The sequence below is a fragment of the Nonlabens ponticola genome (assembly GCF_003966335.1).
GTDB classification, from domain to species: domain Bacteria; phylum Bacteroidota; class Bacteroidia; order Flavobacteriales; family Flavobacteriaceae; genus Nonlabens; species Nonlabens ponticola.
In genome coordinates, this window is the sequence record NZ_CP034549.1 from 2775685 (window position 1) to 2872100 (window position 96416).

The 96416-nt window shown below is 42.8% G+C and carries 103 protein-coding genes, 1 tRNA gene and 1 pseudogene (1 of these 105 running past the window's edge); 39 read left to right on the forward strand and 66 right to left on the reverse strand.

Annotated features, from left to right (window positions below):
- On the reverse strand, positions 1–1317 hold the start of the coding sequence (locus EJ995_RS12640; protein WP_126448744.1) for a valine--tRNA ligase. The gene continues 1317 nt to the left of window position 1, outside the view; 1317 of the gene's 2634 nt are visible here — the first part of the coding sequence; the start codon lies at positions 1315–1317; the stop codon falls past the left edge of the window.
- Between the two features lie 100 nt (positions 1318–1417).
- Here EJ995_RS12640 and EJ995_RS12645 point away from each other — a divergent pair, with 100 nt between their 5' ends.
- Positions 1418–1819 carry a DUF1573 domain-containing protein gene (locus EJ995_RS12645; protein ID WP_126448745.1) on the forward strand — a complete coding sequence of 134 codons (402 nt, stop codon included), beginning with the start codon at positions 1418–1420 and terminating at the stop codon, positions 1817–1819.
- Here EJ995_RS12645 and EJ995_RS12650 read toward each other — a convergent pair.
- Positions 1816–3147, reverse strand: a complete 1332-nt coding sequence (locus tag EJ995_RS12650; protein ID WP_164549921.1) for an aspartyl protease family protein — start codon at positions 3145–3147, stop codon at positions 1816–1818. The two genes, EJ995_RS12645 and EJ995_RS12650, sit on opposite strands and share 4 nt — an antisense overlap.
- Positions 3148–3219: 72 nt before the next feature.
- On the opposite strand from EJ995_RS12650, the gene EJ995_RS12655 reads away from it, so the two are divergent.
- From EJ995_RS12655 to EJ995_RS13265, 7 genes are all read left to right on the forward strand, one after another.
- Positions 3220–4410: a pyridoxal phosphate-dependent aminotransferase gene (locus tag EJ995_RS12655; RefSeq protein ID WP_126448747.1), complete on the forward strand. Its 1191-nt coding sequence runs from the start codon at positions 3220–3222 to the stop codon at positions 4408–4410.
- A complete protein-coding gene (gene murB / locus EJ995_RS12660; RefSeq protein ID WP_206482300.1) occupies positions 4410–5441 on the forward strand; it encodes a UDP-N-acetylmuramate dehydrogenase in 1032 nt (343 codons plus the stop codon). The genes EJ995_RS12655 and murB overlap by 1 nt, the downstream gene beginning before the upstream one ends.
- Before the next feature lie 42 nt (positions 5442–5483).
- Positions 5484–5690: a membrane or secreted protein gene (locus tag EJ995_RS12665; RefSeq protein WP_126448749.1), complete on the forward strand. Its 207-nt coding sequence runs from the start codon at positions 5484–5486 to the stop codon at positions 5688–5690.
- Between the two features lie 4 nt (positions 5691–5694).
- Positions 5695–6798 (forward strand): glycosyltransferase, encoded by a 1104-nt coding sequence (locus tag EJ995_RS12670; protein WP_126448750.1) that lies wholly within the window; start codon positions 5695–5697, stop codon positions 6796–6798.
- A 47-nt stretch (positions 6799–6845) separates the two neighbouring features.
- Positions 6846–7724, forward strand: a complete 879-nt coding sequence (gene lipA, locus EJ995_RS12675) for a lipoyl synthase (protein ID WP_126448751.1) — start codon at positions 6846–6848, stop codon at positions 7722–7724.
- Positions 7725–7743: 19 nt separating this feature from the next.
- Complete coding sequence (gap, locus tag EJ995_RS12680; protein ID WP_126448752.1) at positions 7744–8733, forward strand: type I glyceraldehyde-3-phosphate dehydrogenase; 990 nt, start codon at positions 7744–7746, stop codon at positions 8731–8733.
- Positions 8734–8828: 95 nt separating this feature from the next.
- Entirely contained in the window at positions 8829–11216 is a 2388-nt protein-coding gene (locus EJ995_RS13265; RefSeq protein ID WP_241234650.1) for a tetratricopeptide repeat-containing hybrid sensor histidine kinase/response regulator, read from the forward strand.
- Here EJ995_RS13265 and lpxK read toward each other — a convergent pair.
- Positions 11197–12180, reverse strand: coding sequence for a tetraacyldisaccharide 4'-kinase (lpxK, locus tag EJ995_RS12690; RefSeq protein WP_126448753.1), 984 nt, complete (start codon positions 12178–12180; stop codon positions 11197–11199). The two genes, EJ995_RS13265 and lpxK, sit on opposite strands and share 20 nt — an antisense overlap.
- Before the next feature lie 47 nt (positions 12181–12227).
- Between lpxK and EJ995_RS12695 the strand changes: the two genes are divergently transcribed.
- The 20 genes from EJ995_RS12695 (at position 12228) to hisIE (ending at position 31695) form a co-directional block, all read left to right on the forward strand.
- Positions 12228–13319: a Nif3-like dinuclear metal center hexameric protein gene (locus EJ995_RS12695; RefSeq protein WP_126448754.1), complete on the forward strand. Its 1092-nt coding sequence runs from the start codon at positions 12228–12230 to the stop codon at positions 13317–13319.
- Positions 13320–13322: 3 nt separating this feature from the next.
- Positions 13323–14102 carry a zinc ribbon domain-containing protein gene (locus tag EJ995_RS12700; RefSeq protein ID WP_126448755.1) on the forward strand — a complete coding sequence of 260 codons (780 nt, stop codon included), beginning with the start codon at positions 13323–13325 and terminating at the stop codon, positions 14100–14102.
- A gap of 114 nt (positions 14103–14216) precedes the next feature.
- Complete coding sequence (gene msrA / locus EJ995_RS12705; protein WP_126448756.1) at positions 14217–14876, forward strand: peptide-methionine (S)-S-oxide reductase MsrA; 660 nt, start codon at positions 14217–14219, stop codon at positions 14874–14876.
- A 304-nt stretch (positions 14877–15180) separates the two neighbouring features.
- Complete coding sequence (gene asnB, locus EJ995_RS12710; RefSeq protein WP_126448757.1) at positions 15181–16845, forward strand: asparagine synthase B; 1665 nt, start codon at positions 15181–15183, stop codon at positions 16843–16845.
- A gap of 192 nt (positions 16846–17037) precedes the next feature.
- Positions 17038–18438 (forward strand): anthranilate synthase component I family protein, encoded by a 1401-nt coding sequence (locus tag EJ995_RS12715; RefSeq protein WP_126448758.1) that lies wholly within the window; start codon positions 17038–17040, stop codon positions 18436–18438.
- Positions 18425–18913, forward strand: a complete 489-nt coding sequence (locus EJ995_RS12720) for a hypothetical protein (RefSeq protein WP_126448759.1) — start codon at positions 18425–18427, stop codon at positions 18911–18913. The genes EJ995_RS12715 and EJ995_RS12720 overlap by 14 nt, the downstream gene beginning before the upstream one ends.
- The gene (locus EJ995_RS12725) at positions 18910–19485 is read left to right on the forward strand and encodes an anthranilate synthase component II (RefSeq protein WP_126448760.1); all 576 of its coding nucleotides are present in this window, start codon (positions 18910–18912) and stop codon (positions 19483–19485) included. The genes EJ995_RS12720 and EJ995_RS12725 overlap by 4 nt, the downstream gene beginning before the upstream one ends.
- A 1-nt stretch (position 19486) precedes the next feature.
- The gene (gene trpD, locus EJ995_RS12730) at positions 19487–20479 is read left to right on the forward strand and encodes an anthranilate phosphoribosyltransferase (protein ID WP_126448761.1); all 993 of its coding nucleotides are present in this window, start codon (positions 19487–19489) and stop codon (positions 20477–20479) included.
- Positions 20480–20566: 87 nt separating this feature from the next.
- Complete coding sequence (gene trpC, locus EJ995_RS12735; protein WP_126448762.1) at positions 20567–21370, forward strand: indole-3-glycerol phosphate synthase TrpC; 804 nt, start codon at positions 20567–20569, stop codon at positions 21368–21370.
- A complete protein-coding gene (locus EJ995_RS12740) occupies positions 21367–22005 on the forward strand; it encodes a phosphoribosylanthranilate isomerase (protein ID WP_126448763.1) in 639 nt (212 codons plus the stop codon). Before trpC ends, EJ995_RS12740 begins: the two co-directional genes overlap by 4 nt.
- The gene (gene trpB, locus EJ995_RS12745; protein ID WP_126448764.1) at positions 22002–23177 is read left to right on the forward strand and encodes a tryptophan synthase subunit beta; all 1176 of its coding nucleotides are present in this window, start codon (positions 22002–22004) and stop codon (positions 23175–23177) included. The genes EJ995_RS12740 and trpB overlap by 4 nt, the downstream gene beginning before the upstream one ends.
- 3 nt (positions 23178–23180) lie before the next feature.
- Positions 23181–23963 (forward strand): tryptophan synthase subunit alpha, encoded by a 783-nt coding sequence (gene trpA / locus EJ995_RS12750; RefSeq protein ID WP_126448765.1) that lies wholly within the window; start codon positions 23181–23183, stop codon positions 23961–23963.
- Between the two features lie 298 nt (positions 23964–24261).
- Complete coding sequence (gene hisG, locus EJ995_RS12755; protein WP_126448766.1) at positions 24262–25113, forward strand: ATP phosphoribosyltransferase; 852 nt, start codon at positions 24262–24264, stop codon at positions 25111–25113.
- The gene (gene hisD / locus EJ995_RS12760; protein ID WP_126448767.1) at positions 25113–26408 is read left to right on the forward strand and encodes a histidinol dehydrogenase; all 1296 of its coding nucleotides are present in this window, start codon (positions 25113–25115) and stop codon (positions 26406–26408) included. Before hisG ends, hisD begins: the two co-directional genes overlap by 1 nt.
- Positions 26409–26443: 35 nt before the next feature.
- Entirely contained in the window at positions 26444–27661 is a 1218-nt protein-coding gene (locus EJ995_RS12765) for a pyridoxal phosphate-dependent aminotransferase (protein ID WP_126448768.1), read from the forward strand.
- A gap of 41 nt (positions 27662–27702) precedes the next feature.
- Positions 27703–28812 carry a bifunctional histidinol-phosphatase/imidazoleglycerol-phosphate dehydratase HisB gene (hisB, locus tag EJ995_RS12770; RefSeq protein ID WP_126448769.1) on the forward strand — a complete coding sequence of 370 codons (1110 nt, stop codon included), beginning with the start codon at positions 27703–27705 and terminating at the stop codon, positions 28810–28812.
- Positions 28809–29453 carry an imidazole glycerol phosphate synthase subunit HisH gene (gene hisH / locus EJ995_RS12775; RefSeq protein ID WP_206482251.1) on the forward strand — a complete coding sequence of 215 codons (645 nt, stop codon included), beginning with the start codon at positions 28809–28811 and terminating at the stop codon, positions 29451–29453. The genes hisB and hisH overlap by 4 nt, the downstream gene beginning before the upstream one ends.
- A complete protein-coding gene (gene hisA / locus EJ995_RS12780) occupies positions 29450–30214 on the forward strand; it encodes a 1-(5-phosphoribosyl)-5-[(5-phosphoribosylamino)methylideneamino]imidazole-4-carboxamide isomerase (RefSeq protein WP_126448771.1) in 765 nt (254 codons plus the stop codon). The genes hisH and hisA overlap by 4 nt, the downstream gene beginning before the upstream one ends.
- Positions 30211–31008, forward strand: a complete 798-nt coding sequence (hisF, locus tag EJ995_RS12785; protein ID WP_126448772.1) for an imidazole glycerol phosphate synthase subunit HisF — start codon at positions 30211–30213, stop codon at positions 31006–31008. The genes hisA and hisF overlap by 4 nt, the downstream gene beginning before the upstream one ends.
- A 9-nt stretch (positions 31009–31017) precedes the next feature.
- A complete protein-coding gene (gene hisIE, locus EJ995_RS12790) occupies positions 31018–31695 on the forward strand; it encodes a bifunctional phosphoribosyl-AMP cyclohydrolase/phosphoribosyl-ATP diphosphatase HisIE (RefSeq protein ID WP_126448952.1) in 678 nt (225 codons plus the stop codon).
- A gap of 347 nt (positions 31696–32042) precedes the next feature.
- On the opposite strand, the gene EJ995_RS12795 is transcribed toward hisIE, so the two are convergent.
- Positions 32043–32116: transfer RNA gene (locus tag EJ995_RS12795), tRNA-Arg, on the reverse strand.
- 63 nt (positions 32117–32179) lie between these two features.
- Positions 32180–35332 (reverse strand): WD40/YVTN/BNR-like repeat-containing protein, encoded by a 3153-nt coding sequence (locus tag EJ995_RS12800; RefSeq protein WP_126448773.1) that lies wholly within the window; start codon positions 35330–35332, stop codon positions 32180–32182.
- Positions 35333–35458: 126 nt separating this feature from the next.
- Here EJ995_RS12800 and EJ995_RS12805 point away from each other — a divergent pair, with 126 nt between their 5' ends.
- Both EJ995_RS12805 and EJ995_RS12810 read left to right on the forward strand, forming a co-directional pair.
- Positions 35459–36064, forward strand: coding sequence for a carboxymuconolactone decarboxylase family protein (locus EJ995_RS12805; protein ID WP_126448774.1), 606 nt, complete (start codon positions 35459–35461; stop codon positions 36062–36064).
- Between the two features lie 80 nt (positions 36065–36144).
- On the forward strand, positions 36145–36693 hold the full coding sequence (locus EJ995_RS12810; protein WP_126448775.1) for a carboxymuconolactone decarboxylase family protein: 549 nt from the start codon (positions 36145–36147) through the stop codon (positions 36691–36693).
- Between the two features lie 73 nt (positions 36694–36766).
- On the opposite strand, the gene EJ995_RS12815 is transcribed toward EJ995_RS12810, so the two are convergent.
- The 3 genes from EJ995_RS12815 to EJ995_RS12825 are packed head-to-tail and all read right to left on the reverse strand — an operon-like array spanning position 36767 to position 39632.
- Positions 36767–37597 (reverse strand): helix-turn-helix domain-containing protein, encoded by an 831-nt coding sequence (locus EJ995_RS12815; RefSeq protein WP_126448776.1) that lies wholly within the window; start codon positions 37595–37597, stop codon positions 36767–36769.
- Between the two features lie 30 nt (positions 37598–37627).
- Positions 37628–37927 carry a rhodanese-like domain-containing protein gene (locus EJ995_RS12820; protein ID WP_126448777.1) on the reverse strand — a complete coding sequence of 100 codons (300 nt, stop codon included), beginning with the start codon at positions 37925–37927 and terminating at the stop codon, positions 37628–37630.
- 49 nt (positions 37928–37976) lie between these two features.
- Positions 37977–39632, reverse strand: coding sequence for an aromatic amino acid hydroxylase (locus tag EJ995_RS12825; RefSeq protein ID WP_126448778.1), 1656 nt, complete (start codon positions 39630–39632; stop codon positions 37977–37979).
- A 62-nt stretch (positions 39633–39694) separates the two neighbouring features.
- Here EJ995_RS12825 and EJ995_RS12830 point away from each other — a divergent pair, with 62 nt between their 5' ends.
- Positions 39695–40261, forward strand: coding sequence for a TetR/AcrR family transcriptional regulator (locus EJ995_RS12830; RefSeq protein WP_241234651.1), 567 nt, complete (start codon positions 39695–39697; stop codon positions 40259–40261).
- On the opposite strand, the gene EJ995_RS12835 is transcribed toward EJ995_RS12830, so the two are convergent.
- Complete coding sequence (locus EJ995_RS12835) at positions 40258–41370, reverse strand: alkene reductase (RefSeq protein WP_126448780.1); 1113 nt, start codon at positions 41368–41370, stop codon at positions 40258–40260. The two genes, EJ995_RS12830 and EJ995_RS12835, sit on opposite strands and share 4 nt — an antisense overlap.
- A gap of 846 nt (positions 41371–42216) precedes the next feature.
- Here EJ995_RS12835 and EJ995_RS12840 point away from each other — a divergent pair.
- Complete coding sequence (locus EJ995_RS12840; protein WP_126448781.1) at positions 42217–42798, forward strand: hypothetical protein; 582 nt, start codon at positions 42217–42219, stop codon at positions 42796–42798.
- Between the two features lie 50 nt (positions 42799–42848).
- On the opposite strand, the gene EJ995_RS12845 is transcribed toward EJ995_RS12840, so the two are convergent.
- The 16 genes from EJ995_RS12845 to mraZ all read right to left on the reverse strand — a co-directional run bounded on the left by EJ995_RS12845 (position 42849) and on the right by mraZ (position 60580).
- The gene (locus tag EJ995_RS12845; RefSeq protein WP_126448782.1) at positions 42849–44195 is read right to left on the reverse strand and encodes an MFS transporter; all 1347 of its coding nucleotides are present in this window, start codon (positions 44193–44195) and stop codon (positions 42849–42851) included.
- Positions 44196–44268: 73 nt separating this feature from the next.
- On the reverse strand, positions 44269–44532 hold the full coding sequence (locus EJ995_RS12850) for a hypothetical protein (RefSeq protein ID WP_126448783.1): 264 nt from the start codon (positions 44530–44532) through the stop codon (positions 44269–44271).
- Positions 44533–44652: 120 nt separating this feature from the next.
- Complete coding sequence (locus EJ995_RS12855; RefSeq protein ID WP_126448784.1) at positions 44653–45102, reverse strand: GatB/YqeY domain-containing protein; 450 nt, start codon at positions 45100–45102, stop codon at positions 44653–44655.
- Between the two features lie 37 nt (positions 45103–45139).
- The gene (ftsZ, locus tag EJ995_RS12860; protein WP_126448785.1) at positions 45140–47119 is read right to left on the reverse strand and encodes a cell division protein FtsZ; all 1980 of its coding nucleotides are present in this window, start codon (positions 47117–47119) and stop codon (positions 45140–45142) included.
- A 50-nt stretch (positions 47120–47169) separates the two neighbouring features.
- Positions 47170–48516: a cell division protein FtsA gene (gene ftsA, locus EJ995_RS12865; RefSeq protein WP_126448786.1), complete on the reverse strand. Its 1347-nt coding sequence runs from the start codon at positions 48514–48516 to the stop codon at positions 47170–47172.
- A 7-nt stretch (positions 48517–48523) separates the two neighbouring features.
- Positions 48524–49240, reverse strand: coding sequence for a cell division protein FtsQ/DivIB (locus EJ995_RS12870; RefSeq protein WP_126448787.1), 717 nt, complete (start codon positions 49238–49240; stop codon positions 48524–48526).
- Complete coding sequence (murC, locus tag EJ995_RS12875; RefSeq protein WP_126448788.1) at positions 49237–50598, reverse strand: UDP-N-acetylmuramate--L-alanine ligase; 1362 nt, start codon at positions 50596–50598, stop codon at positions 49237–49239. Before murC ends, EJ995_RS12870 begins: the two co-directional genes overlap by 4 nt.
- Positions 50591–51688 carry an undecaprenyldiphospho-muramoylpentapeptide beta-N-acetylglucosaminyltransferase gene (gene murG, locus EJ995_RS12880; protein WP_126448789.1) on the reverse strand — a complete coding sequence of 366 codons (1098 nt, stop codon included), beginning with the start codon at positions 51686–51688 and terminating at the stop codon, positions 50591–50593. Before murG ends, murC begins: the two co-directional genes overlap by 8 nt.
- On the reverse strand, positions 51666–52811 hold the full coding sequence (locus EJ995_RS12885; RefSeq protein ID WP_394342071.1) for an FtsW/RodA/SpoVE family cell cycle protein: 1146 nt from the start codon (positions 52809–52811) through the stop codon (positions 51666–51668). The genes murG and EJ995_RS12885 overlap by 23 nt, the downstream gene beginning before the upstream one ends.
- Positions 52812–52865: 54 nt before the next feature.
- Positions 52866–54227 (reverse strand): UDP-N-acetylmuramoyl-L-alanine--D-glutamate ligase, encoded by a 1362-nt coding sequence (murD, locus tag EJ995_RS12890; protein ID WP_126448791.1) that lies wholly within the window; start codon positions 54225–54227, stop codon positions 52866–52868.
- Positions 54227–55459, reverse strand: coding sequence for a phospho-N-acetylmuramoyl-pentapeptide-transferase (mraY, locus tag EJ995_RS12895; RefSeq protein ID WP_126448792.1), 1233 nt, complete (start codon positions 55457–55459; stop codon positions 54227–54229). Before mraY ends, murD begins: the two co-directional genes overlap by 1 nt.
- A gap of 1 nt (position 55460) precedes the next feature.
- Positions 55461–56927, reverse strand: coding sequence for a UDP-N-acetylmuramoyl-L-alanyl-D-glutamate--2,6-diaminopimelate ligase (locus EJ995_RS12900; protein ID WP_126448793.1), 1467 nt, complete (start codon positions 56925–56927; stop codon positions 55461–55463).
- Positions 56924–58903 carry a penicillin-binding protein gene (locus EJ995_RS12905; RefSeq protein WP_126448794.1) on the reverse strand — a complete coding sequence of 660 codons (1980 nt, stop codon included), beginning with the start codon at positions 58901–58903 and terminating at the stop codon, positions 56924–56926. Before EJ995_RS12905 ends, EJ995_RS12900 begins: the two co-directional genes overlap by 4 nt.
- The gene (locus EJ995_RS12910) at positions 58890–59219 is read right to left on the reverse strand and encodes an FtsL-like putative cell division protein (protein ID WP_126448795.1); all 330 of its coding nucleotides are present in this window, start codon (positions 59217–59219) and stop codon (positions 58890–58892) included. The genes EJ995_RS12905 and EJ995_RS12910 overlap by 14 nt, the downstream gene beginning before the upstream one ends.
- A gap of 1 nt (position 59220) precedes the next feature.
- Complete coding sequence (gene rsmH / locus EJ995_RS12915) at positions 59221–60138, reverse strand: 16S rRNA (cytosine(1402)-N(4))-methyltransferase RsmH (protein WP_126448796.1); 918 nt, start codon at positions 60136–60138, stop codon at positions 59221–59223.
- A complete protein-coding gene (mraZ, locus tag EJ995_RS12920) occupies positions 60113–60580 on the reverse strand; it encodes a division/cell wall cluster transcriptional repressor MraZ (protein ID WP_126448797.1) in 468 nt (155 codons plus the stop codon). The genes rsmH and mraZ overlap by 26 nt, the downstream gene beginning before the upstream one ends.
- A gap of 251 nt (positions 60581–60831) precedes the next feature.
- On the opposite strand from mraZ, the gene EJ995_RS12925 reads away from it, so the two are divergent.
- Together EJ995_RS12925 and yihA are read left to right on the forward strand one after the other, a co-directional pair.
- On the forward strand, positions 60832–61596 hold the full coding sequence (locus EJ995_RS12925) for an alpha/beta fold hydrolase (RefSeq protein ID WP_126448798.1): 765 nt from the start codon (positions 60832–60834) through the stop codon (positions 61594–61596).
- A 25-nt stretch (positions 61597–61621) separates the two neighbouring features.
- Positions 61622–62227, forward strand: a complete 606-nt coding sequence (gene yihA / locus EJ995_RS12930) for a ribosome biogenesis GTP-binding protein YihA/YsxC (RefSeq protein WP_126448799.1) — start codon at positions 61622–61624, stop codon at positions 62225–62227.
- On the opposite strand, the gene EJ995_RS12935 is transcribed toward yihA, so the two are convergent.
- The 3 genes from EJ995_RS12935 to gldB are packed head-to-tail and all read right to left on the reverse strand — an operon-like array spanning position 62221 to position 63785.
- Complete coding sequence (locus tag EJ995_RS12935) at positions 62221–62451, reverse strand: DUF3820 family protein (RefSeq protein ID WP_126444399.1); 231 nt, start codon at positions 62449–62451, stop codon at positions 62221–62223. The genes yihA and EJ995_RS12935 overlap by 7 nt on opposite strands.
- A 9-nt stretch (positions 62452–62460) precedes the next feature.
- Positions 62461–62805: a gliding motility protein GldC gene (gene gldC, locus EJ995_RS12940; protein WP_126448801.1), complete on the reverse strand. Its 345-nt coding sequence runs from the start codon at positions 62803–62805 to the stop codon at positions 62461–62463.
- Between the two features lie 2 nt (positions 62806–62807).
- Complete coding sequence (gene gldB / locus EJ995_RS12945; protein ID WP_241234652.1) at positions 62808–63785, reverse strand: gliding motility lipoprotein GldB; 978 nt, start codon at positions 63783–63785, stop codon at positions 62808–62810.
- A 44-nt stretch (positions 63786–63829) separates the two neighbouring features.
- Between gldB and nadE the strand changes: the two genes are divergently transcribed.
- Positions 63830–64618: an NAD(+) synthase gene (nadE, locus tag EJ995_RS12950; protein ID WP_126448802.1), complete on the forward strand. Its 789-nt coding sequence runs from the start codon at positions 63830–63832 to the stop codon at positions 64616–64618.
- Between the two features lie 95 nt (positions 64619–64713).
- Positions 64714–65340 (forward strand): response regulator, encoded by a 627-nt coding sequence (locus EJ995_RS12955; protein WP_126448803.1) that lies wholly within the window; start codon positions 64714–64716, stop codon positions 65338–65340.
- On the opposite strand, the gene dnaG is transcribed toward EJ995_RS12955, so the two are convergent.
- From dnaG to era, 6 genes are all read right to left on the reverse strand, one after another.
- Positions 65337–67295 (reverse strand): DNA primase, encoded by a 1959-nt coding sequence (gene dnaG, locus EJ995_RS12960; protein WP_126448804.1) that lies wholly within the window; start codon positions 67293–67295, stop codon positions 65337–65339. The two genes, EJ995_RS12955 and dnaG, sit on opposite strands and share 4 nt — an antisense overlap.
- Positions 67296–67449: 154 nt before the next feature.
- Complete coding sequence (locus EJ995_RS12965) at positions 67450–68223, reverse strand: hypothetical protein (protein WP_126444405.1); 774 nt, start codon at positions 68221–68223, stop codon at positions 67450–67452.
- Positions 68224–68319: 96 nt separating this feature from the next.
- On the reverse strand, positions 68320–69471 hold the full coding sequence (locus tag EJ995_RS12970) for a hypothetical protein (RefSeq protein WP_126444407.1): 1152 nt from the start codon (positions 69469–69471) through the stop codon (positions 68320–68322).
- A gap of 77 nt (positions 69472–69548) precedes the next feature.
- Entirely contained in the window at positions 69549–70292 is a 744-nt protein-coding gene (locus EJ995_RS12975; protein ID WP_126444409.1) for a hypothetical protein, read from the reverse strand.
- 4 nt (positions 70293–70296) lie between these two features.
- On the reverse strand, positions 70297–70860 hold the full coding sequence (locus EJ995_RS12980; protein ID WP_126444411.1) for an RNA polymerase sigma factor: 564 nt from the start codon (positions 70858–70860) through the stop codon (positions 70297–70299).
- Positions 70861–71108: 248 nt separating this feature from the next.
- Positions 71109–71999, reverse strand: coding sequence for a GTPase Era (era, locus tag EJ995_RS12985; RefSeq protein WP_126444413.1), 891 nt, complete (start codon positions 71997–71999; stop codon positions 71109–71111).
- 109 nt (positions 72000–72108) lie between these two features.
- Here era and EJ995_RS12990 point away from each other — a divergent pair, with 109 nt between their 5' ends.
- The 3 genes from EJ995_RS12990 (at position 72109) to EJ995_RS13000 (ending at position 75046) form a co-directional block, all read left to right on the forward strand.
- A complete protein-coding gene (locus EJ995_RS12990) occupies positions 72109–73158 on the forward strand; it encodes a mechanosensitive ion channel family protein (RefSeq protein WP_317126819.1) in 1050 nt (349 codons plus the stop codon).
- 192 nt (positions 73159–73350) lie between these two features.
- The gene (locus tag EJ995_RS12995) at positions 73351–74208 is read left to right on the forward strand and encodes an OmpA/MotB family protein (RefSeq protein WP_126444414.1); all 858 of its coding nucleotides are present in this window, start codon (positions 73351–73353) and stop codon (positions 74206–74208) included.
- A 184-nt stretch (positions 74209–74392) separates the two neighbouring features.
- Positions 74393–75046 (forward strand): fasciclin domain-containing protein, encoded by a 654-nt coding sequence (locus EJ995_RS13000; RefSeq protein WP_126444416.1) that lies wholly within the window; start codon positions 74393–74395, stop codon positions 75044–75046.
- 77 nt (positions 75047–75123) lie between these two features.
- Here EJ995_RS13000 and EJ995_RS13005 read toward each other — a convergent pair whose 3' ends face one another.
- The 32 genes and pseudogenes from EJ995_RS13005 to EJ995_RS13110 all read right to left on the reverse strand — a co-directional run bounded on the left by EJ995_RS13005 (position 75124) and on the right by EJ995_RS13110 (position 96157).
- Positions 75124–77967, reverse strand: a complete 2844-nt coding sequence (locus EJ995_RS13005; protein WP_126444418.1) for a M16 family metallopeptidase — start codon at positions 77965–77967, stop codon at positions 75124–75126.
- A gap of 102 nt (positions 77968–78069) precedes the next feature.
- Complete coding sequence (locus EJ995_RS13010; RefSeq protein WP_126444420.1) at positions 78070–80049, reverse strand: OmpA family protein; 1980 nt, start codon at positions 80047–80049, stop codon at positions 78070–78072.
- 2 nt (positions 80050–80051) lie between these two features.
- Complete coding sequence (locus EJ995_RS13015) at positions 80052–80984, reverse strand: PorP/SprF family type IX secretion system membrane protein (RefSeq protein ID WP_241234654.1); 933 nt, start codon at positions 80982–80984, stop codon at positions 80052–80054.
- A gap of 35 nt (positions 80985–81019) precedes the next feature.
- Complete coding sequence (locus EJ995_RS13020) at positions 81020–85420, reverse strand: DUF7507 domain-containing protein (protein WP_126448805.1); 4401 nt, start codon at positions 85418–85420, stop codon at positions 81020–81022.
- Positions 85417–85578, reverse strand: a complete 162-nt coding sequence (locus EJ995_RS13380) for a hypothetical protein (RefSeq protein ID WP_449406751.1) — start codon at positions 85576–85578, stop codon at positions 85417–85419. Before EJ995_RS13380 ends, EJ995_RS13020 begins: the two co-directional genes overlap by 4 nt.
- The gene (locus tag EJ995_RS13025; RefSeq protein WP_164549922.1) at positions 85527–85826 is read right to left on the reverse strand and encodes a DUF7507 domain-containing protein; all 300 of its coding nucleotides are present in this window, start codon (positions 85824–85826) and stop codon (positions 85527–85529) included. Before EJ995_RS13025 ends, EJ995_RS13380 begins: the two co-directional genes overlap by 52 nt.
- Positions 85827–85957: 131 nt before the next feature.
- Positions 85958–86077, reverse strand: a pseudogene (locus EJ995_RS13385) (hypothetical protein); the annotation flags it as partial.
- Between the two features lie 49 nt (positions 86078–86126).
- Positions 86127–86294, reverse strand: coding sequence for a hypothetical protein (locus tag EJ995_RS13180; RefSeq protein WP_164549923.1), 168 nt, complete (start codon positions 86292–86294; stop codon positions 86127–86129).
- The gene (locus EJ995_RS13390) at positions 86227–86388 is read right to left on the reverse strand and encodes a hypothetical protein (protein ID WP_449406751.1); all 162 of its coding nucleotides are present in this window, start codon (positions 86386–86388) and stop codon (positions 86227–86229) included. Before EJ995_RS13390 ends, EJ995_RS13180 begins: the two co-directional genes overlap by 68 nt.
- Positions 86337–87503 carry a DUF7507 domain-containing protein gene (locus EJ995_RS13035; RefSeq protein WP_126448808.1) on the reverse strand — a complete coding sequence of 389 codons (1167 nt, stop codon included), beginning with the start codon at positions 87501–87503 and terminating at the stop codon, positions 86337–86339. The genes EJ995_RS13390 and EJ995_RS13035 overlap by 52 nt, the downstream gene beginning before the upstream one ends.
- A gap of 26 nt (positions 87504–87529) precedes the next feature.
- Positions 87530–87667 carry a DUF7507 domain-containing protein gene (locus EJ995_RS13395; RefSeq protein ID WP_449406752.1) on the reverse strand — a complete coding sequence of 46 codons (138 nt, stop codon included), beginning with the start codon at positions 87665–87667 and terminating at the stop codon, positions 87530–87532.
- Entirely contained in the window at positions 87660–87773 is a 114-nt protein-coding gene (locus tag EJ995_RS13355) for a DUF7507 domain-containing protein (RefSeq protein WP_126448954.1), read from the reverse strand. Before EJ995_RS13355 ends, EJ995_RS13395 begins: the two co-directional genes overlap by 8 nt.
- Before the next feature lie 159 nt (positions 87774–87932).
- Positions 87933–88106 carry a DUF7507 domain-containing protein gene (locus tag EJ995_RS13185; RefSeq protein WP_164549924.1) on the reverse strand — a complete coding sequence of 58 codons (174 nt, stop codon included), beginning with the start codon at positions 88104–88106 and terminating at the stop codon, positions 87933–87935.
- A gap of 114 nt (positions 88107–88220) precedes the next feature.
- Positions 88221–89075 carry a DUF7507 domain-containing protein gene (locus EJ995_RS13045; protein ID WP_126448809.1) on the reverse strand — a complete coding sequence of 285 codons (855 nt, stop codon included), beginning with the start codon at positions 89073–89075 and terminating at the stop codon, positions 88221–88223.
- Positions 89072–89815: a DUF7507 domain-containing protein gene (locus EJ995_RS13050; protein WP_449406753.1), complete on the reverse strand. Its 744-nt coding sequence runs from the start codon at positions 89813–89815 to the stop codon at positions 89072–89074. The genes EJ995_RS13045 and EJ995_RS13050 overlap by 4 nt, the downstream gene beginning before the upstream one ends.
- Positions 89700–90299, reverse strand: a complete 600-nt coding sequence (locus EJ995_RS13055; RefSeq protein WP_449406754.1) for a DUF7507 domain-containing protein — start codon at positions 90297–90299, stop codon at positions 89700–89702. Before EJ995_RS13055 ends, EJ995_RS13050 begins: the two co-directional genes overlap by 116 nt.
- On the reverse strand, positions 90248–90421 hold the full coding sequence (locus EJ995_RS13270; protein ID WP_241234656.1) for a hypothetical protein: 174 nt from the start codon (positions 90419–90421) through the stop codon (positions 90248–90250). The genes EJ995_RS13055 and EJ995_RS13270 overlap by 52 nt, the downstream gene beginning before the upstream one ends.
- The gene (locus tag EJ995_RS13315) at positions 90418–90546 is read right to left on the reverse strand and encodes a hypothetical protein (protein WP_262707149.1); all 129 of its coding nucleotides are present in this window, start codon (positions 90544–90546) and stop codon (positions 90418–90420) included. Before EJ995_RS13315 ends, EJ995_RS13270 begins: the two co-directional genes overlap by 4 nt.
- On the reverse strand, positions 90543–91364 hold the full coding sequence (locus EJ995_RS13060; protein WP_126448811.1) for a DUF7507 domain-containing protein: 822 nt from the start codon (positions 91362–91364) through the stop codon (positions 90543–90545). The genes EJ995_RS13315 and EJ995_RS13060 overlap by 4 nt, the downstream gene beginning before the upstream one ends.
- An 8-nt stretch (positions 91365–91372) precedes the next feature.
- Positions 91373–91507: a hypothetical protein gene (locus EJ995_RS13320; RefSeq protein ID WP_262707150.1), complete on the reverse strand. Its 135-nt coding sequence runs from the start codon at positions 91505–91507 to the stop codon at positions 91373–91375.
- Positions 91504–91671 carry a DUF7507 domain-containing protein gene (locus tag EJ995_RS13190; protein ID WP_164549927.1) on the reverse strand — a complete coding sequence of 56 codons (168 nt, stop codon included), beginning with the start codon at positions 91669–91671 and terminating at the stop codon, positions 91504–91506. The genes EJ995_RS13320 and EJ995_RS13190 overlap by 4 nt, the downstream gene beginning before the upstream one ends.
- A complete protein-coding gene (locus EJ995_RS13365; RefSeq protein ID WP_164549928.1) occupies positions 91608–91853 on the reverse strand; it encodes a DUF7507 domain-containing protein in 246 nt (81 codons plus the stop codon). Before EJ995_RS13365 ends, EJ995_RS13190 begins: the two co-directional genes overlap by 64 nt.
- Positions 91735–92508, reverse strand: a complete 774-nt coding sequence (locus EJ995_RS13070; protein ID WP_241234724.1) for a DUF7507 domain-containing protein — start codon at positions 92506–92508, stop codon at positions 91735–91737. The genes EJ995_RS13365 and EJ995_RS13070 overlap by 119 nt, the downstream gene beginning before the upstream one ends.
- Entirely contained in the window at positions 92417–92653 is a 237-nt protein-coding gene (locus tag EJ995_RS13275) for a hypothetical protein (RefSeq protein ID WP_241234657.1), read from the reverse strand. Before EJ995_RS13275 ends, EJ995_RS13070 begins: the two co-directional genes overlap by 92 nt.
- Positions 92650–93117 carry a DUF7507 domain-containing protein gene (locus EJ995_RS13075; protein WP_164549929.1) on the reverse strand — a complete coding sequence of 156 codons (468 nt, stop codon included), beginning with the start codon at positions 93115–93117 and terminating at the stop codon, positions 92650–92652. The genes EJ995_RS13275 and EJ995_RS13075 overlap by 4 nt, the downstream gene beginning before the upstream one ends.
- A gap of 14 nt (positions 93118–93131) precedes the next feature.
- Positions 93132–93383 (reverse strand): DUF7507 domain-containing protein, encoded by a 252-nt coding sequence (locus EJ995_RS13370; protein ID WP_394342072.1) that lies wholly within the window; start codon positions 93381–93383, stop codon positions 93132–93134.
- Positions 93278–93877: a DUF7507 domain-containing protein gene (locus tag EJ995_RS13085; RefSeq protein ID WP_164549930.1), complete on the reverse strand. Its 600-nt coding sequence runs from the start codon at positions 93875–93877 to the stop codon at positions 93278–93280. The genes EJ995_RS13370 and EJ995_RS13085 overlap by 106 nt, the downstream gene beginning before the upstream one ends.
- 14 nt (positions 93878–93891) lie before the next feature.
- The gene (locus EJ995_RS13375; protein ID WP_126448957.1) at positions 93892–94098 is read right to left on the reverse strand and encodes a DUF7507 domain-containing protein; all 207 of its coding nucleotides are present in this window, start codon (positions 94096–94098) and stop codon (positions 93892–93894) included.
- Positions 94099–94360: 262 nt separating this feature from the next.
- Positions 94361–94786, reverse strand: a complete 426-nt coding sequence (locus EJ995_RS13095) for a DUF7507 domain-containing protein (RefSeq protein WP_126448816.1) — start codon at positions 94784–94786, stop codon at positions 94361–94363.
- Positions 94783–95019 carry a hypothetical protein gene (locus EJ995_RS13100; RefSeq protein ID WP_126448817.1) on the reverse strand — a complete coding sequence of 79 codons (237 nt, stop codon included), beginning with the start codon at positions 95017–95019 and terminating at the stop codon, positions 94783–94785. Before EJ995_RS13100 ends, EJ995_RS13095 begins: the two co-directional genes overlap by 4 nt.
- 152 nt (positions 95020–95171) lie before the next feature.
- Positions 95172–95768 (reverse strand): SdrD B-like domain-containing protein, encoded by a 597-nt coding sequence (locus tag EJ995_RS13105; protein WP_206482252.1) that lies wholly within the window; start codon positions 95766–95768, stop codon positions 95172–95174.
- Between the two features lie 107 nt (positions 95769–95875).
- Entirely contained in the window at positions 95876–96157 is a 282-nt protein-coding gene (locus tag EJ995_RS13110; RefSeq protein WP_126448819.1) for a hypothetical protein, read from the reverse strand.
- Between the last annotated feature and the right edge of the window lie 259 nt (positions 96158–96416).

Sequence of the window (96416 nt, forward strand, 5' to 3'; positions counted from 1 at the left end):
TTGCTTTCGCGAAAGCGTAACAGCCTCATCAACACTGGCTGCAACGACAAAGTCTTCCTTACCATCGCCATAGAAATAGGCAGGAATACGCTGACCCCAAACCAGCTGGCGTGATATATTCCAGTCACGCACGTTCTCCATCCAATGGAAGTATGTGCTCTTGAATTTAGATGGTAATAGCTCTACTATATCCTCGCGCACTGCATTAATAGCAGGTTTTGCGAGCTCTTCCATTTTTAAAAACCATTGATCAGAAAGTCGTGGCTCAATCACGGCGCCAGTACGCTCGCTGGTTCCTACTTTATGAACATGATTTTCTTTTTTGATGAGATAGCCTTTATCTTCTAATTCGGCTGCAATGTTCTTGCGCACTTCAAAGCGATCTTGACCTTGATAATGCAGGCCGAAACTATTGAGTGTCGCATCGTCATTAAAAATATCAATGACTTCTAGTGAGTGCTTCTCTCCTATTTTTTTATCATTCTCGTCATGTGCTGGCGTGATCTTGAGTGCTCCTGTACCAAATTCCATATCGACATACTCGTCTGCAATTACAGGAATCTCACGATCTATTATAGGAACCATTACTGATTTACCAACGAGGTGTGTATATCGAGTATCATCTGGATGAACGCAAATCGCCGTATCGCCTAGAATAGTCTCTGGACGCGTGGTCGCAATGGTGAGTTTCTCGCTGCTACCTTTTACCTGATATTGCAAATGATAGAGATGACCGTTGCGCTCTTGATAAATGACTTCTTCATCACTCAAGGTGGTTTTGGCTTCTGGATCCCAATTGACCATGCGGTAACCACGGTAGATTTGTCCTTTAAGATAAAGATCAATGAAAACCTTGATTACACTAGCAGACATGTCGTCGTCTAGCGTGAATTTTGTACGCGACCAGTCACAGCTGGCTCCCAATTTCTTAAGTTGCTCTAGAATAACGCCACCGTATTCATGCGTCCATTCCCATGCGTGCTCGAGAAATTCCTCTCGGGTCAAGTCATTCTTGTTGATACCTTGATCCTTGAGTTTTTTAACAACCTTTGCTTCTGTGGCGATGGATGCGTGATCAGTTCCAGGAACCCAACACGCATTATAACCTTTAAGTCTAGCACGTCGTATCAATACGTCCTGAATAGTATTATTAAGCATGTGCCCCATATGCAACACGCCGGTAACATTAGGTGGTGGAATCACGATGGTATAACTTTCTCGATTATCGGGCAACGACTTGAAAAAGTCGTGATCCATCCAGTATTGGTACCACTTATCTTCCGCTGCTTTAGAATCGTATTTTGATGCTATGGACATGTTGCTCACTTAGGTTGACATTTAATCTACAAAAGTACTTATATCCGCAATTCTAGGCAGCATCGTGAAGTGGTTAAAGAAGAATTGCTAACTTTGAATCATGTATTTAAATCTAAAATACCTAATTATCATAGTGGTCTGTTTAAGCGGTACCCAATCAATGACGGCTCAAAATAAGGTTTCTGATGAATTGACAACAATAGTCTTTGAGCAAAAAACCATCGACTACGGTACCATAGAAAAAGGTAGTGATGGAGAACGTGAATTTATCTTCACTAATACTGGAGAGCACGATTTCATTCTTAAGAATATATTCTCTTCCTGCAATTGTGATGTCATTTCAAAACCAGAGGAACCTATTGCTCCTGGAACCAAAGGAAAAATACTCGTGATTTATGACACAAAAAAGGTCGGACCTATTGTAAAAACAATGACGATAATGGGTAATATCAAAGAAAAAGTGATCGCTTTAAAGCTAACCGGTGTAGTAAAAGAAGGTTAATCGATTACTGGTACTAGTTTGAGAGTGAATTTCTTCTCTCTCTCGCCTCGCTTTACTTTAATTTTTAATCGGGAATAGGGATTTTTGAAAAACTGTGATGCTACATTATTGAGTGTCAAATTGGCTTTGGCAATACTGTTTACTCTCACAATTTCATCACCTACTTTAATACCAGCTTTATCCGCAGGTGAATCTTTACGTACGGATTGTATAAATAAACTAGGCACCCATTTGTAATTTACGGTTTTACTAGTATTGACGGTTTTTTGACCTCTCAAAGTACCATAAGCGGTGTTAACGTCGTCATTGCGACCATCGTCATAATAAGTAAATAACTCTGTATCACCAGCTCTTATTTCAATACCCGCCATATTGTAGAAGAAACCAGCGGCAAATTCTTCATTGGGCTGCAATTGTACTCTTTTATTTCTATAATCTATAGATAGATTAAATCGACTCAATATCTCACCACCTATTGAGCCCGATAGAATTTGAGTACTGTTATTTGAAGTCGTTGAATCCTGATCTGGAAAAGAGACAGTCACCTTGTTCAACTCAATATTGCCTAGCAGGAGTTTCTCAATTTTTGAGCGCCTTCCAGTAACCCTGCCGTTTAATCCTATGCCTAGAAAATCATCAAAGCCTTTTTCAGGCAACATAAAGTCATCCTCGTCATCTTGAAAAACCCATAGTGCATCGCTACTACCAGTGTCAATTAAAATCCTTACCGGATGAATAATACCTGCCGTCACCACTTTTCCATTGATATAGGGTTTATCATTTTCCAGCTCAATGATTGCCTCGACACGTCTAGACCGTTTTACTCTGCGCATAGAACTGTTTTTATAGACAGTAATCATAGCATTTAGATAGTCTATATTGACGAGCGCATTCTCAAAGAAATCTTTACCTAGCAATCCATTAACTTCAACGCCCAGCGTGGGCAGCAAATTAAGTTGTTGATCAACCGTAATGAAAAGACTAGCGGTGCGGTTTGCATACCCATTAATATTGATGCGATTATTATCGCTATAGTATGCGTCGATAGGCTCTTGATTACCGTAACCCGAAATTTTAAGGGTCTTCCCTGGATTGACATTTAATGAGTCTATGCCATTAAAATTAAAAATCACAGATTTATTAGCTCCGGTATCGAGGATAAAGTCCATACCTACACCATTAACTTCCACGGGTAAAATAATGAGGTTATAAACCGATTGAAATGGTATCTCAATCTTATCGACGCCTTCTGGAAAAGAAAAACCTTTTTGGGCATTGATTGATAATGCACTTAACATAAAAAGTAAAATCAACCACAACAATCTCATGTTATAAATATACCTCATCTACCTTGAGCGTCTTTTAATCACTTAGTACCTTTGCACTGCAAAATCAATTCCATGCCGCAGATATCCGTAAAAGGAAGGCAAATGCCTTCATCACCAGTACGTAAACTTGTTCCTTATGCCGAGTCGGCTAAAAAACGAGGAACTAACATCTATCAGCTTAACATAGGACAACCAGATATTAAAACGCCCGAGCAAGCAATTGCCGCGGTGCGCAACAATTCTATGGAAATCCTAGAATATAGTCACAGTGCTGGTAATGAGAGTTATCGCAAAAAACTGGTGGCACATTACAACAAACTGGATATGAATCTTGACATCGATGATGTCATCGTATCGACTGGTGGTAGCGAGGCGTTGATGTTTGCCATGGGAAGCATATGCGATCAAGGCGACGAGGTCATCATACCAGAACCGTTTTATGCCAACTATAATGGCTTTGCCACGGCAAGTGGTGTTGCGGTAAAACCTATTGCAACCAACATTGAGAATAACTTTGCATTACCAGATATTGAGGCTTTTGAAAATCTGATCACTGATAGAACTAAAGCCATATTAATCTGCAATCCAGGAAATCCAACTGGTTACCTCTATACTCAAGAAGAGATGGATAAACTGGCAGCACTTGTAATCAAACACGATATATTCCTGGTTGCAGATGAAGTTTATCGCGAGTTTGCTTATGACGGTCGCGTGCATCACAGTGTGATGAATCAAGCAGGTCTTGAAAATCATGCGATCATGATTGACAGCGTTTCAAAACGCTACAGCATGTGCGGCGCACGTATAGGCTGCATGGTTTCAAAAAACAAAGAAGTGGTCGCCGCGGCCATGAAATTTGCACAGGCGCGATTGAGCCCACCAACCTTTGCACAAATCGCTGCCGAAGCTGCGCTTGACACACCGCAGTCTTACTTTGACGAGGTGATTGAGGAATATATCGACAGGCGAGACACGCTTATCAGCGGACTCAAAAATATAGAAGGCGTGCAGGTAGCTAATCCTGGTGGTGCCTTTTACTGCGTTGCCCAACTACCCGTCGAGGACGCAGATCATTTCGCACAGTGGTTGCTGGAATCCTTTGAGCATGAAGGAGAGACGATAATGGTAGCGCCAGCAGCAGGCTTTTACAGCACTCCAGGCAGCGGTAAAAACCAGATACGCATTGCCTATGTTCTTGAGAAAAAATCCCTGATTAAAGCTGTTGAAATTTTAGAAAAGGCACTTGAAGCCTACAAGTCGTGATCCAGATACAACATCATGTAGCTCTTAAGGAGTTTAATACGTTTGGGATATCAGCTTTCGCGAAAGCTTACACACCCATAAACATTCCTGCACAATTTAAGGAAGCGGCATCCTATTATAAAGGTGAACAAGTTTTTTTATTAGGTGGCGGCAGCAATATGTTGTTGATTGATGATATTTCAAGACCAGTATTACATGTTTTAACCAAAGGAATAGAAACACAAGCCGCACAAAACGGTGAGATACACATCACGGCTCAAGCGGGCGAAAACTGGCATGAATTTGTTCTATACTGCATAAAGAACAATTATGCAGGGATTGAAAATCTTTCATTGATCCCAGGAAACATCGGTACGTCACCTATTCAAAATATCGGTGCCTACGGTGTAGAACTTAAGGATGTATTTAACAGCTGTACGGTTATTGACCTGCAAACTCTAGAAGAGAAGTCTTTAAGCCTTGAAGAATGCAATTTTGGTTATCGAGATAGCGTCTTTAAGAAGGAGGCTGCTGGTAAATACATCATAACATCAGTCACTTTTAAATTACAGGATTTATCTATAAATCCAGATTATAAGCTCAAGACCAGTTACGGTGCGATTCAAGAGGAGTTAGATCGTCTAGGAGGCGAGCCCGATATAGCTTTGGTTTCCCAGGCCGTCATTAACATTAGAACCAGCAAACTACCAGATCCCAAAATCATAGGTAACAGTGGTAGTTTCTTTAAAAACCCAATAATTAAGCGGGATCGTTATGACGAGCTGGTAAGATTGCATCCACATATGCCTTCTTATAATGTGGATGACGATCATGTGAAGGTTCCTGCTGGATGGTTGATAGATCAATGTGGTTTCAAAGGTTATCGCAAGGGCGATGCTGGCGTCCATGATAAACAGGCGCTGGTGTTGGTCAATCATGGTAAAGCAACCGGCAAGGAAATAATATCGCTATCCCGAGAAATTCAAGAAAAGGTAAATTCTAGATTTGGTATATCTATAGATACCGAGGTTAACCTGATTGAAAATATGTAGAGAGGCTCGCTCTTTGATACTTGTATTGTCTAAATTTGCAACATGAAATTACTTTTGATAACATTCGGATTGATGGCGCTGGCCTTTGCGGGAATTGCGATCAAGATTTGGGGTAAAAAAGACGGTAAATTCTCAGGAACCTGTGCGAGCCAGAACCCATATCTCAACAAGGATGGACAAGCCTGCAGCATGTGCGGTAAATTGCCAGAAGAGCAAACGGATTGCGATACAGTAGCTAAGGCTTCATAGAGTTATGCTAGACGTGTTTTTCTACCTACTATTGGGATGCGTCCTTATCAACACCTTTTACTATTTCTATTTTTCTAAGGCTGCAACGCAGCCAGAAATCGAGCACACAAAAAGCTCTCAACCGGTTTCCATAATCGTTTGCTCAAAAAATGAGCAGGAAAATCTCAAAGAACTTGTACCGTTGTTAATCTCACAAGATCATCCAGATTATGAGATTATTTTGATTAACGATGCTAGTAGCGATGATACGCGTTTTGTTATTGAAGGTTTTGCTGCGACACACAACAATATTCACCTAGTCAATGTAGTCAACAACGAGAACTTTTGGGGTAACAAAAAGTATGCGCTTACATTAGGCATCAAGAAAGCGACGCATGACCATCTAGTTTTTATAGATGCAGATTGTAGACCAGACAGCAATTTATGGCTTTCACACATGGCGCGACCACTGTCCACCGGTAGCGATATAACTCTAGGTTATGGCGGTTATGAATTTGTGCCTAAATCCTTATTGAATGGTCTCATAAGATTTGAGACGGTCTTTACGGCATTGCAGTACCTAGGTTATGCGCTGCGCGGCAATGCCTATATGGGCGTGGGCCGTAATCTAGCCTATACATCTACCCTATTTTATGAGCAAAGCGGCTTTATGAGCCACATGCACATCATGGGTGGTGATGATGATCTTTTTGTGAATAGCGCATCGAGAAAGGCAAATGTCGCGGTTGCCTCGCATCCCGATTCCTTTACTTACAGCAAGCCTAAAACCAGCTGGAAATCTTGGTGGACGCAAAAACGCAGGCACCTCAAAGTCTCAAAACACTATCGCGGTAAGCATAAATCGGCATTGGGATTATTCTTCTTGAGTCAGATCCTATTTTTCATTGTAGCCACGCTCGCATTGGTATTATCTTCATACTGGTTAGCAATTCTAGCATTGATTTTATGTAGATATGTAGTTGTTTATGTGGTTATGGGTAAGGGTTTGTTACGCTTTCGCGAAAGCGGACTCATTCCATACATCGCCCTACTAGAAATAATGCTTATCGTTGCCCAACTAGGGATTTTTACAAGCAATTTGATCGATAAACCAAAACACTGGAAGTAGTCAGTTACTCATGACTTAAACGACTACATAATCATTAACTTTGTATTATGGAGACAGCAACAACAAGTGTAGCACCGCCAGCAACTAAGGGTAAACCAAAGTGGCTGAGAGTCAAACTGCCTGTAGGTCAAAAGTATAAGGAATTGCGTGGTGTGGTTGACAAGTACGATCTTCACACCATTTGCACCTCAGGTAGTTGTCCTAACATGGGAGAATGCTGGACTGAAGGTACTGCTACATTCATGATTCTGGGAAACACCTGCACGAGATCCTGTGGTTTTTGTGGTGTGAAAACCGGCAGACCTGACTCACTAGACTGGGCAGAACCTGAAAAAGTTGCTCGCAGTATCAAACTTATGGGCATCAAACATGCGGTTATTACCAGTGTGGATAGAGATGACTTAAAGGATATGGGCAGCATCATCTGGAAAGAAACTGTTGCAGCGATTAGACGCATGAATCCTGAGACAACTCTAGAAACACTGATACCTGATTTTCAAGGAGTAACGCGCAATATTGATCGTATCGTTGCTGCAAATCCAGAGGTTGTTTCACACAACATGGAAACGGTAAAACGATTGACCAGAGAAGTACGTATTCAAGCAAAATATGAGCGCAGCCTAGAGGTATTGAGATACCTTAAGCAAGAAGGCATTAATCGCACAAAATCTGGTATTATGCTAGGTTTAGGTGAGCGTGAGGAAGAAGTTATCCAGACAATGGAAGATTTGCGTGATAATGATGTAGATGTTGTTACCATAGGTCAATATTTACAACCTTCAAAAAAACACTTGCCTGTACAAGAATTCATTACACCTGAGCAATTTGGTGTTTATGAAAAGCTGGGTCTAGAAATGGGCTTTAGACATGTTGAAAGTGGCGCTTTAGTGCGCAGTTCTTATAAGGCTCACAAGCATATACTTTAATTTTTCATTCTAATTTTTCATGATTAAAGTTGCGATCAATGGTTTTGGACGTATAGGTCGTACTTTCTTACGCACAGTTTTAAATCATGAACACATCCAAGTGGTCGCTATTAATGATCTTGCGAGTGTCGAGGTGATGGCTCACTTGCTCAAGTATGATTCTATACATGGCGTTTTAGCTCATGAAGTGCATCACAACGAGGATAAATTGATTGTTGATGGTAAGGAAATTTCCTTTAGCCATCACGCGGTTCTCAATAAGTTAGATTGGACAGGTGTTGATGTAGTTCTTGAAGCTACTGGAAAGTTTAAATCAAAAAGACAGCTAGAACAGCATCTTGAAGCTGGTGCGGGCAAAGTTATTCTCACGGCGCCACCAATAGACGACGGCATCAAAACCGTTGTATTAGGTGTTAACGATGATGTCATGGATGAGCACGATCTCATTATTTCAAACGCTAGTTGCACCACAAATAATGCAGCACCTATGATCAAGGTGCTAGACGAGTTATACGGCGTTGAACAAGCATATATTACCACGGTACATAGTTATACTACAGACCAGAGCCTACACGATCAACCTCATCGGGATTTGAGGCGTGCTCGCGCAGCTGGGCAATCTATTGTTCCTACAACAACTGGCGCAGCCAAGGCATTGACAAAGATTTTTCCTCACTTAAGTGATGTCATAGGCGGTTGTGGAATTAGGGTTCCAGTTCCTAACGGTAGCCTTACCGATATGACTATCAATGTGAAGACTGAAGTTACCATTGAAGAAGTCAATCAGGCATTTTTGACATACGCAGAAGAAAATCCGGATACATTTTCTTACACTGACGTACCCTTAGTTTCCATAGATATATCTGGTAGTCCTTACTCTTGTATTTATGATTCACAAATGACATCTGTGATTGGAAATCTAGTCAAAATCATAGGTTGGTACGACAATGAGAGCGGTTACTCAAACCGTTTGAAAGATCTGATAATGAGATTGTCAACAAAAAGTTAACAGGAAAATAAGTGTTTATCGATTAACGGTCACAATACCTATCAATATTAAGTGTAATTCACCATTTTGATTACATAGAATTATATTTACAAATCGTGAATTCCAACCGAAAATATAATTTATTCATCTTAGGTCTGTTGTTTTTATGCAGCCTTACAGCGTTCTCTCAAGAATCTAATTCTAAACTTTCTAAGGAAAGTCAGGATTTTGTGATTGACGTTATATTGGAACGCGCCAATCTTGCACTACAACGCAATAATTATTTAGAAGCTCAAAAAATACTCTCAAGCGCCAAAGAAATTGCCGTGGATTCTACCATCCAGTGGAAAGCAGATATTTTTCAGGCAAATTTTTACTCCTTTACTGGTCAACTAGATCAAGCTGCAAATCAGGTAAATCGCTTGAGTAAAGTCATACCAGAATCAAACGAGTCTTACATTGATTTGATACTGGTTAAGGCAGATGTACTTACCAAGCAAGGTGATTATTTAAAGGCTGACCAATCCTTAAAACAAGCTAATTTACTTGTTTCTCAATCGCAAGATCCATCGGTAATTGCCAGAATACAGTTTTTAAGAGCAGAATTATTCTTGAAAACCAAAAACACCTATGAGGCCACCAGCCTTTATCAAGATGTAATTCCTAAACTCAAGGAACAGCAGTTATTCTACTATGAAGCAAAAGCCCGATTCAATCTAGCTCAAGCATATTTTGACAAAACAGATCTTGTCAATGCAGACCTAGCCGCTGAAGATGCCATTGCTACGGCAACTAATTTTGGCTTTAAAGCTATTGAGATTGAAGGTTACCTGTTGAAATCTCAAATTGCCAAAGGCTTAGGCAATCTTGAGGAAACTGTAGAATTTCTAGATAGATATATAAAGGCACGTGAGAATTACACAGGAACCGATAGTAGTATTGCAGAGAATCCATCTACATTATTAGCAAGCATCAATGCACTAAAAGAGGCAAACGAAGCGCTAAAAGCTGAAAATGCCGAACAAGCAAGTACGCTTAAAGGCCGTGGACATTATTCTATCCTGTTATTTGTCATGCTGACCTTACTGTCTTTATTGACCATGTCACTTTTCAAAAACAACAAATTAAGAGCTCGCAGTAATCAAGCTCTTGAAGGAAAAAACAGCGCGCTTATTGATGAACGTGACCGCGCGCAAGATGCAGCTAAAATTAAGGCAGACTTCTTATCAACCATTACTCATGAGCTACGTACTCCTATGTATGCCGTTACTGGTTTGACACATTTACTGCTTGAATCAAATCCACGAGGAGATCAGGAAGAACACTTACAAACACTCCAATCGTCTGGTGAATACTTGTTATCGCTCATCGACAACATTCTTGATTTCAACAAGCTTGAGGCTAATAAAGTAGAACTAGAATCCATACCGTTTGATCTCAAAAAACGTGTTGAGGACATAGCAGTGTCATTGACAAATCAAGCCAAGGACCAGCAAAACAATCTATCACTGCAATTTGATAAAGCTATACCATCGCGAGTAAAGGGTGATCCTGTAAAAATTTCACAGATTCTTATCAATCTTGTAGGTAATGCTATCAAGTTTACCAAGTCTGGAAATATCTGGATTAGAGTGAATCGTTTGCGAGAAGATAATAACCAATGCTTGATACAGTTTGAAGTTGAGGATAACGGTAAAGGAATTTCAGAAGAGAAGCAACAGGACATCTTCAATAACTTTACTCAAGAAGGAACCAGCATAACAAGAGAGTACGGTGGTACTGGTCTAGGACTTGCGATTGTTAAAAACCTAGTCGGGTTGATGGGATCAGAAGTCAAACTAGATAGTAAAGTAGGTCGCGGTAGTATTTTCTCTTTTGAAGTTTGGTTAGAATTACCAGACAGCAACAAGTTCTATGAAGAAAACAAGCAACCGTCTAACAAGATGTCCATTGAACAATTGCAACAATCAACTCTAGAACTAGAACATAAAGCCGAGACCAAAGAAGCTGAAGACATTGTCGTTAACGATCCTGAAACAATTCCAGCGATTGAGGAACCAACTCAAAAAAATACCGCAGCAGGAAAAGACACTATTATCAAAGCTAGCCCTGCAAGCCCTAAAGACTTGATATCTAAAAAGATATTGATCGTTGAAGACAACAAGATCAATCAAATGATTACCCGTAAAATTCTTGAGGGAAAGAATTTTGAGTGTGATATAGCCAACAATGGTGTTGAGGCTCTAGGTAAAGCACGTGACAACAAGTATGACCTTATACTTATGGATATACACATGCCAGCCATGGACGGTAAGCAAGCCACGGCTGAAATACGCAAGTTTGACAGGGAAATACCAATCATTGCCCTAACGGCCGTAACCCTTGATGAGACTGAAAAGGAATTCTACGAGATAGGTTTTGATGACATCATACCTAAGCCTTTCAAAATGGAAGAATTCTTTGAGAAGATTCAGAAAGCCTTTTCTAGCTACCAGATATATTAATTCTTAGCGGCTGACCTATAAATCTTGTTTTGATAGGTAAATAAAACAAGTTATTCATCTTCAATTTCCGCAACTTCACATAATCTTTTTCGGTAGTAATAGTGATTTGGGAATTATCTAGCTCCTGCAAGTCGAGAGTATCATATTCATGATGATCCTTGAACTTAAAATGCTTAACAGTTGTAAACTGTTCTAAATATTCTAGCAAATACTGTGGCTTCGCAATTCCTGTAATTAGATTGATGTTAGAATTTGCAATGGACGACAGCTGCTTTACACCAATTGCACTTTTAAGCTCAGTATCATATTGGATCGAAGAAAAATATACTTCTTGACTTTTAATAGGATTGATTTGAGATAGAATATGTTGCTGCTCCCTTTGAGAAAGATCCGGTGGGCATTTAGTAACTACTATATGGTCAGCACGTCTTGAGCCTCGACGGTTTTCTCGCAAGTTGCCCGCTGGCAAAACGTGATCCTTATAATAAGGAGCGTTGTAATCAGTTAGCATGATATATTGGGACGCTTTTACATATCGATGTTGATAAGCATCATCCAGCAAAATCACATCAAGATCATGAGAACTAATTAATTGCTCTATTCCATCCGCTCGTTTTTCACAAACAGCTACTATGATGTCATCACCATATTTCAGTTTGAATTGTAATGGCTCATCTCCTACTTCGCTCGCATCGCTGTTATTTGTTACCTCAAGAAAACCTTTAGTTTTTCTTCCATAGCCGCGACTTAAGACAGCGACTTTTTTACCTGCTAATTGTTCGATGCAATATTCAATCATAGGCGTTTTCCCTGTACCGCCAGTACTCAAATTACCTATGGCAATTACAGGAATATCAAAGGTGGTTTGTTTCAAGACACCAGCGTCAAACGCACTGTTGCGCAAACCAGTAACACCATCATACAACACTGAAAATGGGTAAAGTAAAATTCGCCATGACGCCATAGTTTCAAAAGTAGCTTAAATTTTATCTTTACCTTACAAACCAGTTTATGCAGATCAGAGATATCACCAGCGCTTTAGAAGAGCTAGCACCGCTACAGTATGCTCAAGATTTTGACAATGTTGGGTTACTGGTAGGCAATCACCAGGAAAATGTTACAGGAGTTTTAATCACGCTTGACTGTCTAGAATCTGTCGTTGATGAGGCGATTGAGAAAAAGTGTAACCTTATAGTCACCTTTCACCCAATCATATTTTCTGGACTCAAGCATTTGAGAGAAACAGACTATGTACGACGCACAGTAGTAAAAGCGATCAAGAACAACATCGCCATTTATGCCACGCACACAGCACTTGATATGGCGCATGGCGGTGTAAGCCACCGCATGGGATCGCAATTACAGCTACAAAATGTCAAAACCCTCATTCCAGAAAATGGCCTACTACATAAATTATCCATTCACGTACCACAGGATCATTTAGAAATCGTGAGAGAAGCCATCTTTCAAGCAGGTGCAGGAAAGATCAGTAATTATAGCGATTGCAGTTTTACAACATCTGGCACTGGAACGTTTCAGCCAGGCGAGCAATCGCAGCCATTTTCTGGTAAAAGCGGACAACGATCTACTGTTGATGAATATAATCTGGAAGTAATTTTGCTACCGCATAAAAAGAAGGAGATCCTAAGCGCGATGCAGGACACGCATCCCTATGAAGAAATTTCCTATCAAATCATCAAGCTAGAAAATGAGTACAATCGCATAGGTATGGGCGCGATTGGTGAGTTACCTAATGCCATCTCGCAAGATGATTTTCTAGCAACGATTAAAAATGTATTTAATAGTGGCGTGGTAAGGAGCTCGCTTTCGCGAAAGCGTAACATCAAAAAAGTTGCAGTGTTAGGAGGTTCTGGAGCGTTTGCCATAAAAAATGCCCTGCAAGCTGGTGCAGATGCATTTGTCACAGCAGATCTTAAGTATCACGACTTTTTTCAAGGCGAAAACATCCTGCTATGCGATGTTGGACATTATGAAAGTGAGCAGTTTACAAAAAACTTATTACAAGAATATCTTACAGAAAAATTTAGTAATTTTGCAATCCTTTGTGCACAGGCACAAACAAACCCAGTTAATTACACATAACAGATGGCAAAAAAGACCGAGGCGACTGTAGAAGATAAGTTGAGAGAGCTTTATGACCTACAATTAATCGATTCAAGAATTGACGAGATACGCAACGTACGTGGTGAATTACCTCTTGAAGTTGAAGATCTTGAGGATGAAGTAGAAGGATTGAATACTCGAGTTGCAAAACTTGAAGCACACCTAGAAGAGCTTAATGACCAGATCAAAGGGAAGAAAAACCTCATCGAGGAAGCTAAAACCTTGATCAAAAAATATACTGAGCAGCAAAAGAACGTACGTAATAATCGTGAGTTCAACTCTCTTTCTAAAGAAGTTGAATTTCAAGAGCTGGAAATTGAATTAGCCGAAAAGCACATACGTGAATTTAAAGCACAGATCGAGCAACAAAATGAGGTCATCGAGGAAAGTAAATCCCGAGTTGGTGAAAGAGCTGAGCACCTCAAGCACAAGAAGGCAGAACTAGAAGAGATTCTTAAGGAGACTCAAAAAGAAGAAGAAGCGCTGATGAAGATGTCTGCAGATCATGCAAAGTCTATTGAAGAGCGTTTACTTAAAGCTTATACTCGCATACGTACTAATGTTAAGAATGGTCTTGCAGTAGTGCCTATCGAGCGTGGAGCATCTGGTGGATCCTACTTTACCATACCACCACAGGTACAGGTCGAGATTGCTAGTCGCAAGAAAATCATAGCAGATGAGCACAGTGGTCGTATCCTTGTCGATGCAGCACTAGCTCATGAGCAAGCAGAAAAAATGCAAAGCACTTTTTCTAAACTCTAGAAAAACCGCATAAAATTTACAAAGCCCACTAGCCCAGCTAGTGGGCTTTTATTTTAACCTCAATTTAATAGAGGAGCATAGTTGCCATTCTACTTTTGAAATAAATAATTGACAATGAAATTTTTAACCATAATAGCTTTTCTAGCTATAGCAAATAGCTGCAATCAGGATCCTAGCTCAAGTAATGAAAATGTAGCATCAAATGATGAAGAACCGATTGAAGTAGCGACCATGCAAGGACGTGAAAAGGCATATTTTGCCAGCGGTTGCTTCTGGTGCGTCGAGGAGATTTATGAGAGTGTAAAAGGCGTTGACGAGGCTATTTCTGGGTACAGCGGTGGTACTACCAAAAACCCAACATACGAGCAATCCAATACAGGAAATACTGGTCATGCAGAAGCTAATGAAATTATCTATGATCCAACCGTAGTAAGTTTTGAAACACTAGTCGATGTGTATTTTGCATCCCAGAACATTGAGCAGGTAAACGGACAAGGACCAGATCGTGGCTCGCAATATCGTAGTATCGTGTTTTATCAAAACGATGAACAAAAGAAGATCATCAATGACAAGATCGCTCAACTAGAAGCTGATGGCTACGACGTTGCTGCTGAGGTCAAACCATTCCAGAAATTTTGGGTGGCAGAGGATTATCATCAGGATTATGCAGAACGTAATCCTAGCAACGGATATATTCAAAACGTGTCCATACCTAGATGGAGAAGATTTGCCAAAGAAATGCCTGAAGTGATCAAAGATGGCGTTAGTCATTAAGCAAGTTTCAATAAATTTTAAAAAGGGTTTCAAAATAATTTGAGACCCTTTTTTATCTCAACTCTATTATTGACCGTGGTTCGGCTAATCTTCTAGCATTTGATTATCAATCGTTTCAGCCTTATTTTAAAATAAACTTGGTCAATAAATAATTTTGCCTACATTTACCACATCATGAAAAACATGAATAATAATAACGAGAATAATAATCCTTTACTAACGTAAGGTAGATCTCGTTGTTTGCAAAAAATCAAAAGGTCTACTGTAAAGTAGGCCTTTTTTCATTTAAAAAAACCAACCAACCATGTGTGGAATTGTAGCAGTATTTGATCTAAAAAAGGAAAGCAGTGATCAGCGGGAAAAAGTTCTAGAGCTTTCAAAAAAACTAAGGCATCGAGGACCAGACTGGTCTGGAATCTATTGTGGTGATAATGCCATTCTCGCTCATGAGCGATTGACCATTGTTGATCCGCAATCTGGCGGACAACCGTTATACAGTCCAGATGGCAAAATAGTGCTTGCGGTGAATGGTGAGATCTACAACCATCAAGAAATTAGAGATCGCTATGCAGCCTCTTATAAATTCAAAACAAAATCTGATTGTGAGGTCATCCTGGCTTTGTATCAAGACAAGGGCATGGATTTTTTAGATGAGCTTACAGGTATGTATGGATTTGCGCTATACGATAGCGACAAAGATATATTCATGGCGGCGCGTGATCATCAAGGGATTATTCCATTGTATTATGGCCGCGACGACATGGGTCAACTGTACATTGCTAGCGAGCTTAAGGCGCTAGAAGGTACCTGCAAGGAAATTGCACCATTCCCACCAGGACATTATTATACTAGTACGAGCAATGAATTTGTAAAATGGTATGATCGTGACTGGAAAGAGTACAATGCAGTAAAAGATAATACCAGCAGTGTGGCTGATCTTAAAAAGGCTATGGAAGATAGCGTTCATAGACACCTGATGAGTGACGTACCTTACGGCGTGCTATTGTCTGGTGGTCTGGATAGCTCTATCGTTAGTGCCGTTGCAAAAAAATATGCCGCACGACGCGTAGAGTCTGGTGACCATGCAGATGCCTGGTGGCCTCAATTACACTCTTTTGCCATAGGACTTGAAGGCAGTCCAGATCTAGAGGCCGCACAAGTGGTTGCAGATCATATTGGCACCGTGCATCATAGTGTAAACTTTACAATTCAAGAAGGATTAGACGCGGTAAAAGACGTGATCTATTATCTTGAAACCTATGATGTAACCACAGTACGGGCATCAACACCTATGTACTTGCTGGCACGAGTGATCAAGTCAATGGGAATCAAGATGGTCCTTTCTGGTGAAGGAAGTGACGAGATTTTTGGTGGGTATTTATATTTTCACAAGGCACCTAATGCACAGGAATTTCATAAGGAAACAGTACGCAAACTGGACACCTTGCATTTATATGATAACTTGAGAGCTAACAAATCGCTAGCAGCATGGGGAATTGAAGGCCGTGTACCATTTCTGGATAAGGAATTTATGGATGTTGCCATGCGCTTGAATCCGCAAGATAAAATGTGTGGCAACGGCAAGATGGAGAAACACATTTTGAGAGAAGCATTTGAAGATTATCTACCCAAGAGCGTAGCCTGGAGACAGAAAGAACAATTTAGTGATGGTGTTGGATACAACTGGATCGACACGCTTAAAGAAACGGTAAACGAGCAGGTCACAGATGAAATAATGGCGGCAGCAAGTTTCAAATTCAAGATCAATCCACCACAAAACAAGGAAGAATATTACTACCGCAGTATTTTTGAAGGACATTTCCCTAGTGATGCCGCCGCTAGTTGTGTGCCGTCCATTAAATCTGTGGCTTGTTCAACTCCAGTAGCGTTGGAATGGGATGCGGCATTTAAAAATATGAATGATCCATCTGGTAGAGCTGTCGCTGGAGTGCACGATGATGGTTATTAAAATGTGGTGAATAATGTTTGCGCTTTCGCGAAAGCGTAATTATCTTTACACTTCAATGCAAGAAAGAACTCAAAACTGGTGGTGGTACAACATAGCTCAACAGCCGTGAAGTCACCCGTATGTTTAAATACAAAGGTCTGCTTTACGGCAGGCCTTTTTTGTTTTAATCTTTTATTGCACTAATAAATAATCATGTTCAAACCTATAACAACACATAAAAATATCCTGGCAGACACGTTGACGCCAGTAGGTATTTACATGCGGTTGAGAGACAAGTATCCAGGTAGTATTCTATTGGAGAGTAACGAGTACGGCAGTCGCAGCAACAGCTATTCCTTTATTTGTTGTAATCCAGTAGCTAGTCTCAATATCGACCAGAATTTCATAAGTATGAGCTATCCAGACGGCAGCTCTCATGAACAAGAATTTGATTTGTCCTATGATCTAGCTCGTGGTCTAGAAAAATTTAAAGATCAATTCTATAGGGATGATAATGAGTTTTCATTTCCTACTAATGGACTGTTTGGATACCTTACGTATGACGCGGTTCAATTATTTGAAAATATCAAATTTGACCCTAGTAAAATTGAAACTGATGCCATACCCATGGTCAACTATCAGGTATTTCAAAATGTATTGGTTTTTGACCACTATCACAATCAGCTATATGTATTTGACCATGCATATAATGGTGCAGATTCTAAGATGGAATCACTTGTGGACACGATAGAACATCGCGATATTGCTCGGTACAGTTTCAATACCACGCAAGCTGAACAGTCAGAGATGCAAGATCAAGATTTTAAAAATCTTGTAGCCAAGGGCAAGCAACATTGTCAGCGTGGTGATGTTTTCCAGATCGTCGTCTCACGCAAGTTCTCGCAATCCTATAAGGGCGATGATTTCAATGTCTACAGGCAATTAAGAGCGATCAACCCTAGTCCTTATCTATTCTATTTTGATTACGGGAACTTTAGAATATTTGGATCCTCGCCAGAGGCTCAAATATTGATCAATGACGATACTGCCAGCATTCAGCCTATCGCAGGAACCTACAAGCGTACAGGAGATGATGCCGCAGATTTGCAAGCAGCAAATGACCTTAAAAAGGATCCTAAAGAAGCAGCAGAACATATCATGCTCGTTGATCTGGCTCGCAATGACCTAAGCAGACATGCTCGCGATGTACAGGTAACAGATTATCAAAATATTCATTTTTATTCTCATGTAATTCATATGGTGAGTACGGTTACAGGCAAAGTAGCGCAAGAAGATCGTATGGACTTGATAGGCGACACGTTTCCTGCTGGAACATTGAGCGGTGCGCCTAAATATCGCGCCATGCAATTAATCGATGGTCTAGAAAAAAGCGCTCGGCAATTTTATGGTGGTGCAATAGGATACTTAGGATTTGACGGTAGCCTTAATCACGCCATCATCATTAGAACTATACTATCACAAAATAATACCATGTTTTACCGTGCTGGTGCTGGAGTTGTGGTCGACAGCAATCTGGATAGTGAAAATCAAGAAGTTTATAACAAAACCAACGCTTTAAGAAAAGCTATAGAACAAGCAAATGAAACAGTTTAAAACCATTTTGTCAATCATTATCGCCGCTCTCGCATTAACATCATGCGATAATGATAGAGTACTTTTCAAAACCAATCTTGAAACTAATGACCAAAAAACGAACATAACATATTCACCTAATTTGAATTTTGAATTTGTGGTCGACAGCGCATCTGTTCTTCTTGACAATGAGGATTTGAAAAATGCCTTACGTGGCGAGACGGCAAAGGGTGGAACGTTATACAAATCAGATAGATTTCAAGTGAAGTTATTCCTAACTACTTTTTATTATTCTGGTGTTTATCAATATGAATTCAAACTACGCACCTTTAGTAAAGACATGAAAATCATTGATTCTTATACTTTTTCACAAACTACTAGAGATCCTGCCTGTGCCGCTACCCTAACTAGCGATCTGGAAATCACAAAAAGTTGTGAAGATGGATCAGAAATTATTGCCCAAATTGACGATTACGGTAAATTCATTGAGCGATGAAAAAGTCACCTAACATTCTTGTTGTTGACAATTACGACAGCTTTACCTACAACCTAGTTCACTATTTAGAAGATCTCGAGGCAACGGTAACGGTGTACCGCAATGATGAAATTGAACCAGAGGATACGTTGTCGTATGACGCTATTGTACTATCGCCAGGACCTGGAATTCCCAAGGAAGCAGGAAATCTCATGGATATTATTGAGACTGCAAAAGGTAAAGTTCCGCTTCTAGGAATTTGCTTGGGACATCAAGCAATTACAGAATCCTACGGCGGCACTATCATTAATCTAGATAAAGTTTATCACGGTATCGCGACGACAATGACACATCACGGTAGCGATTTATTTGCAGGTATTGATGAGCAATTTGAGGCTGGTAGATACCATTCTTGGAATGCTCTAAAATCTGACTTCCCAAAAGAATTAGAAGTTACAGCCATTGATGAACAAGGTGAGATCATGGCATTGCGTCACAGGGAACTACCTATTTACGGCGTGCAGTTTCATCCAGAAAGTATCATGACGCCACAAGGTAAAATTATGCTCAAGAACTTTTTAAACAGCTTATAATATGAAAGAGATTTTGAATGAGTTGTTTGATCATAAGACGCTTTCGCGAAAGCGTGCTCACGACATACTTACAGCCATAACAGCTGGTGAAGTCAATGATGCACAGATCGCCGCATTTCTTACCGTGTACGGAATGCGCAGCGTGACAGTGGATGAGCTCGCTGGTTTCCGCGATGCTATGCTGGAGCAGGCTTTGCTTATTGATCTAACCAAATACAATCCTATTGATTTATGTGGTACTGGCGGCGATGGCAAGAACACTTTTAATATCAGTACACTAGCAAGCTTCGTTACTGCTGGTGCTGGAGTGAAAGTTGCCAAACACGGTAATTATGGAGTAAGTTCTGTAAGCGGTTCTAGTAATGTAATGGAATCCATGGGTTTCAAGTTTACCAATGATTTTGAAACGCTGGAAAGGCAAATTGATCAAGCGAATATATGTTTCCTGCACGCTCCCTTATTTCACCCTGCGATGAAAGCAGTAGCACCAATTAGAAGAGCACTCGGAATCAAAACATTTTTCAATATGTTGGGTCCACTTGTAAATCCAGCAAGACCCAAATTACAAAGTGTTGGTGTTTTTAATTTGCAATTAGCGCGCAACTATGAATATCTGTTCCAAAATGAAGAAGGAAAACGATATGCTATCCTGCATGCACACGACGGTTATGACGAGGTGAGTTTGACGGGAAAAACAAGAGTTGCTGGTAACAATGGTGTGGTAGACTTAAAACCAGCAGACTTCAACTTAAATAAATTGACGCTGGAACAAATTGCTGGTGGCGAAACCGTTGAAGACGCAGCTGCCATCTTCAAAAATGTATTGGAAAATAAGGCTACAGAGGCTCAAAAATCAGTCGTAATAGCAAACGCGGCAACCGCTATCGCTGTGGCTCAAGAAGTTTCACTTGTTGAAGCAGTTGGTAAAGCAAGAACATCATTAGAATCTAGCAAAGCGCTGGAATGCTTCAATAAATTACTGGAATTACAATAACATCAAATACGTTTACTATTGTGGGATTAATTCCGAAATAATGAACCAAAAAGACTTAATACTTTGTACTAAATACTTCATACTATCGTGGAAGACATACTGAAAAAGATTACTGACCGCACCAAAGCAGATCTAATGATCAGGAAGCAGAATACCTCACTTTCAGATCTTCGAGCTATGGAAAACTATTCTCGTGAGACCATATCATTTCACGACGGAATAAAATACGGTAGTGGTATAATCGCAGAGCACAAAAGACAAAGCCCATCCAAAGGTTCTTTTAAATGCCCAGCAAGCCTTGAGGATATCGTCAAGGGTTATGAGGCTGCTGGTGCCAGTGCTATCAGTTGTTTGACTGATGAGCCTTTTTTTGGAGGTACTTTAAAAGATCTTCAAGAGGCTAGAACTCATGTTGACATTCCTATCCTGCGCAAAGATTTTATGGTCGATCTATATCAGGTACACGAGGCACGCGCTTATGGCGCCGATGCTATATTACTCATCGCGGCCTGCTTAAATGACGAGGAACTTATCACACTGTCTGCAGAGGCTATAAATCTTGATTTGGATATTCTATTCGAGGTTCACGATCTGGAAGAACTTAACCGAGTCAAGAAAGTAGTCAAAGACTTTAAATCCAGCTCTTATGTCATAGGTGTCAATAATCGCGATTTGAAAAAATTTAAGACTGATATTCAAATAAGCAAAGACTTATTAGAGCACTTCCCTAAGAAAGCGCTGGCCATCAGCGAGAGTGGTATTTCAGGTCCAGAAGTGGTTCAAGAGTTGCAAGATTTAGGTTATCGCGGTTTTCTCATTGGTGAGAATTTCATGAAAACTAACGATCCTGGACGCAGCTGTGCCAAGTTTATAAAAGCGACGACGCTATGATGATCAAAGTTTGCGGCATGCGAGAAACGAGCAATATCGATGAACTACAACAACTCGATATTGATTTTATGGGCATCATCCGCTATCCTAAAAGCAAGCGGTATGTTGACGATCAGCAAAAGGCTGCCATTGAGCAATGCACGATGAATAAAGGCACCGTTGGCGTTTACGTCAATGCGTCCCTACAAGACATCTTGCAGGATATCATTCCCTTACAGATGGATGTTGTACAGTTGCACGGTGATGAGGATTCCGCTTTCGCGAAAGCATTACTAGAATTAGACATCAAGGTATTTAAGGCATTTCAAATTACCGATGACTTTGACTTTGATATTCTGAAAGATTGGGAACAACTAGCTGAAGCCTATCAAGGAAAATTATTTTTCCTATTTGACACAGCAACCAAAAATTATGGCGGCAGCGGCAAGAAATTTAATTGGCAATTACTCGACAACTATCAAGGAATGGTGCCTTTTCTATTAAGCGGTGGCATTGCGCCAGATGATGCAGAGTCCATTAAGAATATCAAACACGACATGTTTCTGGGAGTGGATCTCAACTCGCGATTTGAGGACGAGCCAGGAATTAAAAATATCAAAGCTATCAAAGGCTTTGTTGAAAAATTGAGAAAATGAGCTATCAAGTAGATGAGAAAGGATTTTACGGCGAGTTCGGCGGTGCTTTCATACCAGAATTGCTGTATCCTAATATTGAGGAACTTCAGGAAAACTATCTGAAGATCGAGAAAAGTGAGGAATTCCAACAGGAGTTTCACCAACTGCTCAAGGATTATGTAGGCCGCCCAACACCCTTGTTTTTGGCAAAGCGACTGTCTGCTAAATACGGCGCTGAAATCTGGTTAAAACGCGAAGATCTTTGTCACACTGGTGCTCACAAAGTAAATAACACGATAGGCCAAATCCTACTTGCAGAAAAACTCGGCAAGAAACGCATCATCGCAGAAACCGGTGCAGGTCAACATGGTGTCGCCACCGCAACTGTTTGTGCCTTAAAAGGTCTGGATTGTATCGTCTATATGGGCGAGAAAGATATTGAACGACAAGCACCCAACGTTGCACGCATGAAAATGCTCGGCGCAGAGGTTAGACCAGCAACCAGCGGCTCTAAAACGCTAAAAGATGCTACAAACGAGGCTATGCGCGACTGGATCAACAATCCAGAAGACACGCACTACATTATAGGATCGGTAGTTGGACCGCATCCCTATCCAGATATGGTGGCGAGATATCAAGCCATCATTTCTAAAGAGATCAAAGAGCAAATGCAAGGTTTGCCTGATTATGTTATTGCTTGTGTAGGTGGTGGAAGTAATGCCATGGGTGCATTTTATCACTTTTTGGATGATCCAACAGTCAAACTCATAGGTGTTGAAGCGGCTGGAATGGGCGTAGATACAGACAAAACTGCCGCGACTTTGACCTTAGGAACACCAGGAGTTTTACACGCCAGCAGATCCATCATGATGCAAGATAAAGACGGTCAAGTAGTAGAACCACACAGTATAAGTGCTGGACTTGATTATCCAGGCATTGGACCAGCACACGCTTGGTTAAAAGTTTCTGATCGTGCTAAGTACATGGCTGTCACCGATGCCGATGCGTTGACTGCTGCTGTAGAATGCAGCCGATTAGAAGGCATTATTCCTGCCTTGGAAACTGCTCACGCTTTTTCTGTTTTGAAAGATCTAGAATTGAAACCAACAGATCGTGTGGTGATCAACTTATCAGGTCGTGGTGATAAAGATATGGACACCTATATGCGTGAATTGAAACTCAACGAACTTTAAGCTATGCAGAACAAACTGACCCAACTATTTGCTAGCAAGCCTAAGAATTTGCTCAATATATTTTTTACCGCTGGTTACCCTAAACTTGAAGACACAACGGTTATTTTAAAAGCCTTGGAAGAATCCAAAGTGGACTTGGTAGAAATCGGTATTCCCTTTAGTGATCCGCTGGCAGATGGGCCTACGATTCAAGAGAGCAGCAAAAAGGCGCTGGAGAATGGTATGTCCATTGAAAAGCTGTTCACCCAATTGGAACAATTCAAAAATGAAAATCCAGATTTCAATACGCCAATCTTGTTGATGGGATATTTGAATCCCGTGATGCAATTTGGACTGGATAAGTTCTGCGCACGTTGTGCTAGCGTTGGCATGGATGGATTGATCATCCCAGATTTACCCATGTATTCATATCAGATGGAGTTCAAGGATACTTTTGAGAAGCATAACATTTCTAATGTATTCTTGGTGACGCCACAGACTTCAGAGAAACGTATTAGGGAGATTGATGCCAATTCGACCGGCTTTATTTATGCAGTGAGCAGCGCCAGCACCACAGGTACAAAAGCAGATTTCTCTGCCGCTGCAGACTATCTGGGAAGATTGCGAGACATGAATTTGAACACTCCAGTCTTAACCGGTTTTAATATCAAGAACAAGCAAAACTTTCAGGATGCCTGCAACTATGTGGACGGCGCAATCATAGGTAGCGAGTTTATCAGACAAATTTCTGACAGCTCAGACCTCGAGAGAACTGTTTCAGAGTTTGTAAAATCTATTAAAGGTTAAATTATTTGTAAGTACGCTTTCGCGAAAGCGTAACACCTATTACATTTGCACTGCAATGAATAACAACGCAACACATCACCATCATTTTGACACTTACCTGTAGGCGAGCAAAAAATGTATTGATGTAACTCAACATATTTAAAAACCCGTCTATTTCAGGCGGGTTTTTGCATTTCTGCGCAGGCAGAAATCTCTGACTCGGGAAACCTGAAGCGACCGAATCAGATGAAAACAATAGTTTCATGATTTTCCCCTTTGGGGAAATGTCCGCAGGACAATGGGGCCAATAATAAAAATTATGATCAGAATAGCAGTACAGAAATCAGGAAGGTTAAGTGACAAGTCGCTACAATTATTAAAAGATTGTGGGATCAAATTTGATAACGGGACACGCAAATTGAGCGCTAAAGCAAAGAACTTCCCAATGGAGATTCTTTTCTTGAGAGACGACGATATTCCTCAATATGTCGCACAAGGCGTGGCAGATCTTGGAATTCTAGGACTAAATGAGGTCGAAGAGAAAGACCAAAAAGTCGACGTGATCAAGCAGCTAGGTTTTGCAGGTTGTAGATTGAGTCTTGCCGTTCAGAAAGATGTCAATTACACAGGTCTGGAATGGTTCAACGGCAAGCGTGTGGCGAGTAGTTATACAACCATCGTCAAAAAGTTCTTTGCCGATAAAAGCATCAACGCAACCACTGAAGAAATAGGTGGCAGCGTAGAAATCGCTCCAGGAATAGGCCTCGCGGAAGGAATTTGCGACATCGTTTCGACTGGTTCTACATTGATCATGAACGGATTGAAAGAAGTAGAAACGGTCATGTACAGTGAGGCAGTTCTTATTTCTAATCCATCATTAAACGATGAGAAAAAAGAGCTATTGGACAAACTCATGTTCCGCATGGATGCGGTCATGAATGCATCTAAAAACAAATACATCTTGCTGAATGCACCTAACGATAAGGTGGATGAGATTTCTGCGCTGTTGCCAGGAATGAAAAGCCCGACGGTATTACCGCTGGCCGAAGAAGGTTGGTGCAGTTTACATTCTGTTATTGAGGAAAATGATTTTTGGAATGTGATTGATCAGCTCAAGGAAGCTGGCGCTCAAGGTATTTTAGTCAGCCCAATTGAAAAACTAATCGTCTGATGGAAATCGTACTCAACCCATCTACGAGCCAGCAGGCTAGTTTATTGGAGAGACCGATGAAACAAAGGTCTGAAGTGGATAGCGCTGTAAAAGACATTATCCGACTCGTGCGCGATAATGGCGATCAGGCATTGATTGCATTTGCACAGCAATTTGACAACGCCACCATTACAGATTTGAGAGTCTCTGCTCAAGAAATTACCGCGGCAGCTGCTCAAGTTCCAGCAGATTTGAAATCTGCAATCCAGACAGCCTACGACAACATCTATAAGTTTCACCAGGCTTGTTTTACTCGTGAATATCCAGTAGTAGAAACCATGCCTGGCATGACGTGCTGGAGAAAATCATTGCCTATTCAAAAAGTAGGATTGTATATTCCTGGAGGCTCGGCACCGCTGTTCTCGACAGTTTTGATGCTGGCAGTACCTGCAAAAATTGCTGGAAACAAGCAAGTAGTCCTTTGTAGCCCAACGGATGAGCATGGAAATATAAATCCAGTGGTTCTGTACACCGCAAGTCTTTGTGGCGTCACAGAGATCTATAAAGTTGGCGGTGCTCAGGCGATCGCTGCCATGACACACGGCACGCAAAGCGTTCCAGCGGTACACAAGATTTTTGGTCCTGGTAATGCTTTTGTCACTAGAGCAAAAGAATTGGCACAGCAGCAAGGTGTCGCGATCGACATGCCGGCTGGACCTAGCGAGGTTTTGGTCATTGCAGATCAACACGCTAATCCAGAATTCGTGGCTTCAGACTTGTTAGCTCAAGCAGAACACGGTCACGATTCCCAAGTAATTCTACTTACAGATTCTGAGAAACTTGCTAAGGATGTAGACGATGCAGTAAAGTCTCAAATAAGCACGCTTTCGCGAAAGCAAACTGCCGAAGCTGCCCTGCAGAATAGTAGAACTATCGTGTTACAAAGCATTACAGAATGTGTAGCCTGGTCTGATGTATATGCACCAGAGCACTTAATTATCAACACACAAGATGCTGAGGCAGTAGCAAATCAAATCGAAGTAGCTGGCTCCATATTTATAGGTTCTTACACTTGTGAGAGCTTGGGCGATTATGCCAGCGGCACCAATCATACCTTGCCTACTTACGGTTATGCAAGGAATTACAGCGGTGTGTCTGTCGATAGCTTTGTCAATAAAGTGACCTACCAGAAAGCGACCGCTCATGGGTTACAAAACCTAGGTCCTGCTGTTGAAATCATGGCAGCCGCCGAAGGTCTGGATGCGCATAAAAATGCGGTGAGTGTAAGATTAAAAAGTTTAGAAAATAACGATTAGCAGATTCCGCCCTGCGGCGGAATGACAATACAAGAATGAGTTTCAATTTAAAAAACATAGTCCGCAAAAACATCTGGGATTTAAAGGCCTACTCTAGCGCACGCAGCGAATTCAAATTGTATGGCGATGTCTCGCCAGCGAGAGAATCTGCCGAGAGCAAAAAGGAGCTTACGCTACTAGATGCTAACGAGAATCCTAACGATCCAAAAGCTCATAACTCTGAACTCATAACTCCTAACTTAAACAGATATCCAGATCCATTGCAAAGTGAGATCAAGGAAATATTGAGCGAGCAAAAAGGCATATCTACTGATCAGATTTTTGTGGGTAACGGTAGTGATGAAGCCATTGACCTGCTCTACCGCATTTTTTGTGAGCCTGAAAAAGATAGTGTAATTACGTGCCCGCCTACTTATGGAATGTACGAGGTGAGTGCAGCGATCAACGATGTAAAGGTGATCGAGGTGCCTTTGAATGAACGCTTTGAATTGAACGTGAAACAGATCCTGAAACGAGTTCAGGATGACAAGTCGGTAAAGCTTTTATGGATCTGTTCTCCTAATAATCCTACAGGAAATATACTGCTCAAAGCTGATTTGGAACACGACTGGCAAGCAGAAAACTATACCAAAGGCGGCATGATGGACATGCCGTACAATCCAGAATTTGAAGCTGAATTAAAAGAGAATAAAAAACTTATGGACCAGCTCATCGGTAGATTTGACGGTATCGTGGTGGTAGATGAAGCCTATCAGGATTTTACAGAGAACCAAAGTTTTATCAGTAGACTGGAAGATTATCCTAATCTAGTGGTGCTGCAGACCATGTCAAAAGCACATGGACTAGCAGGCGCACGAACAGGTTTTGCTTTTGCCAGCAAAGAGATCATCGCACTTTTCAATAAGACAAAACCGCCATACAATGTCAATGAGCTTTCTCAGAAAGCAGTGGTAGCTGCTCTCAAGAATATTGACAAAACAAGATCACAAGTAGAAGAATTGATCGACAACCGTGAAATCCTCATTGCCGATTTGCAACAACTTAGCTTCGTAAAACAAGTGTTTCCTAGTGAGGCGAACTTTGTTTTGGCAGAGGTTGAAGATGCGACCGCGGTTTACAATTACCTGAAAGACAAATCTCTGATTGTACGTAACCGTAGCAGTCAGATACAGAATACGTTGCGATTTACGGTTGGAACTAGGAAAGAGTGTGAGGCGTTGATGGAGGCGTTGAAAGAATATAAAAACAGTTAGTTGAATTAAAAAAGCGAAGCCGTCCAGCGATGGCTTGACTCATGAAAAAAGTATTATTTATAGATCGCGACGGGACCATCGTCAAGGAGCCGCCAACTGATTATCAGCTGGATAGTTTTGAGAAGCTGGAGTTCTTGCCTATGGCAATTACCCAATTGCACCGTATTGCACGAGAGTTGGATTATGAGCTGGTAATGGTGACCAATCAGGACGGTCTGGGAACGGATAGCTTCCCTGAAGATACCTTCTGGCCAGTGCATAATTTGATGATGGACATTCTTGAAAAAGAAGGCGTGACATTTAGTGAGGTTTTGATTGATCGTTCTTTTCCAGAACAGAACGCACCGACTCGCAAACCTCAAACTGGTTTGTTGACACACTATATTAAAGGCGACTATGACCTTGCCAACAGCTTTGTCATAGGCGATCGCAACAGCGATATGCAGCTCGCCAAAAATTTGAGCTGCAAAGGAATTCAGCTGCCATCGATTACAGACGACACGACTTTTGAAGACGAATTGGTTGTTTTAAAAACCGATTCTTGGAAAGATATTTTTCAGTTTTTAAAAGGTCAACCGCGCAAAGTATCGGTAAGCCGTAAAACCAATGAAACCGATATCAACATCACGCTCAATCTGGACGGCTCTGGAAACGGAACGATAGATACAGGTTTGAAATTCTACGATCACATGCTGGAGCAATTGCAGCGCCATGGTTCGCTGGACTTGGATATCAAAGTGAACGGTGATCTGGAAATCGACGAGCACCACACCATTGAGGACACCGCTATTGCGCTAGGTGACGCTTTCGCGAAAGCGTTATCCTCTAAAAAAGGGATTAATAGATATGGGTTTTTGTTACCTATGGACGACTCATTGGCCAAAGTAGCAATTGATTTTGGCGGAAGACCATGGATCGTTTGGGAAGCAGAATTTAAAAGAGAATACGTGGGCGATATGCCAACCGAATTGTTTTTCCACTTTTTCAAATCCTTCAGCGATGCAGCAAAGTGTAACTTGAATATGAAAGTGGAAGGCGACAATGAGCACCACAAAATTGAGTCGCTGTTCAAAGCTTTTGCGAAAGCGATAAAAATGGCAGTCAAACAAACAGGTGACGGTAAATTACCTAGCACTAAAGGCACATTATGATTGCAATCGTAAAATATAACGCAGGAAATATAGGCAGCGTGACAAATGCGCTCAATCGGCTGGGCGTGAAAAATAAAGTCACGGATGATTCTGCGGAATTGAAAACCGCCGACAAAGTGATTTTCCCAGGAGTTGGCGAGGCTGGTACAGCGATGAACTATTTGAAAGAACGAGGATTAGATCAGGTTTTGAAAAGCTTGGATCAGCCGTTTCTTGGTATATGTCTTGGCATGCAATTGATGTGCAACCACAGTGAAGAAGGTAACACAGAATGTCTAGGAATTTTTGACACAAACGTCAAGCTGTTTCAATCCAAAGAGTTCAAAGTGCCGCATATGGGATGGAACAGTTTGAATACTGAATATCGATCAACGAATGACGAATTTGGAATTGAGAACAATCAAAAATCAAAAATCGTTAATCAGCAATCGTTAATCCTGCAAAGCTTACCGCAGCAGGCAGATGTGTATTACGTGCACTCCTATTATGCGGAGCTATGTGAGGATGCTGCTGCTACTTGCGATTACATTTTGCCTTTTAGCAGCATGCTGCAAAAGGATAATTATTATGCGACGCAGTTCCATCCTGAAAAGAGCGCTGGAGTTGGTGAGCAGATTTTGAAGAATTTTATTTCCTTATGAGAATAATACCAGCGATAGATATCATTGACGGGAAATGCGTGAGGCTTTCTCAAGGTGATTACAATCAAAAAACGGTCTATAATGAAGATCCGCTAGAGGTGGCTAAGGAATTTGAAGCCAATGGTATTCAATACTTGCACCTGGTCGATCTTGATGGAGCCAAGAGCGCTCATGTGGTCAACTGGAAAATATTGGAGCGTATAGCTAGTCAGACCGATTTGAAGGTTGATTTTGGCGGTGGCGTGAAAACAGACGACGATATAAAAGTTGTTTTTGAAAGTGGTGCCAAACAAGTTACGGGTGGCAGTATAGCCGTTAAAGATCCTGAGACTTTTGAAGGATGGATCGAGAAATACGGCAGCGATAAAATCATACTTGGTGCAGACGCAAAGGATGGCATGATTGCCACACACGGTTGGCTAGAAAGTAGCGAGTTGGAAGTGGTAAAATTTATCAAAGAATGGAATAAAAAAGGCATTGAATACGTCATTTGTACGGATATCGCCAAAGACGGTATGCTTGCTGGGCCAAGCTATGATTTGTATAAAAAGATTCTTGACCTCAACACGACAAGTCCAGCAGAGGCCATCATCCCATCAGCAGATGATTTTGACGACGGCATTAAACTAATCGCCTCTGGTGGTGTGGCCGTTGCAGATGATCTACATCGCTTACGCGAAATGGGTTGTGAAGGAGCAATCGTAGGAAAAGCTTTTTATGAAGGTAGAATCAGTTTCAAAGAGTTGAGAGAATTTATATGAGCCTCAAAAAAAGAATTATACCATGCCTAGACATCAAGGATGGTCGCACCGTCAAAGGAATAAACTTCGTTGGACTGCGCGATGCTGGTGATCCAGTACAGTTGGCACAGCAGTATGCCGATCAAGGTGCTGATGAATTGTGCTTTCTCGACATCACGGCTACCGTAGAAAAACGGGAAACGCTTGTACCACTAGTCCGCGAGATCGCTGCTGTGTTGAATATTCCGTTCACCGTTGGTGGTGGCATTAATGATGTCAAACTCGCCAAAGAAATCATCAAGGCTGGAGCCGATAAAATTGCGGTCAATAGCGCCGCCGTTCACAGACCTGAATTGATCAATGAATTGGCTGCCGAATTGGGAAATCAGTGTGTGGTGGTGGCTGTCGATACTAAGCGTATAGCGTTAAGCGATAAAGCGAAGCCGTCCCTCGACGGCTGGAAGGATAAGGTGTTTGTCTCTGGTGGTCGCACGGAAACTGACAAAGAAACAATAGCGTGGTGTACAGAATGTGAGCAACGTGGTGCTGGAGAGATTTTGCTAACAAGCATGGATCACGATGGTACTAAAAACGGATTTGCTTTGGAGATTACGGATACGCTTTCGCGAAAGCTAAATATACCGATCATCGCATCTGGTGGTGGTGGTACGGCTGCTCATTTTGAGGAATTATTCAAAGATACCCATGCCAGCGCAGGACTCGCGGCAAGTATATTCCATTTTGGTGAGTTACCAGTGCCTGAATTGAAAAAGCAATTGGCAGACGCTAATGTAGAGGTGAGAATAGTTATTTAAATGGACATGATGAAACCAGATTTTTCTAAATACAATGATGGACTTGTTCCCGCAATCATCCAAGACGCTTCCAGCGGTAAGGTTTTGATGTTGGGATACATGAATGAAGAAGCCTATCAAAAGACCGTAGACGATAAACGCGTGACCTTTTTTTCACGCAGTAAAAATAGACTGTGGACTAAAGGCGAGACTTCCAAAAATTATCTGGATGTCATGAGTATGGCTTTGGATTGTGATCAGGATGCAATTCTAATCAAAGCTCACGCCCATGGCCCGACTTGTCACACAGGTAGCGAATCCTGTTTTGATGCAAATAGCAGCAATGAAGATGATGAAATGTTACGTTTTCCTGCCTCGCCGGCAGGCAAGCGCAAAAGCGAGATCCTGAAACAAGTTCAGGATGACAAGTTCACCATCAACGATCTTGAAAAAACCATTCATCAAAGAATTGATGACAAGGTAGAAGGTTCTTACACGTACTCATTGATCCAAAAAGGGATTAATAAAGTGGCTCAAAAAGTAGGCGAAGAAGCGGTAGAAACCGTTATAGATGCCATCAACGGCAAGGATGAAGACTTTCTTTATGAAGCGGGCGATTTGATGTATCACTATCTCGTTTTACTCAAAGCTAAAGGATACTCGTTAGCTGATATTGAAGTTGAGTTGGCAAAGCGTCATGGCAAGTAGTTGCCATTTGAAGCGATTCAAGCGGTATAAAAATCATTGCTTGAGCCTATGACTATTATTGGAATAACTTTAAACTAATTCCTAGAGGTATTACCGTCAAGATTTTCAAAATTTCTGAGCTCGACAGGATTGTTTCATAATTCTAAGCTAGCTAACGTTGGTGAATAAGAAACTAACATTCAACTTTTTTATAAAACAAAGAACCACGCTTGCTAGCGTGGTTTCTTGAATAATAGTGACCTCGACAGGATTGCTGCGCGTCCTGACAAAGCTCCGCTTTGAGAATACCACAAACAAAAAAACGCTCAAGTAAACTTGGCGTTTTTTCTTATTGCGGTATTCATTCGTGACCTCGACAGGATTCAAACCTGTAACCCTCAGAGCCGAAATCTGATGCGCTATTCAGTTGCGCCACGAGGCCTGTTATAGTATCAAAGATACTTTCATTTATCAAATAAGATTAGTAATCTCAAATTTGATTGCATTAATCTTCATCACTCTCTTCAACCACCAGATAATCAAGATTTAGTGCATTGAATTTCTGGTTGAATTGCTTGATATCATCAGAGAGTACTTTGTTGAATTTTGCTAATTCTGTTTCAATTTCTGCGCTTAATTCATCACGCACCGCAATCATTTGCTGCGTTGGTGCAAAATCTCCTACTGAAGCTAGTGCATTCAAATGAGCTAATTTATTGGTCAATCGTATTGGGAAATTCAATGGATCTTGACCACTGCGATTTTGAGTTTGGTAGAGTGCCTTTTCTACCTCATCAAATTTAGTAAGCATTGTGTCTGCTAACTCAACCATTTCCTTGACGCCATCTTCCTCGCGATCTCCATATGCTGTTTTAAAGGCTTTGAGTTTCTTGTTGAAATCTCGGATTTTCTCAATGGATTTATGCGCCTCGTCAACCGTTTCATTGACAGAATCAACAAAGTCAAATTGAGATTGCATATCTGCTGCTGTCGCTTCACTATTGGGCGCTGCTACGATTTCAATGTTGCGTTCTAAAGATTCTTGCGGTGTTTCCAAAACTACTTTGTACGTGCCAGGCGTTGCCCGAGGTCCTGTAAGATCTGCCCACCATAGGATCATGCCTGGCAATTCTTTGGCACCATCATATTCTGTATCCCAATTGAACATGTTAGAACCTGCATCTACCTTCAACTTGTTCTTCTTGTCATAGGTACTGTATTCTTTAATGAGCTTATCGTTGCTATCATAAAACTTAAGTGCCACACTATCTGTTGCCATTGCCTCTGGAATATAATAATGCACTTGGACTCCAGCAGGATGATTAGTTCCCGATGTCAATGATGATCTACCACCACGACCAGCCATGCGGTACGCCGTTTTGGGTGCAAATAGCTGTAATGATTCTGCAGTGGTTTGCTTGTTACGCTTTCGCGAAAGCGGTATCATCTTCAAGCCCTGTCTCACTAATTCTAAATCGTCATGGATCCAAAGGCTGCGACCCTGTGTAGCGACAACGAGATTGTTCTGTTTTACCGCAAGATCTGTGATAGGTACGATGGGTAGATTCATCTGGAAGCTAGACCAGTTATCACCATTATCGTCGCTGATGTACAGACCAGTCTCGGTTCCAGCATATAGAAATCCTTTTTGTCGATCATCTTCACGCACCACGCGAGTGAAGTGCTCACTAGGAATGCCATCGTTGATTTGTTGCCATGATTTACCATAATCTGTCGTTCTAAATAGATAAGGTTTAAAATCGCCCAGTTTATATCGCGTCGCAGCTAGATAGCAAGTTGCGGCATCGTATCTGCTAGGTTCTATGCTGTTGATTTGTGCCCATTCTGGTAGTTTTTTAGGGGTAATATTATTCCAACTTTGCCCACCATCTTTAGATAAGTGAACAAGCCCATCATCACTACCTACCCAAAGCTCACCTTGTTTGACTGGCGATTCTGCCGCAGCAAAGATGGTCCCATAATACTCGACGCTTGTATTATCTTGAGTTATTGGACCACCGCTTGAAACGAGTTTCGTTGGGTCGTTTCTTGTCAAATCGTCTGATAATGTCTGCCAGCTCTCGCCCTCGTTGGTTGTGACGTGCACATGATTTGAGAAAGCATAAAGTTTGTTAGGTTCATGCTTAGAAAACAGGATAGGGAAATTCCACTGGAAGCGGTATTTCATATCCTCGGCGCCATGACCCATTGGGTTGTCTGGCCATACATTTACCGCTCTAGTAGATTTTGTCGCGTGATTGTATCTAGTCAGAAAACCGCCATAGCTACCACCGTAAACAATGTCATTGTTCTTAGGATCTACCGCAATGTGTGCGCTCTCGCCACCTGCGGTGCCTTCCCAATCTGCATCTGTAATGGAACCGCCTGTCGTACGGTGAGGTATCCTAATAGTACCGTTGTCCTGTTGTGCCACATAAATGCGATATGGGAATGAATCGTCTGTCGTTACTCTATAATACTGTGCGGTAGGCTGGTTGTGATAAGTACTCCACGTCTCGCCACCATCATAGGTGATTTGTGCACCACCATCATCGCCCATGATCATACGGTCTGGATCTTCTGGAGCTATCCATAAATCATGGTGGTCACCATGAGGCGCGCGTGCGCTGATGAAATTACGGCCACCATCGGTACTTTTATGGTAAGAAACGTTTACTACATAAACCTTGTCCTCGTCTTGAGTGTCCGCATAAATTCTTGTGTAATACCACGCTCGTTGTCTCAGGCTGCGATCATCATTGGTTTTTGTCCAGGTAAGACCACCATCGTTACTGCGATACACGCCGCCTTCATCCTTGTTTTCTACAATGGCATACACGCGATCGCTATTCACCGGCGATACTGTGACACCCATGATACCTAACGTACCTTGGGCAAAACCATCGTTTGTTGAAATCTCCTTCCACGTCTCACCATAATCGGTGCTTTTCCACATCGCGCTGCCATCGCCACCACTACTCAAGCTGTACGGCGTGCGTTGCAGTCTCCATGTTGTTGCATATAGATTGCGTGGATTTGATGGGTCGATAATCAAATCGACTGCGCCAGCCATGTCATTGACATATAATACCTTTTTCCAGTTTTTACCACCGTCGATGGATTTGTAAACACCACGATCTGTAGATTCCTTATAGATATTACCCAGAACGCCTGCGTAAACGATATTATGATCATTAGGATCAATCGCAATGCGAGGTACGTGCCTGCTTTCTGGTAGTCCAGAGAATTCCCAAGTCTTACCTGCATCCACTGTTTTCCATATACCGTAACCACTAGAAACGTTACCGCGCACGGTTTTCTCGCCACCACCTACATAAATCACATTATGATCACTAGGTGCTACGCTTACCGCTCCTATACTACCGCCAAAGTAGCCATCTGAGATATTCATCCACGTCCTACCACCATCCAGCGTTTTCCATACGCCACCACCGGTGCTACCAAAGTAAAATAGGTTAGGTTGTCCAGGCACGCCCGTTACCGCTGCGCTGCGCCCACCACGGAATGGTCCTAGTTGTCTAAACTTTTGTGACTCGTAGAATTTTTGTGCCTCTGGTGGTTCTGGTAACTGTTGAGAATTTGCTTTCGCGAAAGCAAAAACTAAAAAGACATAGGTAACAATGCTTGAAATCTTCATAGTTGCTGGATTTGGGTTAAAGATAAGTATAACTCATAATTTAAAGTTAAGGGAAAAATATACCTACATACAGGAAATAACAATAGGCTGATAAACAGCAATCTAGCTTAATTTCAACTAATGAAAATGAGAGATAACATACCAGTACCAAAAACTGAAAGCGCTAGCGAAGAAAATCAACGATTATTCGAGATTCTTGAAACGCAGCACGGCTTCGTACCCAATTTGATGGCGGTAATGGCTTTGTCTGATACTGCTCCAAGGATGTATCTAGATCAAATCAACCGAACGACGTCTCTCACTACTAGGGAAATAGAAATTATAAATCTAGTGGTGAGCGAGTATCATCAATCGCTGTATTGCTCAAGCTATCATCAAGAGGTAATTAGCGATGAGATATTAACTGCTGACGAAATACTAGCAGTAAGGAATTTCAAATCTACAAACGAAAAGGAACAGTCTCTTATTGATATTGTATTGCGCATCGTGGGCAATAAGGGCAATGTGCCTGACAGATATTTTAAGCAGTTTTTAAATACTGGACATAGCCTAGAACAGTTGGTTGATATCATCATGGTGATTGCCAATAAAACTATTAGTAATTACCTGTATAAGGTATTTGCTTTTCCTATTGATTTTCCCTGGGCGACACCGCTGACCGCTAAAAGTTCCTTCAAACGATACAAGGATCTTGCTACTTCCTATTATCGGGAAAAACGTAACATTAACTAGGAACATCAGGACAGTATTGAGCATGCCTATAGCGGCATCTTTGTACGGTAATTAAAAACAACAATTAAAAATTATATATCATGAGTTATTTAAATGTACCATCGAGAGAAGATGTAAGTCCTGCAAACCAGGCAATATTTGACAATCTGGAAAAGAAAATAGGTTTTGTACCTAATCTATATGCAACTTATGCGCACAGTGAGTTTGGATTAAATAATCTACTACAATTAGGTGGTGCGCCATCATCATTATCTAATAAAGAACAGCAAATCGTTAATCTAACGGTGAGCCAGGTAAACAACTGTGACTACTGTCTAGCAGCACATACCGCAATGGGAAAAGGCGCTGGTTTCAACGACGATCAAATTCTTGAAATAAGAACTGGTCACGCCAGTTTTAATGAGAAGTATGATGCTCTTGCAGCTCTATCTAAAAATATTACCGAGAATAGAGGTTATGCCGATGAACTACATGTGACTAATTTCTTAGAAGCTGGATATACCAAAGAAAATCTAGTCGATGTCATCTTGAAGGTAGGTGAGAAAACCATCTCAAATTACTTGCATAATCTTACTAAGGTACCTGTTGATTTTCCAGCAGCACCATCTCTTAAACCTGAATTAGCCTAAGGTTCACAACGCTTTCATAGTTGGTTTGTAGATAGGTCCCTAATCTTGATTTAAGATTAGGGATCTATTGATTTTACGAATTCCTAAAAGCCAGCGGCGATGTACCTGCATGCTTCTTGAAAAACTTAGAGAAATGACTAGGTTCATTATACCCTAGTTCATAAGCGATTTCTTCTGCAGTTTTGTCTGAATATAGTAGCAGTCGTTTAGCCTCTGCGGTGATGCGGTCATTAATTATTTTTAATGGACTGCGCACATCATGTTTTTTGAAAAAGTTGCTGAGTGTCTTGGGTGACTTGAAAAGCATCTCGGCATAGTCTGCAACTTGATGTTTCTCTTTATAATGTTGCTCAACAAGGATATTGTATTTGCGTATGAGATCAACTTGCTTTACAGACATGTCGTTGACGTTTTCTAATCTTTTGACAAGTCTAGTTCCTGTAATCAGCATACGTTTGAGAAGCGTGCGCAGCATCTCGCCCTGAATGTTGTCTTTAATCTCAAATTCTTCCTGAAATAACACCAACATCGCATCCATGGATTTTTGCTCTTTCTCGCTCAAATCTATGATCGGTGCTGTGGACGAACCATAGAATAATAATCCCATACAAGATACCTCGCTATCATGATCTTTAATGCAGTAGAACTCGCGATTGAAGACATAGGCAATAAGGCCGTAGTTGTCTTTTGGAATCTCGATGACATTCACTGGTGTGCAAAAAAGCACTTGGTTTTCAGTTAGCGTCACATCATAACCATCGACCACAATTTGCTGTGAACCATGAGTACACCAAACGATTTTATAGAGATTCTTTTCTTTAAGTAAGTGTAAGGATGGACCACATTGAAAGCTTGTAACCGTAAACTGGCCTTCTTCTTTTATATTATGATAATCAAGTTTCATGACTTAAATATACTCAAAAGCTTGATGCAACTATTTGAGATTTTTTCTCATGTTCCTGATGCTTTGTGCGTTTACAACTTTAAATCCATTTCGCTTAAGTTTTGACGCCGCGATACCACTGCGACCGCCCATAGCGCAATAAACAACAATAGGTTTATTCTTATCTAGTTTATCCATTTGTGCATCAATTCCCTGCACAGGAATATTGATCGATCCTTCTATGTGATCGCTATTATATTCTGACGCTGTGCGCACATCTAGTAGTGTCGCATCCTGCTCAACATAGTCTTTTATTTTACTGCTCTTGTTTTTATTGAAAAATCCCCACATGTGGCTAACTGTTTTTGGGTTAGTACGCTTTCGCGAAAGCTACATTACATTAACTCTCTAACAACTCATCAATTTCAGAGATCAACAACCACTGTTCTGCGTGATTGTTTTGAACCTCATCTCGCAATTTGCGCAACGTATCGTCATTGATCTTGTCTTCTTCCCTATAATGACGCACCTTTTTATAAAGTTCTTGTAGCGATTGTTCTTTCTTGCTTATGGGGTTTTTGGCGGTCGTTGTCTCGCTCTCATGGTAGATTAAATCAAAGCTGTGATAGTCTGCAGGACCAGCGTAGGCGCTCACGATATCCTTGCCCACCGCTAGATTGAGCACGCCGTCGACCGGCGAGAACAGTACTTCATCCTTGTAGGTGATTGTACAATCTGTAAACTGTATCAACATGAGCTTGCCGTTGAGATTGCGCATTCCCGTGATGTTCAATCCTTCTACACGTATGCCGCTCTCATAGGTAAATTCAATGCGCTCGTTGTCATAAAAATTATAAGCTTGTAAATCTCGCGGCCCCATATCCTCAATTGCAAGATTGATACCTTTGAGTTTACCTACTGGCGATAAAAATCCTTGATGATGAGTCGCTGTACCATGTCCTATGAGTTCTTTCTCACGGTAGGCGAGTGCAGTTTTTCCCGTTGTCTCAAAGAAGATTACTTCTTGATCCTCATTTTTAATCATCCTGGTAAACACGCCAGAAACCTGTAGCCCAGTACTTAATTCAATAGTTCCCAGACTTTTTGAATCAATGAGCTTTTGCAATCCACGATGACCGCCTTTGCGCACTGCCATGGTATTGGCAAACTCTTCCAGCACCTCGCTCAAATGAGCAAAGTTGGGTGTGACATAAAGATGTGGTTGCTTGCGTGTGATGTCAAAATCCTGGTAGGCTGCATCAATGCTGTAAGATCGTTTCTCGACTTCAGGCTCCAAGCAGCTCTTGCTCTCACCTATGCTGGAAAGTAGTCCAGCACCGTATAATTTAGGATCTTCTAGCGTTCCTATCAATCCATACTCGACCGTCCACCAGTGCAGGTTACGTATGAGCGCCATTTCACTGGGCTCCACTTTTTTATTTTGCAGCTCATCAACCAGATTCTCTGCCTGTTCTATTTGATTCTTAAGATCGTTGTCATTCTCGCCGGATCGTTGTTCTTTAAGTATCGACAGCCGGCGCACCGCTTCATACATCTCATGATCGTGTGCGCTAGAGATTGCCTTGCTACCTATCTCACCAAAACGTCTTAAATACTCCGCATAATCTGGACTGGCGATGATAGGTGCATGACCAGCAGCCTCGTGAATGATGTCAGGTGCTGGCGTATATTCAATATTTTCAAACTTGCGTATGTCTGCCGCGATTACCAGAATCTTATAGGCTTGAAATTCCATAAAAGCTGCTGGTGGTATAAATCCATCTACGGCAACGGCAGCCCAGCCTATCTCCTTGAGAATACGATTCATTCCATACATTGATGGAATTTCCTCGATGGATATTCCCGTTTTGCGAAGTCCAGCCATGTAGGATCCATGCGCTACCTGGGATAGATACTCTACATTCTTACGCATCACGTGTCGCCATACCGCTTGATCCTGTGCGGTATATTCCTCATAATTTTGCGGCTTGATAAACTGCTTGAGATGCGGTGGCAACCGCTCAATAAGTGGATTGCTGGGTATTTTCTTATCCATGAATGCGTGAGTTGGCTCAAAGCTACTTTAAAAAAGATACTTTCGCATCATATCTTTACCACGTGACCCATCGCCAAAAGCAAATTTTTAAGACCGCAGCCGTGCTTTTTAAAGAACGCGGTTACAGCGCCGTGACCATGCGTGATGTCGCGGCAGCTATGAATATCAAGGCAGCAAGCTTGTACAATCACATATCTGGGAAACACGAGATTTTAGCCAGCCTTGTTCTTGAGGTGGCTCATAAGTTCTCAAGTGGTATGCATGCAGTACGGTTGGATGGTGATTCCGCTTTTGCGAAAGCTGAAAAACTTATAGATCTACACATACAAATTGCCGTTGATCATACAAATGCACTCGCGGTTCTCAATACTGACTGGATGCATCTAGAGGGCAAGACATATGAGGAATACATCGCTTTGCGCAAAAAGTATGAGCAGGATTTTAAAGAAATTCTAGAACAAGGGATAGCCAGTAGTGAATTTAAAAAGATGAATGTGGATACTATGCTTTTCAATCTTCTCAGCACATTGCGATCCATTTACCTATGGATACCAAAAAAATCGACCACGCAAGTGGCCGATTTAAAGAATGAACTTCCTGTCATCTTGTTGACTGGAATAAGTAACTAGTTTGCTTTTTGCTCTTCTAGCGTTGGGTAATCTGTGTAGCCTTCACGACCTGTACTGTAGAAAGTTTCTTGATTCCAGTCAGCGGTTTCTGCCTTGAGTTCAAAACGGTGTACGAGATCTGGATTTGAGATAAACAGCTTGCCGTAAGCGACACAATCTGCATGACCACTCTCAATTACGGCATTACCTGATTCTCTATCAAACTCGTTGTTTATCATCAAATTGCCATCATACATGGGTCTAAAGTGTTGGGCAATGTCAGTCACTAGAAAATCAACATCGCTCACATCTGTAAATGGCTCGCTCAAATGAATATAAGCTAGTTTGTGTGGGTTCAATCTTTTGATCAAATACTCAAAAAACGGAATGGTATCAGGCGTCGCCTCGATTCCAAAAGTGCCGTGCAGCGATGGATTGAATCGGCAGCCTATGTGACCTTCAGGGAAATGTTGTTTTACGGCATCTAATACCTCAAAGAAAAAGCGTGCTCTATTCTCGTGAGAACCACCATACTTGTCGTCTCTCAAGTTTGCATTCTTATTGAAGAACTGATGAATTAAATACCCATTAGAACTATGAATTTCTACACCATCAAATCCAGCGCGGTAGGCTCGTCCAGCGGCATCACCAAAACTCTCTACCACCATTTGAATTTCTTCATAGGTCATCGCGTGTGGTTCTACCGTTTGTTGCTTATCGCCTTTAGGGCCGCGCATTTCTGCATTAGGGTTGACTGCGCTTGGTGCCCACGGTTTTTTACCATCATGAAAGTCTGGTAGCGACATTCTACCTACATGCCATAACTGTAAGAATATTTTACCACCTTCATCGTGCACACTGTCAACCACACGTTTCCAACCAGCTTCTTGCTGGTCGTTGAAGATTCCTGCGACGTTGTAATAACCTCTTGCGCCGCGAGCAACCTCGCTACCTTCAGTAATAATGAGACCAGCGCCAGCGCGCTGAGTGTAGTAATCTACATGCTTTTGTTCTGGAGATTGGTGTTCATTATCGGCACGACATCTGGTCATGGGTGCCATGATGACGCGATTCTTAAGTTTTACGCTTCCTAGACTTATGGGTTGTAGTAATGGTTGATCTATGCTCATGTTTTTTATTTTCAAGTTAAGCCAGCCATAAGCGATGTATGCCAATCTAGCGTTAAACGCAGCCTTTGTAATTGTTAAGGTAATTCTGGTAATCTCGTACGCACGGATTTAGGTCATCTGTGGACGATACCTATAACAATGCACGATCATAAGTATCTTAATGTTTGAAAACAATCCACGATACATAAAGGTAGAGATGGAAATACTTTTAAAAAGAAAGCCGCCATCACGAGACATATCATGCTCTTGATGTTTAACATCGATGTACCGAAAAATTGACGAATTCATTTGGTAAAGGTTTGCTGTCTTAAAACACCAGGCTTGAAAAGACTGGCAGCGTATTTGCAAAAAGGAGCGCGACGAGGATCTAAATTTAATCCTACTATGGTCACGAATGAATATTTCAATAGTGATAGAAAACTCGTTTTCACACTGAACCTAAAATCTTTTTTTTCTATCACAAACTTGACAGTCATAAATAAGAGTAGATCTTGTGACACTACTGAGAGTGTGGCTTGCTTACGGCATTTAATAAATTTTAACAACTTTATTAAATAAATTGTTAGTTCCTACTAACAATGCACTTGCTATAGCAAATGGAGACATGTTGATTCATACCTTATCAACTTTATGAATGATAACCATCCAGTACGTATTCTAAAGAAAAAATTGCTGACTATAGATAAAGTACTGTTTACCAGTATTTTAACCAATGATAATAATATCGATAAAAGTTATGTATCGTGTTGAAAAACTTGCTTAAACGCGTATTATATCGATAAATTAGTTTTCAACGAATTGTAAAAAATCAAATACTATATCATTGTAAATCAGAAGATAAGATGTATGAAGTATATAGCTAAATTATTCTTTATTGCTGTTATGACGACTAATGCACAAGTTGGCATCAACACATCAACACCACAAGAATCCCTGCATGTAGCAGGTACAGTGCGCATAGAAACAACAAATCAAGCTTCGGTGAAGACTACAAAGCTTTTTGGACTTAATGATGACGGCACGTTGAGAGAAATAGAGGTAGGAGAAAACTTAGTGCTTACTAATAATGTCCTGCACGCAAGACCTTATGATCATTCATTTGGGCAAATAAATTTGACCGTAAAAGATAATAACAATGTGGACCTATTACTCGACCCAGGAGAGGCCAACTTTGGAAAAACAATAATAAGAGTGAACAATTCTTCAGGTGAATCTCAAATTACAGGCTTCACAGATGGCTACGATGGACAGCATATTTGGCTTTATGCAGTCTCTGGAACTCTAAAACTAATTCCCAACGATACTGGTTCCAGCAATGGTAACCAGATTGAAGTCAATGAAAAACCTGCTGCAAAATTGTGGGCTATGATTGAAGTAATTTATGATGGTACCCGTGGCAAATGGATTATAATGCAGAGTCATGCTTAATAATGCATTCAGGTAATTAGTTATTTGAAAGGATTAAGGCTGCTTGAATTTCATGTTACAACTACATCAGCGGTCTCCGTCTTAAGATCATCCTTATGCCTATAACGATGCACGATCATAAGTATCGTGATAATCAAGAATAATCCACCACCCATAAGAAAGGTGTAGGTAGTTATGGTCTCAAAAAGAATACCACCCATGACCAGGCCTATCATGCTGGCGATGCTGCCCATGGATGTTCCAAAACCTTGAATGGTTCCTTGCGTTTTCTTAGTTCCTGTAGCCGACAATAAGCTCAAGAAACTAGGCCACATCAATCCGTTACCTATGGATAGAATGGTGTTAGCTACATAGAGCATGACGATACTCTCAAAAGTCAATAAACTAAAACTGATGGCTAGACATAGTGATCCAATCAAAACTAATGTGTGACTGTTGATACGCTTGGAAAGCCAATTTAAAATTGGACCTTGTACCACCACCATGATCAAACTAGAATAAGCTAGAAAAATTCCTAGTTCAATTGCTGTCCAATCCAGCAAGGTATTTGCATAAATCGGCAGCCCAGCATAAAACAGACTGAACGCAAAAAAGGTCAAAAAGTAAATACTGAACAGCAGCGGTATTCCAGATATTTTGATGATTCTTTTGAAAGCAACAGCATCTTCATCTTGCTGCTCTTCTTCACCTTCGGTATAACAGTCTTTATGTTCTACCTGAAAAAATCTTCTGATATTTCTCAGGCTTATTTTTCTGGTATCTACCGCGCATGGATTGCTTTCTTCAAGCCTGTAATGGATCACGAAGATTGCAATCAATGAGATGATTGCGGCTATGATGATGGGTAGCAACTCCTCAAGAAATGTTGTGGCTAACAATCCTGCCACCGCTGGTCCTAAGACAAATCCCAAGCTGGTGCTGGCGCCCATCTTCCCAAAATTTGAATTGCGATTCTCGTCATCAGAGATATCAGAGAGATAGGCATTTGCTACAGATACATTGCCACCGGTAAAACCATCAAAGATCCTTGCGATAAAAATCACGATCAGCGGCAAGGTCATCACATAGTTTCCAGTAATTTCTGATTCTTGTGACCATAGGTCTGTTTCTGGAAGCAAGAAGGCTAGGATGAACAAAGACCAGGCGAGAAAAGTTCCTGCCTGCGAGATGATCAAAACCTTCTTACGCCCTATGCGGTCTGATAATTTTCCTAAAATAGGTGCACCTATAAACTGAAAAAACGGATACATCGCACCTAGAATCCCGTAAATAAAACCATTGCCGCCAAAGTCTGTAACAATGTAAATGAGAATAGGAATAACAACACTATAGCCTAATATCCCAATAAAATTGACCATTAAAATCGGGAAGATCTTTGACCTTAATAATGATGCCATAAAGCGTGTACTTGACCTTAAAGATACTCATTGTCAGAGTGAGCTAATCAACCTTGCAAAAAGGTAAAACTAGTTATCTATCTTTTAATTCCTCAAGGTATTTGTGCCATACCTTTTCTGCTTCTTTCATGTCATCATTGCGATGTGGATGATGCTTGGAACGCTGTTCCATGGTAACACAAATTTGCTTGCCATGCGCGAGATCGATCTCTCCTTCATCGAGCAGTCTCTCAACTTTTTCCACGCTTTCTTCGGCTTTTTCTTTATCCTTGAAGCCTAAGCCTTCGACGGTGCTTGCTGGGTTATCGTCTGTGTAAAGGTTTTCTGATTTTGACATTTTTTATTTTCAAGCTACAAACAAACCCAAAATCTGAACTTCTACTTTTCAGACATTTAACGTGAGGCAATAAAAAAGGCCTCTGAAATTCAGAAGCCCTTATCACTTTACTTGTTCGATCTATGAATTCAGTTTTTGCTTGACGATGGTGCTTATCGTGCGACCATCTGCCTTACCTGCCAGCAATTGATTTGCTCTGCCCATGACTTTACCCATGTCTTTCATTCCATTAGCACCAGTTTCATCTATGACTTGTTGCACGACTGTAGCAATCTCGTCTTCAGACATTTGCTCTGGTAGGAATTGCTCTAGTACTGCAGCTTGCGCTAGCTCTGGTTCTGCGAGATCATTGCGGTCTTGCTCAGTAAAGATTCTTGCGCTGTCTTTTCGTTGTTTTACCAACTTCTGGACGAGTTTTATCTCTTGCTCTTCACTTAACTCTGCCGCGTCACCCGATGTTTTAGCAAGCAATAGCTCACTCTTTACAGCTCTTAGTGATGCAAGCGCTACTTGATCCTTACTTTTCATGGCCTCTTTCAAGGCTGTCATGACTTTCTTTTCTAAACTCATTTCTTCAATTTCTAATTATTAGCAACAATCAAATACATCAATCTGGATTGTCGTGCAAAAAGGAATTATTGTTAGATCGCAACTGGATCTCATTGTTCTCATCAGTATTCAAGGTGGTTCTTGAGATCGAGGTTCCCGATGGATTCTCGTCTAGCTCTACACCATGACGCTGAAATGCAGGCTTGCTTTCAAGCTCTTCTAACCTGTGTGTTGATTTAAACTTGAAGTTATAGGCATGCATTTTTCTCTTGCGCTCTTCCGCTCTCAATTTCAACACCTCATTGATAGGCATCTCAGTTGGATCTAATTCTTGATCAACAGGTTGAATTGTGGCTGGCGCAGGTGCTTCTGTGACCTTTTTGGTCATGATTTCAACCTCAGCTTGCTCATTTTTTGTTGGCTGTGCTGCGTTCAAGTTTTCCTCAACTTCCATGTAATCGTCTAGTGAGTACTTGCGTATTCCATCATCGGAAACCTCGGTCACTGGGATCACTTCAACGGCATCATTGACCTCGATATCCTCTAATTGGTAGGTGATTTTATCTTCTGGTGCATTTGCGTTCTCATCCTCATGCAGCGGCATATCAAAGTCAAAAAGGATTTGTTCCTTTACCTCAATTTGATCTTCTTCCTGTGGCTGCGTTGCTACTGGTTCTTCTTCTCTTATCGTATAATTGATGGCATCTTGATCCAGCACCTCATCATAAACGACGTTCAGATTCTTGATAAATTCAGTCGTTGGGATCAATGGATTTTCCATGACTGGTGGCATGATCTCTTCTGGCTCTTCATCGCCTAGCTCGTGCAATATGATGACTGGTTCCTCGACCTTTTTTATTGGTTGTGATGGTTGTGGTGTTTCAGCTTTCGCGAAAGCGGAATCATCAACATTATCTTCTTCCTGATCGTCTTGATCCATAATCAATTTGCCTGGTTGCACGTTGCCATTACCGTTGTCCAACACCTGTGTGGTGCGCTGCTCTTCTTCCAGCGTGTGGATGATGCGACGCGTCTCTGTATTTGATATCTCATTTTGCTGTTCTGCATCAAAGCCTGTGGCAATAACAGTCACCGCGATGGCATCACCTAATGATTCTTCCTCGCCTACACCCATGATGATGTTTGCGCCGCCGCCGGCCTCGTTCTGGATATGCTCGTTGATCTCACCTATCTCGTCAATTGTGATCTCCTCAGTTCCAGAAACAATGAGTAGCAACACGTTTTTGGCGCCTGTGATCTTGTTGTCGTTAAGCAATGGGCTGTCCAGCGCCTTGAGAATTCCTTCCTGAGCACGGTTGGATCCAGTTGCCTGGGCACTACCCATGATGGCAGTTCCCGAATTTGACAATACAGTTTTTGCATCGCGCAAGTCAATATTTTGTGTGTAGTGGTTGGTAATAACCTCGGCAATACCTCTTGAGGCCGTAGCGAGTACCTCATCAGCCTTAGAAAATCCAGCCTTAAATCCTAGATTACCGTAAACGTCGCGTAGTTTGTTATTATTAATGATGACCAGCGAGTCCACATTCTTGCGGAATTTCTCAATACCTAATTGCGCCTGCTCGTTTCTCACCTTACCCTCAAACTGGAATGGCGTCGTGACAATACCTACTGTCAATATCTCCATCTCACGAGCGACCTGAGCAATGACTGGCGCCGCGCCTGTACCGGTACCACCACCCATTCCTGCGGTGATGAAAACCATCTTTGTCCTGCGATCCAGCATGTTGCGCACGTCCTCAATACTTTCCTGTGCAGCGCGCTCACCAACTTCTGGATTCGCGCCAGCGCCTAGACCTTCTGTCAAGGTGACGCCTAGTTGTATTTTATTGGGAACTGGGCTGTTCTCGAGTGCCTGTGCATCTGTATTACAAATTACAAAATCCACGCCCTTGATGCCCTGCTGGAACATGTGTTTGATGGCGTTGCTACCACCACCACCTACTCCAATCACCTTGATCACATTGGACTGGTTTTTAGGTAGATCAAAATCAAAATTGCTGAAATCCTCGCTCATAGATTGCTACTTTTACTATTCAATATGTTTATGCGCTTGAGTGGTTTTACCTACTCTGCGTTGTCTAAAAAATCTTTTATTTTTCCTGCCCATCCTTCTAGAAAACCTTTCTTCTGGCTGGGTTGTGTTACAGATGGCCCGTTTGTTTCTGGCTCTTCTTGCTGCTGCTCTTCTTCCAGATTTACTGACTCTGTTTCAATTATTTCTTCTTCTTTATTTGCTTGTGCCTGTAGAGAATTTGCTTCAAGTCCCTTAAGAACCAGACCTACTGCCGTTGCGAATAATGGACTGGTACTTTCTGTATCGCTGTCGCCTGCTAGGTGCTCGTTAGGGTATCCTATACGACTGGGCATACCCGTCACATATTCTGCTAATTGCTTGATGTGTTTTAACTGGCTGCCACCACCGGTAAGGACCACACCAGCGATAAGTTGCTTCTTAGGCTCCTCATGACCGTAGTTCTTGATCTCCACAAATACGGTCTCCAGAATCTCAATCACTCGAGCATGGATAATCTTACTCAAATTCTTGAGTGTGATTTCCTTAGGCTCACGACCACGCAAACCTGGAATGGAAACGATCTCATTTTCTTTATTCTCACCAGGCCATGCACTACCAAATTTTGTCTTGAGAAGCTCTGCCTGCTTTTCAATAATGCTACAGCCTTCCTTAATGTCTTGTGTGATGATGCCACCACCTTGAGGTATCACAGCCGTGTGGCGTATGATTCCATCCTTGAAAATGGCAAGGTCTGTCGTGCCACCACCTATATCGATGAGTGCCACGCCAGCTTCTTTTTCTTCTTGGCTAAGGACAGCTTCGGCACTTGCAAGTGGCTCCAGCGTTACATCAGTAAGATCTAGACCAGCGCTTTTAACACAACGACCTATGTTCTTGATGGATGCAATTTGCCCTACTACCACGTGAAAGTTAGCTTCAAGCCTACCACCGTACATACCAATAGGCTCCTTGATCTCTGATTGACCATCGATCTTATATTCTTGTGGCAAAACGTGAATGATAGCCTCGCCTGGCAACATAACTAGCTTGTAAACCTGCTGGCATAATTTGTCAATATCTTCTTGGGCGATCACCTGCTCACTATCTGCTCTAGTGACATAATCGCTGTGTTGCAAACTGCGTATATGTTGCCCTGCTATACCTACAGTGACTCGCTCTATCTTCATGCCGCTTACAGCTTCTGCCTGAGTGACCGCTTGCTGGATGGATGTAATGGTTTGGGTGATATTGTTCACCACGCCGCGGTGAACGCCTTGACTTTTTGATCTTCCTACACCTAGGATCTCAAGCTTGCCGTACTCATTTTTGCGACCTATCATAGCAACAATCTTAGTCGTTCCTATGTCCAGTCCTACCGCATATTCCTGTGTATCCATTTCTATCTTACTTTTTTATTACTACTACCTGATTATCAAAACGTAAATCCAACCGCTTCACTTCATCCATAGCTTCATTCTTTTCTAGCTGAGCCATCATTGCCTTAAAGTTGTAGAACTTAGTTTGCAAGTCCTCAACATTTCCAAGTGCTATATCAAAATCCAATGCTCTCAAACTACAAATGACATTCTCGCTATTACTCATATCGATTTGCGTCACCATGCTTTCCATGTACTCGTCGTTTCTCAAAAAGCTTATCAATTCATAAACCTCATCTTGATCGCTGGAATGATATCCCATTACTAACGGCACCCTTGCGGCGTATTCTTGGGACAAAGGCATGATCTTATTTTCTTTATCCAGGTAAAAACTAGAGTCCGCGATGATCCTAGCGACAGGCACTCGTTGCTCTACAATCACGTGCATCCTACCTTTCAAATCAACCGAAACCTGTGCAGCCCTGATCATTGCGTTATTTTCAAGGCTTAACTCGCTTCTATTCAAATCTAATTTTTCTACCGTGAGATTTTGTAAGGTATCCTCACTTTGTATCAACAGTTTATTAACGTTTTCCTGCGATATCAACGGCTCTTTATAATCAGTAAATGAGACAGTTACATCTTCTACTTTTTGCGATTCATGACGATGATCTGCAAAGCCGTAAAGTGCTATAATGGCAACTAAAACTAGGCTTAAAATAATATGGTTTTCATACTGTTTCATACGGCTAGTTTTTCTTGAAGTTTTTCTGCCTCGACACCTATATCACCAGCACCTAAAATGAGTACAATGCGATTATTCATTTCTTCAATGAATTCTGCAATATCTTCCTTGCCTACTACGGCGCTTACTTGCGGCGGCGCGCCTAATGATCTAATATTCTCGCATAGGGCTTGAGAATGTACTCCATCAATAGGCTGCTCGCGCGCAGGGTAGATATCTAGAATGCCAACCTTGTCAAATTGCGCAAGACTTGCGGCAAACTCATCCATAAAATCACGCGTGCGTGAGAATAAGTGCGGTTGGAATATTACGGTACACATTTCATCAGGATACATCTCGCTCACCGCTTGATAAACCGCATTTATTTCTTGTGGGTGATGTGCATAATCGTCAATTACTACACGATCTAGACTGTCAATCTTATAGCTAAAACGGCGTTTGACGCCGGGAAAACTCGCCAACGCTGTTTTCAATAATTGTGGCTCGACACCATATTCTATCGCCATAGAAAGCGCTAGTAATGCATTTGATAGATTGTGCTGTCCTGGCAATTTGAGCATAAAATCGGCGTAAGTCTTACCGTTAGAAATCAGATCAAAATGATAAGCACCGTTGACTATGGTCAAGTTTTCCACATAGGTATCACCACTCGCAATTCCTACCGTTTGGGCGTTGTCAATATCTAGCGACTCATTGACAAATAGCTTGTTGCGGTCAACGAGATCTGCAAATTCATGGAATGCTTGTTCAAAATCCTCAACAGTTTTATAGATATCGAGATGGTCTGCATCCATGGATGTAATACCACTTATATCAGGCGATAATTGCAAGAAACTACGATCAAATTCATCTGCCTCAACGACCATGACATCTGTTCCCGTACTCAAATAATTGGTCTCGTATTCCTCAAGGATACCGCCTAAAAACGCAGTCACTTTTACATCGCTTTTATATAATAGATGCGCAAGAATGGCACTTGTGGTAGTCTTTCCGTGAGTTCCAGCCACCGCTAGACAGGTCATGGTTTTTGAAATGGAACCTAGTAATTGTGCACGTTTGTTGATGGGTATTCCGCTTTCGCGAAAGCGTAACAACTCACCAAAATCCTGAGGCACGGCAGGCGTATAAATCACTTGAGACTTCTCGATATCCTTGAAAGCATCAGGAATTCGCTCGAAGGCATCATTATAATGAATATCGATACCTTCATCTTCCAGCTTCTTGGTGAGGCTTGTAATCACACGATCATATCCAGCAACGTTCTTGCCCAGTGATTTGAGGTAGCGTGCGAGGCTGCTCATCCCTATACCGCCTATGCCGATAAAGTAAAAATGGCTTATATCCTTTATATCACGCATCGTGTAGTAATTTTTCCATGTGATTTACTATGTCACTGGTAGCATTAGGCAACGCGAGCTTTTTGAAATTATCGCTTAGCCTTTGTTGTAATTTTTTGTCCTCTAGTAATTGATTCCAGACCATTGTAAAATTCTCGTCCAGATCCTTTTCCTGGATCATGAGTGCTGCGTCGTTGCTTACCACCGCTAGTGCATTTTTTGTTTGGTGATCCTCTGCAACGTGCGGTGATGGTATGAATATCACTGGCTTTGCCACCAGAGCCAACTCTGATATAGTTCCAGCACCTGATCTTGAAATGATAACGTTTGCAGCAGCGTATGCTAGATCCATGCGGTCGATGAAAGCCATGACTTTTACGTTTTCAGTCTCTGCATCCTTGTATTGATCATAATAAATTTTGCCACATTGCCAGATCACCTGAATATCCTTGAACAATTCCAGATTTTTGAAGATGAGTTGGTTGATCCTACGTGAACCTAAGCTGCCACCTAAAACCAATAATGTTTGTTTACCAGAATCAAGATTGAAGTGCTCGATCGCTGTCGCTTTATCATGATTCATGCTTACCAGATCCTGTCGTACTGGATTTCCTGTGAGGACGATCTTGTCCTTAGGAAAAAATCGTTCCAGTCCATCGCTTGCCGTACAGATAACATCTACCTTTTTTCCTAATAATTTATTTGTAATTCCTGGATAGGAATTTTGCTCTTGAATAAGCGTCTTGATACCCTTGCGATTTGCCATGAACAGCAACGGGCCGCTGGCATAACCGCCAGTACCAATCGCTATGTCTGGCTTAAATTCTTTAATGATCTTACCTGCATCTTTGAGACTCTTAATCACCTTGAGTGGAAACATCAAGTTTTTTCTACTGAGACTTCTTTGCAGACCACTGATCCATAAACCTTTTATATCATATCCTGCTGCGGGAACCTTTTGCATTTCCATACGATCATTGGCACCAACGAAAAGTATCTCACAATCGGACCAACGATTGCGGCACTCGTTAGCAATCGAGATCGCTGGATATATATGACCACCTGTGCCACCACCTGATATGATGATTTTATAAGGCTTCACTGAGTACATCTAAAGGGTTCATCTCTTCATCAGGTGTTTCCTGAGCTTTTATCGCCTGTCGCTTTGCACTTACACTTAATATGATACCTATCGCCATGCAGGTCATCCATATTGAGGTACCACCGCTGCTTATTAATGGTAATGTTTGCCCAGTTACAGGAAATAGATTCACGGCTACTGCCATGTTGATCAAGGCCTGCAACACAATCGGGAATCCAACGCCTATTACCAGCAGGGTTCCAAAAATGGTATCTGATTTATTTGCTATTACCACTACTCTAAACAGTACAAGCAAGTAAACGGCAAGTACCACTAGACCACCGATGATCCCAAATTCTTCAATAATTATTGCGTAAATAAAATCACTGCTGGACTGCGGTAAAAAATGCTTTTGTTGACTTTTTCCTGGGCCAACACCGGTTACATAACCTGTGGCTATGGCAGTTTTTGCTTTTTCAACTTGATAAACAGAATCTGAATCACCGTCACCAGAGAAACTCTCTATACGGCTTACCCAGGTGTCAACGCGATTAGGAAACATTCCAGGAAAGGCCTTTGCCATAAGAATGAATAAGGTCAAGGTCAATAATCCTGCACCAACGATTCCCAGTAAGTATTTCCACGGATAACCGCCGATGAAGCATAGCAACAAAACCATTGAAAATATGATAGCCGTTGTGGAAAAGTTTGATGGCAAAATAAACATCAATACCGCCGCCACTGGAAGCCATAAGGGAACGATGGATTTTTTGAATTCTATGATTTTGTCGCGCATCGCGTTAAGGTAGCGTGCTACCCAAACCATGAGCACCACCGCCGCCAAGGTACTTGTTTGAAACCCGATGCCCACAAACGGAATGCGTATCCATCGACTGGCGTTTGCGCCACCCATTTCGGTTCCTTGAAAGGCAGTAACTATAAGTAATACCACCACTACAGGTAACATGATAATACTTAATCCCTTGAAGTAATTGTAGGGTATTTTGTGAACCGCATACACGATGCCTATTCCCAAAACTAAGTGCGCAAAATGTTTCAAAATATACTTGAGCGTGTTGCCTTCACCACCATTCAGATATGCGAGATTGCTGCTCGCACTATACACTGGTAAAAACGAAAATATCGCCAGCATAAGCACTAGTGCCCACAAGAATAAATCACCTGATATGTATTCTTTAATCTTCAATTATAATCCTCTTACAGCGTTTTTAAATTGTCGACCACGATCCTCATAATTTTCAAACAAATCAAAACTTGCACAAGCTGGACTCAACAACACGTTATCGCCAGCGCTAGCCAATTTATAAGCCACACGTACAGCATCTTCCATACTGCTAGTCTCTACCATTTGGTCCACACAATTGCCAAAGGCCTCAACAATCTTAGAATTATCAGTGCCCAAGCAAATGATTGCCTTTACATGCTTGTTGACAAGGCGATACAACTGGCTGTAATCATTACCCTTATCTACGCCACCCACGATCCACACAGTGGGCTGTTCCATACTATCTAGCGCATAGAAAGTTGCGTTGACATTGGTCGCTTTAGAATCATTAATGTACTGAACTTTGTTGATCTTGAGCACTTGCTCCAATCGATGTTCCACACCTTGAAACGATTGTAGGCTTTGACGTATCGTCTCCTTTCTTATTTTCAATAATTTGGCAGTGGTAGCGGCTGCCATCGCATTTGCTGTGTTGTGTTGACCCTTAACGGATAGTTGCTGTATAGGCATAGTAAAAGTTGATTGTTCTAATTGAATATGTATGGAATCATCGACGATGCTAGCGCCGTGATCTAATTGTTTTTCTAGTGAAAATGGTATGCGTTGTGACTTGATGTCACTTTGCTCTAAAGCATTTGTAATAGCAGGATCGTCTGCGTTATAGATTAGGTAATCACCGGCGTCTTGATTAAGTGCAATGCGCATTTTTGACGCTAGGTAATTCTCAAACTTGTAGTCATAGCGATCCAGATGATCTGGCGTGACATTGAGTAAGACTGCTACATGAGGTTTAAATGATTTGATACCATCCAACTGGAAACTGCTTACCTCAAGCAATCTATGACTTGCTTCACCTTGCGCCACTTGCTGGGCAAAACTCTCGCCTATGTTGCCACCCATCGTGTAATCGGCCTCATCGGTTTTAAGAATGCGCCCTATCATGCTGGTGACCGTCGTTTTCCCGTTGCTGCCAGTAACTGCAATGATATTCTCGTTGCTGTGTGCTGCCGCAAACTCAATTTCAGAAATTACGGGAACGTTTTGTGCAGTGAATTTTTGCACCACTTCTGCAGTGTCAGGAATTCCTGGGCTTTTCACTACCAGACTTGCATTGCTGATTGTTGACCATGTGTGTTGCCCTGACTCGTAGGGAATGTTGTTGGTTTGTAACGCTTTCGCGAAAGCTGACTTAAAATCACCCATATTGCTCACAAATACATCGTACTGCATTTCATGAGCCAGCAAAGCCGCGCCCAAGCCGCTGATGCCGCCACCAAGAATAATGACGCGCTCATAATTATATGTTGTGTTAGCCTGTGGCACTAGCGTAATTTTAGGGTTATGACGGTGAGAATTGCGAGTAGAATTCCAACAATCCAAAAGCGAACGACAATTTTACTCTCGTGAAAACCTCGTTTTTGATAATGGTGATGTAGCGGTGACATGAGGAAAATACGTCGACCTTCTCCGTATTTTTTTCTTGTGTATTTGAACCAACTTACCTGCATGATCACAGATAGATTTTCCATAAAAAAGATTCCGCACAGGATAGGAATAAGTAGTTCCTTGCGCGTTGCAATAGCAAGTACGGCAATGATACCACCTATGGTCAAACTGCCGGTATCACCCATAAATACTTGTGCAGGAAATGTGTTGTACCATAAAAATCCTACCAGCGCACCAGCAAAAGCAGCAGTAAAAACCACCATCTCACCAGAGTTGGGTATGTACATGACATTGAGATAATCAGAAAACACGATGTTACCAGATATCCATGCAAATAGCGCTAGTGTCAATACTACAATAGAACTTGTTCCTGCGGCAAGACCGTCAATACCATCAGTAAGATTTGCGCCGTTTGAAACGCCTGTTACAATTACAATGACGACTGGAATAAATATGAGCCAGGCCCATTTTGCTAGCGATGGATCGATCCACGTGAGCAATGACGCATAGTCAAACTCATTTCCCTTGACAAAAGGAATGGTTGTTTTGGTAGATTGTTCCGCTGGCTCAAATTCTCTAGGTGAATTTTGTGTGATGAGCTCTTGACCGCTTTTAGGGTTAGTAATTTCTTCTTTGATGGTGACACCTGGATGAAAATACATGGTGGCACCAATGATGCATCCCAAAACCACCTGACCCAAGACCTTGAATTTACCATGCAGGCCGCCTTTATCCTTCTGGAATATCTTGATATAATCATCTGTAAAACCTATCAATCCCATCCAAACAGTTGTGACGATCAACATGATGACATAGATATTGTCCAATTGTGCAAACAGCAATACTGGAACTAGCGTCGCGAGAATAATTATGATACCACCCATGGTAGGCGTACCGGCCTTTTGAGCCTGTCCTTCAAGACCTAGATCTCTTACCGTTTCACCTATCTGCATGCGTTGCAAATACTTGATGATGCGCTTACCGTAAATCGTAGAAAATCCTAGCGATAGCACAAATGCAATCGCAGCCCTAAAGGTGATAAACCCAAATAGGGAAGCACCAGGAAACTGGAACTCGCTTTCTAAATAATCAAATAGGTAATACAGCATGTTACTTTTCTAGTTGGTTGAGTATGGTGGTAATCTTCTTGCGGTCGTCAAAATCGTGACGCACGCCATTTATCTCCTGATAGGTTTCATGGCCTTTTCCAGCGATGAGTATGATGTCGTTTTTGTTTGCGATGTTTGCCGCCGTTTTAATGGCTTGTTCTCTATTGACAATAGTCATTGATTTCTGGAAGTTTTGTGGCTGGACGCCAGCTTCCATGTCTTTTAAGATGGCTTCAGGATCTTCTGTACGTGGATTGTCACTGGTTAGGATGACTTTATTGCTCAAGCTGGTTGCAATATCTGCCATGATAGGCCTCTTTGATGTATCACGATCGCCACCGCAGCCTACTACGGTGATCAATTGCGCATTTTTAGTACGTATGGCATTTATAGTCTGCAATACATTCTTGAGCGCATCTGGCGTGTGTGCATAGTCAATTATAGCGGTGATATTCTGCGCCTTTGTAGTGAAATATTGGAATCTACCTGAAACCCCATCGAGCTTTGAAATGGTTTCTAGCACCTCTAGTTCTTCCAATCCTAATTCAACGGCACATGCATAAATCGCTAACACATTATAAGCGTTGAACTCGCCTATCATTTTAGTCCACAATTCCTGACCGTTGACTTTAAGCAGCAATCCACCAAATTGATTTTCTAGAATATTTCCCTGATAATCTGTATAGGTTTTTAAGGCATAACCTAGTTTTCTGGCCTTCGTATTTTGTACCATGACTGGTCCATTCTTATCATCCTTATTATAGATAGCAAAAGCACATGTAGCCAACTCGTCAAAAAAACGCTTTTTGACATCGCGGTATTCTTTAAAGGAGTTATGATAATCGAGATGGTCGTGAGAAAGATTTGTGAAAATACCGCCTGCAAAATGTAGACCTGTGACACGCTCTTGAGAAATCCCATGGCTACTTACTTCCATAAAACAGTAATCCACACCAGCGTCTCTCATGCTGGCTAGATGCTTATTGATCGTCAATGGATCTGGTGTGGTATGCTTTGTAGGAACTACTACCTCATCGATTAATATCTCCACAGTACTGATCAAGCCAGTTTTATAACCACAATTTTTGAATAGCTGGTATAGCAAACTTGTGGTAGTGGTCTTACCGTTGGTTCCAGTAACGCCTATCAGTTTCAAATCAGCTGATGGATTGTCATAAAAGTTTGCAGCCATCAGAGCCAAAGCCTTGTGTGAATTATCTACAACGACATAAGTAACTTTATTAATTTGAGTTACGGGCAGATTCTCGACAATCACTGCTGTAGCTCCATTTTCAATAGCCTTGTCGATATACTCATGGCCATCCATTTGAACACCTGTCAAAGCAACGAATACATCATTGCCAGCAACAGATCTTGAGTCAAAATGAATATTCTCGATGGAAACATCTGTAGAGCCGATCACTTTTTCTAGGCTAACCTTATATAATATGTCCTTGAGCTGCATCATGACAACGTCAATATTATTTGTTGGGATTTAGATATAGGAAGACCAGCTTTAATGCTTTGACCCTTTACTTTTCCTTTACCTTTTATGATTACTCTAGCTCCCAAATTCTCCAGAATCGTGATCGCATCCATCGCATCCATTCCTGTGACATCGGGAAATGTTTTGTGTTCTTTCTGTACGCTGGTGTAGTAGGCGTTGATGTTCTCAATTACTGGTTCTGGCTGAGATTGTGGAATAGCAACCTCATTGGATTGTGGATTGCTGGCATAAATTTTCTGGGCAATCTTCTTAAATACTGGTCCAGCAACGATATTACCGTAATAACCTTTTTTTACGTCTGGTTTATGTATCACCACAATGCAGCTATATAAAGGTTTATCTGCTGGAAAGTAGCCAGCAAAAGATGCGATGTAATTTCCAGAACTTTTCCAATATTCTGTTTGACAGGTTCCTGTTTTACCAGCCATCGAGAAATCTTTAGAATACAGATTGTCTGCCGTACCGCGACGCACGACATTCTCCATCATGACCTTTACCTTATCAATTGTCTCCTGACTACAGATTGACGGGTTCAAAATCTCGCGATCGTATTGCTCAATAGTTTTTCCTTTTGAACGAACCTCTTTTATCAATCTAGGCTTTACCATGACACCATCGTTAGCGACCGCATTATAAAAAGTCAAGGTTTGCAAAGGCGTTAATTGAACACCGTAACCAAAGCCCATCCATGGCAGTGACAAACCGCTCCACGATTGATCATCTGGATGTGGTATAAATGGCCTGCCTTCTCCTATAATAGGTAACTCTAATTTTTTGTGCAGATTCATACTATACAAGCGATCCACATAACGTTCTGGACCACTGGAATAGTTATCCTGTATCATTTGAACGAGTGCAGTATTTGAGGATACTTCAAAAGCTTTGGCAACGCTTATTTTGCCATAACCACCATATTTGGAGTCACGCACATTGCGACCGTAATAAGATATTTTACCACCTTGTGTATCAAACACTGTACTTGTATCGACAACCTTGTCTTCTAATGCTGCGATGACGCTCATTAATTTGAAAGTAGAACCAGGCTCGTGCGATTCCCATAAAGCGTAATTGCGCTTTTCATAATACTTTCCACTTGATGCACGACCTAGATTTGAGAGTGCTTTGATCTCACCAGTGGCGACTTCCATAACGACGGCTGTCCCATGATCTGCCTCAAAATATTCTAGTTGCTCAAGTAATGCATGATGCGCTACATCCTGCATGTTGACGTCGATCGTACTGTAAACATCCAGCCCATCTTGAGGCTCAATCTCATTCACATTATCAATGGGTTTCCACTGGTTTCCCGAGATTTTCTGGACGAGTCTAGATCCATTTTCACCTTTTAAAAATGTTGAATACGCACCTTCTAGACCTACACCGGCTTTGCCTGGCTCGTCATAGCCTACGAGGCGTTCGGCCATTTTTCCTAACGGATATTCTCTCACCACATGCGGTTCTACAATCAATCCACCACGATAGGCACCGCGATTAAATAGCGCAAAACTCTTGATCTCCATAAGATCAGAGTAGCCTACATCGCTGGCGATCTTGAGATACCTAGAATTGGTGGCTCTCGCCCTACGGAATTTCTTGAGGTAAAATGATTTTGGTTTATTTAGCTTTCGCGAAAGCTGACTAGACAACTTGTCCACACCTGCGTTAAAGTCTTTATCGCTAGGTGCCACCGCATCAAACCTGATGTCGTATTTTGAAATAGAGGTTGCAAGTAGCTGACCGTTTGCATCGTATAGATTACCACGATTAGCGTCTACTACCTGCGTGCGGAATATGCGTTGCTCGGCTTTGGCGCGGTATTCATCACCTTCTACGAATTGTATACGTGCAATTTGAGCGGCAATGGCTAGACCCATGATGCCAAAAAAGATGCTCACGACATAGATACGGCTCAGTATTTTTTTATCAGTCGTTGCCATCTTGCTGTGATTTAACGGTGATCTTTTGTGGTGGACTGCTAGGCGGCTTGATACCAGTAGGCTTGAGATTACTAGCAATTGTGGATTCCATTTGCAAAAACATAAGCTCGCGCTGACCTTCTACATATTGACTGCGCAACTCATTTACTTCCTCGTTGAGTTGTGAGATGTAATGTGATTTTCTTTCTAGCGAGTGCCCGCTGTAGATCATGATGAGTGCTAGCATTGCTGAAAACAGCATGAACTTCCAGTTCTTGAGCGCATCATCGTTGGTAAGGAAACTACCGCGCAATATGTTTGTGAATCGATTTGCCATGCTAGTCTTCCTCGATTTTTGTAGCGATGCGCAGTTTTGCACTGCGAGCACGGCTATTCTCTTTTAGCTCTTCTTGAGATGGCACAATGAGTCCACCAACTTTTTTAAAAGGCACCTCAACCCGACCGAAAACATCTTTCTCTGGTTCACCTTCAAAAAGACCATTGCGTATAAATCTCTTAACTGGCCTATCCTCTAGAGAATGATAGGATATCACGCTCAATCTACCGCCAGTTTTAAGCACCTCGCGAGATTGCTGGAGAAATGCATAAAGCGCCTCCATTTCTTTATTGACCTCTATACGTATGGCTTGAAAGATTTGCGCCATCTGTTTATTCTCAATACGCGCAGGTACTAGCGGCGCACAGACTTTTCGCAAATCGGCAACGGTCAAAATAGCTTGCTCTTCTCTGGCTTTGGTAATTTCTCTTGCAATGCGCGGCGCATTGCGCAACTCTCCATAATGCTTGAATATGCGCTGTAAATCCTCGACAGAATAATCATTGACTATCTGTACAGCATCTACAGCAGCTTTTTGATCCATGCGCATATCTAGTCGAGAATCAAATCGTGTTGAAAAACCACGGCTAGGTTCATTGAACTGGTGTGAACTCACACCAAGATCTGCTAGAATCCCATCCACTTTTTTGACTCCGTAAAGTCTAAGAAACCGCTTGAGGTATTGAAAATTTTGAGGTATGAGTTCAAAGCGTGGATCATCAATAGCATTTGCCTGCGCATCAGGATCTTGATCAAAGGCATATAATTTGCCGTCATCGCCTAATCTATTGAGTATCTCGCGAGAATGACCACCACCACCAAAGGTGACATCGACATAAACACCATCGGGTTTTATATCGAGTCCATCAATGGATTCCTGTAATAAAACAGGATTATGATAAGAGGTCTGTTGTGTCATCACCCATTACTTCTTGTGCGAGGTCTGCAAAATCTACTGATGCATCGTCAATCGCTTTTTCATATTTATCCTTATCCCATATCTCGATGATATTGATCGCGCTCGAGATGGTGAGCTCCTTTGAGATACCAGCTTTTTCAATTAGATCTTTTGGGATAAGCAGACGGCCGTTAGAATCAATCTCGACCACTTTGGCGCCAGCTGTAAATCGACGTATAAAGTCATTATTCTTTTGCTTAAAGCGGTTGAGCTTACCCATTTTGGCCATGACAAGATTCCATTCTTCCATAGGATATAATTCAATACACGGCTGGAAGACACTGCGTCTCATGACAAATCCTTGCTCTATCATAGGAAGCAATTGCTTCTTGATAGCAGCAGGCATCATGAAGCGACCCTTGGCATCTGCCTTGCACTCGTATGTTCCTATGAAATTGGTCATTGAAATAGCTCTATTGCGCTGATCTAATCAAATATAGAAAAGTTATCTCCACAATTTACCACTTTTTACCACATTGTTAATAAAACGCACCATATCTGAATAACTACGGCAGTTATGAACAATGAAAAATCACGACTCAGATTATTCGTGCCTGGTTAATCAGACGTCTTTAAGATGGACTTTTTAATCTTTGTGTGCTGCTCAATGGCATTAGAGCAATTGCCCTATATTTGTCTTTGACAACGATTTCTATGGCTCAAGAATTAATAAAGGATGGTAAGTTTGAGTATTACTCAAAAGGAGAAGGAACTCCTATCATCATTTTACATGGTCTCATGGGCGGCTTGAGTAATTTTCAAGGCGTTATTGATTTCTTTCCAGAAAAAGGCTATCAGGTCATTGCGCCATCTTTACCACTTTACACCATGCCTCTGGTTAAAACTAGCGTAGGCACGTTTGCAAAACACATCAAGAAATTCATTGACCATCTAGGGTTGGAAGATGTCATTCTTTTAGGCAATTCGCTAGGCGGACACATTGGTTTAGTGACTACAAAACTGTATCCAGAAAAAATCAAAGCACTCGTTATTACTGGAAGTTCTGGTTTGTATGAAAGTGCTATGGGCGAGAGCTACCCTAAACGTGGTGACTATGAGTATATCAAGAAGAAGAGTGAAGATGTATTTTATGATCCTGCGGTAGCGACTAAGGAAATTGTAGATGAGGTTTTTGGAGTGGTGAACGATCGTAAAAAATTGATTAAAACCTTGGCCATTGCAAAAAGCGCCATACGCCACAACATGTCAAAGGACTTGCCTAACATGACTACGCCTACCTGTATCATTTGGGGAAAGCAGGATGGCGTAACGCCACCAGATGTTGCCATTGAGTTTGATGAAAAGCTACCTGACAGCAAACTGTACTGGATTGATAAGTGCGGCCACGCAGCGATGATGGAGCATCCAGACGAGTTCAACGAGGTGCTGTATAGCTGGTTGCAAGAGCGACAATTCTAGAGATTATTCTTTTACTTACTGAGTTATGAAAATCAACACGGCAGAGTTTGTTATATCCAATCAGGACGTATCAAAATGCCCTAAGAACCGTATACCTGAATATGCCTTTATAGGTAGATCCAATGTGGGTAAATCTTCCTTGATCAATATGCTGGCAGACCATAAAAATCTAGCCAAAACATCTGGAAGACCTGGAAAAACACAACTCATTAATCACTTCTTGATCAACAAGGAATGGTATCTGGTAGATCTACCAGGTTATGGATATGCACGAGTTTCAAAGTCAAATAAGAAGAAGTTCCAGAAATTCATTACGAATTATTTTGAGCAACGCGAGCAACTGGTAAGTGCATTTGTTCTTGTCGATATACGCCACGAGCCACAGCCTATTGACATGGAGTTCATGGAATACCTTGGTGTTAATGGCATACCATTCAGTATTATATTTACTAAGGCTGATAAGTTGAAACCTAATGCAATAGATCGTAATGTAGAGGTCTACAAGAACATTTTGCTAGAAAGCATCTGGGAAGAGATACCACCTTACTTTATAACAAGCTCCAGCCATAAAACGGGTCGCGATGAGGTGCTTAACTACATCCAATCGATTAATGAGAACATGAATCAGTGATCGTTGATGGTATTCTTTCTTATATCCTTTAATAAGTACTCGATACCTTCAACTTTCATATCGCAAACGGTTTGAAGATATCTACCTAGCTTACCATCAGGAAATCCCTTGCGGCGATACCAGATATAATAAGGCTCTGGAATATCGCTCAAGAACTGTCCTTTGTATTTGCCATAAGGCATCTTGTACCATGCAAGTTCAACAAGCGACTTTGGATCTAGCACAATGTCGCTTTAGGAATCCTTCTTAAGATCCAGCTTCTCTGCAAAGTAGTCGCAAAAGTCAAGCATCGTATCACGCATCTTCTCATCGTTGGTTGCTCGATGATAGGTATCTGCCATGCTTACCAGTGTCTGGTGAAAGAAGACACGCATCTCGTCAACAGGCATATCCTTTGTCCATAAATCAATACGGAAGCTCTCTTTCTCGACGCTATCCCACATGGATACCATCATGGCTTTTGAAACGGCAGTATCCACGCCACCATCTGGCGCGCTCCACACGATGTTCTCGGGAACTCGATTCTCATCCAGCTCAATTCCTATACGTATCTCTGATCTTTTGCTCTTCTTACTCATTACTATCTTGCTGGTTTATATTTTGAATCGTTGAATAAAGTCGTTGCTGGCACACTAATTAAATCTTCTAGCTGTATAACGTTGTTATCCATATAAGCTGATACGATCTTGTAACCTATGAATCGTGCAATCGCACCTGGAGTCTGGTTATCTATTTCTAGATAAAATTTAGAAAAAGGTCCAGGTGCCATAAATCTAGCTTGTAACTGTTGGTCGGTGCTGTACAACACATCATTATCAATGAAGTATCGCCACACTTGTTCCTCGCTATTGACCGCAAAATCATATTTCTCTTGAGAATATCCCAATCGATATGAAGCTGCCGTAGTTGGCGCAAATTGTTCCTGCAGGTACAGCAACTTACCGTGATAAATCATCTGGTCTAGAAATGTGCGGCCTTGAGCTGGTGGCACAAATAGTTGTGCATACTCCATGGCAACATCAGGTACGATATTCTCGGGATTCATGCGAGCAGTTTTGTACCTACTTATACCAGCATAAAGTTCATGGTCGCTGCCCAGATAGTTATCGATACCTATGATAAGATATTGCGGCGTGGCTACTACATTAAGATCGTCATCAACTTCAGTCAAGACAGTGACGACATTAGTCTCTTTAAATTCTGGAAAGTAATACTTGACATGGCGCATCACATCTTCTACCTCATCCTGTAGTTGATCGTATTTAAAATCGGCCTCATTCACGGCATTCATGAGTAGATTGTGGATGGTGTCGCGACCTTGAAGTTTTGCTAGCCAGATGCTATCGGGAACTGATGCAGGAAAAAAAACCGGATACTCACTTTGAAAAGTTGGTAATTCTGCGGGTTTTAAATTGTCAAACTCTTGATGAAATTTGATAAACTCAACTTGCAATGGGATATTTGATATCTCGGCTTCTTGTTTGCTTGAAGATGTGCATGAGGATAACGCTTTCGCGAAAGCTAACACTACAAAAACCCTTAGCATCTTGTTAATCATAAGAACGTTGAAAAGAGATTGAATATTTTTACAAAAATACGATTATGAAGGTAGATCTAGTAGCACAGGCTATTGCAAAATGGCTTAAAGATTATGCTGATAACGCAGGCGTCAAAGGATATGTTGTTGGAGTAAGCGGTGGTATTGATAGCGCGGTGACCTCATCTCTTTGCGCACTAACAGGGCTGGATGTCTTGTGCGTTGAGATGCCTATACATCAGCATAAAGATCATGTAACGCGTGCGCAGGAACATATCAAACAACTCAAAGCGCGATTTGACAACGTGCGTGACGTGCGCAGTGACCTTACACCAGTATTTGACAGTTTTATAGCTGCCATGCCTGAGAGTGAGATGAATGACCTGGTGGCACTAACCCAAGGAAACACGAGAGCACGATTAAGAATGACTACACTTTATTATCACGCAGGGATCAATGGACTATTAGTCGCAGGTACGGGAAATAAAGTAGAAGATTTTGGTGTAGGATTTTACACCAAATACGGTGATGGTGGCGTCGATGTAAGTCCCATTGCCGATTTATTAAAAAGTCAAGTATATAAATTAGGGAAATATTTACAGGTTCCTGAAAGCATCATGACTGCAGCTCCCAGCGACGGACTTTATGGTGCAGAAAAAACCGATGAAGACCAGATAGGCGCGAGTTATGATGAGCTTGAATGGGCTATGAAACAAGTAGATAAGGATAAAACTGTAGATGCTTTTAAAGGACGTGAAAGAGAAGTCTTAAACATATATTTAACGTTGAATAGACGTAACCAGCACAAGATGAAACCTATACCTGTTTGGGAATTTCCAACTCAATTACAATAAGTTTAACCATAAAGTGCTGTGAAGTACGTATTTACCTACGAATATTAACGGTAAAAAGTGTTTATTGATTCTATCTTTGTATCAAACAAATGTTCATGAAAGTTCTTTTGGCAGATCATCATCCTCTATTTAGGCGTGGTATCAAAAGCATGATGAAAAGCAGTAAGAAATTCAACTTTAAAGGTAAGGTTGAAGATGGACGTTTCTTGATATCTGAAATTCAAAAATTATCTCCAGACATTCTTGTTCTTGAAGTTGATCTACCTAACTCTAATGGAGTAGGCGTTCTAAGAGAATTGAGAACCGAGTTTCCAGATCTTAAAGTACTAGTAGTAAGCTGTCATCCAGAAGAGATTTATGCTCATTCATCCATAAAAGCTGGAGCTAACGGGTACATTGCCAAAACAAGATCAGTCAAGGAAGTGAAAAAAGCTTTTGAGACTGTTGCAGCTGGGAAGAAATTTCTATCAGAGAATATTAAAAGAAAAGAAAGCAATAAAGCCACTAGCGCTGAAGTGCTGAGATTTAAAACACTTTCTACCAGAGAGATTGAGGTCCTTAACCTACTTTCAAGAGGTAAGCGCAATAAAGAGATCGCTCAATCACTAGCCATCAATGAGAAAACTGTAAGTACTTATAAGACTCGTTTACTCAAAAAGTTGAATGTAGATAACATTGCAGAGCTGATCCACCAGTCTCGATTGTTGCAAATTACCAACTAGATTACCCTATTCAATCGTTTACCTAGATCACGATAAAGAGCTTGATAGTTCTTTATTTGTGTTAATACTTCGAGATTAGAAGCTTCTGGATCGCTGGATATATCATCCATAGCAGCATTCACTTTCTTATCAATCAATAACCTACGGAAGTTTAGAATCGTTTCAGTCAAATACCGACTAATCATATCTTCTTTTTGAGTGACAAAAATTTGCTTGTCTTCCCAACGACTCAATGCATGTCTATCTTCATCCATAATGAGATCTGCTACCAGTTGTGCTTCTTGATCATCAAGCTCTGTCATGACGATGTTCATATCAATCTTGCCTTGCAGCAGCATCATATCGATGAGCTTAGGATAAAGATTCTTGAAGTAAGTATTGCTGAACTCAAACTCATCAGACTGTAGTTCTAGAAACATTTTTTCATACACTGGTCGCTCAGACTTCATCTGTTCCATCTCAATTTCACCTTCTACGCTATCTTGATAAAACACCTCTTCAAACACCTCGCTGCGATCACCATACATGAGTAAGATTTTGATGAGCGTGCGCTCCAGTACTTCTCTTCTATCGACAGTCTCGCTGGCTACGGTCTCTACTTTTTTGAGTCTATCGACCTCTTTATCGCGACGCTGTTTATCTCTTGTTTGCGTTACGGATGCGTTGCGCACCTGGGCGAGAGTCGAGAACAGCACGTCTTCTCCTATTTCAAGGATCTCAGCACTTTCTCGCACAAATATCTCTCGTGAGATATCGTCTGGTATTTTGGCAATGCTTTGTACGATCTCGCGTATCATACTTGCCTTTTTTATGGGATCGCCTGCAGCCTCATCCTTGAGCAAGCTGGATTTGAACCTGATAAAATCTACCGCATTCTCACTTAAAAATTCCTGTATCTCGCTTTGTGTGTGAGATTTTGCAAAACTATCTGGATCTTCTCCTTCAGGAAACGTGCATACGCGCACATTCATCCCAGCTTCAAGAATAAGGTCAATACCACGTATAGCCGCGCGCATTCCAGCGGCATCACCATCATATAAAACAGTGATGTTTTTAGTAAGTCTGCTTATGAGCCTTATCTGGTCTGTCGTGAGCGCTGTACCAGAGCTGGATACCACATTTTGAACGCCAGCCTGATAGAGCTGGATGACATCCGTATAGCCTTCAACTAGATAACATAGGTCCTCTTTGGCAATCGCCTGTTTTGCTTCATAGATGCCGTACAGTACTTTGGACTTGTCATAGATCTCACTTTGCGGCGAGTTGAGATATTTCGCTGCTTTTTTTGAACTGTCTAATATCCTGCCGCCAAAACCCAGCACACGACCCGACATACTGCGTATAGGAAACATCACGCGCCCCTTAAAGCGATCAAATTGCTTATCTTCCTTAACAATCGTGAGACCTGTTTTCTCAAGAAACTCTAGCTTGTAGCCAGCCTTGATAGCAGCATCTGTAAGCGCACTCCAATTATCTGGAGAGTATCCCAGCTGGAAAAATTCAATGGTCTCATCACTAAAACCACGCTCTTTGAAATAGCTGTAGCCTACTGCTTTGCCTTCGCCGGTTTTAAGTTGATCATGAAACCACTGTGCCGTATATTTTGAGACCATAAACATGGACTCCTTCTCGTCCTGTTGTTGTTTTTGCTCATCAGTCTGCTCAGTCTCCTCGATCTCAATACCGTACTTTTTGGCGAGGTATTTTATGGCTTCGGGATACGTGAGATGCTCGTGCTCCATGATAAAGGATACTGCCGTACCGCCTTTACCTGATGAAAAATCCTTCCATATTTGCTTGACGGGCGACACCATAAAACTAGGTGTGCGCTCGTCTGAAAATGGGCTCAGGCCCTTGAAGTTGGATCCTGATTTCTTGAGCTGCACAAAATCACCTATCACCTCTTCTACCCTTGCGGTGTCAAAAACGGCATCTATGGTAGCTCTTGATATCAACTCTTAATTTTTGCTGGTTCACCCCAATTTTTATATCAACACAGATAGTTGACGTCCCAAAAAGTAGGATCGTAAAAATAGGGATTATTGATGGTCACGCTTTCGCGAAAGCGTAAAAACCATTAACAATCCCTGCAATAAAAAGGCTGTTGTCTTATCTAAATCTAAAGCCGATGCTGGCGTACTGTTGATCTACAGGTGAATCCTTAAAAATACTATTGAGACCATATTTTGCAAAAATTTGTAATGCGCCGTTACCAACGTAGGCACTAAGACCATAGACAAAATCTTCCATCTCATAATCATTGTAACGTCGCGTGGTGACGTCGCGCCCTTCATTCTCAAACTTGAGCAATTGGTTTGTCGCGGCATTGATACCTAAGTATCCACCCAATCCTATCGTCCAACTTTCAACATCATCGTACCTAGTAACACCGTTGTCATAGGTTATTTTATCCTGCTTACCGAATTCAAGATGCACCGGCGCAATGATGGTAAGCTGTTCAAATTTTGATTTATCAACGTTGAATCCGACTGGTTGTAATCTAGTAACGTCACCGCTAGTCTCAAACTCTTTATTATCGTTAATGCGCAGCGTTTGCCATTGAAACGACAAACCGTAATTGAAACGTACGGTGTTTGCCTTGTTTACTTTAGTGCTGAACTCCAATCCAAGCTCCCATATCCCAGAACCCCAAAAGCGGTAGTCCTCGCCAATACCGTTGTCATCGCCTAATGCTTGATTCCAGCCAACAGCAAAAACACCATTGGTGACCGTTTTTACATCGCGGTCCTCTCGTGAGCTATCAAAAGCGTCTAGAAAGTCGCTAGGCACTTCTTGAGTGTCCTGATCGTCATCGTTATCATCCTGCGCGTAGGACAGTGTAAATGCAAGTAAGCAAATTGATGAGAGAAAGAATTTTTTCATAGGTTTTTGTTTTAATTTCATTAAAGATAAAAGAACCCTTGCGATAATTGAAAGGGTTCTTTACTAGCTAACATGAAAACTTATCTTGGTCTTACCTTAGTCTGTCTGTAATCTAATACCAAAAGCCACGTACTGCCCATCAACAGATCCGGATTGAAATATGTCATTTAAGCCAAGCCTACCAAATAATGACCATGAGTCAAACCCAACATATGCATCAACTCCATAGACCAGTACTTGATTGTCAAATGCATTAATTGTAGTCTGTTTGATATCTGCGCCTGCTAGATCATATTTATACTTAAGTCTGCTACTCAAATTGAAACCAGCATAACCACCTATACCAAATTTGAGCTGATCATAATTGTAATATCTCTCGCGACCATCCTCGTAGGTTTTTTTATAGCGTGGACCAAATTCCAAGTGCATAGGAAATACGAATTGATCTTGTCTGAACTTCGCTTTATCCGCGTTAAAAGTCAATCGCTCAATCTGGGTATTATCAGGATCATCAATCGTAAAAGCTCTATTTCCATTAAGCTCAGTTCCTTGTGTTTGGTATTCTACACCGTATCGCCAGCGTATCGTCTGACTCTTATTCAATGCAGTGATCCAAGTTATACCTAGGGAAAAGTAGTTGTTGTTTCCATAACTGAAATCGTCAATTCCTAAGTCATTACCATCAATAAAGTTATACCCAAAGCCTAAAGACAAGCCAGATGTAGTTTTGATTTGCTTTTTATATTTATTAGTGTTCTTACCTATTTCAAACTCCATTGCCGTGTTGTTCAATAGCTTTACGCCATCACTGCCAAGGGAAGCATAATTCAATTCAGTAGATTCAAATTTTAACTTTGCTTCAATAAGCTTATTGTATGCGTCAATTTTATCTGCATAAGTCTGTGCGGTAAGCTCTTTATCTCTGCTTGCCATCGCGGCTGTGTAAGCATCATTTTGCTCCTGACGCTGATTTATCTTTTCTATTTTCTCGGCTAATTCAGTGCGCTGATTAGATTCGTAAAGACGTCTATCTTCCTTAAGTTCATCAATGCGTTCCAATCTTTTGGTTTCACTTCTCAAGAAAGCCTTTTCAGAATTATAATAAAACTTCGAAACTTTTCCATCTACGGTGTCGGTAACCACGTAATATTCACCTTCCTGAACTCCCGTTTTTAAATTCTGCGAACGGCTTAAAAGGATGCCAGCAAATGATAAAGTTAATGTGATAAGTAATTTTTGATTTTTCATGATGCTTGTTTTTTTGATATTGAATTCCTGTCGGCACTAATTAAAATGCTGATTATTATTGATTTATGTATTGTGGTTTAATTTCTGCTATCGATAAGCGCTACCGCTTCACGTTTCAAAATTTTAAAGCCGTCCTCGACAATATTTTGAAGCCTGTCCTGTCGTCTCGCTTCCAGATCCCATTCCGTTTCTCGCAGTAGTTGTTGAGGATTTATTGACGCGTTGGTGATCATGGTTTTCGTTGCCTTGCTTTGTAAGGCTTGATCTAATAATCTATTAGCTTCGTCCTTTGGTGAGAGTGCAACATCAGCTGCTTTAGAACTAACGATGTCATCTGCGGGTTCATCCATTGTGGATGGCTCTTCAATGATGGCAATGGCTTCTATCGGTTCAGATTGCGTAGCAATTGAAGATTTGTATGATTGTGATTTCGATTTGTTTCTTTCTTTGACAGTGCTTGTGGATCGTTTGGTGTCTTTTTTTATTCGCTTGGGTTCTGCAACAACTATAGCTTCTTGTAGGAACGGCTTTCTTTTACTTGACTTAACTTCTTCCGCATCTGGTTCAGTTGTTATGACTGATTCGCTACTAACATCATTTTCCAATACAACTGTATTTTCTGGTGACGAGCTCATTTCATTATTTGAAGTAATCACTGGTACTGCAATCAATCCTAAAATCAATATGGCCGCTATCGCGCCTAGCCAATAAATCACCGGTTTTTCATTGGTGCTTTTCTGTTCTGCATCTAGCATTCCTGATAATCGATCCCAAGAGTCTGCGCTAGGCTGGATCTCACGGTTATCAAATTTCTTCTTCATATTCTCAAGCTTCATAATGTTTCTTCTTTAATAGGGTCAATTGTTCTTGTAACATCAATCGCGCCTTGCGGTATTGACTTTTGCTGGTATTCTCACTTATGGATAGCATGATGGCAATCTCGCGATGTTTTAAACCGTCTAGTGCAAACATTACAAAAACACTTTTATAACCATCTGGCAAGGTGTCGATGCATTGCTGGATTTGATCAAGTGGCACATCTTCACTATCATCTTCAACCACATCTTCAAACTGATCGTCATCGATCTCACTACTCCATTTATAGGTTTGCTTTTTACGTAGGCAGTTAAGACATTCACGTATCATGATGCGTCGCACCCAACCTTCAAAACTTCCTTCGTGGTTAAAAGTATCCAGCTTAGTAAACACCTTTAAAAAACCATTGAGCATGATTTCTTCTGCGCTCTCTATAGGTGAGATGTATTGGCGGCAAACACTCAGCATTTTACCAGCGTGCTTATCGTATAGTCGACGTTGCGACTTGCGATCACCCTTTGCGGCTCGCTCGATAAGTTTTTTCTCGTTAGTGTATAGCTGAATCACCTTCACAATTTACATGCTTTCTATTTACATAGACACAGGTGCATTTGAAAGGTTGTCTGGTGAGGTGAAAAAATGATAGTATTCTCTGCTTACTCTTACGTGAGCTCGGTTGTAACGGCTGCGCCGTGGCATTTCCCAAGAGGGAAAAGTTTATTTTTCTAATGGAAACTTGGACGTTGAGAGGCGCGGTCCTCAATTTTAAACCTAAACTTGAAAATCCAAGGAAACATGAAACAGACCATCAACTAAAAAGCCTACTTGTTATCACCTTTATAGCCAAAACGCCTTAATTGTTTCTCATCACTACGCCAGTTCTTATTCACTTTTACATACAACTCAAGATGGACTTGCTTGCCGAAGAATTTCTCAAGATCCTTCCTTGCCTCAACGCCTACGCGTTTTACCGCTGTCCCTTTATGACCTATAATGATTCCTTTTTGAGTCTCGCGCTCCACCATAATAACTGATCGTATGCGGATGATATTCTCGTCCTCAAAAAACTCCTCAGTATCAATTTCTACTGAATACGGAATTTCTTTCTTGTAATGAATCAGGATTTTCTCGCGTATGCTCTCATTGACAAAAAAGCGTTCTGGCTTGTCAGTAAGAGCATCCTTGGGATAATAAGCCGGAGAAACTGGTAGTAATTCTATAATGCGGTTAAGCAATTGCGGTACACCAAAGTTTTCAAGTGCACTTATGGCAAAAATCTCAGCATTAGGCAAACGCTCTTTCCAATGGGACAAAGCTTCTGATAATTGGTTCTCGTCGCCTTTGTCAATTTTGTTGATGAGTACAATAACCGGAACTTCCGCAAAGGTTAATCGCTTTTCAAAGTCTTCATTTTTGAGCTCTTTCTCACCTAGCTCTACCATATACAAGATGCAGTCTGCATCTTCAAAAGCATTCTTGACAAAATCCATCATGCTCTCTTGCAGCTTGTAAGCTGGTTTCATAATACCAGGTGTATCGCTCAATACCATCTGGAAGTCATCACCATTTACAATACCTAGAATCCTATGTCTAGTAGTTTGAGCCTTACTAGTAATGATAGACAAACGCTCACCTACCAGAGCATTCATGAGCGTGCTCTTACCTACATTAGGGTTTCCTACAATATTTACAAATCCTGCCTTGTGTTCCATACTGTAAAGTTAGTCCAATTAAAAATCAATGACGCCAGCGTTATCACCAAGCGGTAAAATATTGTTAAGCGCATAGTATCATGGATTCAAAAAATTATTTTTGAAAGATATGATGTTGACAATTTTACAATTAGCCCAAGCGGCTCAAGATAAATCCAAAGAAAATTCAGGCGGATCTGGATCAGGCGGTTCAGAGTCTGGTGGTAGTGCAGCCGATAAAGCTGCCAATGGTGCCGAGAAAGGTAAAGATGCCGTTGAGCTTATTCTAGGACAGCTAGAATCGTGGTACACCAGTTTTATAGAAAACCTACCCAACCTTGCCGTAGCGATCGTATTTCTAGTAGTAGCATTTTTTGTTTCTAGATGGGTCAATACAGGTGTTCAAAAATTACTTAACCATCGAGTACCACAAAAAAGCATCAAGAGAATCGCAGGTAAGTTTGCAGCGGTCATCGTTGTGCTTGCAGGTATTTTTATAGCGTTGAGTGTCATGAACCTAGACGATCTAGTAAGCGGTATCATCGCCGGTGCTGGTATATCTGGTCTAGTGGTAGGTCTTGCCTTGCAAGGCACATTATCTAACACCGTTAGTGGTGTAGTGTTATCCTTCCGTAAGCAAGTGCGCATAGGCGATTGGGTAACCACAAATGGTTATGAAGGCGAGATCGTGGATATAAAATTGAGCACCACCGTAGTAAAAGAGCCTGACAATAATCTAGTCATCATTCCCAACAAGATGGTATTAGAAAACCCTATGAAGAACGCATCATTGACTGATAAAATGCGTATCATCATTGAGTGCGGTGTTGGTTATGAGACAGACTTACAACATGCCAAGGATGTTGCGTGTAAAGCAATAAGCGATGCGTTTGAAGATGTAGAAAAGCCAGAAGATGTAGAGTTTTACTACCGTGAATTCGGCGACAGTAGTATCAATTTTATGTTGCGATTTTGGTACAATGCAGAGCGTGGTATCGAACGATTAACATCGACCAGTAAGGCTATCATGGCAATTAAAAAGGCTTATGATAACGAGGATATTAATATTCCATTCCCAATACGTACGCTGCAATTTGACAACGAGCTCACAATGAACCAACCGTCAAAAAGCAAGAAGAAAGGAAATGACAAGACCCAATCTTCTGCTGAAGAAGAGTAGCAACTTGTTATAAATTATTTGAGATTAAATCCTGCTTGTAATAAGCAGGATTTTTTGTGAATTACGCTTTCGCGAAAGCAAAATCATCACCAAAACCATGACATGAATAATCAATCTTAACAAAAGAATAAGCATGTCAACAAAATAAGCGAGCCAAAAAAAGGTTGTAACCATACCTTAAAACCCTAAAAAATGAAAAACTACCCAAAAGTAGTTGCTGCATCCCTTGTAGCTGCTGCAATGACAGTAAGTTGTGTATCAAAGAAAAAATACACAGAACTTGAAAACGATTACAATAACACTCGATCAGAGCTTGTGAAAACTCGAGTAGCTAAAGAAGATCTTGAGGCAAGATTTGAGGCTATCGAACAACGCGTGGATCGCTACAACGAGAAAATCGCATCTCTACAAGCATCGCAAGAAGGCATGATGGTCAAGACTGCAGATGGTGACCTTGTGTTAAGCGATAAGAACAAGGCGGCCATGCGTCGTACATTACAAAATGTGCCTAGCGAAAAATTATCAGGAGCCACAACACTCAAGGACAGTGTAAATCTTGCCATATCATATAAAATGAGCCAGCGACTATCTGGCGTCAATGAAGGCAAGAACATTGACATGAAGATAGAAAACACCGTAGTCATGATTGAGATCGCCGATGAAATGCTATTTAACGACAGTAGTTACCGTGTTGGCAACAAGGCGGATGATATCCTTGAAAAAATCGCACAAGTCGTCAATAGCGAGCCGTCACTAGAGGTTCTAATTGAAGGACATACCGATAGTCGCACTGTGCGAGAAGGCAGCTACATCAAAGACAATTGGGACCTGAGTACAGAACGTGCTGCGGCAATCGCTAGAAGATTGTCAACTAAATTTGAGGTGCCCAACGAGCAATTAATCGTTGCAGGTAGAGCAAGTTATGATCCAGTTGCAGCAAACGATAGCAATGAGAATCGAGCGCGCAACAGGAGAACCCAAATCATCATCATGCCAGATCTCGATAAATTCTTTGGAATGCTAGAAAGTGAGACTCAAATTGTTAATTAGCAATTCTTTTTAATTTTCATTGATCTTGTATTTAACACGCGGCCAGCTGACTCATGTATAACGCGCCGTTAAAGGCAAGGTCTAAATTGTTAAATATCCTTTAATCTATTGGTAAACAAACGTTATGAGCGATGCGTGCGAGCGCATCCTCATATACCTTTGATTCACAATTAAATCAACAATTATGAATTTTACAAAAGTATTGAGTATCGCATTGATCGCAGGAACAGTTACACTTGTTTCCTGTAATGATGCAGAGAAAGAAAAAGCAGAAAAAGAAAAAATGGAAATGGAGCAGCGCGCAGCAGACTCTGTAGCCATGGAAGAGCAAAAAATGAAAGAGCGTGAAGACAACGCAATGATGGTAGGTGGTGCAAAAATGTACCAAGATCAGACTATCGTTGAGAATGCTTCAAAAGCTAACAACTTGACAACTCTTGTAGCGGCAGTAAAAGCAGCTGGTCTTGTAGAGACTCTTAACAGTGATGGTCCATTTACAGTATTTGCACCGGTAGATGATGCATTTGCAGCACTACCTGATGGAACTGTAAGCACATTATTGAAGCCAGAGAACAAAGAAACTCTTTCTGGTATCTTAACTTACCACGTGGTAAGCGGTAACGTTGATGCAGCATCATTGACTAAAATGATTCAAGACAACAACGGTAGCGTAACTGTGGACACGGTAAACGGTGGTAAACTAACAGCAGCTATTGAAGGTGGTAATGTAGTTATTACTGATGCTAAAGGTGGAAAAGCAACTGTAGTAGTTGCAGACATCAAGCAATCTAATGGTGTAGTACATGCAGTAGATGCAGTATTGATGCCAGCTAGCTAGGAGTTAACGTCCTTTTAAAAATTAGAAAGCCTGAAGCGATGCTTCAGGCTTTTTTTATGGTACACAATTAATTGCTCTTACTTGATCAACTTTATATTCTTGATGTTAAGTTGTTTAAGTCGTTCAAATTGTGTGGCTGCATCGCCTACAATAACATAATACATAGCATCTGGATTGATGTACTGCTGGGCGAGAACCTTCACTTGCTCTACCGTTAAATTTCTAACATATTGTTGTTGCTGTAAGGCATAGTCTGCAGGTTTGTCAAATGACTGCATCGTATTAAGTAATTGCAATTTTGCTCCTGCGGTTTCATACTCTCTGGCACTTGATTTGACCATGTAGCTCTTTGTCACCTCAAGATCCTGGTCACTATAAGAATTGGCATAGTTTCTCAATATATTTCTTATTAGAGCAGTTGACTCTAACGTGACATTGCTGCGCACACCACTGCTCAATGTAAATTCACCTAGGTCCTCGTTTCCTGTAAATCTAGAGCCTATGCCATAGGTGTAACCTTTTGCTTCACGCAACTGTTGCATCAATTGGCTTGCAAATCCACCACCGCCTAAACGATAGTTCATGACCTCTACCGCATAATAATCTGGATGCATCGCAGAAATTGATGGGTTCCCGAATCTCAATACCGATTGTTTTGCACCAGGAACATCATAAAATAAAACGATTGGCTCACTAATGGCTGGTGCTGGGTCATAAACCGGTATTTCCATACCAACGGTCGTCCAGCGCTCATTTAAACTGGTTAATGACTGACCGATGGAATCTTGATCTATATCACCTACCACCATAAAAGATGTATTTGATGGTGCCATCGCCGTTGCATAGTATTGCTTAAGGTCATTGATCGACAAACTGCCAACTGTTTCTACTGTTCCTAGGCCGCTGTGTGATAATACGTGATCGTCACCGTAGAGCGCCTTATAATATTTAGAAGACGCGATGGCATTAGGATTACCCAGCTGCTCTTCAATAGCGCTCAAGGCTTGTTTCTTGAGTATTTCAAACTCTTCTTCATCCCAACGTGGTTGTAGCAGTATTTCTTCAACAAGCTCCATGGTTTTATCATAATTGCGTGCCAATGTGGTACCCGTAGTAGTGACTGATTCATTTCCTGCAAAAATATTGATGCTCGTTCCCAGATCATCAAGCGCTTCTTCTAGCTGTTGCACACTTTTATCTTGAGTTCCTTTAAGCATTAACAAGGCAGTTAGTCTAGCGGCACCAGCCTTATCTGCAGGCTCTAATAATTGTCCACCTGCTATTTCCATATTAAAAGTGACTAAGGGTACCTCGTCATTAGTAATCCCGTAGATCTTAATACCACTTGATAAACTATCAGTCCATACTTCTGGAACTTTTAGTGAAGGTTCTGCACCGTAAGCTGGTTCTATACTACGATCAAAGGACGATGGTGTTTTCTCGTAAGTTGCGACAACATTGGGATCCACATTATCATTGGCATTATTGACAATTACTTCTTCTACTACCGTTGCCATTTTTGAATCTTTTAATGCTAGTGAACTAGCACCACGAGGCACAAAACTAGTAGCAATGTATGGTTTGTCCTTAATGTATTTTTTGAACACTCGATTCACATCATTTACCGTTACTGATTTGATGTTTTCAAGATCTTTGTTAATAAACGCAGCATCGCCAGCAAAAATTTCATATTGTGCAAGCTGGAATCCCTTGCCAAGTACGCTGGAAAGACCGCGGTAAAATTGAGTCTCGTTTTGAGTCTTAATGCGTTCTAACGCTTCACTCGTGATTGGATTTTGATTATAATTTGCAAACGTATTCATCACTGCATCATGAACACTGTCTAGATCCACCTCCTCAAACGCTCTAACGGTCAACTTTACATCGCCTGCAAGCTCACCAGAATTATTTCTCATGGATACACGGGTCGCCATATTCAAACTATCAATGAGTACTTGATTTAAAGGTGCTGCTTTACCGTCTGACATATATCTGACAAGCATATTAAGAGCATAGTAGTCCTTACTGTATTGCTTGACGCCAGGCCAGGTCATGCTCAATTGTGGCAACCTGGCAAAGTTATCTTCATACATCAAGCGCTTTGAATTAGCTAATGCCACAGCAGGAACGCTTTGCTCTTCAAGCTTTTCTCCAGTTGGTATCTCACCAAAGTATTTTTCTATCCATTCTTTTGCCTGAGCTTTTTCAAAATCTCCTGCGATTGTGAGTACCGTATTTCTAGGCGTATAATACTTACCGTAAAATTGTTTAACATCTTCTAGCGTGGCGTTTTGTAAATCTTCCAGTGAGCCTATGACCTGCCAATGATATGGATGATTTTCAGGATACAGATTGCGATCGATTACATAATCCTCGTGGCCATACGGTTGATTATCCACACCTTGACGCTTCTCGTTTTTTACCACTTGCTTTTCTTTGGCAAGCACTGGTTGAGTCACTGTATTGATAAAATACCCAAGTTTATCAGCCTCTGCCCAGATCATTTTTTCTAGCGCATCATTAGGTACCGTCTGGTAATAATTTGTCCTATCCCGATTTGTGGAACCGTTGGCACCAGATCCACCTATGCGAGCACTCATGGCGTCCAAACCACCTCTTCCCAGGTTTTCAGATTCCAGGAATAGTAGATGTTCAAATAAGTGTGCAAAACCTGTACGTCCCTTTACTTCTCTCGCACTACCTACATGTGTTGTTAGCGCCACTGCCACGACTGGATCAGACGTATCAGTATGTAGCACTACGGTCAGTCCATTATCAAGCGTGTATTTCTCGATGTTTACATCAAGCGATTCATTAGTGGTTGTAGATTCCTCGTTCTTTTGCTTGCATGAGGTGATAAAAAAGGCAAGCAAGACTAGTAATAACGCTGAGTGCTTTAACATGGTGGTTATATTTTTCATGATATGAAATTAAGTGAACTGCATAAATAAAGCCGCTATGATAGCGGCTTTTGTTACAATGATTTTTATGGATTACGCTTTCGCGAAAGCGTAACAAGGCATCTACCTCTCTACAATTATAAACTCTGATCTTCTATTGAGTTGGTGCTGCTCTTCACTACACTTAACTCCATTAGAACACTCATTGATAAGTTGGTACTCGCCATAACCTTTGGAGGTTAATCGACTCGCATCAACACCTTTTGAGATAAGGTAGTTCATGGTACTCATTGCGCGACGGCTGGATAATTTCTCATTGTAATCATCATTACCTCGACTGTCAGTATGTGACCTTATATCGATTTTCATGGTAGGATTATCCTCTAGGACGGCAAGAACTTTTTGTAGTTCAAGCTCTGCATCCTCACGTATGAATGAACGATCAAAGTCAAAATAAATAGGATTGAGATTCAATAGTTTTGCAAGATCGTCACCTACTTTACCTGTAATCGTTGTAGGCTGTAGCGCTAAAGGAACATCAATATTGCTTGTTACTGTTGGAGTGTTTACAAGCTCCTCTGCAGTGTTGTAAGCTCGTTTTTCACCTCGAACAAAATAAGTCTTATCACAAGCTAATTTAAAAGCAAATTTACCGTTGTCTCTGGTCCTACGAGACGCCACGATATTATTATTGACATCAATCACGTTTATTACGGCGTTTTCTAAAGGTACTCCAGTTTGCTTATCGGTAATTGTGCCGGTAACGAACTGCTCACAAGTTTCACGCAAATCCTCTAATTGAATGAAGCGATAGATTTCATCATCATTACCGCCACCTATCCTATTAGAACTGAAATAGCCAGTGTCATTACCTTCATCAATTATAAATGCAAAATCATCGTCAGTACTATTTGCAGGCTCGCCTATGTTTACTGGATTACTCAAACTGCCATCGTCATTAATTGTACTCACAAAAATATCTAGACCACCTAGTCCTTGTAAACCATTACTGGCAAAGTACAGATTGCCGCTACGGCTGATGTAGGGATAGCTTTCACGGCCTTCTGTATTAATTGGTGACATATTCTCTGGCTCGCCATAGCTACCGTCTTCATTAATAGCGACGCGCCATATGTCAGTTTCTTTAAATTTGCTTTCCATACCCATAGTTCCCAGCATATTGCTTGAGAAATAAAGGTATTTACCATCTGGTGTTAGTGCTGGATGTGATGTGGTGTAATCTTCATCAGAGAATGGTGTTCTTTCAGGTCTGGACCATTTACCATCTTTTTTAACTGATTTGAAAATCTGTAAACGATTGACATTTTCATCGTCGCGCTCGAGATCACCTTTCTGGTAATTATTCCTGGTGAAATACATGGTATTCAAATCTGCAGTAAAGGTTGGCGTGCTCTCATGTAGTATTGAGTTGATGCGCTTGTCAAACTTTTCTGGGTTTGATAGTTTACCTTCAGCATCTCTATCTGCGATGTATAGATCAAGAAAATAGCGCTCATTCCAAGAATGGGTTCTTTTGTAAAAAACTCCAGTATCACGGGCACTTGCAAAAACGACTTTATCAGGACCATAATAAGCCGTCCCAAAATCTTGCTCGTCACTATTGACAGAAACTTTTTCTACCTCAAACCTACCTTTTTGAAAATCGATAATAGTTAAAAAATTAGGCATATTGCGAGCCGCACTAAGCCTTGAATCCTTAAGACCTACTACATTGAATCCAGATAATATTTGATTTGCCTTATCGTATTGCTTATCGCTTTTAAGTGCCTGTGCATATCTAAAGAAATATACTGTAGGAATGCTTTTTTGATCTAGTTTAAATAGCTGATTATACCATTTTAAAGCATTACTATAATCGTTATTGAAATAGTAAGAATCACCGAGATTTGAAAATATCTCAACACTCTTAAAACCACGATCTGCCATACGCTGATAGATGTCACGTGCCTCAATAAACGCGTACTTCTCTACCTTGCGCTCTGCTCGTGGTGAGTCTGCTTTTTGCGCCTGCGCAAAGGTCACTACTAGAAAAAACAGAATAACGGGAACCCTAAGCAAGTTTTTCAAGTTGTGTTTTTTCATGATTAAAAGAATCTAGGAGTCAATAGCTTATCGTAATCTCTAGTAAGTTCATACCTTAAGAATACCTCAAAACTACCGTCGTTGAATTGAGTGTTACCTAAATCTGTAGTTTCACGATCGTAAGCCAATCCTATTTGAAATTGATTACTTATCTGATACCCAAGTAAGCCACTTACCGCAGCATCCCATCTGTAAGCAGCTCCTAATGTAAGTCGCTCATTAATCAAAAAGTTTGCAGTTACATCGACTTGTAAAGGTGCTCCTGAGACTGCCTTGATCATTGTGCTAGGCTTGAACATCAAATTGGGATTGATGTCAAATACATATCCTGATGTCAAATAATAATGAATACGTTCTCTTGCTACAAAGGATGCCGTATTGTTGTTATTGGACTCTTCAAAATGCTCATTGCGCAATAAATTGGGTGCACTCAAACCTGCATAAAACTTGTCGGTATGAAAGTAAATACCTGTACCAATATTAGGCGAAAGCTTGTTGTCGATGTTTTGCTCAAAAGCTGCATCATCTAAATCAAAACGCTGCAATTCATCAAAGTTTACGTCCAGGACGTGCGCACCTAATTTGACCCCAAAGCTAAGCTTGCTATTGTAACCTGTATCAATGGTATAACTAACATCACCATTAAAGTAAGTCTCGCTGGTAGGTCCTAGCTTATCGTTGACAATAGAAAGTCCTAATCCTACTTTACCAAACCCAACTGGACTGTGTAAACTTAGACTTTGAGTTTCTGGAGCACCGTCGAGACCTACCCACTGACTTCTGTGCAACAGTATTGCACTGAACATACCTCTGTTTCCTGCGTATGCTGGATTTATAGACAAAGTGTTGTACATATACTGTGTGTACTGTGCATCCTGTTGCGCTATTCCTTTAATAGAAAGAGAAAAGAGAAACACGGCTATCAAATATTTCATCGATTGTATTTTGTTATTAGTATATCTCATTATTTCTATCTCTGTATATAAATGTAACCTGCTACTGACTTGCGTTCACCGCTTTCATCATCCTGGTAATTGAGAACGTAGTAATAGGTTCCTACAGGTAATTCTTCTCCTTGCTGGATTGTTGCTCTACCTTCAGATATTCCTCTAAATACATTACCGTTGACCCCATAGCTTTCGGTTTCATAGACTAGCACACCCCAACGATTGAAAATTTGTAAATCATTAGTTGAGAAACAGTCTAGATTTTCAATGACTAAGAAGTCATTTCTAGAGTTACCATCTGGAGAAATTCCGTTGTAAACTATTGGTTCACCGCAGACAACTTCTTCATCAAATTCTAAATAATCAAAGATTCCATCGCCATCAGTATCTCTCGTGTTTCCAGTGTTAGGATTTTGATCATTATCTGGATCTGGACCTTCGTCGATAGTATCAAAAGCATCACCATCATCATTATCATCTAGATAATCAGGAATACCATCACCATCGGTATCTTGATCTACTGGATTATCATCACCATCATAATCTTCAAATACTGTATTCACCGTATCTCCATCATCGTCAATATCGCGATAATCCACGTCCTCAGTACCGTCTAGATCTGGAAGCTCAGATGGATCACCATCTAATTCTAGACCATCTGGATCACCATATCCAGAAGTATCACCATCATAAGCATCATTAAGACCATCGTTGTCAATGTCTTGATCACTTGGTGAAACGTCTGCAATACCATCGTGATCAAAATCATGACCTTCTAACCTATCCAATACATTATCATTATCTGAATCAGAATCGATATAATCTTGAAGATCGTCGCCATCAAAGTTGAATTCTTCGATTGGTGAGCCATTGGTATCATAAGCATCATCAACACCGTTATTATCTTCATCTTGACCTGATGGACTTATATAGTCAAATGTATCTTGAGACTCTACATTATCTGTAATACCATCATTATCAGAGTCTTGATCAAGATAATCAGGCAGTAAATCTGTATCAGTTTCTCGTGGTGCTGTTGAAACACCGTTACCGTCGATACCATCATCTTCTACCGCATCAGGTATACCATTCACACCTTCTGGCCCGTCAACCATACCGTCGTTATCAGCATCAAGTGCAGAGTTTCCTGTCTCATTGACATCATAGATACCGTCATTATCGCTGTCAAGGTCTAAATGATTTGATATTCCATCACCATCAGTATCAAATTCTGGGTTTACTGCATTGTCATCGTCACCAACAGTTGGATCGTTATCATCGTCATCTAGGTATGCAGGTACGCCGTCACCGTCGTTGTCGATATCAGGATTTGATCCTACTTCTACAATATCAGGAATACCATCATTATCGTCGTCTTCGTCAAATAGATTAGTATCGTCGGTAGCGTCAAGATAGTTAGGCGTACCGTCTCCATCAGTATCATCATTGGTTGGATCGCCGTCATTATCCACATCTTCACCTTGTTCAGGATCATTATCGTCACCACCACCTTCAAAAGTTAATAATCCATCATCATCATCATCCCTATCACGGAAATCTGGGTTGTCATTTGCTCCATCTCTATTAGGTAAATCGAATGGATTGTCAATGACTAATAAACCGTTAGGGTCTTCAAAATCTCCCAATGATCCGTCATATGCGTCATCCAATCCGTCACCATCATTATCTACACCAGATGGATCTACATCCGCCACACCATCTGCGTTGTAGTCACTACCCTCGATGGAGTCAGGCACATTATCATTATCAGAATCAAGATCTAGATAATCAGGAAGTTCGTCTCCACCATCATCATCATTACCATTGTCAAAATCCTCATCTGTGTTGACTGGCTCAATAGGTGCACCATTAGTATCATAGGCATCGTCAACTCCGTTAGAATCAGAATCCATCCCTGATGGTAAGATATAATCAGCTGATGATTGAGATTCAATGTTATCTGTAATTCCGTCGCCATCAGAGTCCTGATCCTTATAATTAGGGATGTCATCATCGTCGAGATCAGACTCAAGAGGATCATCGCCAACACCATTTCCATCAACTCCATCATCCTCGGCAGCATCAGGAATACCATTAACGCCTGCAGGACCGTCTACCATACCATCATTGTCTACATCTAGATCTGAATTACCAGTTTCTACCACATCATAAATTCCGTCGTCGTCTACATCTAGATCTAATTGGTTAGGTATACCATCGCCATCCAAGTCTAATGATGGATCAAACAAGCCATCTTCATTTCCTACAAAGAAGTCGTTATCATCATCATCAAGATAGCTGGGAACACCATCTCCATCGTTATCTATATCTGGATCAAAGCCATCTAGTTCTTCTATATCCGTGATACCGTCATTATCGTCATCCAAATCAATATTATCTGGAATAGAGTCATTATCTCTATCTATAGACACGATTGTAGGATCATCTGGCTCTCCATCATTGTTTTCATCGAAGTCATTTGGATTGTTTGGATCATCAGACGTATCTGTAACATCAACACCATTAACATCTTCTCCGATACCGATTAAGGAGTTGATTGCGCGGTTATTTCTAACGTCATCTTCGTCAATTGTTTGAGTCACGGTTGCTATTACGCTTTCGCCAGGAGCTATACTATTGAATGTATCAGGCATTATGCTACCCGCATCCGCATTATCGTCTGATATCACAACATCTGTAAGAGTGATATTTCCTGTGTTTGTTATTACAATGTCATATGTAATAACGTCACCAATATTTCTGAAGAATTGCTCACGAGCAGCCTTAGTGATGCTCATCGAACTTTTCTGTCCCAGGTCCGTATCCGTTGGATCGTCGCCCACGTTGCTGTCATCATCCGAGTCATCACTTACCGTGTTGCCATCCGGAGTCTCTCCGCTCACCACTGCCTGGTTGCGTACAAAGCCGCGGTCGATGTCATCCTGAGTGATCGTATAGCTACCCGTAAAGGTCGTATCGTCAAAGGCTCCCGGTGACAGGCTAGCGATAGGACCGCCGCTTAGTGTACCGTTGGCGCCTTCCAATAGAACGTCCTCAAGGGTGATGTTCGTCAGCGTCGTGCTTCCGGTATTCGTTACCCTGAAGCTGTACGTGATCGTCTCGCCCACCTGTGCCGTACCGTTGCCGGCATCATCCGTATCACCGCTGCCGGCATCATCAAACACCGACGTCTTGATCACCGCGATGCTGCTGTCCTGTCCCAGGTCCGTATCCGTTGGATCGTCGCCTACGTTGCTGTCATCATCCGAGTCATCACTTACAGTGTTGCCATCCGGAGTCTCTCCGCTCACCACTGCCTGGTTGCGTACAAAGCCGCGGTCGATGTCATCCTGAGTGATCGTATAGCTACCCGTAAAGGTCGTATCGTCAAAGGCTCCCGGTGACAGGCTAGCGATAGGACCGCCGCTTAGTGTACCGTTGGCGCCCTCCAATAGAACGTCCTCAAGGGTGATGTTCGTCAGCGTCGTGCTTCCGGTATTCGTTACCCTGAAGCTGTACGTGATCGTCTCGCCCACCTGTGCCGTACCGTTGCCGTCATCATCCGTATCACCGCTGCCGGCATCATCAAACACCGACGTCTTGATCACCGCGATGCTGCTGTCCTGTCCCAGGTCCGTATCCGTTGGATCGTCGCCCACGTTGCTGTCATCATCCGAGTCATCACTTACCGTGTTGCCATCCGGAGTCTCTCCGCTCACCACTGCCTGGTTGCGTACAAAGCCGCGGTCGATGTCATCCTGAGTGATCGTATAGCTACCCGTAAAGGTCGTATCGTCAAAGGCTCCCGGTGACAGGCTAGCGATAGGACCGCCGCTTAGTGTACCGTTGGCGCCTTCCAATAGAACGTCCTCAAGGGTGATGTTCGTCAGCGTCGTGCTTCCGGTATTCGTTACCCTGAAGCTGTACGTGATCGTCTCGCCCACCTGTGCCGTACCGTTGCCGGCATCATCCGTATCACCGCTGCCGGCATCATCAAACACCGACGTCTTGATCACCGCGATGCTGCTGTCCTGTCCCAGGTCCGTATCCGTTGGATCGTCGCCCACGTTGCTGTCATCATCCGAGTCATCACTTACAGTGTTGCCATCCGGAGTCTCTCCGCTCACCACTGCCTGGTTGCGTACAAAGCCGCGGTCGATGTCCTCCTGAGTGATCGTATAGCTACCCGTAAAGGTCGTATCGTCAAAGGCTCCCGGTGACAGGCTAGCGATAGGACCGCCGCTTAGTGTACCGTTGGCGCCTTCCAATAGAACGTCCTCAAGGGTGATGTTCGTCAGCGTCGTGCTTCCGGTATTCGTTACCCTGAAGCTGTACGTGATCGTCTCGCCCACCTGTGCCGTACCGTTGCCGTCATCATCCGTATCACCGCTGCCGGCGTCATCAAACACCGACGTCTTGATCACCGCGATGCTGCTGTCCTGTCCCAGGTCCGTATCCGTTGGATCGTCGCCACGTTGCTGTCATCATCCGAGTCATCACTTACAGTGTTGCCATCCGGAGTCTCTCCGCTCACCACTGCCTGGTTGCGTACAAAGCCGCGGTCGATGTCATCCTGAGTGATCGTATAGCTACCCGTAAAGGTCGTATCGTCAAAGGCTCCGGTGACAGGCTAGCGATAGGACCGCCGCTTAGTGTACCGTTGGCGCCTTCCAATAGAACGTCCTCAAGGGTGATGTTCGTCAGCGTCGTGCTTCCGGTATTCGTTACCCTGAAGCTGTACGTGATCGTCTCGCCCACCTGTGCCGTACCGTTGCCGTCATCATCCGTATCACCGCTGCCGGCATCATCAAACACCGACGTCTTGATCACCGCGATGCTGCTGTCCTGTCCAGGTCCGTATCCGTTGGATCGTCGCCCACGTTGCTGTCATCATCCGAGTCATCACTTACCGTGTTGCCATCCGGAGTCTCACCACTGACCACTGCCTGGTTGCGTACAAAGCCGCGGTCGATGTCATCCTGAGTGATCGTATAGCTGCCCGTAAAGGTCGTATCGTCAAAGGCTCCCGGTGACAGGCTAGCGATAGGACGCCGCTTAGTGTACCGTTGGCGCCTTCCAATAGAACGTCCTCAAGGGTGATGTTCGTCAGCGTCGTGCTTCCGGTATTCGTTACCCTGAAGCTGTACGTGATCGTCTCACCCACCTGTGCCGTACCGTTGCGTCATCATCCGTATCACCGCTGCCGGCGTCATCAACACCGACGTCTTGATCACCGCGATGCTGCTGTCCTGTCCCAGGTCCGTATCCGTTGGATCGTCGCCACGTTGCTGTCATCATCCGAGTCATCACTTACAGTGTTGCCATCCGGAGTCTCTCCGCTCACCACTGCCTGGTTGCGTACAAAGCCGCGGTCGATGTCATCCTGAGTGATCGTATAGCTACCCGTAAAGGTCGTATCGTCAAAGGCTCCCGTGACAGGCTAGCGATAGGACCGCCGCTTAGTGTACCGTTGGCGCCTTCCAATAGAACGTCCTCAAGGGTGATGTTCGTCAGCGTCGTGCTTCCGGTATTCGTTACCCTGAAGCTGTACGTGATCGTCTCGCCCACCTGTGCCGTACCGTTGCCGGCATCATCCGTATCACCGCTGCCGGCATCATCAAACACCGACGTCTTGATCACCGCGATGCTGCTGTCCTGTCCCAGGTCCGTATCCGTTGGATCGTCGCCTACGTTGCTGTCATCATCCGAGTCATCACTTACAGTGTTGCCATCCGGAGTCTCTCCGCTCACCACTGCCTGGTTGCGTACAAAGCCGCGGTCGATGTCCTCCTGAGTGATCGTATAGCTACCCGTAAAGGTCGTATCGTCAAAGGCTCCCGGTGACAGGCTAGCGATAGGACCGCCGCTTAGTGTACCGTTGGCGCCCTCCAATAGAACGTCCTCAAGGGTGATGTTCGTCAGCGTCGTGCTTCCGGTATTCGTTACCCTGAAGCTGTACGTGATCGTCTCACCCACCTGTGCCGTACCGTTGCCGTCATCATCCGTATCACCGCTGCCGGCGTCATCAAACACCGACGTCTTGATCACCGCGATGCTGCTGTCCTGTCCCAGGTCCGTATCCGTTGGATCGTCGCCCACGTTGCTGTCATCATCCGAGTCATCACTTACCGTGTTGCCATCCGGAGTCTCTCCGCTCACCACTGCCTGGTTGCGTACAAAGCCGCGGTCGATGTCATCCTGAGTGATCGTATAGCTACCCGTAAAGGTCGTATCGTCAAAGGCTCCCGGTGACAGGCTAGCGATAGGACCGCCGCTTAGTGTACCGTTGGCGCCTTCCAATAGAACGTCCTCAAGGGTGATGTTCGTCAGCGTCGTGCTTCCGGTATTCGTTACCCTGAAGCTGTACGTGATCGTCTCGCCCACCTGTGCCGTACCGTTGCCGTCATCATCCGTATCACCGCTGCCGGCATCATCAAACACCGACGTCTTGATCACCGCGATGCTGCTGTCCTGTCCCAGGTCCGTATCCGTTGGATCGTCGCCCACGTTGCTGTCATCATCCGAGTCATCACTTACCGTGTTGCCATCCGGAGCTCTCCGCTCACCACTGCCTGGTTGCGTACAAAGCCGCGGTCGATGTCCTCCTGAGTGATCGTATAGCTACCCGTAAAGGTCGTATCGTCAAAGGCTCCCGGTGACAGGCTAGCGATAGGACCGCCTTAGTGTACCGTTGGCGCCTTCCAATAGAACGTCCTCAAGGGTGATGTTCGTCAGCGTCGTGCTTCCGGTATTCGTTACCCTGAAGCTGTACGTGATCGTCTCGCCACCTGTGCCGTACCGTTGCCGTCATCATCCGTATCACCGCTGCCGGCGTCATCAAACACCGACGTCTTGATCACCGCGATGCTGCTGTCCTGTCCCAGTCCGTATCCGTTGGATCGTCGCCCACGTTGCTGTCATCATCCGAGTCATCACTTACCGTGTGCCATCCGGAGTCTCACCACTGACCACTGCCTGGTTGCGTACAAAGCCGCGGTCGATGTCATCCTGAGTGATCGTATAGCTGCCCGTAAAGGTCGTATCGTCAAAGGCTCCCGGTGACAGGCTAGCGATAGGACCGCCGCTTAGTGTACCGTTGGCGCCTTCCAATAGAACGTCCTCAAGGGTGATGTTCGTCAGCGTCGTGCTTCCGGTATTCGTTACCTGAAGCTGTACGTGATCGTCTCACCCACCTGTGCCGTACCGTTGCCGTCATCATCCGTATCACCGCTGCGGCGTCATCCACACCGACGTCTTGATCACCGCGATGCTGCTGTCCTGTCCCAGGTCCGTATCCGTTGGATCGTCGCCCACGTTGCTGTCATCATCCGAGTCATCACTTACAGTGTTGCCATCCGGAGTCTCTCCGCTCACCACTGCCTGGTTGCGTACAAAGCCGCGGTCGATGTCATCCTGAGTGATCGTATAGCTACCCGTAAAGGTCGTATCGTCAAAGGCTCCCGGTGACAGGCTAGCGATAGGACCGCCGCTTAGTGTACCGTTGGCGCCTTCCAATAGAACGTCCTCAAGGGTGATGTTCGTCAGCGTCGTGCTTCCGGTATTCGTTACCCTGAAGCTGTACGTGATCGTCTCGCCCACCTGTGCCGTACCGTTGCCGGCATCATCCGTATCACCGCTGCCGGCATCATCAAACACCGACGTCTTGATCACCGCGATGCTGCTGTCCTGTCCCAGGTCCGTATCCGTTGGATCGTCGCCTACGTTGCTGTCATCATCCGAGTCATCACTTACAGTGTTGCCATCCGGAGTCTCTCCGCTCACCACTGCCTGGTTGCGTACAAAGCCGCGGTCGATGTCATCCTGAGTGATCGTATAGCTACCCGTAAAGGTCGTATCGTCAAAGGCTCCCGGTGACAGGCTAGCGATAGGACCGCCGCTTAGTGTACCGTTGGCGCCCTCCAATAGAACGTCCTCAAGGGTGATGTTCGTCAGCGTCGTGCTTCCGGTATTCGTTACCCTGAAGCTGTACGTGATCGTCTCGCCCACCTGTGCCGTACCGTTGCCGTCATCATCCGTATCACCGCTGCCGGCATCATCAAACACCGACGTCTTGATCACCGCGATGCTGCTGTCCTGTCCAGGTCCGTATCCGTTGGATCGTCGCCCACGTTGCTGTCATCATCCGAGTCATCACTTACCGTGTTGCCATCCGGAGTCTCTCCGCTCACCACTGCCTGGTTGCGTACAAAGCCGCGGTCGATGTCATCCTGAGTGATCGTATAGCTGCCCGTAAAGGTCGTATCGTCAAAGGCTCCCGGTGACAGGCTGGCGATAGGACCGCCGCTTAGTGTACCGTTGGCGCCCTCCAATAGCACGTCCTCAAGGGTGATGTTCGTCAGCGTCGTGCTTCCGGTATTCGTTACCCTGAAGCTGTACGTGATCGTCTCGCCTACCTGTGCCGTACCGTTGCCGTCATCATCCGTATCTCCGCTGCCGGCGTCATCAAACACCGACGTCTTGATCACCGCGATGCTGCTGTCTTCTAATAATAGAGTGATGGTTGGATCATCTGGCTCACCGTCTGCTTCTGTATCTACATCTGCATTGTTATCTGGATCGTCACTGATATCTTGTATAACAGCATCCGATGGGGAATCAGCCGAGACAGTAGCACTATTTTGATAGCGACCAGCGTCAATATCGTCTTGGGTTAAAATATAAGTTCCCGTAAATGTTGTGCTGTCAGAAGCTCCAGGCTCCAACTGGGCAATCGCCGTACCTGTCACTGTCGTTCCAAGGTCTGAAACTTGAAGATTTGATAATGTAGTGGTTCCTGTATTTGTAATGACAAATTTGATATGAAATAATATCGCCGGCGTCGGCAACAGAATTACCATTGGAATCCTCATAAGTGTCAATTTTCAATAAAGTTACGGAGCTAGAAGGGTCGAATGATACAACCGTAGGGTCATCTGGCTCACCGTCACCATTATTATCAATATTATCTGTGTTCAAAGGATCATCTGAATCATCCACCACTATGATACCATTAGGATCTGTGGCTTCTACGCTAGCTTGATTTATAAATGATAAATTATCAATATCTGATTGTTGAATAGTATAAAATGCTGAATACGAAGCATTGTCAGATTCTCCAGGAACTAGCACAGCAATCCCACTCCCATTGACAACTACTCCAGCAGTAAGATCTGAAACAGTGATACCTGTCAATGTAGTATTTCCAGTGTTAGTTATTCTAAACGAGTATAGAATGCGATCACCAGCATCAATTACTCCATTACCATTGAAGTCTGATGCGACTCCTTGTTTGGAGAGTTGAATTTCGGAGTTGGGATCAAGAACTGTCGTCGTGGTATCATCCTCCAGGTTGCTGTCGTCATCAATACGTCGCTCACATCGTCGCCGTCATCAGTCGTTCCCGTGGCAGTGGCCTGGTTGTTCACGAAGCTCGTCGATGTCTGCCTGCGTGAGCGTCAACGATCCCGTGATCGTTACGTACCCGGTGCCAGATCGCGATTGGGCTGCCCGTGATGCTACCGTTGGGTGCCACCAGTAATGGGTCGCTCACCGTGATGTTGTTGAGCGCCGTGTCTCCGGTATTGGTTCCGTAAAGTCATAGTCGATCGTCTCGCCTACCTGGGCGAAACCATCTCTATTGGCGTCGTTGAACGTACCTTCCTTGATGATCGCGATGCTGTTGTCCTGTGGAAGTGGCGTCGTCGTCGTATCATCCTCCAGGTTGCTGTCGTCATCGGATACGTCGCTCACATCGTCGCCGTCATCAGTCGTTCCAGTGGCAGTGGCCTGGTTGTTCACGAAGCCTCGGTCGATGTCTGCCTGCGTGAGCGTCAACGATCCCGTGATCGTTACACTAGCGCCTGGTGCCAGATCCGCGATTGGGCTGCCCGTGATGCTACCGTTGGGTGCCACCAGTAATGGGTCGCTCACCGTGATGTTGTTGAGCGCCGTGTCTCCGGTATTGGTGACCGTAAAGTCGTAGTCGATCGTCTCGCCTACCTGGGCAAAGCCATCTGCGTTGGCATCGTTGAACGTACCTTCCTTGATGATCGCGATGCTGTTGTCCTGTGGAAGTGGCGTCGTCGTCGTATCATCCTCCAGGTTGCTGTCGTCATCGGATACGTCGCTCACATCGTCGCCGTCATCAGTCGTTCCCGTGGCAGTGGCCTGGTTGTTCACGAAGCCTCGGTCGATGTCTGCCTGCGTGAGCGTCAACGATCCCGTGATCGTTACACTAGTACCCGGTGCCAGATCCGCGATTGGGCTGCCCGTGATGCTACCGTTGGGTGCCACCAGTAATGGGTCGCTCACCGTGATGTTGTTGAGCGCCGTGTCTCCGGTATTGGTGACCGTAAAGTCATAGTCGATCGTCTCGCCTACCTGGGCAAACCATCTCTATTTGGCGTCGTGAACGTACCTTCCTTGATGATCGCGATGCTGTTGTCCTGTGGAAGTGGCGTCGTCGTCGTATCATCCTCCAGGTTGCTGTCGTCATCGGATACGTCGCTCACATCGTCGCGCCGTCATCAGTCGTTCCAGTGGCAGTGGCCTGGTTGTTCACGAAGCCTCGGTCGATGTCCGCCTGCGTGAGCGTCAACGATCCCGTGATCGTTACACTAGTACCCGGTGCCAGATCCGCGATTGGGCTGCCCGTGATGCTACCGTTGGGTGCCACAGTAATGGGTCGCTCACCGTGATGTTGTTGAGCGCCGTGTCTCCGGTATTGGTTACCGTAAAGTCATAGTCGATCGTCTCGCCTACCTGGGCAAAGCCATCTGCGTTGGCATCGTTTGAACGTACCTTCCTTGATGATCGCGATGCTGTTGTCCTGTGGAAGTGGCGTCGTCGTCGTATCATCCTCCAGGTTGCTGTCGTCATCAGATACGTCGCTCACATCGTCGCCGTCATCCGTCGTTCCAGTGGCAGTGGCCTGGTTGTTCACGAAGCCTCGGTCGATGTCTGCCTGCGTGAGCGTCAACGATCCCGTGATCGTTACACTAGCGCCTGGTGCCAGATCCGCGATTGGGCTGCCCGTGATGCTACCGTTGGGTGCCACCAGTAATGGGTCGCTCACCGTGATGTTGTTGAGCGCCGTGTCTCCGGTATTGGTGACCGTAAAGTCGTAGTCGATCGTCTCGCCTACCTGGGCAAAGCCATCTGCGTTGGCATCGTTGAACGTACCTTCCTTGATGATCGCGATGCTGTTGTCCTGTGGAAGTGGCGTCGTCGTCGTATCATCCTCCAGGTTGCTGTCGTCATCAGATACGTCGCTCACATCGTCGCCGTCATCCGTCGTTCCCGTGGCAGTGGCCTGGTTGTTCACGAAGCCTCGGTCGATGTCTGCCTGCGTGAGCGTCAACGATCCCGTGATCGTTACACTAGTACCCGGTGCCAGATCCGCGATTGGGCTGCCCGTGATGCTACCGTTGGGTGCCACCAGTAATGGGTCGCTCACCGTGATGTTGTTGAGCGCCGTGTCTCCGGTATTGGTGACCGTAAAGTCGTAGTCGATCGTCTCGCCTACCTGGGCAAAACCATCTGCGTTTGGCATCGTTGAACGTACCTTCCTTGATGATCGCGATGCTGTTGTCCTGTGGAAGTGGCGTCGTCGTCGTATCATCCTCCAGGTTGCTGTCGTCATCGGATACGTCGCTCACATCGTCGCCGTCATCAGTCGTTCCCGTGGCAGTGGCTGGTTGTTCACGAAGCCTCGGTCGATGTCTGCCTGCGTGAGCGTCAACGATCCCGTGATCGTTACACTAGCGCCTGGTGCCAGATCCGCGATTGGGCTGCCCGTGATGCTACCGTTGGGTGCCACCAGTAATGGGTCGCTCACCGTGATGTTGTTGAGTGCCGTGTCTCCGGTATTGGTGACCGTAAAGTCGTAGTCGATCGTCTCGCCTACCTGGGCAAAGCCATCTGCGTTGGCATCGTTGAACGTACCTTCCTTGATGATCGCGATGCTGTTGTCCTGTGGAAGTGGCGTCGTCGTCGTATCATCCTCCAGGTTGCTGTCGTCATCAGATACGTCGCTCACATCGTCGCCGTCATCCGTCGTTCCCGTGGCAGTGGCCTGGTTGTTCACGAAGCCTCGGTCGATGTCTGCCTGCGTGAGCGTCAACGATCCCGTGATCGTTACACTAGTACCCGGTGCCAGATCCGCGATTGGGCTGCCCGTGATGCTACCGTTGGTGCCACCAGTAATGGGTCGCTCACCGTGATGTTGTTGAGCGCCGTGTCTCCGGTATTGGTGACCGTAAAGTCGTAGTCGATCGTCTCGCCTACCTGGGCAAAGCCATCTGCGTTGGCATCGTTGAACGTACCTTCCTTGATGATCGCGATGCTGTTGTCCTGTGGAAGTGGCGTCGTCGTCGTATCATCCTCCAGGTTGCTGTCGTCATCGATACGTCGCTCACATCGTCGCCGTCATCAGTCGTTCCCGTGGCAGTGGCCTGGTTGTTCACGAAGCCTCGGTCGATGTCTGCCTGCGTGAGCGTCAACGATCCCGTGATCGTTACACTAGCGCCTGGTGCCAGATCCGCGATTGGGCTGCCCGTGATGCTACCGTTGGGTGCCACCAGTAATGGGTCGCTCACCGTGATGTTGTTGAGTGCCGTGTCTCCGGTATTGGTGACCGTAAAGTCGTAGTCGATCGTCTCGCCTACCTGGGCAAAGCCATCTGCGTTGGCATCGTTGAACGTACCTTCCTTGATGATCGCGATGCTGTTGTCCTGTGGAAGTGGCGTCGTCGTCGTATCATCCTCCAGGTTGCTGTCGTCATCGGATACGTCGCTCACATCGTCGCCGTCATCAGTCGTTCCCGTGGCAGTGGCCTGGTTGTTCACGAAGCCTCGGTCGATGTCTGCCTGCGTGAGCGTCAACGATCCCGTGATCGTTACACTAGCGCCTGGTGCCAGATCCGCGATTGGGCTGCCCGTGATGCTACCGTTGGTGCCACCAGTAATGGGTCGCTCACCGTGATGTTGTTGAGCGCCGTGTCTCCGGTATTGGTGACCGTAAAGTCGTAGTCGATCGTCTCGCCTACCTGGGCAAAGCCATCTGCGTTGGCATCGTTGAACGTACCTTCCTTGATGATCGCGATGCTGTTGTCCTGTGGAAGTGGCGTCGTCGTCGTATCATCTCCAGGTTGCTGTCGTCATCAGATACGTCGCTCACATCTGGACCACTAGTGGTGTACCTGTAGCTGTAGCTTGATTATTTATGAATCCTCGATCAATGTCCTCTTGAGTAAGAGTTAAGGACCTGTGCGAGTTCTTACTGCACCTACAGGTAGATTTGCAATGTTACCTCCATTGATCTGGCCATTGGAGCAACAAGTAATGGGTCTGTAATTCTAACATTAGTCAAATCACGATTCCCTGTATTTCTATCGTAAAGGTGTATGTTATTTCTTCACCAACTTGTGCAAATCCGTCTCCATTAGCATCATTTAATATACCTTCCTTAATGATGGCGATATCGTCATTTCGCGTAAGCGGAGTTATTGTAATATCATCTGGATTACCATTTCCATTTGTATCAACATTTGTATCGTCATCTGGGTCATCAGATAAATCTGAGACGTCGTCACCATTTGAATTGATACCAGCACCAGTGATCTGATTACGGACCTCACCAGCATTAAGATCATCTTGTGTAATCGTATGACGTGAAGTGGTTGTGATCGATTGACCTACATTGAGATTCCCAATGAAATTCCTATCTAATGTGCCGTTGTCATCAGTTAAATTAATATTACGCAGTACCGTGTTACCAGTATTAGTAATCACACGTCATACGTAATCACATCGCCTACCGAGTCGTATGTACCATCTCTATCATCCTTGGTAATTGATAGGATACTACCCACGCTGAGAAGTGCTGCATTACTTACCTCACGCGCACAAGCATAAGATGAGCTTGTAACAACTACCCTGTATAGATTTCCATTAAATGATTCTGGCGCATCCGTAACTGTGAGTGTATTAGAAAAAACACCACTATAACGAGCATTGTTATTCAAATTTGTAAAATTACCTCCATTAGTGCTTACCTGCCATCTATAAACTGGATTGCTGCCAGTAGCGGAAACGGAAAACTGTACACTATTATCGTCAGGAGTTACGGCGGTGGTAGCATCTGGCTGATCTGTAATATTGATGTCAGTTCCTGCTTCTAGAAAGTCTGGCGTTCCATTATTATTTCCATCTCGAGGTGTAAATATCCATTACCACTTGTTACCAAACCATCTTCATCGACGGTAGGCGGAACTTGATTTCCTAATTGACCATCGCCATCATTGTCAATAAAACCTGCCTCAATTACATCTGGACATCCATCATCATCTGCATCGCGATCGATTCTATTAGGCAGTCCTGTACCATCTGTATTAGCCGTATCGCCACCTTCATCAACATCTGTAATACCATCATTGTCATCATCAAGGTCAACTGAGTCTGCTAGACCATCCTGATCGAAATCGGGTCCATCAACAAAATCATTACCAACTCTTGATGCCTCACGTACAACGACTGTTATCTCATTATCATTAGCTCCATCCGTATCAGACACTGATGCTATATCGAATCCTGTAGGCACGTCAGTTTGTAGATCGATTTCTCTAATGGTAAATACTTGTTCATTAGTCCCATCTCTAACTACGGTGAATTGGTAATCTCCATTTGCATCAGTAGTTGTGGCTTCAATGAAATTACCGCCTTCATCATACAGCTCTACTCTTACACCTGAAATTCCTGAACCGCTATCTCTCAATACCGTTCCACATATTAGTGGGTTTGAGACAAATGTTTGGACTGGTTGTTGAAATTCTGCCCTTTCAAGAACTAGAGCGTAAAAACGATTTGACTGAGTTCCATTACCTACTTACTACCAACGCGGTAAGTAAAAGTATTTCTACTCTCATAATAATTACTAAAGGTGTAGCGAGGATCTTGATCAATAGGCTCTACGGGCGCGGATCGTCCATCAATATTCTGTCCTCTAATGATAGTACCATTAGCACCCGTGCGGTCTATATCAATTTCAGTCACTGCAGATACAGTATAAGCATCTGTCAAGGAAAGCTCTGCAAATTCACGTATGCTATTGGCTCCATTCCCGCCGCCACCATCTATGTCAAATGGTGACGCGTAAAAACACACATTCTGACTAGGTGTATTAGTTCCAGCATTAACCAGCCTGATAGTAAATAATGCGTTTATATTACCAGATTATTTGCAGAAATACGTGGCTGAAAGCCCTAGGCAAACCTGAATCTGAAACATCAATATCTAAAAGCGTCGTACGATTAAGTTCTGTGATTTCAACTAAGATATCGATAGCAGGATTGCTTGCAGTGGCTCCTGCAGCGTTAGGAAACCTATACACTGTACCCACGGCGAGCGGTGCACCACCATTATC

What these genes read in the sequence shown, in the direction of transcription:
- EJ995_RS12845 (WP_126448782.1), bottom strand. Translation starts at nt 44,195, where the DNA reads ATGGCATCATTATTAAGGTCAAAGATCTTCCCGATTTTAATGGTCAAT.
- EJ995_RS12910 (WP_126448795.1), bottom strand. Translation starts at nt 59,219, where the DNA reads ATGGCAAATCGATTCACAAACATATTGCGCGGTAGTTTCCTTACCAAC.
- EJ995_RS12870 (WP_126448787.1), bottom strand. Translation starts at nt 49,240, where the DNA reads ATGAAACAGTATGAAAACCATATTATTTTAAGCCTAGTTTTAGTTGCC.
- hisIE (WP_126448952.1), top strand. Translation starts at nt 31,018, where the DNA reads ATGAAACCAGATTTTTCTAAATACAATGATGGACTTGTTCCCGCAATC.
- msrA (WP_126448756.1), top strand. Translation starts at nt 14,217, where the DNA reads ATGAAATTTTTAACCATAATAGCTTTTCTAGCTATAGCAAATAGCTGC.
- mraZ (WP_126448797.1), bottom strand. Translation starts at nt 60,580, where the DNA reads ATGACCAATTTCATAGGAACATACGAGTGCAAGGCAGATGCCAAGGGT.
- gap (WP_126448752.1), top strand. Translation starts at nt 7,744, where the DNA reads ATGATTAAAGTTGCGATCAATGGTTTTGGACGTATAGGTCGTACTTTC.
- gldB (WP_241234652.1), bottom strand. Translation starts at nt 63,785, where the DNA reads ATGATTAACAAGATGCTAAGGGTTTTTGTAGTGTTAGCTTTCGCGAAA.
- EJ995_RS13365 (WP_164549928.1), bottom strand. Translation starts at nt 91,853, where the DNA reads ATGATACGACGACGACGCCACTTCCACAGGACAACAGCATCGCGATCA.
- EJ995_RS12825 (WP_126448778.1), bottom strand. Translation starts at nt 39,632, where the DNA reads ATGGATAAGAAAATACCCAGCAATCCACTTATTGAGCGGTTGCCACCG.
- EJ995_RS12905 (WP_126448794.1), bottom strand. Translation starts at nt 58,903, where the DNA reads ATGGCAACGACTGATAAAAAAATACTGAGCCGTATCTATGTCGTGAGC.
- EJ995_RS12820 (WP_126448777.1), bottom strand. Translation starts at nt 37,927, where the DNA reads ATGTGGGGATTTTTCAATAAAAACAAGAGCAGTAAAATAAAAGACTAT.
- EJ995_RS12725 (WP_126448760.1), top strand. Translation starts at nt 18,910, where the DNA reads ATGAAAAAGTCACCTAACATTCTTGTTGTTGACAATTACGACAGCTTT.
- EJ995_RS12975 (WP_126444409.1), bottom strand. Translation starts at nt 70,292, where the DNA reads ATGAAGAAGAAATTTGATAACCGTGAGATCCAGCCTAGCGCAGACTCT.
- EJ995_RS12650 (WP_164549921.1), bottom strand. Translation starts at nt 3,147, where the DNA reads ATGAGATTGTTGTGGTTGATTTTACTTTTTATGTTAAGTGCATTATCA.
- EJ995_RS12700 (WP_126448755.1), top strand. Translation starts at nt 13,323, where the DNA reads ATGGCAAAAAAGACCGAGGCGACTGTAGAAGATAAGTTGAGAGAGCTT.
- EJ995_RS12655 (WP_126448747.1), top strand. Translation starts at nt 3,220, where the DNA reads ATGCCGCAGATATCCGTAAAAGGAAGGCAAATGCCTTCATCACCAGTA.
- EJ995_RS12810 (WP_126448775.1), top strand. Translation starts at nt 36,145, where the DNA reads ATGAGTTATTTAAATGTACCATCGAGAGAAGATGTAAGTCCTGCAAAC.
- asnB (WP_126448757.1), top strand. Translation starts at nt 15,181, where the DNA reads ATGTGTGGAATTGTAGCAGTATTTGATCTAAAAAAGGAAAGCAGTGAT.
- EJ995_RS13005 (WP_126444418.1), bottom strand. Translation starts at nt 77,967, where the DNA reads ATGAAAAATATAACCACCATGTTAAAGCACTCAGCGTTATTACTAGTC.
- trpA (WP_126448765.1), top strand. Translation starts at nt 23,181, where the DNA reads ATGCAGAACAAACTGACCCAACTATTTGCTAGCAAGCCTAAGAATTTG.
- EJ995_RS12965 (WP_126444405.1), bottom strand. Translation starts at nt 68,223, where the DNA reads ATGAAAAAATTCTTTCTCTCATCAATTTGCTTACTTGCATTTACACTG.
- trpB (WP_126448764.1), top strand. Translation starts at nt 22,002, where the DNA reads ATGAGCTATCAAGTAGATGAGAAAGGATTTTACGGCGAGTTCGGCGGT.
- lipA (WP_126448751.1), top strand. Translation starts at nt 6,846, where the DNA reads ATGGAGACAGCAACAACAAGTGTAGCACCGCCAGCAACTAAGGGTAAA.
- EJ995_RS12855 (WP_126448784.1), bottom strand. Translation starts at nt 45,102, where the DNA reads ATGAGTTTAGAAAAGAAAGTCATGACAGCCTTGAAAGAGGCCATGAAA.
- EJ995_RS12955 (WP_126448803.1), top strand. Translation starts at nt 64,714, where the DNA reads ATGAAAGTTCTTTTGGCAGATCATCATCCTCTATTTAGGCGTGGTATC.
- EJ995_RS12970 (WP_126444407.1), bottom strand. Translation starts at nt 69,471, where the DNA reads ATGAAAAATCAAAAATTACTTATCACATTAACTTTATCATTTGCTGGC.
- EJ995_RS12900 (WP_126448793.1), bottom strand. Translation starts at nt 56,927, where the DNA reads ATGATGCAGCTCAAGGACATATTATATAAGGTTAGCCTAGAAAAAGTG.
- EJ995_RS12885 (WP_394342071.1), bottom strand. Translation starts at nt 52,811, where the DNA reads ATGCTGGCGATATTTTCGTTTTTACCAGTGTATAGTGCGAGCAGCAAT.
- hisF (WP_126448772.1), top strand. Translation starts at nt 30,211, where the DNA reads ATGAGCCTCAAAAAAAGAATTATACCATGCCTAGACATCAAGGATGGT.
- EJ995_RS12695 (WP_126448754.1), top strand. Translation starts at nt 12,228, where the DNA reads ATGCAGATCAGAGATATCACCAGCGCTTTAGAAGAGCTAGCACCGCTA.
- EJ995_RS12715 (WP_126448758.1), top strand. Translation starts at nt 17,038, where the DNA reads ATGTTCAAACCTATAACAACACATAAAAATATCCTGGCAGACACGTTG.
- hisD (WP_126448767.1), top strand. Translation starts at nt 25,113, where the DNA reads ATGGAAATCGTACTCAACCCATCTACGAGCCAGCAGGCTAGTTTATTG.
- EJ995_RS12720 (WP_126448759.1), top strand. Translation starts at nt 18,425, where the DNA reads ATGAAACAGTTTAAAACCATTTTGTCAATCATTATCGCCGCTCTCGCA.
- EJ995_RS12850 (WP_126448783.1), bottom strand. Translation starts at nt 44,532, where the DNA reads ATGTCAAAATCAGAAAACCTTTACACAGACGATAACCCAGCAAGCACC.
- trpD (WP_126448761.1), top strand. Translation starts at nt 19,487, where the DNA reads ATGAAAGAGATTTTGAATGAGTTGTTTGATCATAAGACGCTTTCGCGA.
- EJ995_RS13180 (WP_164549923.1), bottom strand. Translation starts at nt 86,294, where the DNA reads ATGATGACAGCAACGTGGCGACGATCCAACGGATACGGACCTGGGACA.
- murG (WP_126448789.1), bottom strand. Translation starts at nt 51,688, where the DNA reads ATGTACTCAGTGAAGCCTTATAAAATCATCATATCAGGTGGTGGCACA.
- EJ995_RS13010 (WP_126444420.1), bottom strand. Translation starts at nt 80,049, where the DNA reads ATGAAAAAACACAACTTGAAAAACTTGCTTAGGGTTCCCGTTATTCTG.
- hisH (WP_206482251.1), top strand. Translation starts at nt 28,809, where the DNA reads ATGATTGCAATCGTAAAATATAACGCAGGAAATATAGGCAGCGTGACA.
- EJ995_RS12990 (WP_317126819.1), top strand. Translation starts at nt 72,109, where the DNA reads ATGATGTTGACAATTTTACAATTAGCCCAAGCGGCTCAAGATAAATCC.
- EJ995_RS12925 (WP_126448798.1), top strand. Translation starts at nt 60,832, where the DNA reads ATGGCTCAAGAATTAATAAAGGATGGTAAGTTTGAGTATTACTCAAAA.
- EJ995_RS12740 (WP_126448763.1), top strand. Translation starts at nt 21,367, where the DNA reads ATGATGATCAAAGTTTGCGGCATGCGAGAAACGAGCAATATCGATGAA.
- nadE (WP_126448802.1), top strand. Translation starts at nt 63,830, where the DNA reads ATGAAGGTAGATCTAGTAGCACAGGCTATTGCAAAATGGCTTAAAGAT.
- EJ995_RS13000 (WP_126444416.1), top strand. Translation starts at nt 74,393, where the DNA reads ATGAATTTTACAAAAGTATTGAGTATCGCATTGATCGCAGGAACAGTT.
- EJ995_RS12670 (WP_126448750.1), top strand. Translation starts at nt 5,695, where the DNA reads ATGCTAGACGTGTTTTTCTACCTACTATTGGGATGCGTCCTTATCAAC.
- EJ995_RS12815 (WP_126448776.1), bottom strand. Translation starts at nt 37,597, where the DNA reads ATGAAACTTGATTATCATAATATAAAAGAAGAAGGCCAGTTTACGGTT.
- yihA (WP_126448799.1), top strand. Translation starts at nt 61,622, where the DNA reads ATGAAAATCAACACGGCAGAGTTTGTTATATCCAATCAGGACGTATCA.
- lpxK (WP_126448753.1), bottom strand. Translation starts at nt 12,180, where the DNA reads ATGGCGTCATGGCGAATTTTACTTTACCCATTTTCAGTGTTGTATGAT.
- EJ995_RS12805 (WP_126448774.1), top strand. Translation starts at nt 35,459, where the DNA reads ATGAGAGATAACATACCAGTACCAAAAACTGAAAGCGCTAGCGAAGAA.
- hisB (WP_126448769.1), top strand. Translation starts at nt 27,703, where the DNA reads ATGAAAAAAGTATTATTTATAGATCGCGACGGGACCATCGTCAAGGAG.
- gldC (WP_126448801.1), bottom strand. Translation starts at nt 62,805, where the DNA reads ATGAGTAAGAAGAGCAAAAGATCAGAGATACGTATAGGAATTGAGCTG.
- hisG (WP_126448766.1), top strand. Translation starts at nt 24,262, where the DNA reads ATGATCAGAATAGCAGTACAGAAATCAGGAAGGTTAAGTGACAAGTCG.
- rsmH (WP_126448796.1), bottom strand. Translation starts at nt 60,138, where the DNA reads ATGACACAACAGACCTCTTATCATAATCCTGTTTTATTACAGGAATCC.
- EJ995_RS12840 (WP_126448781.1), top strand. Translation starts at nt 42,217, where the DNA reads ATGAAGTATATAGCTAAATTATTCTTTATTGCTGTTATGACGACTAAT.
- murC (WP_126448788.1), bottom strand. Translation starts at nt 50,598, where the DNA reads ATGCGTGATATAAAGGATATAAGCCATTTTTACTTTATCGGCATAGGC.
- EJ995_RS13015 (WP_241234654.1), bottom strand. Translation starts at nt 80,984, where the DNA reads ATGAAATATTTGATAGCCGTGTTTCTCTTTTCTCTTTCTATTAAAGGA.
- EJ995_RS12665 (WP_126448749.1), top strand. Translation starts at nt 5,484, where the DNA reads ATGAAATTACTTTTGATAACATTCGGATTGATGGCGCTGGCCTTTGCG.
- EJ995_RS12995 (WP_126444414.1), top strand. Translation starts at nt 73,351, where the DNA reads ATGAAAAACTACCCAAAAGTAGTTGCTGCATCCCTTGTAGCTGCTGCA.
- era (WP_126444413.1), bottom strand. Translation starts at nt 71,999, where the DNA reads ATGGAACACAAGGCAGGATTTGTAAATATTGTAGGAAACCCTAATGTA.
- ftsZ (WP_126448785.1), bottom strand. Translation starts at nt 47,119, where the DNA reads ATGAGCGAGGATTTCAGCAATTTTGATTTTGATCTACCTAAAAACCAG.
- EJ995_RS12800 (WP_126448773.1), bottom strand. Translation starts at nt 35,332, where the DNA reads ATGAAGATTTCAAGCATTGTTACCTATGTCTTTTTAGTTTTTGCTTTC.
- ftsA (WP_126448786.1), bottom strand. Translation starts at nt 48,516, where the DNA reads ATGGATACACAGGAATATGCGGTAGGACTGGACATAGGAACGACTAAG.
- mraY (WP_126448792.1), bottom strand. Translation starts at nt 55,459, where the DNA reads ATGCTGTATTACCTATTTGATTATTTAGAAAGCGAGTTCCAGTTTCCT.
- EJ995_RS12835 (WP_126448780.1), bottom strand. Translation starts at nt 41,370, where the DNA reads ATGAGCATAGATCAACCATTACTACAACCCATAAGTCTAGGAAGCGTA.
- hisA (WP_126448771.1), top strand. Translation starts at nt 29,450, where the DNA reads ATGAGAATAATACCAGCGATAGATATCATTGACGGGAAATGCGTGAGG.
- EJ995_RS12645 (WP_126448745.1), top strand. Translation starts at nt 1,418, where the DNA reads ATGTATTTAAATCTAAAATACCTAATTATCATAGTGGTCTGTTTAAGC.
- EJ995_RS12765 (WP_126448768.1), top strand. Translation starts at nt 26,444, where the DNA reads ATGAGTTTCAATTTAAAAAACATAGTCCGCAAAAACATCTGGGATTTA.